This is a genomic window from Algibacter sp. 2305UL17-15, from assembly GCF_040720935.1.
In the GTDB taxonomy this organism is placed as follows: Bacteria; Bacteroidota; Bacteroidia; order Flavobacteriales; family Flavobacteriaceae; genus Jejuia.
Window position 1 is genome coordinate 57672 of record NZ_JBFDAE010000001.1, and the last position, 115343, is coordinate 173014.

Below are 115343 nucleotides of genomic sequence, written 5' to 3' on the forward strand. Positions count from 1 at the left end.
TTCATTATTTTGCACAACTTTAGGCGGATATGAAAACGTTTTAATGTTTGATATTCAACATCAAACGAATATAGATGAAATTTTTTACAAAGTCAAGTGCTTTATTAAATTGACCACCGACGCAAGCGCTAGGGAATTCTTTTTGATTAAATTAAAACTATAATTTCTAGCCAAGTAATACCAATGAATTTAAAAGAAAATTATTATGAGATATAGCAAAAAAGAGGGACTCATTTTGTTAAACCATAGAAATCCCTAACACAAATTCCGTCAGCAACACATAAAGCAGTAAATTAGCAGGGTAAATTTTTTACATGGAAATAAAGTCCTAAAATTTTCAGCATTAGCAGACGTTTTTCAAACATGAACATAAAAGAACAATTATACAAAAAGTGTCAAGAATTTGTTGAAAACCGATTTCAAACCATTCAAAACACAATTAAAGAAATTCAAGAATCATTGCTGTCTGAAACCAAAAGTAGTGCTGGAGACAAACACGAAACAGGTCGCGCCATGTTACAACTAGAGCGAGAAAAAGCGGGGAATCAATTGGCTGAAATTCAAAAAGTAAAAGAAAGCCTTTCTAAAATACATATTGAGAAATCATCTGAAACCGTTGGATTGGGAAGTGTTGTATTCACAAACAATCTTAATTACTTCGTTGGTATTAGTGCTGGAGAATTAATGGTTGATAGTGTTATTTTTTATGCAATTTCTGCATCAACACCAATAGCACAATTGTTACTATCTAAAAAAGTGGGAGACCAAATTCAGTTCAGAAATACTACCTTTACAATAACCGAATTAAAGTAAAACTTGAAGAATTTGGCATTATTTTAATGAAGAAGTTAGAAGATGTTATAAAAACTATTATAAGATTTAGGCTTATAATTATAGTGGTATTAGCTGTTCTTACGGGGATAGCAGGGTATCAAACACTACACAAACTAAAAGTAGATAACTCCTTAACCATCTGGTTTCTAGAAGACGACCCAAGCTATAAAGCGTATATAGATTTTCAAGAAGAGTTTGGTTCGGATGAAATTTTTATAGCAATGCTTCCTGTTGAGAATGCTATTGGAGCATTAGAGCGGGAGAAATTAATAAAACTTCATGAAAACATAGAGGCACTTTCATTTGTAAAAACATCTTTTAGTTTAGCCAAAGCCAAATATCCGATTTATGCCAACAATAAGATAAACTTTGATGATTTATACAATACCAAGCGCAGCGAAAAAGGCTTAAAAAGTCTATTATCTAAATTACCAAACATTACTGCACAATTGGTAACTCAAGATTTTAAGCATCAATTCTTTTATATTCAGCTAAACCCAACGCCTTTAATTGAAGAAAAACGGGAAATTATAGCAAGCGAAATTAGAAGTACCATTGAAAAAGAGTATGCTAATTATTATTTAACAGGCCCTCCAGTTTTAGGTGAAGCCTACAGCAGAGGTATTTATAAAGAGAGTATAATCTTTGGTGTGCTTACCGTATTAGTAATTACACTCCTACTTTTGTTTTTGCTGCCGAGCAAACGTTATTTGATGATTTCATTATTATCGGTTGCGGTTCCAGTAACATTATTATTTGGAATTATTACTTCGATGGGCTATGCTTTGAACATGATTTCTATGCTAATTCCAACTATTTTGATGGTGTATAGTGTAAGTGATGCGGTGCATATCATCAATATTTACCATAAAGAAGGACTTTCAAAAAAGGGAGTTGATAGCATAAAAATGTTGGCACTCTCAATTCGCAAGAGTTTAACGCCTTGTTTTTACACCACGCTAACAACGTTTGTGGGGTATTTTGCATTGTACTTATCGCCGTTGCCAGCATTTAAAAACATGGGAATATTTACTTGTGTAGGTTTAGTGTTAAGTTTTTTTCTGGTGTATCTCATAACTATTATTGGATTCAGCTTTTTGCCACTTAATTTTGAAACCAGTAAACCTGTACTTTCAATGAAAAGTATCAGTCAGACTGGTTTTATAAATTGGATAAATAGCGTGACTTCAGACTATAAGAATGGTATCATCATCGGGTTTACAATTGTTTTGTTGTATGGATTCTATGCTGTTTTTCAAGTTAAAATTGATACAGATTCTTTAGATCTTTTAGCAGAAGGCACCGCAAAACAAGATTTACGGATTGTAGAAGCACAATTGCATGGCAGCTCAAGAATACAACTTGATATATCCACTACTAACGGACAGAGCATTCTAAATAAAGATGCCATGAAGCATCTTGAAAAATTTCAAAATAAGTTGGAGCAAAATGCTACAATTGCAGCACCAGTATCTGTTGTTAATATTAAGCGATTTTTAGAAAAACGTTCTCCGATACTATTTCAAACGAATGTTTCCGAAGAAAAAATAAAAAGCACCTTATCGTCTGTTGACAATAAGGACAATAGTTTTTTTAAATTATTTTCTGAAGATTTTACGTCTGCTGGCATTACCATTAGTTTTAAGGAAATAAAAACATCTCAACTAGAGCAACTTTTAGCAGCTATTGAAAAAGATTTCCAAGATACTTTTGACACCACTAATTATCAACTAAAAATAAACGGATTTGCGGTTGTTTTTGCGCAACTCAATCATTTTATTCTAGAGACACAGTTTAAGTCGTTTTTCGCCGCTTTTTTTGTGGCATTTTTATGTCTGTGGTTTTTTATAAAGAATATTAGAACAACACTTTTAGTGTTAATTCCCAACATTCTGCCATTAGCCATATTGGCTATTTTCATGAGTTGGCTAGATATTCCGTTGGATGTTTCCACAGCGATGATTACTCCAATTATGTTGGGTATTGCCATGGATGATACCATTCATTTGGTGTATAAATACAAACGAAGTAAAGCCATTAAAGGGAAGCCAGAGGAACGAATGAATAATGCCATGCGCTATACAGGAAGCGCATTATTTTCTACGACGCTTGCTTTGGCAGGAGGGTTTTTGATTATTGCTTCGAGTGCAACCCCATCTGTTAGATATTTTGGTTTACTTTGTGCTATAACCGTTGCAATAGCTTTAATTACGGATATATTTTACTTGCCGGCTCTACTTAAGAAGTTTGATAAATAAGCTCATTTGGAATTAATCAGCCATTAATTGAATTGGAATTGTTGAGTTAAAGTTTCCCTCTAGAAAGAAAGGACTAAGCGGTGTGTAGCCTGATAGATTTGAAGAATACAGCTAAACACCTCCCTTACTCCCTCCTTTTTAGGAGGGAAACTCATGCTTAAAAAAATAAATATATTATTTACAACAGTTTCCCCTCTAGAAAGAGTGGACTAAGGGGTGTGTTACTTAAAAGCTTAGTAATCACTATTTATTCTCTTCCCCAAACAGTCTATTTTTCAATTTTAAGATAAATTTCTCTTCCAGATTGCAATTCAGAATCATTTTCGAAGAACACTATAGTTCCATTTAATTCAGCTTCAATCAAATTAAAAGCACCTTTGTAATGTACGCTTTTTACTTTTCCTTTAAGCTTAGATTTTTCAACAACTTTCAATTGGTGTGCATAAACAATACCACCATTAATAATGTTGAATTCACTAAAAAAAGCAGCAACCAAAGGCGTTTCTGGATTTTCATAAAGCATTTTTGGAGCATTATTGGCAACAATCTCGTTGCGATCTAAAACAATCATTCTGTCAGAAAATCCAAGAACATCTTCTTTATCATGCGTCGCCATAATACAGGTGATGTTTTTTTCTTTCAGATATTTAAAAACATTGCGTCTTAAACTTTGCTTTTTGAAATTATCTATATGACTAAAAGGTTCGTCTAACAAAATAATTTCTGGCTGTTTCGCCAAAGCCTGAGCTAGTGCAACCCGTTGTTTTTGTCCGCCACTCAATGTTTTAACTTTAGTATTAGCAAAAGCTTCAAGTTCAACAACTTTTATTAGTTCTGCTGTGCGTTTTTGTTTTTCCTCTGGAAAAAAGTTAGATAAAAATTTCCCGATATTTTGCGCTACTGAAGTAAAAGGCATTAAATCGAATTCTTGAGCTACATATTTCATAAAATCGTAGCCAACAACCAAGTTGAATTTAGGTCCTAAGATTTCTTTGTCTTTCCAAAACACTTGGCCTTCATCGAGATCATATTCTCCGTAAAGTACTTTTAATAAAGTGCTTTTCCCCGAACCACTTTCGCCTATAACAGCAATGTTTTCGCCTTTTTTTGCTTTAAAAGAAATAGTTTTTAAAATAGGTGTTTTGTTATAAGAAAAAGTAAGGTTTTTGACGTTGAGCATATATATTGTTTAGACCTGACAGGTATTTTAGAGGTTATCATTTAAATATTGACTTAATCTTTTTTGTCATTCAATCTGCTGGGGAGTGTTTCAAAACCCATATTATAAAGTGTGAACCCAAAAATATCAGCATATTGTTCTATGGTTTTACTTACAGGAGTTCCTGCGCCATGACCTGCATCCGTTTCAATCCTAATTAATGTAGGGTTATCTCCAGTTTGTTTGCTCTGTAATTCTGCAGCAAACTTAAAACTATGCGCAGGAACAACACGATCGTCATGATCTCCAGTAGTAATTAATGTTGCTGGATATTGCACACCTTCTTTTACATTGTGGACTGGCGAATAGCCTTTTAAGTATTCAAACATTTCTTTGTTGTCTTCTGCAGTACCATAATCGTAAGCCCAACCTGCTCCAGCGGTAAACGTATGATAACGGAGCATATCTAAAACACCAACAGCGGGCAATGCTACTTTCGCCAAATCTGGGCGTTGTGTCATAACAGCGCCAACCAATAAGCCACCATTAGAACCACCACGCAACGCCAAATAATCTGAAGAGGTATAGTTGTTTTTTATCAAATATTCGCCTGCGGCAATAAAATCGTCAAACACATTTTGCTTCTGTAATTTTGTACCTGCGATATGCCATTTTTTACCATATTCGCCACCACCACGTAAATTGGGTACTGCCAAAATACCGCCTTGTTCCATCCAAACAGCATTCGTAATACTGAACGATGGATTTAAACTTATATTAAAACCGCCATAACCGTAAAGAATTGTTGGGTTTTTACCGTTTAATTCCAGTCCTTTTTTATATGTAATTATCATCGGGACTTTAGTACCATCTTTTGAAGTGTAAAATACTTGAGTGCTTGCGTAATCGTCACTATTAAAAGCAATAGAGGGTTTCCAATACAATTCTGTTGTTCCAGTTTCTATATCTAGTTTATAAATACTAGCAGGTGTGTTGTAATTTGTAAAAGAGAAATAGTCTGTTTTTTCTTCTTTTTTAGTTCCAAAACCATTAGCATGACCAACACCTGGCAATTCAATTTCTCTAATGAGTTTACCACTATAATCATATTGAAATACTTTAGAAATAGCATCAACCATATATTCAGTAATGAAATAACCACCACTTTTTGCGGGACTTAAAACATGTTCCGTTTCCGAAATAACATCTACCCAATTTTCAGGAGTTGGATCTGACGCATCTACAGAAACTATTTTTTTATTTGGCGCATTTAAGTCTGTTACCAAAAATAATGTGCTACCAACATTATCAATAAGATACGTATCGCTATTGGTATGGTCGAGAATAGTAACAAGTTTGCTATTTGGTTTTGATACATCTTTGATATACAGCTTATTGCCAGATGTCGAAATTCTCGGAGAAATCAGCAAATAGCGATTATCTTCAGTTACAGAACTATAAATATAGCGGTGCTTTTCTTCAGGTGTGCCCCCAAATATTAATTCATCCTGTTTTTGCGGAGTCCCTAATTTATGATAATATAACTTGTGCTGATCTGTTTTTGCAGAAAGCTCACTACCCTTTGGCTTATCATAGCTTGAATAATAAAAACCTTCATTTTTATACCATGAAATGTTGGTGAATTTCACATCAATTAATGTGTCTTCAACAATTTTTTTGGTTTCAGTATTCATTACTAAAATCTTTCTCCAGTCGCTTCCACCTTCAGAAATAGAATATGCTAAAACTTTTCCGTTTTTAGAAAAACTTAAAGCTCCTAAAGAAACCGTACCATCATCAGAAAATGTATTTGGGTCTAAAAAGATAGCTGCTGTTTTTGGGTCTTCCCCAGTTTTATGACGATAAACTACATATTGATTTTGCAATCCGTCGTTTTTATAAAAATAGGTGTAATCGCCTTCTATAAAAGGCGCGCTCAGTTTTTCGTAATTCCAAAGTTGAGATAAGCGTTCTTTTAAATAGTCTCTAAACGGGATCTTGTCTAAATAGTCAAATGTAGTTTTGTTTTGCGATTTTACCCATGCTTCTGTTGCTTCACTTCTATCATCTTCAAGCCATCGGTAAGGGTCTTTTACATCTACACCAAAATAGGTATCTATAGTGTCAACAGTTTTCGTATTGGGATAATTCACAAGAATTGTATTTCTTTTTGGTTCTTCTTTACAAGCTACTAAAAATACAATTGAAATTGTATACAATATTAGTTTCTTCATGATTGATAAATTTTAAACCTATCAAAAATAAATAAAAAAACTCCTGTATAAATCAATACAGGAGCTTTATAACATAATCTTAAGATTTGTGAGCTACACTAACTTATTCTCGATTAAATATTCTGCAATTTGTATGGTGTTTGTTGCTGCACCTTTACGTAAATTATCAGCAACAATCCACATGTTTAAAGTGTTTGGTTGTGTTTCATCACGACGAATTCTCCCCACAAAAACCTCATCCTTTTCATGTGCAAAAATAGGCATTGGGTAGGTGTTGGTATCTGTATTATCTTGTACAATCACACCAGGAGTTTCATGTAATAATTTGCGAACATCTGCCAAATCAAAATCATTTTCAAACTCAACATTTACAGATTCTGAATGCCCACCGGATGTTGGAATCCTTACCGCAGTTGCCGATATGGAAAATGTACGATCGTTCATTATTTTTTGAGGTTCTCTCGCCAATTTCATTTCCTCTTTGGTATAGCCGTTCTCTTCAAAAACATCACAATGTGGCAATGCATTTCTTCCGATAGGATATGGATAAGCCATTTCGCCTTCAATACCGGCAATTTCGTTTTCTAATTGACGTACAGCTTTAACACCAGTACCAGAAACAGATTGATATGTTGAAACTACAACACGTTTCATTTTATATTTTTTATGAAGCGGGTTCAAAGCCATAACCAATTGAATGGTAGAACAATTAGGATTGGCAATAATTTTATCTTCTTTAGTGAGTTCGTTCGCATTAATTTCTGGAACCACTAATTTTTTAGTAGGATCCATTCTCCAAGCAGAAGAGTTATCTACAACGGTAGTGCCAGCTTCGGCAAATTTAGGTGCCCAATCTAAAGATGTGCCGCCACCTGCAGAAAACAGAGCAATATCTGGTTTCATCGACACAGCAGTTTCTAAACCTACAACTTTATAATCTGTTCCCTTATAGGTGATTATTTTTCCTACTGAACGTTCTGACGCTACAGGAATTAATTCCGATATTGGAAAATTACGTTCTGCAAGAACTTTTAACATCACTTCGCCAACCATTCCAGTGGCACCAACTACAGCTACTTTCATCTGTTTATTTGTTTTAATAAATTGCGTGAACAAAACTAAGTATTAATTCTAATTATAAATCTAAAAAAAGCCCTCATTTTTAGAAAACGAGAGCTTTTTAACAAGAAATAACAGCTTGTTATTTAATTAACACTTTGTTATTTTTTAAGTAAATCTCTAATATCTGCAAGTAATTCTTCTTGAGTAGGTCCTGCTGGTGCTTCTGGAGCTGGCTCTTCTTTCTTCTTCATGTTGTTCACAGCTTTTACTACTAAGAACATTACAAAAGCAACGATAATAAAGTCAATAACATTGGTTAAAAACGCGCCCCAAAGTATTGAGATATCTCCCTCTACAACACCCTCAGCGTTTGCTATACCTTCTTTAATAACGTATTTCATGTTTTTGAAATCTGCATCGAAAATTAAACCAATTAAAGGAGAAACTATTCCCCCCGTAAATGATGTTACCACTTCTTTAAAAGCAGCACCCATTACAAAACCAACTGCAATGTCCACAAGGTTCCCCTTCATTGCAAACTCTTTGAATTCTTTTAACATTTTTTATAAATTTCTAGTTAGTGAGCTGCAAAAATAATCAAAAAAGTGAAGGTATTAACACTTGTTAAATGTCACAATTAAATAAAAATACGCTTAACGCGTTGAGATATTGAAGTAATCAACTCATATGAAATAGTGTTTGCAGATTCGGCTAGTGTTTCTGCAGAATTTAAGTTTGCATCAAAAACTATAACTTCATCGCCTTCCTTACAGTCAATATCCGTGATATTTACCATAATCATATCCATACACACATTACCTACTATTGGGGCTTTTTTACCATGAATGGTCACAAAACCTTTTCCGTTGCCGTAAATACGACCAATACCGTCGGCATGACCAATAGGGAGAGTCGCGGTTTTTAAAAATTTATTCGATGTATAAGCACGGTTATAACCCACGCTTTCACCTTTTTCAATAGTATGAATTTGAGAAATAACGGTCTTTAAACTCGCAATAGGTTTTAGGTTTGCACTTTCTTTTTCAGAATTCCCAAAACCATATAGACCAATTCCAGAGCGCACCATATCAAAATGTGCTTCAGGATAATTTAAAATACCTGAGGTGTTACACATGTGCAACATCGGTTTATAGCCTAATAATTTTGTGCAATTATCAGCTATTTTTTTAAAGCTATTTATTTGATTTAGCGTGAATTCCTTTTCATGTAAATCTTCGCTTGCAGCTAGGTGGGAAAATAGAGATGTCACTCTAATAGCATTTGTTTCTTTTACTTTTGAAATAACAGAATCCACATCATTATTACTAAATCCTAAACGATTTAATCCTGTGTTAAATTTGATATGCACAGGATAATCAGTTTGATTTTCTGCGGAAGCAAAAGCAATAAACTCATTTAAAATTTTCGCATTATACAAATTCGGTTCTAAGCAATTTTCAATAATTAAATCAAAATTTACAGCTAAAGCATGTAATACTAAAATAGGAGTTGTGACCCCAGCTTTTCGCAGCGCAACACCTTCATTAGCATAGGCTACTGCAAAATAATCCACTTTTAGATTTTCGAGATATTTGGCAATTTCCTCAGCATCGCTACCATAGGCGAAAGCTTTAACTACAGCTAAAAATTTTGTGCTTTTTTGTAGTTTGGATTTTAGGTGCTCAAAATTTTGTTTAAGCGCTTTTAAATCTATTTCAAGTAGGGTTTCTTGCGCTTTAGGCATTGGAGTCTTTTTGTTTAGAGGAAATAACTTCGGCATCTTTCACCTTCATCGTTTTAATCTTCTCTCGCATTCTAGCCTTGTAATATGCCGCTCTACTTAAGGGTTCGTATTCATCAACTTCGCCTAAAAGTACAATGTTATCGCCTTCGGCTTTTCTAAAACTGTATTGCGCTAAATTTCCTGTTCGGGTGCAGACCGCGTGTACTTTTGTTACATATTCCGCAGTTGCCATTAAATTTGGCATGGGTCCAAAAGGGTTGCCTTTAAAATCCATGTCTAAACCAGCAACAATTACCCGAACCCCTTTATTGGCCAAATCGTTACAAACCCGAACAATTTCATCATCAAAAAATTGGGCTTCATCAATACCAACCACATCACAACCATCGGCTAAAATAGGAATGTTTGCCGCTGCTGGAACAGGTGTAGAACGGATTTCGTTAGCATCGTGAGACACCACCTTGTCCTCATCATACCTAACATCTACCGCAGGTTTAAAAATTTCAACTTTTTGTCGCGCAAATTGTGCGCGCCTAAGCCTTCGGATTAATTCTTCCGTTTTTCCTGAGAACATGGAACCGCAGATTACTTCTATCCAGCCAAATTGTTCTTTATGATTTACTGTATTTTCGAGAAACATTTCGTAATTTTAACACTAAAACAAAGTCAAAGTTCGTTCCGTATAAAGGTGGCGTAAATTTATTAAAAATCAAAAACCTAGAGCGCATTAATTTTTAAATTGTATTAAGATGAAGAAGAAGTTAGAATCTGAGTTGGTAAGTATCGCACACAGAATTCTTAAATTAAAAGGACGTGAAGATGTACTTAAAATGCACGAAGAAGCACGGGCACTTTATGAAAAACTTTCTGTTTTGAAATTTGCCCACGAAAATTTTGAGGATGATATTCCTACCATTGGAAATAATTCTTCGTTTTTCGGCATGTTAGATACTTCATTCAACAATAACATAAGCGATAATATTGAAGTTGAAGATAAAATCTACATCAATTTGGACGAGTCTGAAAATGAAGAAATATCTGAACCTGTTATGAACAAGATTAGGGACATGGTGGAGTTTATGCCGGAGGAAGATATTGATGAGTTTATAGCATCTATTGTTCCAAAGGAAAAATACCCTAAAAACGATTTGGAAGAATTGACTTCGGGTTTTAAGGACATGCCCGTTTTTGAACCTGTTTCTAAGGTGCAGCATCAAAACGGACAAGAAAAAAAGTCGCTTAACGATAAAGTAAAAAGAGGCGGATTAAACATTGGGCTCAATGATAAAATAGCTTTTATCAAACACCTATTTGATGGGAATACCTCAGGTTATGATCGCGTTATTTCGCAATTAAACACAATATCTTCTTTTGAAGATGCTACACATTTTCTTGAAACTATTGTGAAACCAGACTATAATAACTGGGAAGGCAAAGAAGAATTTGAGGAGCGTTTGATACAAATTATAGAGGCTAAGTTTAATTAATTAAATCTGTCATTCCCGCGACCTGTGCTGTCCCGAAGTTTCGGGAGTTTCAGTAAGGCGGGAATCTACATGCCAAAACAAATAACCGCTTTGAGCAACTAAAACATGAGTAAACTTTACCTAGTTCCCACCCCAATAGGAAATTTAAAGGACATCACATTTAGAGCTATTGAAGTTCTTAAAGACGTTGATTTAATTTTAGCTGAAGACACCAGAACTTCGGGAAAACTCCTAAAACATTTTGAGATTTCAACCCACATGCAATCACATCATATGCACAATGAGCATAAAACGGTTGAAAATATCGTTCAAAAAATAAAAAGTGGAACTTCTGTTGCATTGATTAGCGATGCAGGAACGCCAGCCATTTCAGACCCTGGGTTCTTATTGTCTCGTGCCTGTATAGAAAATAATATTGAAGTAGATTGTTTACCCGGAGCAACCGCATTTGTGCCAGCACTTGTAAATTCAGGCCTGCCAAACGATAAGTTTGTGTTTGAAGGTTTTTTGCCCGTTAAAAAAGGACGTCAAACCCGATTATTATTGTTAGCCGAAGAAACTAGAACCATCATTTTTTATGAAAGTCCACATAAATTAATAAAAACCTTAGGGCATTTTTGCGAGTATTTTGGAGAAGATAGACCAGTTTCCGTTTCGCGTGAATTGACCAAGTTATTCGAAGAAACCATTAGAGGTACTGCAAAAGAAGTATTGGAACACTACACAAATAAACCACCTAAAGGAGAAATTGTTGTTGTGGTTGGTGGGAATAAATAGTATTAATTGTTTCTGCTTAAAAACAATAATTATAATAAATTGTTCTTACATAAAAACAATTTTGAGTACATTTGTTTTTCATAAAGAACAAATATGGATGATTTATTCGATTTTCAAGAGCAACTTCTATCAAGGCTTTCTAATAAAGAACGTTATTTATTAAATGAAATAGATTGGACTGAAAGACTCATTGGTATTAAAGGAGCAAGAGGTTCAGGCAAAACCACCTTGTTGCTTCAACAAATTAAGTTTAAATTATCAAAAGACGCAATACCTTTATACGCGACCTTAGATAATCTTTTCTTTTTAGAAAACACCTTGGTTTCATTAGCAAAAGCTTTTGTTTTAAAAGGTGGAACCCATTTGTTTTTAGACGAAGTTCATAAATATCCACGATGGTCCAGAGAGCTAAAGTTAATTTATGACCAATTTCCTGCTTTAAAAATTGTTTTTACCTCATCATCTATATTGGAAATATATAAAGGAGAATCAGATTTAAGCCGACGCGCCATTACCTATCACTTAAAAGAATTATCATTTAGGGAATTTATTTTTTTTGACAGAGGTTTAACACTTCCAAAGTTAAATTTAAAGGAGTTATTGGAAAATCATAAAGAAATTGCCAGAGAAGCAACAGCAACATTAGGAAGTCCCATAAAAGATTTTGAAAACTATTTAAATTACGGTGCGTACCCTTATTTTTTAGAAAACAAAACCAACTATATTCAAAAATTGGTACAAACTATTAACTTAATTTTAGAAGTAGATTTGCATGCCGTGGAAAACATGGTTTATGAAGATAGCCGAAAAATAAAAAAACTATTGGTCGCTATTGCGCAAAGTGCTCCTTTTACACCAAATATTTCCAAGTTGAGCGAACGATTAGGTATGTCTAGGGGGTTTTTACTAAACGCCATAAAAATATTGAATAGAGCCGATTTGGTCATGGAATTATATAAACCAACAAAAGGAGTTGGAGCGTTAACAAAACCAGAAAAACTATATCTTAACAACCCAAATTTAGTGTATGCTTTAGGAAAGCAAAATACAGAAATAGGGACTTTAAGGGAAACTTTTTTTGCAAACCAAATGAAGCATTTACATGAGATTCATCTTGCTGAAAAAGGAGATTTTTTAATTGACAGAACCTATACGTTTGAAATTGGAGGGAAAGGAAAAACATCAAAACAAATTCAAGGCGTTAAAAACAGTTTTGTGGTTAGGGATGATATGGAAGTTGGCGCACTTAACGTAATTCCGTTGTATTTATTTGGATTTTTATACTAATAGAACCGAAAAAAACAAGTTAATTGAAACTAAAATTTCACCAAAAATGAAGTTAGAAACATTTATAAATAAACTAAAAAACACAACAAAATCCATAGCCTTTTCCGATACCATGGCTGTTATAGACCAAACCTACGAGTTTAAGCCTACAGCTTTTAAAAACGGAACTTTAGAAAATGCCGAAGGACAAAACTCAGGATCTTGTAAATTATTTGCTTTTGCAAAATTACAAGGGTTTTCTAAAGATGAAACTTTAGCATGTTTCGGTCAATTTTATTTTGAGGATGTCCTAGAAGACCCAAATGGAGAGGGGCATCAAAACATAAGAAACTTTATGAAAACTGGTTTTGAGGGTTTGAGTTTTGAAAAGAACCCTTTAAAAAAGTATTAGATTCTGAAACAAGTTCAGAATGACAAAAATTTGAGATTTCATGCAGAAATTACTCCAAGAGATAAAAAAATGCACCATCTGTAAAGCCCATTTGCCATTAGGCCCAAGACCTGTGGTTTCTGCGCATCCAGATTCTAAAATTGTAATTATTGGTCAAGCACCGGGAACTAAAGTGCATGCATCAGGTATTCCTTGGGATGATGCAAGCGGCAGACAATTACGAAAATGGTTGAATGTTACAGATAAAGAATTTTATGACGAAAAGAAGTTTGCCATAATCCCTATGGGTTTCTGCTACCCTGGAAAAGGAAAAACAGGCGATTTACCACCAAGACCAGAATGTGCTCCACAATGGCACAAACCATTATTTGATAAACTTAAAAATGTCGAGCTTATTATTTTAATTGGTATGTATGCCCAAAAGTATTATTTGGGAAAATCAGCAAAAAAAACGTTGACTGAAACTGTAGATAATTTTCAAGAGTACTTGCCTAAATATTTACCGTTACCACATCCTTCGCCTCGGAATAGATTTTGGCTGACTAAGAATCCTTGGTTTGAGGTTGAGGTTTTGCCTGTTTTAAGGAAGAGAGTAAACAATCTCATTTAATTAATTTTATTCTTCAATTTTTTTGTTTGTCTCAAAGACTTTTAAATATCCATCTTTCGAATTCTTTTCATATTGCCCCATTGATTCTATTCTCGTTTTTTCAATGTTCTTTAATTGATTAATTCTTATTGATTTCCCAACTTCTTTGATGATTACGATAACCAAAACCAAAGCAGCTAAAATCACACGTGTGTCCTGTATATATTTCAAGATAATTCTATTAATGCTAAAGTAAATCAGTCTTTCAAAATGGTTTAAGACATGAAAACTACTTTCAATGTAAATTTACAATTTGTTGTTTATATTTAGTCTAAATAAAAAAAAAGAGGATTGCTGGGTATTCAAACAAAAAACCTCCCCATTTCTGGAAAGGTTTCAATTTTATAAATCAAAAAGTAAAATGCTTTAGAATTCTAATAATACAACTTAATCCTTATTCAAAAAACTATGCTTTTTCTTCAGTTCCCGTTCTTCATTAGCATTCCAAATACCATAAACTAAAAAAGAGACAAATACTATTTTCCATAAAATACCTCTGAATATAAGTTCTGGATCAATGAAATAAAGAAAGGCATAGTATCCTAACAAAAGTGCCAAGGCAAGCGATAGAAATAGTATTGGTTTTTTAGGAGATAAATAAGCAAATACCCCAAACAGAACAGCTAAAACGAAATAGAAAATAGCATCATCAAAACTTTTGGTTTGTCCGTAAACAAGAAAGGCATTAGCTAATTGAAGTGCACCAATTACATAAAGAATTTTTTTGGCTTTAGCTTGAGATTCTTTTGCGTCCCCAATTTTTGCCTTGTTAGAGATTTGTCTGCCAATAAAAATAGATTTTTCCTTATCGGTTCCAGATAATGGGAAACCACAATTTTCGCAATCTATTTCTACTTGCGAGACTTCTTCTTTACAATTTGGGCAATTTATATCCATAGTTTCATTTTATAATTAATCTAAAATCGGCAATCGTAATTCAAAAACCTAAATATGCTTCCCTTTTTCCCAACCATGTTTCCCTAAATACTGCTTCCCACTTTCAACCGCACCGTCTTCAATAGGCGTTCCCATAGAATCATTCCATCTATTCAAATACCCAAAAAGAGAAATTACCCCGAGTATTTCAACAATTTCTCCTTCATTCCAATATTTGTATAAGCGTTTTTTAATAGTTTCATCTACAGCATTTGGTACTTGACTTGCAAGTAACGAAAAATCTAAAGCCGCACGTTCGGCTTCACTAAAAGCAGGATGTGTTCTATACGCCCAAATATTGTCTAACTGCTCTTGTTCTGCGCCATAACGTTCCGCAGCTCGAATAGCATGTGCTTGACAATAACGACACCCTGTTGCGTTACTAGACACCCAAGCAATCATTCGTTTTAAGGCAGAAGTAACCCTACCCTCATTTGCCATAACAGCTTTATTCAAATTAATAAAAGCTTTACTAATTGCTGGGCGACGTTGCATGGTTAAGACTGAATTTGGGCAAAAGCCCAGAGTTTCATTAAAAAATTCTGCAAGTTCTTTGGTTTCTAAATCATGGTTGGCAGATAATGGTGTTACTAAAGGCATATTTTTATTTTTTAAGTAGTATTTTTGCTACTCACAAGTTAACAAAAAATAATTCAGAAAATGGCAGTTAAGGTTACCACAAAATGGTTAGGAGATATGCGGTTTGAAAGCACAAATCCGTCAGGACACAATTTGTTTATAGATGCAGGAGAAGACAATGGAGGAAAAGGCGAAGGCTACCGTCCTAAAGCATTAATGCTGTCTGGTTTGGCAGGGTGTTCTGGATTGGATGTAGCGGCATTGATTAAAAAAATGAAGCTAAATGTAGCCGATTTTAAGATTGAAATTGAAGCAAATTTAACTGAGGAACATCCAAAGCATTACGATAAAGTTGCAATGCATTTTCATTTTTATGGCGATGATTTAAATGAAAAAAAATTACAAAGAGCAGTAGATCTATCTGTTGACAAATACTGTGGCGTTATGGAAATGTTCCGTCAGTTTTCTGAATTAGATATAAAAACTCATTTTCACAATACTAAAGTAGATTTCTTTCCCGTTCAGTAGAAAATTAAGTATGCGTTGGACCTTAAAACCAAAACCAGACGAAAGTAAGGTAGAACACCTTCAAGATGTATTGCAGGTAGATGAAGCAATTGCAACACTATTGGTGCAACGCAACGTTGAAACCTACGAGGAAGCTAAAGCATTTTTCAGGCCCAGTTTAAGTCATTTACACGACCCTTATCTCATGAAAGATATGGATAAGGCAGTAGCCCGTATTGAAAAGGCAATTGCCAATAAAGAGAGTATTTTGGTGTATGGTGATTATGATGTTGATGGTACGACCTCAGTAGCTCTAATGGCAACGTATTTAAGGACGAAACACGAATTAGTTTATACTTATATACCTAATAGATATGATGAAGGTTATGGCATATCTTACAAAGGGATAAATTTTGCTTTAGAGAACGAATTTTCATTGATAATTGCTTTAGACTGTGGGATTAAGTCGGTTGAAAAAGTAGCTTATGCAAAAAAATTAGGCATAGATTTTATTATTTGTGACCACCATAGACCAGCAGATAAAATCCCAGATGCTGCCGCTGTTTTAGATCCAAAACGAGACGATTGCAATTATCCTTATAAAGAATTATGTGGCTGCGGCGTGGGCTTTAAACTGGTTCAGGCACTAGCCCAAAAAGATGGACAAACAGCAGAAGATTTAACAGATTATTTAGATTTAGTAGCCACAGCAATAGGTGCAGATATAGTACCTATAAATGGCGAAAATAGGGTTTTGGCCCATTTTGGTTTGAAGGTTATTAATACGTTTCCAAGACCTGGCATAAAAGCAATTTTAGATCAAGTTGAAAAAACAGAATTAACCATTACCGATGTCGTTTTTATCGTAGCCCCAAGAATTAATGCTGCTGGACGTATGAAACATGGGAATTTTGCAGTAGCCTTATTATCCGATGAAGATCATGAATTGGCAAAAAAACATGCGTCAGACATCGATTCATATAATTTAGAACGGCGCGAAATTGATAAGGAAATAACGGTAGCGGCATTACAACAAATTGAAGAAAATAATGAACAGGAGCGATTGACAACCGTTGTTTACCACGAAGAATGGCATAAGGGCGTTATTGGTATTGTAGCATCTCGATTAACCGAAACTTACTACCGCCCTACCTTGGTGTTTACCAAAAGTGGAGAAAAACTAGCAGCTTCTGCCCGTTCAGTAAGAGATTTTGACGTGTATAATGCTTTAGAAGCTTGTAGCGAACATATAGAACAATTTGGCGGCCATAAATACGCAGCGGGCTTAACACTAAAAGAAGAAAATTACGAAGCTTTTAAACAAGCTTTTGAAGATGAAGTTTCTAAAACAATTGATAGAAACTTATTAATTCCTGAGATTAAAATTGATGCGCAAATAGATTTAAAAGATATCACACCAAAATTTTATAGAATTTTAAAACAGTTTGCCCCTTATGGCCCTAGTAATATGACACCTGTTTTTTTAACTGAAGGTTTAAGGGATACTGGTTATGGAAAACGTGTAGGAGGCGATAAAACACATTTAAGATTAATCGCTAGTCAGCCAGATGCAAATCCTATTGTGAGTATCGGATTTGGAATGGGAGATAAATATGAATTTATTTCTGACAAAAAACCATTTAGTGCGGTCTATTCTATTGATGAAAACGAATGGAAAGGTAATGTCTCGCTTCAATTGAAGTTGAGGGATATTAGATAATTTTAACTCTTCTTGATTATTTGAGTTCTTTTTAATTTTTAGAAAAATAGAGAATTGAATGGGCTGCTATTTTAGATTTAATCAAAAACCTAAAATCACAAACGTCCTTATTTTAGTTTTTAACATAAAACTAAAATAAGGAATATTATTATTTTAAATTTGAGGCGACATCTAAAATTACCTTCAACTATATCCTGCGAGATTCAAAAAAAAAGCTTGTGGGTTTAAACAAAAAGATTCCTGCCATCGCAGGAATATGAAACATGGCAAAAAACGATCCTTACGCAGCACTTCGCATTAAAGAATTCAATATTTTTTTATTGCTGCGTTTGTTTTTGGTGTTTGGTTGGTCTATGCAATTTATTGTCATTGAGTGGCAGGTGTATAGTATGACCAAAGATCCATTATCACTAGGGATTATAGGGTTAATGGAAATTATTCCTGCCTTTACCATGGCATTGTTTGCCGGTCATATAGTGGACCAAAAGGAAAAACGAAATTTATTTGCACTATGTATTGCAGCTTTTTCCTTAATTAGTTTAGGGTTGTTTTTATTGACTTGGGAAGAAGTTGTTGGGCATTGGTCCACCAAAGCTATTTTATACAGTATTTATGCATTGGTGTTTTTTGGAGGGTTTCTACGCTCTTTTTTTGGCCCCATTATATTTTCATTGGTGGCATTGATTGTACCAAAAAAAATATACCCCAATGCTGCTACTTGGAGCACTAGTACTTGGAAAACCGCAGCTGTTTTAGGTGCGCTTTTTGGCGGATTTTCAATAAGTTGGATAGGTGTTGATTATACGCTTTGTATGGTTTTTATTTTAGTATTGATCTCATTCTGTTTGGTTTTTCTAATTAAAAAGAAACCTATTTTAAACAAAAAAATAGGAGAACCTGTAAAAGAAAGTTTAAAAGTTGGAGTTCGTTTTGTATTTCAAAATAAGGCTATTTTAGGTGCGTTAACGCTAGATATGATTGCTGTTTTGTTTGGAGGAACTGTAGCGATTCTAGCCATTTTTGCACAAGATATTTTAGAAGTTGGTAGCCAAGGTTTTGGTGTTTTAAATGCCTCGATTTCTCTAGGAAGTATCGTTACTATGTTTGCAACTACGTATATTCCAATAAGTAAGAATACAGGTAAAAAGCTGTTAATAGCGGTATTCATTTTTGGTGTGAGCATTATTGGTTTTGGGTTATCAAATATCTTTTGGGTAAGTGTATTAATGCTGTTTATAAGTGGTGCTGCCGATGGTATTTCCATGATTATCCGTCAAACCATTTTACAGTTAAAAACACCTGATGATATGCGTGGACGCGTATCCTCTGTAAACTCTATGTTTGTTGGCTCTTCAAATGAATTAGGCGCTTTTGAAAGTGGTTTAGCTGCTAAATTAATTGGCCCTGTTGCTGCTGTAGTTTTTGGAGGCACCATGACTTTAATTACTGTTTTCGCCATTGGTATTAAAAATCCTGTGCTTAGAGATTTAGACTTAACGGAGGATATGGAAGCTAATGAAAAAGAGGATTAAAAATTGATATATCGCTTTAATAGGAAGGATAAAATTTATATCATAAATTATAGTTTTGAATCTATCCTTGCTATAAAATCATTAGTTTAAGCGATATTAGTTTTTTAAATTATAAAGGATGAATACAAAAATATTAGCTCTAACATTACTATTGTTACTAATAAATAAAGTAATTGCTCAAGTCAGTTTTAAAACTATAGTAAAACAAGAGATTATTGCTATTGACGATGAGTTTAGTCTGGATTATGTAATAAATAAAAAAACTGAAGATTTTGAAGGCCCAAATTTTAAGAACTTCAAAGTAGTTTCTGGACCTAGTCTTTCAGCAAGTTTTTCTACTATTAAAGGGAAAAGATCATATCAGCAAACATATACATATAAATTGAGACCACTTAAGCTTGGTGAATTTACCATTCCAAATGCGAGTTGTATTATTCAATCCAAAAAATATTCTTCTCAATCTGTCAACATTAAAATTTTATCATTAAAAGAAAAGATTGATACTCAGACTACTGCTTTTTGGAACTATAGAGGTAAGGGTAAACTTGTTTTAGTTGATAAAAACAAACGTTCTTTTTTTAACCTTAAAATAAACCTTAACTACGATAAGATTCATTTTTATAAATTGAAAAAAGATAAAATAATTAAGGTTTCTACAGGTAGAATTCTTCCAAAAGTTTTAATTGAAGATGTTTTAAATGTTACACAATTTACCAAGGATGGTTATAAACTACTTGATTATACTGAATTGTATGATGAATCAAAAGTTCAGCAACTTATAAAACCTGAAAATAATGGAGATTTAGTTTTTGAAATAAGTTATAGTGCATTTGGAAATAGTAAAAAAGTGAATGAAATTGAACTTTTAAAGAAATACTCTAAAAAACGAGTGGTATTTAAGTATAAGAGAGGGAGGTTTGTTTTAAAAAATTAGTACTCCTTTAATGCCATGGTTTCCCCATCAAAAACACCATAGGTAAAATATTGAATCCAATCGCCAAGATTGATGTATTTTGAGTTTTCGCTGAGGTCTATATTAAGTGGTAAATGTCTGTGACCAAACACAAAATAATCGCGGTGTTTGTCTTCTAGCTTACGTTTGCAATATTGTACGAGCCATTCATTGTCTTCGCCAAGAAACTTAGCATCATCATCGCCCGAAATGAGTTTGTTTTTTACGGAAAGATGCTGCGCCATTCTAACACCTAAATCTGGATGAAGCCAACGGAACAACCATTTACAAAACGGATTGGTAAACACCTTTTTCATGCGTTTATAGCCTTTGTCGCCAGGACCTAAACCATCGCCATGGCCAATAAAAAATGTTTTATCGTTAAATGTGAATTCTTTGGGTTTATGATACACAGGAATGTTGAGTTCTTCTTCAAAATAACCATTCATCCAAAGATCGTGATTACCTACAAAATAATAAATTGGAATCCCGGAATCTGAAATTTCAGCAAGTTTACCAAGTGTTCTGGTAAATCCTTTTGGGACTACGGTTTTGAATTCCATCCAGAAATCGAACAAATCGCCTAAAAGGAAAATGGCAGCAGCATCATGTTTTATGTCGTCTAACCATGCTACGAATTTCTTTTCGCGCGGCAAAGAGGCTTCTTTTGTTGGTGCTCCTAAATGATTATCTGAAGCGAAATATATTTTTTTGCCTTTTGGAATTTGCATGCGTAAATATAATATTTTTTTGGTCAGAAGCTTGAAAACCGAAGTCCATGGTGGAAACTGAAAAAACCAATTGCCAACTCCAGACTGAATACTACGAACTAATCTATGCCCAAATTATTCTATTGATCGTTTGCAAACCACTCTGCAAAACTTGTGGCGGTTTCTTGTAATTTTAGTGAGTGCAACTTGATGTTTTTTGGTAAACGTGATTTTATTTTCTTTGAGAAATCGATTACCATCATTTCGCTTGTGGGTTGATAATCTACCAATAATACATTGTGTCCGCGGTCTTTTAATTCTTTTGCAAGTTCTACGTGTGGGGTGTTTTTATTAAAAACGGTCGCGTGATCAAATACGTTTACAATCTCTTCTTTTACGATTTTTTTTAAATCGCCAAAATCTATGACCATACCGTATTTTACGTTTGAAGTATCGGTAATAGGTTGCCCGATAACCGTAACATCGAGACGGTAGCTGTGACCATGGACATTTTTACATTTACCATCATAACCGTAAAGGGCATGACCTGTTTCGAACGAAAATTGTTTGGTAATACGTATGTTGCTCATCTTTAATTCTGTATTGATTGGCAAAGATACTATCTTCTTTTTTTTCTGTTTACAAAATAGATGATTATTAAGATTAAGGCTAAAATTAAAAAGAGACCATTACCACTTAAAAAGTTTAGAATATCCATAGTTTAATTGTTGTTTTTTCTCTTTTTGTTATATCTGTAAAGCGTGTACGCGATAATCACTAAAGCTACAAAAGGGAGCATTGAGCCAATAAACACGCCTATTTCATAACCGCTATCAGGAGCATTTTTTATTTTTTCTTCTATTTCTAAAGTTTGAAAAAGCGAGGTTAAAGTCATAAGCATTGAAAAAAATGATGGTATAAAGTTAACTTTTTTGTGCTAGTGGTAAAAATTCCTTTCTGAAATTAATAAGTAGCGGAATTGCTCTTGCAACCATCCAAAATGTTAGGGCAAAGAAAATTCCATTGAGTTTAAATCCGTAATAATCTAAAAGATATAATATTGGAATGAATACAAGGAACGTGGCTAATAAAAGTACGTTTCTGAGTGTACTCATTTTGCCTAATCCTTTAAAAACGCCATCAAAAATAAAGGCTACAGCGCAAATAGGCTGCATGATAAGCACAATCCAAAATACCGAATAAAATGTTTCTAGAACTTGTGGGTCTTTTGTAAAGAGAAAGCCTAAGGGTTTATATAATGCAAAACCAACTATTGCCAAAAGAACACCTACTATAACCCCAATTTTGATAAGTTTTTGATTGAGCTCTATTAGGTCTTTATAATTTTTGGAACCATATAATTTGCCCGACATAATATTTCCTGCTCCAGCATAACCATCGATTATAAAAGCACCCAAAAACCATAGATTTATGGCAATAGTATATGCCGCGATATAGGTTTTGCCATAACCAGTAGCAAAACGAGTAGCGAAGTAAAGTGTAATGTTTAAGGCAAGTGTTCTAATAAATAGGTTGAAAATCATGGTTAAGAACCTCCAAATTTCATCGTTAAATTGAAAGCTTAATTTTAAGGGAATACTTGTTTTGCTTAACAGATAATATGCTGAAAGTAATGCCATTAAAAATTGCGCAAAAACACTAGCGTATGCTGCACCTTCAATATTCATGGGCTCTAAATATCCAGAAATGCCATAAACCAAGACATAGTCTAAAATAATATTTGATACAGCTCCAATAATGGCAATTATCATGGGGTGATAGGTGTTTTGCAACCCTCTAAACGTACCGAAAACAGCTATAGTAAATAACGTTAACGGAAAGCCAAAGACTCTAATTTTATAGTACAAAACGCTATAATCTAAAATTAAATCCGAGGCGTTATAAAGCTTAAAAATATGATTTGCTATGGGATAGGTGCCTACTATTATGAATAATCCCAATGACGTAATAATAAAAATAGCTTGGGCTGGAAGGTTTTTTACAGCTTCCAAATTATCCGCGCCTAAGTATTGAGATATGATGGTTGAAATTGCGCTTCTAGATTGCCCTAAAACCCAAATAAGCATAGATAAAAATGTGCCAACGATACCAATTGCTGCCAAAGATTCTACTGGGTTTATGTCTATATTGCCCACAATTGCGGTATCTGTTATAGACAGAATAGGTTCTGAAACTCCAGAAATCAATGCTGGAATTGCGAGTTTATTGATGTTTTTAAGGCTTATAGTGGTTTTCACAATACTAATTCATAACAATGAAATTGATGCTCACTTTGCTTAGGGAAATAAATGTCCCCGAGTTTTTTATAGCCGCGAAGCTCGTAAAATTTTTGATTTCTTTTATTTTGTGAAAAGGTATCCAGACGAATGGAGCTGAACTGATTTTCTTTGGCATAATTTTCGGCAAATCGCATCAAATTTTGAGCATGTCCCTTTCCCTGAAAATCTGGATGAATTGCTAATCGATGGATGTAAATGTTATTTTTATTTGGGGTTAACCAAGATATTGGCGCATACTCTTCATCCATAAATGTTGAAATTGTTATACAACCTATAATTGAATTTTCAACTTCTAAAACATACCATTCGTTGCGCTCTAAATCGTTTTGAAAGATAGCTTTGTTTGGATAAAATTCATTCCATTGAAAAATGTTTTGGGAAATCATATCAGCAGCACAAGCTTTTGTTACATTAATAATTTCGTTTATATCTTTCAACGTTCCTTTTCGAATCATTTAATTGTTTTACTTTTGCGTCAAATTTATTGTAAATTTAAGTTTTAAACTTTTAAGACATGAAGAATATTTTAGTTCCAGTTGGATCGTCAATGAATGCCGAGAGCCATTTACAATATGCAGTTGATTTTGCCGAAGCGTTTGGGGCAAAACTTTTTGTGGTGCAGGTGTATAATGTTTATACAAAGGCAGGTACCATGATTAAGGTTGATAATATTATTGAAAAGGAGAGTTTGAGGTTTTTGAACGATTTGGTTTCAAAAGTAAATACAAAAAATGTTGAGGTTATTGTTAAAACCCTGAAAGGAGATTTAATTGATATTTTAGAACTAGCTTGTAAGGCAGCAGATGTGGATTTAGTTTTAATTGAACCTAGGACAAACTCCATGAGAGACGAAGTTTATTTAGGAAAAACATCCGGTAAGATTGTGAAGCAGATGGATGTGCCTGCTTTGATTGTTCCCGAAGGTTATAAGTTCACAGCACCTTCAAATATTCTAATGGCCATAAAATCGGCAATAATTAAAAAAGGTAGTGCATTACAACCTTTAAAGGATTTTAAAACTAAGTTTAAGGCGACAATAGATTTATTGCTTGTAAAAACGCCATTTCATAATGAAGGTGATTTTGATGTAAATGACGAGTTAGGTGGAATAGTAAGCAACATCACAAAAACTGAAAATGCAACAACATTTCAAGGTGTATTATTACATTTTGAATCCCATAAACCAGATATGCTTTGTGTAGTAAGACGTAACAGAGGATTTTTTACCAAAATATGGGAAAAAAACACTATACTTAAAAAAGATTTTCACAGTAACATACCTGTATTGGTGTTAAGTGGCATGAAATAATAAAATGGGGATGTAGCTCAGTTGGCTAGAGCGTTTGACTGGCAGCAAAAAACGGAAAATTCTTCATACCCTCGTATCTCTTATATATCAAGGGTTTTCAGGGGGTAGTATAATTAAATATTGATGGTGGTGGAGTATGGTGGTGGGTTTTTTAATGCAGTTTTTTGTTATAGTTGCAAAAACAATAGCAATTTTGAATATTACAGGTTTCAATTTCATTTCAATTCTTTGCCTTTTTCCTTTTCGGTAATGTTATTTACTAAATCTTAAATTCTTTTAAAGGGGTATTAGTATCAATATTAAATAGACTTGAGTCTAATTTCTTGTGAAGAATATGAATTGCTATATATTTTAGATGAAAGGCTGGTGAAGTCATTTCATATTTTAAACAATGAGACTTCGCTTTAGAATAAACTGTTGACGCGTAACCAAAATTATAATTCTCGAACCGCTCTATATTTAACTTCAAATAATCAGGACTATAATAGTATTTATAAACAAATATGTAATCATTATTATCTATGATATTTTTTGTTTTGAACTCAATCATATTACATTTACGACCTAAAATATTTTCTTCAATAGATTCTTTATTAGTAATCTCGATTAATTTTGATGAATCGTTTTTTTTGATGTTATAAGTGTAGAGTGTATCGACTCCAACTAACTTCATATACATCATTCCTTTATCTGGATGTAATATTTCTTCTTTAATTCCTCCTTTGTGTTTTGTGTTATAGAGGTTTTTGATATAGCCATCTTTAATATATACAGTTAAAGTATCACCGTAGCCATTATCGTTAGATTCAATTTTATAGGTTATAATACCTTCAAAAAAATGTTTCTGTTGTGAATTTGTGTATTGAATTGAGAATAAGAAAAATAGAATAATAAATAACGTTCCTTTCTTTGTCATATAATTTCAGTATTGTTACAAATGGTGTAATAAACACAACAAGGTATTTATTTTAACACTTTTTAAAGATACGTCCTACAAGCAAATAAACATAACTATTTAAAATAATAAATCAAAAAGGTGGTGGGTTTTAGTGGTGGGTTTTTGCACTTAAATGCATACATTTGTATCATTATGCAGTGAAATGCAACATAGCTTAAATGTTGTAATATGTTTGTAAACTCTTGCAAACACTGTACATAAAGATAAAGGGGATGTAGCTCAGTTGGCTAGAGCGCTTGACTGGCAGTCAAGAGGTCGTGGGTTCGAATCCCATCTTCTCCACGGTAATAGCAAGGCTTTAAAGGATTTTATCTTTTGAAGCCTTTTCAATTTGCACGCGATTTGCACGCAAAAGTGGATTTAAAGAAATTTGTTTTTATTTTATACGAATTGACCTTATTTAAAGGCAAAACCTATAAATTCCAGTAGCTATAGTTAATAATTGTCAATTCTCCCAGACGATATAACATCAGTCTATAGCCAACAAAATTCTTAAAATTAGCGTTTTCGATTGCCAATATTATCATAAACCATTGGTTTCCATTGTTAACAACTCAAAATAGGTCTCAAAACGACCATTAATCTTCAATTTTCAATAGTCTCATTTGATATCATAAAATGGCAAACAAAATTATGCTCTGATAATTTCATTAATTCTGATATAATATGAATTAGTTTATTGTTTATCAATTACTTGTGTATAACTAATTGATTTTTTTTCTTCTTTCAATAGCCACATTTTTTACTTTTATTTCCATAATCCCATAAGGGAAAACAAAAGCGCTTTTGTTCATTTTATAAATCTAAAAACAATAAAAATGGACAATTTATTAATTCTTGAACGATTGGATCGTTTAGAAAAACTGTTGTTAGGCCATAAAGAGGTACTGACCTTTGACGAAGCCTGCGATTATACAGGCATATCAAGAAGCTATCTATATAAACTAACGGCTTCGGCAAGAATACCACACTCCAAACCCAACGGAAAAATGCTCTTTTTTGAGAAAGCAAAACTCGTTGAATGGTTACTCCAAAACAAAAGGAAGTCAAAACACGATATAGAAGCAGAAGCTTTAGCATATACCATGCGCCGCAAAGTGCAATAGGACAATCTTTAATTTAAAAAAATCTCATGAAAAAGATACCCTATATACGTGTAGGCACGTCCTATTACAAGCAGGTCAAAGCGCCGACCATAGCCGGCCATTTTAATGAAATCTTGGTGCATTGGAACATGGAAACCATAAAGCAAGACCATGGAAAGGATCATTTAAGCAAGATTCCTAAATACGATGGGTTCACTTGTATTCCAAGTCATTTAAACTTCAAACAAGATTATCTAGGTTTTTATAATATTTATTCGCCCTTGGGAAAACAGCCCAAAGCAGGTGATGTATCATTATCTCTGGAATTTGTAAAACACATTTTTGGAAAACACTATGAATTGGGTCTGGACTATCTGCAACTACTATATCTAAAACCTATTCAAGTCTTACCTATTTTATGCTTGGTATCCAAAGAGCGCTCCACGGGAAAAAGCACCTTCTTAAAATGGCTCAAGGAAATCTTTGACAACAACCTGACCTATTTGACTAATGACAGCTTTAGCAGTCAGTTTAATGCCGATTGGGCAAATAAGCTTTTAATCTGCATTGATGAAGTGCTGTTCAATAAGGAAGAACTTACGGAGCGCATCAAATATTTAAGCACTACCAATATCAATAAGTTGGAAGCCAAAGGGAAAGATAAACGGGAAGTCGAATTCTTTGGAAAGTTTATTCTATGCAGTAATAATGAGGATAGCTTTATAAAAATAGATTCTAATGAAACTAGATTTTGGGTCATTAAAGTACCTGTTCTAGAGAAGGAGAATACTCATTTTCTAGAGAACCTGATTAAAGAAATCCCTGCTTTTATGAACTATTTAATACATCGGAAACTATCGTCAAAACATTTGACCCGAATGTGGTTTACGCCACAGCAAATAAAAACTAAGGCACTAGTAAAACTTGTCCAGAACAATCGTAACCGTGTAGAAAAGGAGCTAGCAAGTATTCTGTTGAGCGTAATCGAAAAATTTGATTTAGAAGCGGTGCATTTATGCCCAATGGATGCCTTGTTAGCACTCAACAAAACCCGTGTAAAAACAGATTTGACACAATTAAGGCGATTGCTGAAAAGAGATTGGAAATTAAGCAACCAGGACAACTCCAATAGCTATCAGAAATTTGTAATCTGGACAGATGGCGATATCAATTTATTGGATGCCAAAGGGCGATATTTTACCATACAAAAATCATTTTTAACTAAAAATTTTGATGATACGATGACAGATTGAAGAAACCGCTGTATTTACTGGAGCTAAACCCGTCATCATTTATTCATCATTTTGTCATCAAAAAATATAATGATGACAGGATAAGGCTTTTAAAATTCAAGAATGATGAAACGATGAAAAATTGATGACTAAGAAATCGTAATGTTTATAGTGTTTTACAAGTGAAATCATCAAAACATCAAAAAATCACTTAAAACACATTGGCTTATGAAAAGAAAAATAAACTGTGAAACTGCCCGTAACTTTTCTATCGTGAAGGCGCTAGAAAAATTAGGACACTTTCCCAAAAAGACAACGGAAAAAGAAGCTTGGTTTCTAAGTCCTTTCAGGTCAGAAACCCAAGCCTCTTTTAAAGTCTCTAAAACCAAAAATCGATGGTACGATCATGGCGAAGGTGTTGGAGGAAACGTAATTGATTTGACATGCAAGATTTTAAAGTGTTCCATAAAAGAAACTTTATCGTTTTTGAATAGTGATATTTTGTTTTTTTCTTTTCAACAGCAGCAAAATTTTATTAAAAAAGAAACAGGAATCAAAATTGTCAAAGTTCAAAAAATAACACATCCAGCTTTAATACAATATCTAAATTTCAGAAGTATTTCGTATTCAATAGCTAAAATATATTGTATTGAAATTTGGTATGTTTTTAAAGACAAACAGTTTTTCGCAATTGGATTAAAGAATAACAAAGGCGGTTGGGAATTACGGAATAAGTTTTTTAAAAATAGTAGTAGCCCAAAATGCTATACCTATATCCAAAATAAAAACAAACAATTAATCATTTTGGAAGGCATGTTTGATTTGTTGTCGCTGGCAACATTAGATGATAATCTATTAAAAACTTCAGATATTCTCGTTTTAAACTCCATCAGTTTTATAAAGGATATTGAAAAACACATTTCAAAATACACCTTAGTTTATCTGTATTTGGATAATGATACTGCCGGACAAAATGCATCTCAATATATAATGAATAAGTATAAAAACGTAATTGACAAAAGTTCGAGCTATGAGAATTATAAAGATTTAAACGACATGTTATGCCATGAAAACAGAAAAGAAGATTGATTTTAAATCAATAGAAAAAAAGGAGCAGTTTGTAAAGATTCCTACCAATATACTAACTGATTCGGATAGTGTAGAGTTGGATTTGGAACAGACTTCAACTGAAACGAAAATGGTTCTGGGTAGGAATTCGAGATGTGTGTCTGTGGACACATTCTCGTTTGCTCCCCTTGGTCGCAAAGAAAAAAAAGGAGTGTTTAAGGGTAAGGGTGACCTCGTTAAGTTTCGATGTTCGGTTTATGAAAAGAAGCTTTTAAAAGTTAAAGCAAAAAGGAGCGGATTAACTTTAAGTGAATACATAAGGCGAAGTCTTTTTGAAAAAGAAATCACAGAACGTTTTACGGATGAACACATCGAACTTTATAAAATGCTGATTAAATACCATAACAATTTTAAGTCCATTGGTAACATGTATAGGAAACGAAATCCAAAACTGACCCAAGAAGTTTACGACTTAGCGAATGAAATCAAAGCACATCTTAAAAAATTTCAATAATGATTGGAAAAGGGAAAAGCATATCACATACCAGAGCTTCGATGTCTTACGGATGGAATCAGGAAAAGGATGCAGAAATTGTATTAAAGGAATTTCTACATGGAGATTCTCCTGTAGAAATCACCAAAGAATTCAAAATGCTTCAGGACCAAAATTACCATTGTACAAAAAACACCTTATCATTTGTCATTAGCCCGACTATAGAAGATGGCAAGCGTTTAAACACAAAGAATTTAAAGGAAATAACTGTGCGTTTTATGAAAGAAATGAAACTTGGCGAGCGACAAGCCATTGCTTTTGTGCACCAAGACAAAGACCATAAGCACATTCATTTATATGTTAATCGCATCGATTTTAAAGGTATGGCTTACAACGACAGCTTTATTGGAAAGCGCAGTCAGTTAGCAGCAGAAAAAGTAGCGGAACACATGGGATTGACCACCGTAAAGCAAGTGCAATTTGAAAGGGCATTTAATCTAAAAGAAATACGAACTGAAATTAAAAGAAGGCATGATCTGACCATGAAACAATTTAAACCGAAGAGCTTTGATGATTATTTAAAAGCCATGGAAGCCAATGGTGTTAAGGTGATTCCAACCATTAATAATCAAAACAAATTACAGGGTTTTCGGTTTGAATTTGATGGACACAATCTAAAAGGAAGTGAAGTGCACCGCAATATGTCACTTGGAAATATTGGAAAACAAATGTCAGGTATTCATGGAGCAAGGATATTAAAAGAAAATAAAGTAAGTGTTAATCTAGGAGGAAAGGTGGTTGAGTTGACACCGGGTTTAGCTTTAAAAATTACAAAATTCATAATCAAAAAAGCGATAAAAAAAGGAATTTCATATTAAAAGCAAACATCATGACAAAACTGGAAGAATTAACAGTATTACTAGTGAATGAAATCAACGATTTTAAAAACGATATAGAAAAGTTAGAAAAAATAAATGACCACTTAGAAAACACAAAAATCAAGATAGATTTGGTTGAATACAAATTTCTTATAGAAACACATCAACAAAAGATAGTAGCTCATATCAACTCATTAGAACGTTTTGAAAGTAGGCTAGAAAACATATTGAAAAACTCTAAAATTTATCCAAATTGGGCGGTAATTCTATTACTTGTTAGTGTTTTACTTGGTATTGTTTCACTAGTTTATACATACATTTCGATAGGACTATCAAATTAAGGTTTAACAGGACCAGCATTTATGATAGTTTGATCTGTTTCAGATTCAAAAGTTTTAAAATTATCATGAAACGCATTAGCAAGCTCATAAGCTTTTTTATAATAACCTTCGTCATTATTCCAAGTTTGTCTTGGGCTTAATACGCTATCTGGAACATTTGGGCAATGTCTTGGTTGGGCTACTTTAAAGACACTATGGGTATGGTAATCTTTAGGGTTGATATCAGCAAAAGAATCGTCCAAAATAGCGTTAATCATCGCTCGGGTGTGTTTTAAATCCATGCGCTTTCCAATCCCATAAGGACCTCCTGTCCATCCTGTATTAATCAGCCATACTTTAACTCCTGTCTCTTTAATTTTTTCACTTAACATATTGGCGTAAACCGATGGATGCAATGGCATAAAAGGTGCTCCAAAACAGGCTGAAAATTCAGGTTTTGGCTCTTGCACGCCCTCTTCAGTTCCTGCCACTTTAGCGGTGTAACCCGATATAAAATGATAAGCGGCCTGTTCTGGTGTTAATTGCGACATAGGAGGTAACACACCAAAAGCATCCGCAGTTAAAAAGAAAATATATTTTGGATTTTTGCCAATAGATGGTATTTGAATGTTTTCAATATGAGAAATAGGGTAACTAACCCGAGTGTTTTTTGTAATAGAACCATCAGTATAATCCACTTTGCCGTTTTTGTCAATACTCACATTTTCCAATAACGCCCCCTTTTTTATAGCTCCATAAATTTCGGGTTCTTTGTCTTCTGAAAGATTAATCACTTTGGCATAGCAACCACCTTCAAAATTAAAAACTGTGTTTTCAGGTGTCCAACCATGTTCGTCATCACCAATAAGTTTACGTTTGGCATCGGTAGATAATGTCGTTTTTCCTGTACCACTTAGCCCAAAAAAGATAGCGGTTTCACCATAGTTTCCCATATTGGCACTACAATGCATGGGCAGTACATTTTTTTGTATAGGAAGTATAAAATTAAAAACAGAGAACATGCCTTTTTTAATTTCGCCAGTATAGCCTGTACCGCCAATTAAAATAATTTTTTCCGTAAAATTTATGACTGCAAAATTTTCATTAGCTGTACCCTGTTTTTCTGGACTTGCTTTAAATCCTGGCGCATTGAAAACCGTCCATTCAGCCTCAAAACTTTCTAATTCCGAAGGGGTGGGTTCTATAAACATATTTCTGGCAAATAAATCACTCCAGCTATATTCCGTATAGGTTTTTAAAGGAATTTGGTAATTGCTATCAGCTCCTAAAAAGGCATCTCTAATAAAAAGTTCTTTATCATTGAGATACTTGAAAACATCTTCTTTAAGCGTTTGGAAATTCGCATTTGAAAAGGGAATATTAATATTGCCCCACCAAACTTTATCCTCTGTTAATGCATCTTTTACAATGAAGCGGTCTTTTGGCGACCTACCTGTGAATTCTCCTGTTTTAATTACCAAAACTCCGTTATCAGTAATGTCTTGATTTAATTCATTGATGCTGTGATTCATCAAATTTGTTTCAGATTCTTGATAATGGTGCTTTTTTGATGGATTCAATTTGAATAAATTCATGGTTTTTATTTTTGATATTATTAATGAATAAGGAATTCACTTATGGTTTAAAGCGATTTTAAAAGGTATGAGGATACCTGTCAGGTTTCAAAAACCTGATAGGTCTCAAAACCTGATACTCTTTAAGTGTTGTTATGTAATTGGTTAGCTTTTCCCCTTTATAAATTTGACAACTTTGTCATTTATTTTAAAGAAATACATACCCGAAGCAAGTTGGGAAACATTGACTTCTTGTTTAGAATGAAATTTTGAAAAATGGATTTTTGAGACTAAATGTCCAGAAACAGAATAGATTTCAGCGGCATGGGATTGAAGATTACTATTATTAAAATAAAAAATACCATTTGAAGGATTAGGATATATTGAAAGTTCACTTTTAGTTAACTCATCTGTTGATAAAGTTGTTCCATCAGATAATGTTCCTGGTGAAAAAAGAAGCCCTCCAACAACAGTAGAATGTTCAACAAAGCTTCCTGTTATATCCGGATTTCTTGTTATAGATTGGTTTATATTACTACCAAAGGGACCGTAATCAAATGTTTGTACAGTAGTTCCTCCCGTATTTTTAACCGTAATGACCTCTCCAGAATTTGTCAAATTCAATGTGCCTGCTCCCTCCGATGCTGTTTGTACTATGGCGCCTCCAAAACTACCTGTTGGTGCTCCACCTCCAAAAAGCACTAAAAATCCATTAGCAGGTATTATGGTTCCTGAAGGAAATATATGTCTAACTTCATCATCATCTGAAACCGTATATCCTGAGATGTCTAATGGTAATGCAGAATTATTAATAAACTCAATAAATTCATCATCAAATGGATCTCTAGTACCATCACCATTTGCATCTCCTGATAAGTCACCAGCAGGATCATATAATACTTCATTTATAACTAATACTGAAGACATGTTGTCAAAAATATACTGCAAAGCATCATTGGCCATTTGTTGTGCGTTATGCCCAACACCCGGAACTTCTTTCTTTTCCCAATTAAATGGCACGCTCATGCTTGATGCCGTGGCTTCACTTGTCGTAAAAAAATAACGCCCACGATCCAGTCTATTCAATCCTTGTTGATTATCAACAACAGTGTTGTGTCTCAAGTTGGGAGAATCTGGGTCGGTGTCATTTTGCCCTAAATGCACATATAATTTTTTAGCAAAAGCATCTGTTAAAGTGGCATTGGGCAATTGACTTTCGTTTAATCCATAAGGAAAATCGACTGATGCTTCAGGCACCGTGTACCAACCCGCATTTGAACATACCGCAATGTCCAATTTGCTATTGGGCAAATATTCAACAAAGCGATGTAAAAATTGAGAACCGCCAGAATGTCCCCAAGCATAATAAACTTCCTGCGTTCCAGAAATATCGGCTTTAATATATTCGAATAAAGGGTCGATAATAGAGATGGTCCATTCGTTTTCGGGATTAAAAGTTGCCAAACTGGGATTATCACCATCATCAAAAATGTTGGCTAGTTGGTAGTTGTCGCCTGTTGGATAATTAGCATCCGAAAATTCTGGAGCAAATACCATAAACCCGTTGGTATTCGCCATCGAAATCCAATAATCTCTATAATCATTGGCATTTCTATTAGTCCCATGAAACGACATCAGAATAGGCATCGTTGCCATATTGCCGTTTGGAATATGATAAAACACGGCAACTGTTTGTGAGTTTAACGGACTTGCAGGTGTATAAATGAACGACCCTGTGGAATTGGCACTTAAATTCTGTCCGAACGAAAATGCGATATATAGTAAAATTATGAATGTGATAAGTTTCTTTTTCATGTGAAATGATTTTTTAGTAAAAAGCGTTTACGACTAAAACACAATTTGTACAAGAAACTCACCCATGGTTTGATTGCTTCCTTGTGCATTATCAACACTGGTAAGTGCCACTTGCATTTTTAAGTTATTGCCTTTCATATATTTTGTAATACCGAAAGTGTAACTGTTCATATCTGGTAATAAAGAATTTACATTCGATTCAAATTCTGGAGATGCATTTTCAAATCTAAAATCGAAACTCAATCCTTTTGGTGTTACATAACCAATTTGGTAATTATAACTATCGCCAAGAACTAAGTATTCGCTAATTTGTTGAGGTGCCAGTATTTGTGTCGCAGCGTCGTCTGTATAGGTTTCGTTTAAACCTTTTACGCCAGCGCTGGCATATTCCCCTAATAATGAAAAGCCTTTATATTTGAATAAAAAATCGATATACGCTTGGGAATAATCGGGCAGGTTGTTGTTACCATCACTGTTATAAAGTAAAAAATCACCGTGACCTTCACCATTGGCGTTACTTACCCCATTATTTTTGCTTACCGCTCCACCAACAACCACTTTTAGTTTTTCTTCATGAGCTAAATCTGCACTGCCCAACCCGTTGCCTTCCGTAAAATAGCCCAAAGGATAAATATCCAATCGTGCGCCAATTTTTAAGCCTCCTAAATCGGTATCTCTTGAGTCTGCTCCAAAGGAGTTTCTGCCATCGCCTGAGGTTATCGCAAGCATTGGTGCGATACCAAATGTATTTCCAAATTTTGTTTCTATAAATAAACCAAACTCACGTCCTGTATTGCTTAAGGTTTGGCTTAAAAAACTGCGGTCTGTAAACTGAAGTTTATCTTCTCTAAAAGTCATTTCCCTATTGTTTGCAAAAGTCTGTTTTTGACCTATCGATATTGTGATAGATTCAGAAAGATGGTACGCCACCCAGGCATCCAATAACGGGTCGGACAAACTATAATCCGTTTGAATCAAGAAACTCACTTTTTCTTTTATTGCTTTTCCGCCGATGATGAAGTACGTTCTTTTGGCATTGAATTCATAATCGGAACTTTCACCTTTTGTCTTGCTATAATTGATAGAAGGTTGAATAAAACCTCCAAAATTAAACTGATAATTCCCTTCGTTAAAAGAAAAATTCAATCCACTACCAAGTTCAAAGCTTGCCATATTTTTTTTGCCATTTTCTTGGGCATTTAATAGGATGGACATACCAAAAAACACGATTAGTAATGATAGTTTTTTCATCTGTATATTTTTTTGCATTATTAGTTTAATAGTCTATAAATCGGTAATTTTTGTTCCTGGCTTGTTTCAAGCACTCCAAAACTTACAAAGCTGTTTGGTGCTTCGGGTTCTAAAACTTCAATGATTAAATTGGCGCATCTTTGGTTCATAGGTATTTTATAAGTCCCCATGGGGAAACTTATTTTTTCCTTTTTTACAATCGTTTCAACCGTTTGAAGATTCATTTTTTCATACTTTACGGCATCTCTTTGATATTCTGAAATCAGGTAACTTTCAACTTCCAATTCGGTCTTTTCATTTAAAGTTTCCACGGTAGCACCCAAAGTTTTTAATTTTTCTATAAGGATTTCTTCCTCTTTATTGATGAGGTAAGCCTTTGGTCTTTTTCTAGTTATTTTTGGTTTGGACTGCAACGCATCTCTTATGGTGACTTCCATGTCAATGAGTTCATTAGCATCTAAATCGATGACTTTGATGCTATCCTTATATATTTTTTTGGAACTTGTTACCACGGCATCATTTGCTAATTTATTGGCTTTTTCTATTTCGGATTTAACCAGCTCTATATTGTTGCAAGCGGTTTCCAAATACGATATAGCAATTAAAAAACTGCTATTAATTCGTCTTTTAAACGACGTTCTTCCAATGCCCACACCTCTAATTTCAAATAATGTTGAAATGGTATTATTTAGAGCAAAATTTGTTGCGCTAGAACGTGCATTATGAGACCCTTGGTTAAAATGGATTTCGCCACCATAATCGCCAGTGGATACGTAATCATGATGCCTTAAATCATTTTTATCTAATTGTTTTTTTGCATTTTCAACAAAAAGAGTTTTGGTAAGATCCCTCAAGTTTTTCGGTACGTTAAGATTGCCACTATACAAAAACATAGCATCATAAGCGGCGGTAATTCCGAAGCTTCCCATTTGCGTAAAATCTTTACGATAGGGTCTGTACTCATGAAAATCCAAAGCTATTTCTGGGTTAAAACTGGTAAACGCATTTTTAAGCACCGTGGTTTCTGGAGCCATCAGTTTAGTTTGGTCTCTGTTTAAATCAAGACCATTGGCGCAATATCTGTCTTCTTTTAAATACCCATCAATGTTTGCCATAGGTACAATGGCCAAATCAATATGATCCAGTAAATAATTATATTGGGCATCGTTTAATATTTTATAAAGTAAATACAACATGGACTCTGTGCTTCCGGACTCATTGCCATGTAATCCACCTTGCATCCAAACCTTGATTTTTTCTTTTGAATTGGGATTGGTAAGGCGTACCATAGGAATTTGTTTTCCCTTTTGGCTTTCACCTATAAAGCTCAATTTGATTTTCTCTGGATGTTGTGCTACTAGTTTATTTAAAAAAGAAGTAAGTTCTTCATAATCGGTATAGCCTTTTTTCTTTTGAAGTGCTGGCGTTACATTTTCAATCTGTTCGTGGTCTGGAAAAAATGTTTTCGTTATTTTTTTAGATTGCGGATTTGGTTGTCCGAATACTAGAGCAGAACAACACAAAAAGCATATTATGAAAGATTTTTTTATCATCATTAAAATGTAAGGGTTAATATGACTCTCGTAATCCATTCGTTCCCAGAAATTGGGTTTCCGTTATTATCGTTAATGCCATCAGAACCATCAACATATGTATGCGACGCTTGGATTTTGGCACCATAACTTCTTGATAAATATTTACTAACACCAAGAGTATAGTAATTGGGTCGATTATAGAATGTGGCGTTATTCAAAAATGAATTGGTATCTGCATTTAAATGGGTATAGCGCCCATCAACAGAAATACCGCTTTTAAATAAATAGCCCAATTGAAAATTATAGGCTTCCCCGAGCATCATTCTTCCTTTAACATAATTTTCGACATCTTGAGTGCCATCAACATCAAAATTTGTGGATGTTGTACCATTATTTCTAACACGCTGTGTAATATCGGTAGGAACAGAAGCATCCGATTTAATATATTCGCCTAAAGCAGAAAATCCATTGTATTTAAAGAGAAAATCCACTCCAATTTTGGTGTAATCCGGTAATGATTCTTCGTCATTGGCATCCAAATAAAGAATAGCACCGCTTTCTCTACCACGTCTGCTACTCATCCCGTTGTTTTTGCTGTAATGTGCACCCACAACCAACTTAGGTGTAAGTTCTCTTACGACATCGGCCTGTCTAAACTGTCCGAAATATGTAAAGAGACCAAAGGGTAAATAATCCAATCGTCCACCTATTTTCAGCCCGCCATGGTCTTTGCCAAACACATTCCCGCCGTCGCCATTGGTTAAAACGAAATAGGGTTTTAAATATGCCCCTCTTCCCATTCTAAATCTTCCATCCAGAAATAATCCGAATTCCCTAATAGTTGCAAATGCTGAAGTTAAACGACTTCGTTCCACCAATTGCAGGGTGTTTGATGACATGAACAGTTCCCTGTTATCGGTATAGGTAGAACGTTGCCCAAAAGTGGCACGAATTCGGTTTGTGAAGTTATAGGACACAAAGGCATCCAATAAATAATCGCCCGTTTCGGTATCGGCTTCTGTAGAACCACTTAAATCGACCGCAAAGCGATAATTGAATTTTTGATTTCCAGAATTGCCATCAATCCGTAATCTTAAACGGCGCATTCTAAAACGGCTTACACTGCTGTTTTCATCAACTTCGGTATAGCGTTTGGTTTCCATATAAGGTTGCACAAAACCACTAAGCTGAATATTATAATCGCCATCACCCCGAAAGTTTAAACCTTCGCCAAATTTATAAGTGTCGAGCTTGATTTGCGCTTCCGCGAAAACACCCGACAATATGAATACAAGAAGTACGCTGATTTTCAAAATCTTCATTTGTATATGTTTAATTCTATGATTCAAAAGTTCCTTTAACAATTATTTTTTTATCTGCCATCATCTGTTGGCCTTTGGCAAAAACATCGGTTAATTCCAGATTTTCATTAAAACAACATAAATCGGCATCGTAACCCACTTCTATTTTTCCTTTGTGATTCAATCCGAGATTTCGAGCAGGGTTGGTAGTAACAAGTTTAAGTGCTTCTGAAATGGAAACGCCACCTTCTTTAATCAATAAAACCACTTCTTCTAGATTTTTATCGATGGGCGCTTTTCGAACACCTATAGGATTCTTGTTTTCGTCAAATTTTGTTAAACCAGCATGACCGTCGGAACTAAAGGTCATATTATCCATATTGACACCTTCTTCCAGAGCATATAGAACCGATTTATGTGGTGGTGTATATTGAGATGCACCTGTAGTAATATCTATAATACCGCCTAGTTTTGCAAATGCTATGGCTTGATCAAAAAGGGCTTTTGTTCTGCCTACGTGTGTTGGCGAGATGTGTTTTATGGGAAATTTGTATTCATTAACCAATTCAAATAAAACGTCCATTTTAGTTTCTAAATTGCCTAAATGCACATGCAATATGCCTTTTTTATGACCAATCATGCCACCCACCATAACATCCCGTAATTTCCTAACCAATTCTTGTGCAGTGGGATAGGACGACCGGATATCGCTAATGGCAATTTTACAACCAATAACCTTATCGATAAAAATCATATCGCCTTGTATGCTTTCTGTAATGGTAACCGTATCTATTCCATAATATCCACAGAGCATATACGCAGAAATGCCTTCTTGATCTAAGGTTTTTACTTTACTGTATAGGGTTCTGATATTTCGGGCGGTGCCATCTGTACCCAATAAACTGGAAACCGTTGTTGTTCCGCAGGCAATCAATTCGCTTAAATTCACTTCTGGTGTCATGGATGCAAATCCATCTTTACCACCAGCACCAATCACATGGATATGTTGGTCGATAAGTCCAGGAGTCATGATTTTTCCTTGCGCATCCCAAACTTCAGCATCATTTTTAAGGCTATCTAAATTATCAGCAATGGCTATAATTTTATTGTTAGCAATAAGTACATCTTTTTTTCCTAGATGTTCAGGAGCATATAATTCTGTATTTTTAATTAGTTTCAACATATGTCTTATATATAGTGATACCCTAGCATAACTATTAAAGCGACGACTAGTGGAATTAAATTTCTTTTAACGATGGCAATGGTGGTTACCCCTGCAATTTCAGCAGTCGCAATGATAACACCAGAAATAGGCGAAACGGTTCGTCCCATAGACGCCGATAATTGCATGGGCAAAATGATGGATGTGCTATCAACGCCCAATTTAGTAGCGATTTTTGGCACTAAGGGTCCAAAGGCAAAAAAGGAGGCATTACCACTGCCCATAAGCATGGATGCCAAGAAAATCATAACCGTCATAACCACACCGATACCAACGGCACCCAAACCAAGATTCTGTGCTACCTCTAATAAGCCATCAATAAAACCTAGGCTAATAAGTCCTTTTGCAAAAATATCTGCGGTTATAATTAAGGTGACTACGGTTTTAAAAATGTTTCCCATACCGTTCCAAAATATCTTTAGTGAATCGAAAACGGCTTTTATGTTTTTTGTTCTTATGAATTCACAAATCAAGGCGATAAACAAACTAATAAACATGGCCGTTGTGGTGTCTATGGAAATGGGTACGCTAAAAAAGCTGAATATTTCTGAAAAAACAATTAATAATACAATGGGCAATATGGGGATTACTGCATAGATTAAAGGTGCTTTTAGTGGCTTTTCCTCGGTTTTAGCTTTTTGGATTTCTTTTTCAAAACCATTCTTTTTATCGTAATACCGATTCACAAAATAATAAGTGATCATCATCACGATGCTCAACGGCCAAATTAATGGTATTTGGTAATTTAAAAAGAAAACAATAGGATCTAAACCTGCAATGGTCGTGGCACTGGCTGTTATTGCCGAAGCTGGACCCACACCAAATGCGGTGGTTGCGGTAATAACAGATACCGCAGATAATCTGCTCACGCCCAAATTTACCAATATGGGAAACATGGATGCCATGAGCAATAACCCCAATCCCGCTGCCGATGGGATTGCCGCAAATAAAAGTTGCCCAATAGGAATAACTAAAGAGGCTGCTATATAAGGTTGTTTTTTAAAGAATTTTAAAGGTTTCATGGTGACATAAACCAATACGTCCGATGCGCCAATTTTATCAATAAACGCTACAAAACCACCAATGGCCATAATCATTAAACCCACACCGGCATTGGTTTTGCTAAAGGATTCTTTTATGTATTTAAAGAGATCAAACCCAGAAAACCCTGTGGGACTCTTAAGAATGGGTAAGTTATAATCCAATAGTTGCGCCACAATAAGCATGAGCAATCCTGAAATCAGTAATACCGCATGCGGATAATACTTTTTTAATAAAAGTCTTCCCGCAACAACAATAAATACTAGCGATATTATGGGCCCTAAATAAGTCATTAATTATGGATTAAAATGGCGAACCATCAAGTTTTGTTCCCGGTGAAAATAACGCACCGTTTGCTTCAGCAATTCCTGCGTGTTGCTCAAATTCACCTGTTAAGTCTGGGTTTCTTGTGTAAGATTCATTTGGATTGTTGGATAGCGGTTCCACATCAAACGTAAGTATCTCAGTACCCGATGGGTCTGCCAATGTTACTAAATCGCCTGAGTTGCTCATGTTTATCTGTCCCTCTGAAGCGGTTTGCACTATGGCACCTCCAAAACTTCCAGTTGGTGTTCCTCCTCCAAACAAAACCAAAACACCGTTTGCTGGAATAATAGTTCCATTTGGAAACGTATGCCTTAATGAAGAAGCATCTGAAATAGTGTAACCACTTAAATCCAGTTCTGGTCCCGAATTAAAAAATTCAATAAACTCATCGTCGTTTGCATCACGCGTGCCGTCACCATTGGCATCTCCCGTTATATCTCCGGCAGGATCATAAAGCACTTCGTTTATCAAAAATCCTAAAAACGGACAGCCCTTATTTTCAACTTCGCCAGGATCGTTTGGACAATCGTCATTAGCGTCTAAAACGCCATCGCTATCTGTATCAGAATCATCATCTAAAACATCTATAGTAATACTCGTAATCGCACTAGATAGTACTAGCACATGCTGTACATTCCCTAAACTAACAATAAGCGTTTCAACACCTTCCACATTGTCATCTTGTACACCTGTTATGGTAATACTGCCTGTATCTTCCCCTTTACTTATTGTTATTCCAGAATTACTAAGCGTATAATCACTAGATGCTGTCGCCGTACCAGAAATATTCAAAGGCACAATAATTTGTTGCGTTGCTGGCGCATTAAGTGAAACAGAAATTCTAATAGTCCCATTGTCTTCACTTAAACTCGTATTATCCGAAGTAAGTGCTATACTAGGTAAAATATCATCTGTTTCGCAAGACGTTGCCAAAAGCATGAAACAAAGGCAAGTACAAAGTGTTTTGAATAAAGGTATCGTATTCATTTTTAGTGCAATTTGAATTAAAATAAAAGGGTGTCAGTAAAAGTAAACACCCTTTAAATATATAGTAATCTAAATTATTGAATCAATAATTTAGTAGTTGAAGATTTACCCTCAATCGTTACTTTAAGCAAATACATTCCTGAAGTTAAGGTTTGTAAATTTAAAGTTTCAGATTTCAAAATTTGTGTTTTTACGCTTCTCCCTGTAATATCATATAGTTCTATATTTTTATTTCCAGAAATTGGAGATGTAATCGTTACAAAACCATTGTTGACTGGATTTGGGTAGATTGAAAGTTCTTCTTTTGAAAGCGTGTTTACGGCTAAGGTTGTTCCATTACCTTTTAACCCTGGCGAAAATAATAAACTGGGATTTGCAGTAGTATGTATAACAAAACTACCAGATATGTCTGGATCTCTTGTTACCGATTGATCATCAGATACGTCAGCCCCAGCGGTTGCACTATCAAATACTACAACTTCATCACCTAAAGTGTTTGCAATTGTTACGACATCTCCACCATTTGAAAAATTCAATTCACCCTCAGAAGCTACTTGAACAATTGAACCGCCAAAAGGACCTGTTGGTGTTCCTCCTCCAAAAACAACTAGCATGCTATTTGCTGGAATAATAGTGGATGCTGGAAAGGTATGTCTTAAAGCCGATGCATCTGAAATGGTATAACCGCTTATGTCAAGAGGAGAACCAGAGGTATTGATGAGCTCAATAAATTCATCATCCAATGCATTTCTTGTGCCATCTCCATTGGCATCACCAGTTATATCACCAGCTGGATCAAATAATAATTCATTTATAATTAAAGGCACACATCCTGGACTATCAATATCCATTGATAAAGAACAAACGCCTCCATCTCCCGTGTCGCTTACTGAAACAGTAATGTCTGTTCCTTCGGTTATTCCTGTAACTGTAATTGTTCCTGTAGCTACAGCAGTTGGATTGTCTCCACCTACAGTTCCTGCTGTTGAAGTAACCACAAATGTATTGCCATTATTTCCTCCAGTAAAATCTACCGTTGCCGTATATGTATCATCTGTAGCTCCAGAGGTTGTGGTATCACAAGTTGCAGAAGTATCTACTAAAACGGTCAAACAACTAGGTGTCCATCCAGAGCCAGATCCTAATGGATAGGTTCCTCCCAATCCATTTAAAAAAGCTTCTACTCCAGCACCGCCTTGACATGCGGTTAAGCCGTCAAGTGAGTTTTTACCACTATAATCCCAATGTGTTTCATTCCATAATCCATTATCTGGCACACCAGATTTCCTTGAAACCACAGAGTCGTCATGTTCCCAAATGGGATCGTCATCTGCATCAGTTTCTGTCTTTCCAAACTGGCTGACAACTAAGCCATTTAATACAATTTGATATCCGTCATCGCCATTGGTAGATGTTCCTACCACTAAAGTATTACTAGCGTCAAAAGTCGTTGAAGGGAACTCAGATTGCATTAAAGCCAAATCTCTTACAATATAAAGAAATGTATCGCTTTTAACACCAAACCCTGATATATCTATTTGATTATCAGCCCAAGGAGCTCCATTAGCCATATAATTCATTACCACTTCAGTAGAAAAATCTACAGTACCGTCAACATATAATTCAACAGTCTTCACAAATGGTGATGAACAGTCCGTTTCAATAATCTTGGTTATTGTTACATTTTGGGCAATACCACTAAATGCAACCAATAAAAATAAAAAGTATAATTTTTTCATAGTACTAAAATTTAAGATTAATTAATACTATAAAATTATATCAATTGCATAGTAAACTACAGTACCAATTATTAAAAAAAAACAATACCAATTTTAATTTTATTACTTTTTACTGGATAAGTTTAACCAGTTTCCTTGCTTTTTGCTTTAAAACAGCTGGTCTAACAGAAGAATATCCTAAAATTAAGCCTTGTTGCTTTTCGTTACCTATATAGCATTTACTTAGTGAGTGCGCTGTAATATTTGCGTCAGAGAGTTTGTCAACAAGGGCAATTTCATCTTTCTCGGTAGTGTGTTTATTGAATTTTGCTATAAGATGCAGGCTAGCAAACGTATTGGTTTTAATGGTCATTGTTTTATTGGATTTCTTAAACTCTTCTAAAAAGAGCAATTGGCGTTCTTGGGCCACTTCGGATATATTTTTTAAGTGCTGATATAGATAGTTTCGTTCGATAAACTGATTCATTACGGTTTGTATTGAAGGAGCCACAAACCTATGTGAATGCAGTAATAATGCTTCAATAGCATTGGTAAGATATTCAGGGACAATCATGTAACCCAAGCGAATAGAGGGGTGCAGCAACCTGTTAAATGTTCCCATGTAAATCGTACGGTCTTCAGTGTCTAAACTATATATGGATGGTATATACTTAAATGTATTGCCAATTTCATGTTCGTAATCGTTTTCAATAATTAACGCTTTGTTTTTTGAGGCCCATTGTAATAATTCCTTTCTTCTGTTTAAGCTCATTTTAACGCCCAATGGATAATGGTCTGAAGGGGTTGTATGAACAATTTTTGGTTTTAAATGGTTTATTGAGTCGATGTGTTTCATGCTAATACCTTCATCATCTAAGGGAATGGGTAAAAGGGTTGCTTGAATGCTTTTAAATATAGAATGCACGTTGGGAAATGTTGGGTCTTCCAAAACCACATGATCGTCCTTGTTGATTAATGCATTGGAAACAAGATATAGCGATTGAAGCGAACCAGAAACCACGACGATTTGTTTGTAATCACATTTTATATTACGACTGATATTCAAATAATCGCATATACTTTTTTTAAGAGAATCGATACCAGTCGCCCTAGAATAGTTTAATCCTGAAGATTTTACATAGCGCCAATAAGTGTTCAATAAATTTTTCCATTGGTTAATTGGAAATACGTCTAAGGGTGGCAATCCCGGTCTGAAGGCTATACCCGTATCGTTTATAATAGTATTTATTAAGGAGACATTTTTTAAAAAGGCGTTTCCTTTAACCGATAAACTGGGGTACAAGTTTTTGTCGAATGAATTATTGCCCTGTTCAACGTGGTCACTTTTTTGATTTTTTTCAAAAAAAACCTTGTAACCAGAACCTGCTTTTGCTATAATTAATTTTTCCAATAGTAAAAGTTCGTAAGCTTTTAAAACGGTGGTTCTCGAAACACCCATTTCCTTGGCCAAAATCCTCGTTGAAGGTAACAGCCAGTTATGGGGCAGCTCAACGTTTACAATACATGCTTTAATGGCACGATACAAAACAATGTACTTGTTTTTAGGCGGGGCTTCACTTTGGATTTCAAAAGATTTTTTTATCCGTTCAAGCGCGAAATTTAAATTGGTATTCATAAAATGAAATAATTGGTATTATAAATGTAGTGAAAAATAACTTTACTTTATCGAAAGTTAAAAATGAGATGGCTTAGTATTTTCGATTGAAAACTTCTGATCGCTCATTTTAAAACAACTTGTACCCTTTAATTAGTTCCATTCTATGAGAATATCTAAAAAGCAAATTGGCTTGATTTTAGGCCCTTTAAGTTTTGTGTTAATTTTAAATTTTTTCCACCCCGAAGGGTTGAGCACCGCTGGAATCGCTGTTTTAGCATCGGCTCTTTGGGTTGCCATTTGGTGGATAACAGAGGTGCTTCCTATAGCGGTAACCGCATTAATGCCCATTATCCTTTTTCCATTGTCTGGAGGGCTAAGTTTAAATGATACCACGGCTTCTTATGGACATAAATATATTTTCTTGTTTGTAGGAGGTTTTATTCTAGCCATTGCTATAGAGAAATGGAACCTTCACAAACGAATTGCTTTAAACATTATTAAAATCGTAGGAACCAATGTTGTGAATATCATTTTAGGGTTTATGATCGCGACTGCTTTGTTGTCGATGTGGATTTCCAATACAGCTACCGCAGTTATGATCTTACCAGTTGGTATGGCGATAGTGGCGCAGCTCAGGGATAATCCTAACACTAAAGAAGATGAAAACCTGATTTTTGGAAAAGCCCTCATGTTGTCTATCGCTTACAGTGCGTCCATTGGAGGAATGGCCACCTTAATTGGCACACCGCCCAATTTGGTGTTGGCCGGTGTGGTTCAAAAAACATTGGGTACGGAAATTACTTTTTCGCAATGGTTTTCTTTTGGGTTTCCCATAACCCTCGTGCTTTTATTTATATGCTGGGTCTATTTAACGCGTTTTGCCTTTAAATTCAAACAAAAGGAATTTCCGGGAGGAGGTCAAGAAATCAAACGACAGCTAAATGCGTTGGGTAAAATGCTTCATGAAGAAAAAACAATTTTGATTGTTTTTTTATGTACCGCATTTGCATGGATAACACGATCATTTTTAATTAATAAGTTTATGCCAGCTATAGATGATACTATTATCGCCATAGCATTTGCTGTTTTGCTGTTTGTTTTACCTGCAAGTAATAAGAAAGAAAAAATATTGACTTGGGAGGATGCTGTAAAATTGCCCTGGGGGATATTGTTACTTTTTGGAGGCGGTATGGCTTTGGCACTTGGTTTTGAATCCAGTGGATTGGCCTTATGGATAGGACAGCAGCTAGTGGCCTTGGAAACCTTCCCGTTTATTGTGTTATTATTCACACTGATTGCAGTGGTCAACTTTTTAACCGAAATTACGTCTAATTTAGCGACTACGGCTATGCTTCTCCCAGTTCTTGTGTCGCTTGCGCCAGTACTTGGCATACATCCTTACTACTTAATGGTAGCAGCCACAGTGGCAGCATCGTGCGCATTTATGCTTCCTGTTGCAACACCGCCCAACGCAGTAGTTTTTGGTTCGGGTTATTTAACAATTGAAGATATGGTAAAAAAAGGTATATGGATGAATATTATATCTATTATATTATTGACCTTAATTGTTTATTATGTGCTTCCATTGGTTTGGGATTTATAAAGGGGCTAAATTGATTTTAGTATGTCAGTCGTTTAATTTTTAAATTTCCACCAATTTTTTATTATAATCATCCAATACCTCACTAGGCAAAGATTTAAGATAAATTTGAGTTGTTGTTAAACGATTATGACCAAGCATGGCAGAAATGGCTTGTAAAGGAACATCTTGTAGCATAGCTTGAGTAGCAAAACTATGACGAGACACATAAGATGTTAGACGCTGGTCTATACTACATTTTTTTGCAATCTCCTTTAAACCATTATTATATCTTTTACGAGCCCATAATACATCTTTGTATTGAAGTTCGTAAGTATCTCTCTTGATAACAGGAAATATAAAATCGGATTTATCCTTGTCCTTAGTATAAAATACAAGTATCTCTTTCAATTGGGAAGTGATTTTAATATCATAGGGCTTGGATGTTTTTCTTCTAAAGAATTTTATGCGGTTATCTATGATGTTTTCAAGTTTCAAGAATGCCATATCAATAAATGAAACACCATAAAGCATATGAGATGTTAAAAAATAATTTCTATAATGAAATAGATTATCCGTTTCTTTTAACTGCAACATCATTATTGATTTGATACTGTTTATGTCAATAGCCCTTTTTTCTGTAGGAGTTGTTTTTATTTTATAATTTGTAAAAGGATAGGCCTCTTTCGGTATAATTCCAGCCTTAATGGCTTTATTATAAATGGCTCTGATAGTTTTCATATAAACAGCCAGCCCATTTGTAGAATTTCCTCTAGAATAATGAAATTGCTCAAACTTTTTAAGGAATTCATAATTGATTTCGTTAAATTTTAAATCATTTCCTTGATTGAATTTTTTCAAAATTTTAGTGACAGCATAGTATGAATTGGCATTTCCATAACGTTCTACTTTATTAAGTTCTTCAATTATACTATTACTATAATCGAAAAATGAAGCAAAAGAAACTTTTCTAATAATTTTACTTTTAACCTGTAATATTGATAAAAAATTGAGTTCATTTTTTTCATACAACTCATTAATAATGTCTATTGCTCGAGTTTTTTCCTTTAATAATTGATTATTTAGTTTGCTTACTGAAGCAGTTCCTTTAAATGATCTTCGTATTTTTTCATTTTTTTCATCCCAATAGACTAGAGTAATAGATTTTCCTAAGCTTATTGAAGTAGTTTTGCGAAAATGAGTCAACCTTAAAATTATAGGATAAGATTTATCTTTTTTTTCCCTACGAGTATCTAAAGAAAGTTTTATATTTGTGTTCATGATAATCAAAGATAAAAAAAATTTGCACGCAATTTGCATGCAAATTGTTGATATCATCAAGTGTCATTTGAACTCAAAAAACATTAAAAGACTGATTATCAATAATATATAGTGTAAGTTGATTGTGATTGATGCTTGTTTTGCATCTCTGGCAGTCAAGAGGTCGTGGGTTCGAATCCCATCTTCTCCACGGTTTATAAAAAAAAGCTTCAAAAGTAAAACCTTTTGAAGCTTTTTTTGTTTCCAATCATGTTGAAATTTAATATTCCTTCTATTTGATGTTCTTTACTTTTAATTCATCTCACAGAGGTTCATCATAGTTCTTTTTATCATCAGTAAAAAGATAAGAGAGATTTTTCCTGTATTCTAAACTTTCACAAAATGTAAGGAAATGTATAGAGTGATTTATATGGATTGATCAGAAAAATAGGTATATTTGTTCATGTTTTTAATATGTTCACGAATAATGAACGATAAAAAATAATGAACAAAAATTTTACAATGACTGAATTAGATATTTTAAATAATGCAATTCAAAATTTAGAAAAGGATATTCCATTAACCTGGGACTGGAATGCTATTGATTATCATAAAGATATAGAAGTAGATGGAGAATTAAAAATAGTATTGAACAATCAAAAACTAGTGTTAAAGGTCGAAATCAAGAAAGATGTAAAGAATCACCAATTATTGAACATACTTCATTACAACACTAAATTTCAAAATTTCTTACTGGTGGCTGAAAAACTATTTCCCAAGGTAAAAAAAGAACTTCGAGAAAATAAGGTAAACTATTTAGAAGGTAATGGTAATGTCTATATCAATCAAAATGATGTATTTCTTTATATAGATACCAATAAGACAACCAAAACTCAAAAAGAAAAGGGAAATAGAGCATATACCAAAACTGGTCTAAAAGTTATATTTCATTTTTTACTTAATCCGCAATTAATCAATAACACACAAAGAGAAATTGCTGAGACTGCAAATGTGGCTTTAGGAAACATTCCTTTAATTATAAACGGACTACTCGATACAAATTTCATTTTAAAACTGAATAAGAATGAATACGTAATCAATGATTACGAAGCCCTTCTTAATAAATGGATTACAGAATTTGAACACACATTAAAGCCTACTCTTTTTAAACAACGTTATAGGTTTCATAATAAAAATCAAGATTGGAGAGACTTAAAACTCAACCAAGATAAAACAGTTTGGGGAGGCGAACCTGCAGGAGATATATTAACCAACCACTTACGTCCAGAGAAATTTATTCTATACACCAAAGAAACTGTTAAAGATTTGATGCTCAACTACAGATTAATGCCAGATGATGAAGGCGATATTTGGGCATACGACCTTTTTTGGAATAAAGAATTCATTGAGAATACAGCTCCAGCGGCATTAGTTTATGCAGAACTGATGATTGGCAATGACAAAAGAAGCAAAGAAACGGCTAACATAATTTTAAATGAGCACATTAAACCAAACTTATAAGGAATTAGCAATACCTTATTTTAAGGAAGTTTTTGATAGTATCGATAAGGTATTGGTAAAACTAAACGTGCCATATTACCTCATTGGCGCAAGTGCAATAGCTTTAGAATTATTAAAAGGAGGTTTTAAACCAAGCAGAGGAACAAAAGATATTGATTTTGCCATAATGATTTCGTCCATACAAGAATTCGAAGCTGTTGTTGAAGAACTTCTCAACTACGGATTTAATAAAGTAGAAGCACCTTGGACATTATATCATGATAAATTCAATATTGCCATTGACCTATTGCCTTTTGGAGAAATTGAAGAAAAGTTTACAGCAAATTTTAACGAGCGTTATACAGATTTACACGTTTTGGGTTTTACCGAAGTACTACAAGAAACTGAGACTGTGCAAATAGAAGAAAAGTCACTACAAGTCCCTTCACTGGCAGGAATGGTTATTTTAAAATTAATTGCTTGGAGCGACAGACCAGAAGATAGAGATAACGACCTCTATGATATTTTAAGAATTATAGAGCATTACTTTGATTTAAATTACGATGATATCTTACAGTATCATAATGACACATTTACAGAAGTAGAAATTTTTGACCAACTGAAAATTGCTGCACGAGTTTTAGGAAGAGATTCTAGTAAATTCATAAATGTTTCTGATACCATAAAAGAAGGTATCCTAAAGACCATAAATGATAATGTAGTGGATGTTGAAAACTCCGAGATTGCTAAATTTTGGGTTAAAAATAAAGATTGGGATTTAGAATATGCGGTTGACATTCTTGAAGAATTTCGAAGGGGGTTGCTAGATAAGTTGGAATAGAGGCTAAACAATTAATGAGGTTGCTCAATTGGAGTTGTCTGTTATAAATAAAATAATTAAATGCCTACAAATAAAAATTTTCAAAAAAAATAACCATTCTAGATGAATGTTTCTCTAACAGTACTGGACTATATACTTTAGAAAAAGTAGGTGACTTTTTTAAAGGAAATTACGCACCTACAAGTTTTTTATAAGTGCTTTTATGTTGAAATTTTTAGATTAAAATCACATCTTATCATACTCTTTTATCAATAACCACAATGGGTTTTCTGCTCATTTTTGGAAACTGAAGTTTTTGAATTGCATTCTTATCGTGAAATTCAATTCGTGGGAGCACTCTTAATTTGGCTCTAAAGTGGTCTTTGATTTCTTGCAATAAGGTGTCCGACGGTTGAGATGTTGAGATTTTTAAAAGAATTTCATCGGTACCAATTTCATTTTGATAAATTTCAATGATATAGGAATCGATGTAGTTAAAATCATTTAAAATATTGTCCATTGCTGGAGGGTATATGGTTGTTCCTTTATATTTGATCATTTGTTTTTTACGACCAACAACAGATCCCAAACGCATGGTGTTTCTGCCACAATCACATGCAGAATGATGTGCCATTACCATATCTCCCGTTTTAAAGCGTAATAAAGGCATGCCTTCAATACCCAAAGTTGTTATGGTTAATTCTCCTGCTTCATTTTCCGCAACAGGTTGATCGTTATCATCTAGAATTTCGGTAATAATCAGTTCTGGGTGTTGGTGTCCGCCTTGTAGCTGTTTGCATTCTGTGAAAGCCGTATTCATTTCTGTAGAAGCATAAGTTGAAAATAACTCAATGTCCCATTGGGATTTTATTTTTTCGGATAAAGTATTTAATGAGAAATCTTGTTCGCGTAATGGCTCGCCAATACAAATAGCGCCTTTTATTCCAGAAGCATTAACATCTATATCGTTTTGTTTTGCATATTCGATGAGTTTTAAAAGAAATGAAGGCACCGCAATCACATAAGTTGGCTTAAATTTTAATATCGAATCCCATTGTAGTTCTGGAATGCCATTGCCAACACGAATAATACCAGCTCCAAGTTTTCGAGCTCCTAAAAAATAGGCTAATCCTGCCATAAACCTTCTGTCCATGGTCGTCATAAGCTGAATGGTGTCATCCTGATTTATCCCCGCACAAGCAAAGGAAATCGCCTCGTTATAGGCCAAACGGTCTAAATCATTATTTGTTAAAGCAAAGGTTACGGGCTCTCCTAAAGTTCCAGAAGTTGTTACATAATCAATAATTTCTTTTTTAGGCACACAGATAAAATCATCATTATAGTGTTGTAAATCGTCTTTTGATGTGGTTGGGATTTTAGTTAAATTTTCAAGGGTATTGATGGTATCAACATCTATGTTATGCTTGTTAAACATGCGCTTGTAATAAACAGAACGTGTGTTTAAATAGGCTAAAAGAAGTTTTAGCTGATCTTCTTGAAATGCCTTAATGTCTGCTTTTGAGGCTTTTTCTATATTTGGAATCATAAGTTCAACTTCCTTTTTAGTTTTTTAATATATAAGTCAACATTCCTTTCGTCTGGGACTGTTGTAATCTCTTTGGTTTTTGCTGTTTTAAAGATATTTAAGGCGGCTGTTAAATATCCTTTTTTATAATAATATTCTCCTATGATATAGTACCCTTCCCAGTATTCCGGGTTTGATTTGAGTAAGTTTGAAATTGTCGTTGGGCTAACAGCTTCATCTTTTTTAATTGAAGATTTAATTTGATGACTTAGCTTTCTGTAAATCTCGTAATCCCGATACGCTTTAGAAAATTGAAACCTATCTTTCTCAATAGTTAATTCCGTATTCGCAAGAAGGTTTTTGTCAGGGTTCTTAAAAACTTCATTTAAATTATAAGCTACAAATGCTCCCAATTGATAGGGATTTGAAGAGACCCAAACCAAACGTTGTTCTGGTTTAAAAACAATGGCATGATGCGCTAATAACTGGTTAAGTGCTTTTTCGTTCCCGAAACCTATATTTTTGTTTTGTAAGCCTTCTTTATTTCGTAAAATATCTACAGCAATTTGAGGTGTTATTCTTTGTTGTTGCCCCAAAAGCTCCTCCATCCGTTGGTAACGGTATTGAGAATGACTTTCTATTTTATGTTCTCTATTTTTTTTATCATCTGAATAAGCGTCACTTTGAAAATGATTTGAGCATATTAACTGGTTGGAATTCGGGACATCATATATTCCAAAATTTTCTGGAGACACTTCAATAATAATGGCTTTTTTATCTTTTGCACTTCCAATACATATAGATTCGGAAACAAATACTTGCCTCTTTTTGGCAATGGTTATGGCTTCATCAATATTGGATGCATATTGCAATATTTCTCTATTTAAAATAGAAATTGGTGTTTTTGCTATTAAAGGGATTTTAGATTTCCCAGCATTGATAGTAACCGTAAGTCCGTGCTCGTTCATTCCTGAAACCACACCAATCATGCCGCCCCAGGTTACAGACATAAACTTGTGACCTTCCGTTGGGTTTACAAATGCTATGATTTTTTCTTTAGCAAAATCATCACCTGCATAAAAATCGAAATTTCTGCCTATAAGTAAGTGACCATCTTCGGTTTTGTCTCCCCAAGCGGCAAATGATGAGCAACCCACCAGCGCCAAATCTTGTAACGCATGCCCTATATCGTGAGCGCCATGTAAATAAAGCACCCTTAAATAGGGGTTTGCAATGTTGTTAAAATCAGATGAAGCATATTTTGAAAGCCCATAAATTTCTGCTTTAAATTCTTCAGGAATATGCAAATACATCTTTCGGTTAAACCATGCCAAAAATTTGCGCAATAGTGCTTGTTTTGTTTTTGAAGGCACAAAATCGTTGACTTTAGACAAGAAGATGCGTTCTTGTTTATTAAATAATTCTTGAGTCAAACTTCCCGTAATTAAGCCTCTTTCTAACGGATCGCCTTCAACATAAAGCTCCCATAACCCTTGTTTGTTTTTATTTAGCCTATTATCTCCAATTATAAATGTAGAATCAGAAGTTTTAATTCTTTCTGGGATAGCATTATTATACCCGCTTACATTTGGGAGATCGTGTAATGATTTAGAAATACCGCATGATGCCAGTAAAAAAACCAGCAAAATAACAGATAGACTTCTTTTAAACACGATGTTTTTTAGGCACATATCAACTTAAGCGATTTTTAAAGTTTTATGGGTTCTTTTGATGGCTAAATTTTCTTTATAATTCAACCATTTCTGACCAAAGAAATAACGCATGGCATTATCAAAATGTCGCATGATAAATACATTATATAGCATGGTTGCAAGTTTTTTTGGACGCCTAGGTAACGCTCTTAATGTCATAGAAAAACCCCCATCTAAATACTTAATATAGTGCCAATACCCACTTGGCATGTATAAGGCATCGCCATGTTTCATATGCACTTGAATACCTTCGGCATGTTTTAGTGCAGGATATTTTTCAAAATCCGGATGATCTAAATCTATTTTATCAATATTATGAATAGAAAAAGGAACTCTGTACAAGTATTTTGATTGTTCTTGAGGAAAAAGGGTGACGCTTTTTGTGCCATGAAAATGAAAATGCATGCTGTCTGGCAAATCAATATCGTAATGCATAAATACTTTGGAGTTGCCTCCACCAAAAAACAATGCCGGTAAACGCTTAAAGAATTTTAATCCAATGTCTGGATATTTAAAATCGTTAAGAAGTTCTGGCATGCTATCTAATATGTTGTAAAAGAAAATACGTAAATCTGTAGGTTCGGTTTTCAACAATTCTATGTAATCGTGCAATTTTACTTTTTTAACAGGTTCGTAAACACTTTGTTTGCCTGTTGCTGGTTTATTGTTGTAAAGCGGTACTATTTGGTCGCCCGAGCGTTCTTGGATATAATCTAGATTCCATTTTTTAAAAGCAGGCCAATCTTCGGTTAAGGATTCAATTAAAACAGGGCGTTGTGGTTTATAGTAGAGCTTGATAAAGTCTTCTTTAGAAATACTTTTAACCCGTGTAATTGGTGTTGTTTTAATATGTTTCATCCAATTATTTTACTGTGTTTTTTCTGCTTTATTAGCGTCTAATATTTTGTTTAATAGCTTTTCCATTCCAATAACCTCGGAACAGGTAAGTACCGCTCCAATAGTAACACCTAATATGCCATGCATATTTAAACTTTGCCCAGTAAGTAACAGGTTTTTAATTTTGGTTCTTGGCGATATAAAAGAGCGTAAAGGGTTCTCGGCATCTTTAACATAACCATAAATGGATCCCCTATTAGAGCCTATATAATCTCTATACGACAATGGTGTCGAGGTATGGATTTCTTGAATACAATCGCGGATATTTGGAAACTTTTTTTCTAACTCCACAATTAGTTTTTCTGCTTTTTCTGCTTTAAATTCCTCATATGTTTGTCCCCGATCATTTTTGTTTGCAACGGTATTGAAAGTGTTTGCCCAAGGCTCTACTTCATCATATTTCATATAGGTCATAACGGTCAAGCTATCTCCCCATTGACTTGTTTTTTTGTGAATCCCCATAGACATCATATAGCCTTCGGGCCAGCTTTCTTGCGTATAATTTTGTCCGTCCCAAATTTTATTGAAATCCTTTATGTGGTAATAATTTTTATTGTGATATTTAAAAGAATCGGGCTTTAAAACAATGTATAAACTAAACCCTGCTATGATACTTTCAATATTATGTATTCTATTGGCGTAAGCCTTTCTAAACTTATCTTCGCCAGCAAGTTTGATGGTAAGCTTGGGTTCTATATTTGATATGAATAAATCCCCTTTTATCTCTTTTCCGTTTTTTGTGAATGCCGAGCTGATTTTGCCGTCCTCAAAACCAAATTTAACGACTTCATGATGCTTAAACGCATCGCCTCCATTTTCTTTTAAGCGCCTGATTAATAATTTTGAAATCTGACTGCCCCCATTTACACAACGGTATGCACTTTCAATATAGGAATTCACCGTAAGTGCATGTACATAAAAAGGCGTCCGTTCGCCATCTCCGGCATATAAAAAATTTGTGCCAGCAAGCACAGCCTGTAATTTTTTGTTGGTTGTAAGACCGTTTATAAAATCTTTGGCTTTAAGACTAAAAACATCGGAGTTTTCGTAATAAGGTTTCCCATGTTTTAAGCCGTATAATGGAAATTTATCGCATACATCTTTAAGCTTATCGCAATACATATTAATGCCTGTTTCTTCTTCTGGAAACTGAATCAGTAAGTTTTTAATGAATTTATCATAGCCTTGTGAATGCATGTATTCAGTATCATCATCGTCAAAAGTCACAATATCAAAACCATCTTCATCTAATTTTTTTAAATTCAAATCGTCAATAATATTGAGGTATTTAAAATATTGATAAAGGTTTTGTCCTTCACTTAATCCCCCAATATAATGCACACCGGTATCGAATATGGTTTTTGTTCTCACAAAGGTTTGTAAGTTCCCCCCATATTGATTGTTTTTTTCTAAAACACATACGCTGTAACCTTCTTTTGCCAATATATTTGCAGAAACCAAACCGCCCAAACCACTTCCTATTACTACTACATCGTAATGTGTTTTCATGCTTCAATTAATGGTTTTGTTAAAATAATGAGGTTTTTATCTTTATAAGCAGGTTCAAACCCAAAATCTTTGACAGTATCAATCTGTAAATTTCTACTTTCCTTTAATAAAATGATATGATTTAAATCACTTTTAATAAAAGGCACAACATGGTTTTCTATAGAACTGTTTTTTAAGTTGACTATGAGAGCGTTTGCTGTATAATCCATCGCGTTTTCTATAGCATCTATACAGGTTATGTTACTATGGTTTGTAAGATAACTGTTTTTTAGGATTGTTCTATTTTCTGGGTTTTCAATATAAGCTATAATTGTTCTATCCGTTTCGTTTAAAGCCAGTAAACCATCCAATTGTCCTGCGTCTTCAGAGAGGTGCACAATACTATCTTTTTCTCCTAAAGTATTTAAAATTTGTTGATAGACGTCTTTATAGATTTTAATATCATGGCTAACGCTTTTGTAAAGTACATCGCCTTTATACCTATAATTATCCAACAATATTTTATGAAAATATGTGGCGTTTTCCCTTTCTTTTCTGAATTTTTTAAATTCAGTTCTAAAATAAGCGCCTACTTGTTTGGCGCGCTGTGAGTAGTTTTTGCCAAATTGTTTATCGTAAGGGGCAATTCTTTCTAGAATTTTTAAAGTGATATGACCATCTCTAATCATTGAACTTCCTTTAGGAATAACTTCAGAATTTCCATGGATAAGTACAGGAATAATATCCAAATTGAATTGTTCTGCAAGATAAAAAGCCCCTTTATGAAATCGTTTTATTTTATGGGTTGTAGATCGGGTGCCTTCGGGAAATGCCATTAAAGTATAGCCTTGATCTATTTTTTTCTTTAAATGGTCTAGTCCATTTTCAATCCCACTAGAAACGGGATAAAATCCTGCCAATTGCACCGCTTTTCCAAAAACAGGAGAATTATAAACCCAGTCGTTAACCAGAAATATAATTTTTGGATGCAACATTCCAATAGCTAAAATGTCTAAAAAAGAAGTGTGATTGGCTATAATGACAGCTTGCTTTTCGAAATTTTCATGGTGTTTGTTTATCACATTTTTAACCAAAAAAAGATGGGTATAAAGTACCGATTTCATAAATTTTGAAATTATAATATGAAACCATTTCATCTTTGTTTTCTTCGGAATAGGAATAATTTTTAAAATCGTGACACTAAATAGTGAGAGTAAAATACCGCCTAGACCAAAATAAGTAAACGATACTAAAGAGTGCACAAGTAGCCTTAATGATATGGGTCTTTTGGAACGACTCCCAATGAATAGTTTAAACACTAAAGGTTGAACGATAAAGGCAATAAAAACTGCGGATAAAATACCGATAATGCAAACCAATGAAATAGAATATAACGCCGGATGTTTTGCGAAAATTAAAACCCCAACGCCCAAAATAGTGGTTATAACCGACAATAAAATGGAGGTTTTGTGTGTAGCTAGTGCTTTCTCGCCTGTTCTGTATTCATGCAGTAATCCGTTGGTAATGAATATGCTGTAATCGATACCCAATCCAAAAATGAAGGTTGAAATTATAATGTTAAAGATGTTAAACTCTAGGTTGAATAGCCCCATCAGCCCAATTGTTAAAAGCCATGTTAAACATATTGGAATAGCTGTAACCAAGGTAAGCGAGGTGCTTTTGTAAAACAAAACAAGAATAATGAGGACAACAATTAAAGAATACCCAATCAAGCTGTTGAAATCGTTTTTTAGGTTGCCCAAAAATGTTTCGTTCATGTGCTGTCTATCAATAACCAAAACTTGAGATTTGTTTTTAAAAGCACTTATAACAGGTGCTGTTTCATTAACCTTAACTAAGGTCGTTATGGTTGTAAAATTATCTTTTGTGGTGATATAATCATCAACAGTAAATGTTTTTATGGCTTTAAAATCTTCACTTTTTATAGGCGAAAACGAGGTGCTTAAAAGGTCGAAAAAAGCGTTAAAGGTATGGGGTTTAAAGCCCAAAGCCTTCCCGCTTTCAACAATATTGTTTTTAGTATTTTCAATGGTGGGACCATCCCAAAACCTATGCCATCTTTCAATCTGTTGCTTCTGATGTTTGTTGGAATGGACAAAAGTGCCAACCGAACTAAAATTGATAATTTTATTTTCAGCTTTAAGTTGTTGTAGCTGAAGCAACATACTATCGTTTATGTGTAAAGCCTCTTCTTCAGAATTACTGTAAGCCGCTAAATAAATTGATTTTGAAGCACTATTGATGAGTTTGTCTAAACGTAATTGCGATGCTTTTAAATCGTTAGGCAAATAGTTTAGTTTATTTAAATCTTTATTGAATACAACCGTATTGTATGTAAATAGGCTTCCAATAAAAAGTACTGCAAGCACAATAATTGCCCATTTGTTTTTATGAATATTGTAGGATGCTATTTTGTCAATTACAGTATTTTTTTTAATCTTTTTAGGGCTGTCCTTATATACCTGAGGAATAAAAATCAAAGCAAAACAGGACGCTCCCAAAACACTTACTGCGGCAAAAATCCCTAAATCGTGTAACGCTTGGGAGTTTAAAAAGAGTAAGCATAAAAATGCTAATGCGGTTGTTAGACTGCTCATTAAAATAGGCTTGGTAATTTCTTGATACAGGCTTTTTATATTGTTGTTGCTTCTTATATGTGTTAAAATATGTAATGAATAATCTAAGGTAACACCGAGTAAAACGGAGCCAATACCTAAAGAAATGACCGATATTTTTTCACGTAACACATAAAGTAATGCAATTGCTAAAAGGCCGCCAAATACAGTTGGCACAAATAAAATAATGGGAACAGTAAGCTTTTTATAGAAGATGATAAAAATGAGCAATAGTATGGTTAAAGCAATACTAATGGTTATGCCAATGTCTCTTTTTATTTGGTTTGCATTGGCAACGGCAATTAAAGTGCCACCAAAATATTCGCTTTTTACTTTACCCGAAAAAATGCTGTTAAGTTCGGAATTTGTACGGTATAATTCTTTTGCGAATAAGGTGTTTTTGGCTGTTTCACTAGCTTCTAAAGCGGGAGTGATAAACAGTAAAATATGTGCTTTGTTTTTACTTACCAGAAATCCGTTTTGTAATGTAAAGTCTTCCCCAAAACTTAATTCTTGCAGTTTTTTTAAAGCTATAAATGAAATGCCCAAAGGATCTTTTAAAATAAGGTCTTTGGCAACAATACCAGATGGAGAAATTAAGGTTTTATAATTCTTTAATGTAATGGCTTCAATGCTGTCTTTTTGAATTTTGTTGGCAATGGTACTATAATCACTTTCATCGAGAAATAGTGGTAGGTTTTTGTAAATAAAGTTTATCGTGTTTAAAATAGCTTCATCGTCAACCTTTCCTTGTATTTGTTTTATATATGACTCTGAGTTTTTTGAAATACTATCAATAAATTGTGAAGCATATTGCGTTAAATCTTCAACCGAACCGTTTGGGTCTCGCGAGATATTTACAATAATTTTATCCGTAAAATTTACGTTTTTTAAAACTTTTTGTGCTTTTGAATTTTTAGCATTACTAGGTATTAACTTGGTAATGTCTTCTTCAAATTGTAGTCTGGAAGCTATTAAAAGTAATACTAAAAACAGTAACCCAAGCAGACCAAAACCCAATAGTTTCCTGGAACTAAAATAGAGGTATATATTATGAAAAACTCTATGCATTTGCTACTGGTGCTTTTTTCTTCTGAAAAAATAAAAACAGGACATAACTTATTATGCCTAAGGTTGATGCCACTATTACTCCCAAACTAAGACTTCCTATTATGTACGTTTTAAGATGCTTTAATACTTCAAAATTTTCGGTGATCTCCGAAAGGTTAAACGATTGGTCATCACCTAAAATATAATTCCCCATTTGTACGCTGGCAAAAAGAATAAAAGGAATAAAAGGCGGAAGGCTTATATTGGAAAACACAAAGGCTATGGTTTTATTTAATTTTAAAACGATGGCTAAAAAAATAACAATTAACGTGTGTAAACCCCAAAGCGGTGTAAGTCCAATAAAAAGCCCAAGAGCAATAGAAGACGCTTTTTTTCTTGGCGAATCGTTACTCCCAATAAAGTCTTCTATGATAAAACGCTTAATGCTTTTTTTTTTAAACTTCCGGTATAGGTCGCGCGGTTTTATATAAAAAAAAGTAAGGATTACCAACCAGGTATTTAAGATGCTAATTCGTGTAAAATCCCTAAACGGCCTGAAATGTGACACCCGTTCGGTTTCATCATATAATATTTGAATTGGTATATTTTTAACGGTTACACCATGCCATGCGGCTTTTACAATAACTTCAATTTCAAACTCAAATTTCGAGGTAAAAAATTTTAAATGCTTAAGATGGTGAATAGGATAAAGTCTAAAACCAGACTGCGTATCTTGAAGTTTAATTCCTGTTTCTACCCAAAACCAAAAGTTTGAAAATTTATTTCCAAAGCTACTTTTTTTAGGGACACTCTCTTGATTCATGTTTCTTGCTCCAATAAGCAACAGGTTTTTGTTTTCAGCTTTTTCAAGTTCGTTAATAAAAACGGGAATGTCTTCTGGAAAATGCTGACCATCGGAATCTATGGTAATGGCGTAATGATACCCTAAACTTTCGGCATGTTTAAAACCAAGCCGTAAAGCATTTCCCTTACCCCTGTTTTCTGGTAAATGAAGTTGCTGTATTTGCGGGAAATTTTTAAGTATTTCGGAAGTTGAATCGGTAGAACCATCATTAACGATAATAATGTTTTTAGTGTAAAACAAAACACCTTCTATAACTTTTCGTAATGTTTTATGATTATTAAAAGTTGGTATAATGACACAACATTGCAAATTATTTAGTTTTTGTTCTGTTGTACTTTCTCCCATTTCCCATCAAAATTATGACTAAAGATAATAAACCAATATTTATTTTTTTACAAAAGTCCCATTACATTTTAATGCAATAGTGCCATCGGTAAATTTAGTGACGTTCTTAACCCTAATGGTATTGTTTTCTTGAATTAGAGAGATCTCCAAAATTAAATCTGGATTAATATTTGGGTTTATTAAAGCAGTAAATTTCACATTGGAAATACTTTGTAAAAACAAAGTACTGTTAACTTGGGTTTGCGTTATTTCTTTGATAGTTTGAATCATGCATACTCCGGGAGTTACAGGGTTTCCTGGGAAATGACCTTTAAAAACATCATGATTTTTATTAAGCTGAATATTAACATGTAACGTATCAGGATCTACATGATGAATGTTTTTTATCGTATAAAAATCTTTAATTAACATACGCCTTTTTATAAATCGAATTGGTAACCAACACTTAATTGAATTACTTTATTCAATATTAAATCACCAACATCTGTGGTTTGGTAGCCATTGCCTGTATTTACATTTCTACCAAATAAGTCTGTGATGCCTTGTTTATAAGCTACTGAAACATAAACACCACTAGCTATATCGTAACCAATTGCAAATGCTACAGCAATGTCAACAGCTTGTGGGTCATTCACATTTTTATGGCTCAATAAAATATCAATAATTGGGGCTACTTGAAAATTAAGACCGTTATCGCCAGCATAAAATTTATTGTTAACAGGAATGGACAAATAATTAAGTTCAATTTGAAACTGACCGTTATTGGTGCCACTTACACTAAAATCGCTTCCTTGTTTAGAATATAAAATTTCGGGTTGTAATGTGTAAAAATCAGCAAACTTAAACGATAGGGTCCCCCCAATATGAAAGGACGTGATACTTTTACTGTTTCCACCAATATTATCCATATTAGTTAAATTGGCAATATTCAACCCCCCTTTTAATCCTGGTTTAATTTCTACTTGAGCATTTATAAGGTTGAAAAATAAGAATGCAATTAATAGTACCGGTATTTTTTTCATAATTGATTTGTAATTTGATAGTATTCTGCGAAAGTAAAGAATCATCTTACGACAGAAAAGAGAATAGTGACAATTTAATTGTTATTTAAAAAATCTAATTCGATTTTAATAGGTGATTTTTTGTGCTGAATAGAAATGCTAGTAGCAATTGAATCTTGAATGTCGTCAAACTTTATTATAATTTTTTCTTTTGTCTTTGAAGTATGGATAATTTCTGCCAATTCTCGTGTTGCATCCAATATGATATAATGGTTGTACCTGTTTTTCGTTTTAGATTGATACATCAAATACTGTTGCTCCTTTTTAAAAGCTCTATGGATTTTGTTGTGTTCTTGTGTTAAGGTTTCAAAATCGTGTTTAAGCGTATTGATTATAATGTTCCGATTAAGCTTTTCCATGATGTAATGGGTTTTTAAATCGCCGTTAAGAAGTTCGAAATCAAAAATTTTATTACCGAAATTTGTAGTAAACACAATGCGATGATTATCGTTTTTTATTTTTTTAATGATGAGCATGCCACCAAAAACATGGTCGTATGCATTTATTTTTGCCTTATAAACGTAATCAATATTTATATCTGAAAAATATGGATTTGAGAATTCTGTTAGAGTTGAATTGTATTCTGGCAACCCTTTAATTGTAGGGATCCCACAAGAAGGAAAAAGCAAAATAAAGAATACACTAATTATTAAAAACCTCATCGTTTACCATTGTGTTACGTGTTTTATTTTTGAAAACGATTTTAGTGTAATCCTGCGAAGGTTCAATCATTTTTACTGCTACAACATCGTATGTTTTTTTACTAAAAGTCAATTCAAATAATGCTATAAACTTAAGCAAACTCTCATTTTTTGGAACAAATTTTATAAGGAAATGGTCTTTGGTTTTAAAATATGAGATCGCGAATTCATTAGTATTAAACATGTTCCCTTTTACACTATTGGTAATGATATTATTGAGGCTTTTAAACATTTTATTAGACCCAATATCGATGTTACTTTTATCACCATCATCATTTATCAAGAGCTTATCATCTTTAAAAATCACGCTATACTTATATGGCGATGTGTATTCCCATTTTACTAAATCTGGCATTTTAAACACCAACTTCCCAATGGTTTCAATATCATTATCTAAAAAACTTAAATGTTTATATTGAATAAAATCACTAACAATGGTTTTGGTAGTACTGTCAAGTGCTATGACGTTTTGTTTAAACGTTTTTATTTCGTTTTCACTAAGAGGTTCTTGGGAAAACGAAAATTGACAACCGAGGAAAAGAAACAATAAAATAAGACTATTACGCATAAGCTTCAATATTAAATAAGGCATCAATGGTTGTGGGTTGGTAATCGTTCTGCTGCAAAAATAACAACAATTGTTCCAAAACGCTTATTGTTATTTCTTTTGAATCATGTAATAAGATAACCGCTCCAGGAGAAATTTTTCGCAGTATTCCATTTAATATGTTTTGTTCGTTTTTCTTAACTGTATCCAACGACCTGATATTCCATCCAATGACCAGATGTTTGGTTTCTTTAACAGCTTTAGAAATTGATGGATTTGTAACCCCATAAGGAGGTCTGAACAAGTTCATTTTTTTACCGATAAGCGCTTCAATTAAGGCATTTGTTTTTTCAATTTCGGCCATAACTTTTCGTTTTCCATAGAAATCAAAATAAGGCGAATGTGAATAGGAATGATTGCCTATGGTATGGCCATCATTTACAATACGTTTTACAATGTTTGCATGTTGCTCAATTTGTTTACCTGTGCAAAAAAATGTTGCTTTTGCATTATAGGTTTTAAGCAATTCTAATATTTGAGTTGTGAATTTGCTATTTGGACCATCATCGAAGGTAATAGCGATACGTTTTTCTTTACTGTTCGTTTTCGAATTATAGGCTTTTAAATGGTAATTCCAAGTGATATTAAAACTGCCAATAGTGGTTATGATCAACCATAGCAAAACAACAATGCCATAAGCAACTACAGGAATATTAAAATAATAATCACTAATTATTAAACTAATGATCAAGATAATTGCGATGGCATTTATGTTTTTAAATGTTAGCATGAACTGAGGAGCATAAAACTATGTTGTCGCCCTTTAAACTGGTTGTATAACAACACGTTTTTATAGTTTGAATGTTCTACTTCGTTAAGTAATAATGCTTTTGGAATTTTTTGTTGTTTAACGATGTTGGTTGCTACCCAAAACCCAAATGCAGAAGCCGTAAAAAACTCACCGCTAAGATGTTTGTAATGTATTTGAGGCGTGGTATTAAAGATAGAATTTTGAAGGTTCTGGTAATAATTGTCAAATCCATCACCATTAATGCCCAGTAAAACAGCGTCAATATCTGATGTAATTAAGCCGTTACGTTTTAAAAAAGCTTGTAGCTTTTCCTGAATTAATTCAGGCGTGGCTTTATTGATAATTTCAATGGCTTTTAATTCGCCATATGTATCTTTTTGTTTTGAAGACGATAGTGTAAAAAAATGGGCGCCTTCCCCAAAAGGTACTGTAATGGGTTTAGGCTCTAAGGCTTCAGCTTTCACAATATCCTCAATAAATTGTTTTCCCAATTCATCAACGCCTCCAACTAAAATATGGTTTGCGGTATGTTCATGCAACATAAGTTGCGCATCAACAAGTGCAGATTCAAACGAAACAGCACCATGTACATAGGTTACATTATAGCCTTTACAGTTTAACGTCAATGCAATTTGGGCGCCTACTGTATTATGTGTAGATTGAATAAACGATGTGGGCGTTAAATACTGCTCATCATTATCGATAATAGCATTCAGGAATTTTTCAGAATCTTCAATACAGCCCATTCCCGTTCCAGTAATTATGGCATCAGGGGTTTCCAACTGCGCTTCTTGTAACGCCATTTTTGATGCGGCAACACCCATTTTCACCCCAGTTGCCATACGCCTGCTTGCTATAGGGCTTATAAATTCTTTGTATTTAGGATGCATAGCATGCACCGTTTTTGACTCATGAGAAATGATTGTTTCCAAAAAACGATTCGAATCAAAAGTATCTTGGGCCGAAATTGAAGCCGCACTATTTATATAACATGGTTTCATTAGCTTTTAGAAAAAATAAGTGTTGAACAGTTACCACCAAACCCAAATGAGTTTGATAATGCATATTCCAATGGCTTTTTTGTCACTTCAGTAATAGGAATCATTTGCAATTCTGGAATAGCCGTGTTAAAATTCAAATTAGGAAACATCACATTATTTTGAAGTGCCAATACCGAATACACCGCCTCAATTGCACCGGCAGCGGCTAAAGTATGTCCAGTAAATGCCTTTGTTGAACTAAAATCGGGGATGGTAGGGCCAAAAATTCTTTGAATTGCTCTGCCTTCAGATAAATCATTGTTAGGCGTTGCAGTACCATGCGCATTAATATAATTAATGTCTTTGGGTTGAATATTTGCAACGGTTAACGCCTTTTGCATGGCTAAAAAAGCGCCCTCTCCATTTTCTGATGATGCCGTTTGATGAAATGCATCATTGGCATTGCCATAACCAGCCACATAGGCTAAAACGGATTTATTATTTTCTTTAACAATAACCTCAGATTCCAATACCAAAAAGGCGGCAGCTTCACCTAAATTAAGACCTGTTCTGTTTGCATCAAAAGGTGCGCAATCGGTGTCCGATAATATCATTAGGGTTTTAAACCCATTGATGGTAAATTTTGCCAATCCATCTGTTCCTCCAACAATGACGCGGTCTAATTGTCCAGATTTAATTAATCGAGCCCCAAGCATGATAGCATTTGCAGCCGAAGAACATGCCGTACTTATGGTCGATACATAATCTGAAATACCTAAATGGTCTGCAATTTTTTCAGTACTATCTCCTGCGTGATGGCTACTAATAAATTTTCTACTTTCAGGATTGGACGTGTAGTTTTTAAAGTGTTTTTCGGTCATATCCATTCCGCCAACACTTGTCGATGATATTAAGCCAGTTCTAAATGAACTAATATCTTCAATATTTGCATGTTTTACGGCTTGTTTTGCTGCGATGCATCCTAATAATGCGGTTCTGGAATAATTATGGCCTTTTGGTAAATTAAGGCTGTTTGCCAATTGCTCATTGGTTTGTAGTATTTCGCCAACTTTAATAGCATCCTTATGTCGTGTTTCTATATTAACTATTGGCGCAATGCCCTTTTTGTAATGTAAAAGCGAATGCAGGTTTTCTTCCATAGTGTTACCGATAGAAGACACAATTCCCATTCCAGTTATAGCAACACGATTTTGAGGCATATTACTTTGTTCTGTGTTCTGCAATGTAAGCTGCTAAAACTTCCACAGAAGCAAAAACAGCTTTTCCTTCTTTTGGATCGGTAAGTTTAATACCGTAATCTTTATCTAACATGACGATAAGTTCCAAAGCATCAATAGAATCCAATCCTAATCCATCGCCAAATAAAGTGTCATTATCTGCAATATCCTCAACACTAAAATCCTCTAAATTTAATTGTTCAATAATGCTTTTTTTAAGTTCTTCTTTTAATGCCTCCATTAATTTTCGTTATATATTTTTTTAATAAATTCTTGTGAATAGTTGTAATCTCCTTCTTCTGCCACAAGATACATAAATGCATGATAATTGTCATCATCAAAATCTACCCAACCACAAAGAATATGCTTGCTTTTTTCATTCTGAATTAAGCTTAAAGCATACTGTTCCATAAGTTTTTCATTGAAGTTGTTAGAAACAAAAAATGCGTTTTCCCCTTTAATTCGGTGTCTAATACTAATTTCTCCAATAGCAATGTTAGGCAATGTGTAAACAAAAACAGCAGGACTTGGGTAATAATTTTCTATATCATTAATAGTTTCTTGATGTCTTCTATCTGTATCTAAACTTGCGCTTTTATTGGAAAGCACAATGGCTATATTTTCTTTGTCTTTAGGGTTGATAGTGTTGTTTTCCAGTAAAAATTCAGCTGCAAGAAACGCAAGCTTACTAAGGTTGTCCATTTTAAAGAATTTAGGATACGCCAGCCCTTTTTCTTTATACACCTGTTTTGAAAATTTTGCGAAAGGGATTTGAGAATCTTTAAGCAAAACCGTGTTGCCATTAAGTGTAACGGCATTGTTTTTTATATGGCAATATGCTATGACGCTTTGATTTTTTTTCAACTGTTTATTTTTTTAAAAAGTACAGCAGTATTACAACCGCCAAAACCAGATGCTGTTTTTAAGAAGGTATTAATTGTTGCTTTCTTTTTCTTTTGAATAACATGTAATGGTACCGAAATCCCTAATTCATCAATTCCTAAAGAGGTGTAAAGCATGTTGTTTTTCATGGAAGACATGCCAACAATAGCTTCCAGAAGCCCTGAAGCACCCAAAGTATGTCCATAATAGCCTTTTAAACTATTTAAGGGAACGGTTTCTAGATTTGCTCTATTGAATGCAATGGCTTCCATTTCATCATTAAATACTGTTGCCGTACCGTGTGCTGAAATATAATCGATGGTTTCAGGTGTTATGTTTGCTTCTTTTATTGCAGACTGGATGCTTCTGTATAAACCTTCTCCATCTCTTGAAGGGCCTGAAATATGATTGGCATCGTTACATGAGCCATCTCCAATAACTTGGATACTATCTGTTTTTGGTTTTTGATTAGAAATTGCGACCGACGCTGCAGCTTCCCCAATAGTAATTCCATTTCTATATTTTGAAAATGGTTTACATGGGTTTTCGCTTATGGCTTGAAAAGATTGAAACCCTGATAACGTGAATTCTGAAACGATATCACCTCCAACGATAAAAGCATTGTCGTAATAATCATTCTGGATAAGCCGTTTGGCAACCGCAACCGATAAAATGCCAGAAACACAGGCATTGGATATGATAATAGGCTCGTTTTTAAATCCAAAGAAGGTTTTGATTCTTTCGCCTAAAACAGGTAAATAAGCACGTTCCGGGGAAAAATTATTTGTAGTTGCTAAGGCATCAATATTTCCTTTTGTAGTTGCTATAAGTAATGCTGTTTTATCAGAAATTGAAAAATCAGATTGAGAAATGGTGTCCTGCAAAGACAAAATCATCATTTTCTCTAGTTTAGTGTAAGCATCAATATGCCCTATTTTATGAAACGAATTGTTTAATTTTTCATCATTGATTATTGCAGCATAATAGGGTGAAGCACCAATAGTATTGTGCAAAGAAATCCCAGAATTTTCTTGAGCTATTTGCGAAATATTTGTTTCGGTATTAAAACCAAGAGGGGAGATAATAGTGTTTGCAGTAATAAAAACGTGCTTCATGATGTTTTTATATTAATTTGTTACTGTCTTTCCAAGCTTTGAAAAAAGGAGGAGATGTTAGCGACAAATCATTATTGTCATCTACAAACACTTGAATCGTTTCCCCTAAACAAACTAGATCTCCTTCGGCATTGAAAATTTTGTAGTTAAAAATCATTTTAGCCGCAGGGGTATTAATAAAGGTTGTTTCTATGGTAGCTATTTCGCCATAGCGTAATGGTAATTTATGTTCGCAACTTGATTTTACAATGGGTGTAACGTAACCGTGCGCTTTTACATCTAGGTATGAAATACCATGTTTTCTGCCAAAAGCTTCTCTGCCGTCTTCGAAATAATGAAGGTAATAACCATGCCAAACAATACCCAATGCATCCGTTTCATTGAAGCGAACCCTAATATCTTGAGACACCTTTAATGTGTTTTCTTCAGCATTTTCAAGCTTTTTTGATTTCATTAGACTTTATTTTTTTAAAACAGTTTTCATTTGGGCAGACATGATAATTTCGCCATCCAATCGGGTTAGGCCTTTAACCAATGTAACGCCCATGACTTCTTGTAAAATCTCAACTTCTGTTTCAAGTTGTGTATTAACCTTTGGAAGTTTTTCAATAACCACTCCTTTTATAGCCCCAATATAACCTTCTGGTGCTGGTCTATTTTTAATATAAAAATGGTAGCCAGTATAAAGCGCAACGGTTTGTGCCATATGTTCTATTAAGCCCGGTTCTGTTAGGTAGCCATCTTGCACAAACATATTAGTATCTAAAATGGTTAATCCAGACATGACTTTAGATGCGTCAAAATACAACAAAGCATCTACCATTACAATTGGAGGGCGTTGTGGTATCAGTTTAAGGATAATGCTTTGGTCGGTTATTTTTTCTTTAAGTAAGTTCATGCGTTTGCTAGTCTTTTAAATCGTTCCAAAAATCAAAATAATTAAACCATTGTAACGGATATTTCTTAAGCATCCATTCTAAACTTTCGGTATAAGATTTTAATAATGCTGCAGGGTCTCGATGTTTTACTTTGGCGGTTCTTGCATAAAGGTGGTAATGCTTATTAGTTTCTTTCATAACATACACAAAAATAACAGGCACTTTTAATCGGGATCCTAAAAGAAATGGGCCCGCAGGAAATTTTGCTTCTTTACCTAACAGGGTATGTGTCATCGATTTAGTTTCTTTAATATATCTGTCGCCAGTTATACAAATAATTTCATTTCTTGAAAGTGCTGCATTTATTTCGAAGATATGGGAAAGGTCTTCTTTTATAATAATAAACTTAATGCTTGATTTTGTTGTTACGCTTTCAATATAGGCTTTTATATCGCTATGTTCGGCATCTGTTGTAAGTAAACTAATGGTGACGTTTTCTTCTAATTCATTTAAAAAATACTCGGCTATTTCGAAATTCCCGACATGGGCACTAATAAGGATACCGCCCTTTTTTGCTTGGAGTATGTTTTGTAGTTTTTCAATACCATCAAAATGATAAGAAAATTTGTTTCTTAAACCAGAAGAAATTGCAATTTTATCGATAATGGTCTGTCCAAAAACATAGTAGCTTTTGTAAACACTAAAAACGCTTTTAAGTATTGAGTACTGTTGCCTGTTACGAAGGTAATTATAAATAGATTTGGTACTGTTTTTAGCAAAAAAACAAAAGTAAAAAGCAACAAAAACGAGTACAAAATAGGCAACAGGTAAGCCGAGTTTTTTAATACAAAAAACAAATATTTTATATCCTAAAACTGAACCTCTGGATTTTCCTTCCCATTCCGTAGCCATTCAATTTTAGTAGATATTTAGCTTAATTTATTTTCAATGAGGTCATAAAAATTTTGAAGTGTTACCACATTTACAAAATCTTCTCCAACTAATTTTACTCCAAAATTTGATTCGATAGCAACTACCAAATCCACAAAATCTAAACTATCAAGTTCAAGGGTTTCCTTTAAATTTGCTTCAGGTAAAATATCATCTGCTTCAACTTCAAACTCATCTATAAGAAAGTTGTTTATTTTTTCAACAATAACTTCTTTGTCCATAAGGGTGCTATATTTTTTTTATTATCAATGCTGAATTTGTTCCTCCAAATCCAAAAGAATTGGACAAAAATACATCAATTTTTTTATCTGTCGTTTTGCTTACTAAATTTAATTTAGCAGCATCATCATCAGGGTTTTCCAAATTTATATTAGGAGCAATAAAGGAATGTTGCATCATGAGCATTGAGTATATAACTTCGCTGGCCCCTGCCATCCAACATTCGTGTCCTGTCATGGATTTTGTAGAACTCACATAAGGGCCGTTTTCTCCAAAAACATCAAATATCGCTTTGGCTTCGTTTGAATCGCCAACAGGTGTTGAGGTGGCATGCGCATTAACATAATCAATACTATTAACGGGGATATTTGCTTGTTTGATAGCTTTTTTCATGGCGCGCGAAGGCCCATCTACATTTGGAGTGGAAATATGCTCTCCGTTTGACGAAAAACCATATCCAATAATTTCGCCTAAAATAGGAGCTCCTCTTTTTATTGCAGATTCATAACTTTCTACAATAAGTGTTGCCCCACCACCACTTGGTATGAGCCCATCGCGGTTTTTATCGAAAGGACGCGACGCTTTTTCTGGTTGTTCTACGTTTGCGGAAAATACGCCCAAACCATCAAAACTTCCCATGGCGAGTTCGTTAATTTCTTGTGCTCCACCACAAATAATACAATCTTGAAGCCCGCTTTTTATTAGTTGATACGCCATGCCAATAGCATGAGAACCACTTGCACAGGCTGCACTTATTGTAAAATTAATTCCTGTTAGTTTAAATATGGTCGATAAATTCATGGTTACAGAAGAATTCATGCCTTTAAAAATAGAGCCAGAACCAACTAATGTGGTGTCTTTTTTCTCTCTAATAATATCAACAGCTTCAATAACAGATTTTGCGGTGCTATCGTTGCCATAAAGGATACCTACTTCATTTGCATCTAAAAAATCTTGCGTGATTTTTGCATTCTCCAATGCTTCGATGGTTGCCATATAAGCATATGTACCTTCCTCGCCTAAACTAATGCGTTGCCTTCTGGTTAAAAGTTTTTTTAATTCAGGGGGTTCTACCATACCTGTTAAACAGGAACGGTAACCAAAAGGTTTTCTTTTTTCATCAAAGATAATTCCAGAGGCTCCGTTATAAAGAGACGCTTTTACTTCCTCCAGATTTTTACCTATACAAGAATATATTCCCATACCAGTTATCACCACTCTTCCCATTTCCGTAACTTTATTTAAGAGTAAATACCTCCATTAATATTTATGACCTCACCTGTTATGTATGCTGCTTTTTCAGACGCTAAAAAGGACACTAAATGTGCAACTTCTTCAGGGTTTCCAAAACGATTGGCAGGGACTAATTTTTTTAATTCTTTTTCATTTAACTCGCCTGTCATATCGGTTTTAATAAACCCTGGAGCTACTGCGTTAACGGTAATATTGCGTTTTGCTATTTCTTGAGCCAAAGCTTTTGTTGCTCCTATTACAGCACCTTTTGCTGCCGAATAATTAGTTTGACCAGGTGTGCCTTTAAGACCTGATAAAGACACAATATTAATAATGCGTCCGTATTTTTGGACTAGCAATTTCTGAATCAAATGATTTGTGACATTAAAGAACCCATTAAGGCTGGTATTAACAACATTATTCCAGTCTTCGGATGTCATCCACATAAACAAACCGTCTTTTGTAATCCCAGCATTGTTAACGATGACTTCAATAATTGCTTCTTTATTTTTTTCTTGCCAGTTATCTAAAACAGATCTCACTTCTTCATTATTTACAACATCAAATTGTAACAATTCCCCTGTTCCACCTGCTGCTTCAACTGCTTTTAAAGTATCTAAAGCGGCTTGCTTATTACTGTGATAATTTATTAAAATAGTATAACCGGTATCTTTGGCCAGTTGGATGCAAATTGCTTTGCCAATTCCTCTTGAACCTCCTGTAACTAAAGCGTATTTCATTTATTTATACTCTTATTATTTGGTGGCATTAGCAAATAATTCAGCATTTTGATGCCACTTACCTCCTAATACGTCTCCTTGTTTATTAATGAAGCCCCATTGTTTGCCACGCTTTACACGCGCAACTCCGTTATAAAATCCTTTAATTTGATTTTTACTGAATAAAGATAATCCTCCAGCCGTAATTTGATATGCTGCTGGAATTACCATTTTTCCTGATTTATCAATAAAACCCCATAACTTTTTTTCTTTTACAGGGGCTAATCCATCGGCTGAAAAAATTTCGGCATCTCTAAAATGAAAGCCAACAATTTCTTTTCCATTTTCATCAATGTAACCCCATAATTTATTTTTATAAACTGGTGCTAATCCATTAGTAAAGGCTCGTGCTTTTTCGTATGTAGGCTCTATAACCCATTTACCGGTATTGTTAATGAATCCTACTTTTTTATTGCTTCGCGCATAGGTCAATTCGGAATTATCATTAAAATCCCAAATTTTATCAATACCAATTATAGGGTTAAATGTATTATCATTTACAATACCAAATGTTTCCCCTTTTTTTGCCCAAACGCCTTTGCTGTTGTAACTCCCTATTTCGGAATATTCTACTGGAATATATACTTTTCCGTTTTTGTCAATCATACCCCAATATTCTCCATTTCTCACTCTTGCATATCCATTATAAAATGGTTTTATAACATTGTAAGTAGGTTCTAAAATGAGTTTGCCGTCGGTGCCTAAGAGACCTATTTTTTTAGCTTTTCTGTAAAACGCAACACCATTGTTAAAATCAAAATATTTTTCGGTTACAGGTGTCTTTAGAATTTCTCCAGAGGTATTAACATAATTCCATTGGTCATCTTTAAGAACTAAGACAAAACCAGAATTATAGCTTTTTACCCTGTCGTATTCTGGCTTGAGAACCCACTCACCAGAGGTATTGATTAGCCCCCATTTTTCCCCTTGAAGCGCAGCAGCATATCCTTCGGAGAAATCCCCTGCTTTTTTAAATTGTGGTTGAATAACGTATTCTCCCGAAGTATCAATATAACCAAACAAATCATTATCTCTAACCAATGCCAATTCTTGTCCACTAATAAATGGTAGGTTTAAAAAAAATGTAAAAAGTAAGGTGTAATAAAATTTCATTATACTATGTTGTTATTATGGTTCATGATAAAATCTTTAACCTTATTTACATAAGGATACATGACGATGTCTTCCGTAAATATAGGAACTAAATCTCGTATAGCATCATACATTTTTTTGGTTTTTGTAGATATTTTATCTTGTGTTTCAAGGTACTCAATAGCCTGTACAATGGTTATCATTTCTATGGCAACTACTTCAAAAGCATTTTCAATAACTTTTTTTGTGATTAAGGCAGCATTTGTACCCATGCTTACAATATCTTGGTTGTCGTTATTGTTTGGAATACTATGCACGTACATAGGATTAGATAGCATTTGATTTTCGGCAGTAGTAGATGTTGCTGTAAACTGAACCCCCTGCATGCCAAAGTTTAAACCTAAGGTCCCAAGGTTTACAAACGCTGGGAGAATATTGTTTAGATTTGGGTTTAACAGGTAGTTCAATTGTCGCTCAGAAAGCATGCTCATTTTAGTGACCACTAGCTTTAATTTATCCATTTCTAGGGATACGTAATCCCCATGAAAATTTCCCCCATGATATACATGTTGTTTTTCTACATTAACTATAGGGTTGTCGTTTGCAGAATTTACCTCTTCAAATAAAATCCGTTCTATATTATTTAAAGTATCCAAAACAGGCCCTAATATTTGAGGGACACATCTTAGCGAATAATATTCTTGAACTTTTTCTTCAAAAACGGTAACCTCAGGGTTTTTATTATATAAAAATTCCTCGCGTTTTCTGGTTAGTTTGCTATCTTTTAAATGAGATCTCATTTGTTTAGCTACTTCTCGTTGCCCAATGTGTTTTTTGGTTTGGTTTAGCTCCTCAGATAAGTGATCGTCGTAAGCCTGAACAATTTCATTTATTGCAGAAGAACATAATATGACCCAATTAAGCAACCGCCTTGTGTTTATAGTGTTTACAATCCCAATACCTGTCATTACAGATGTCCCGTTCATTAAAGCCAACCCTTCACGCAAGGCAACAGTAATGGGTTTTAATTTTTCAATTTTAAATACTTCTTTTGTCCGCCTTAATTCATTCTTATAAAATACTTCACCTTCACCAATTAACACAAGTGCTAAATGAGCCAATTGCACCAAATCGCCACTTGCGCCAACGCCACCATGCTCATATATTAATGGCGTAATGCCTCTATTGATTAGTGAACTCATTAATTCAATTACCGATTTATGGACTCCAGAATTACCCAACGATAAGGTGTTTAATCGCGCTAGCATTGCTGCTTTTACGTATTGAGGATGAATAGTATTTCCTGTACCTGAGGCATGACTTCTAATTAAGTTGTACTGCAATTTTATACGATCAGAATCGGCTATTTTGTATTGTGCCATTGGCCCAAAACCAGTATTGACACCATAGATTGTTTTGTTTTCAGAAAACGTTTTCAGAAAATTGAAACTATTTTCAATGGTTTTATAAACTGCACCATCAATTTCAATAGTATCGTTTTCAAAAATGATCTTATAAAAATCTTCAATATCTAGAGTTCCATTCAGTTTTAACATTTATATTGTATTGGAATATTTATTTTAATAACTAAATATAAAGTAGTTATTTTGGATTACAAATTTAGAATAATAAATGATTTAAACTACAAAGAATATGAGTGATGAAAATGTTGATGTTTTAGTTATTGGCGCAGGGCCATCTGGTTGTGTTGCAGCATCATATTTACAAAAGAGCGGATGTGTTATAAAAGTGGTTGAAAAAAGTAAATTTCCAAGGTTTGTTATTGGAGAAAGTCTGCTGCCAAGGTGTATGGATCATTTTGAAGAAACAGGTTTGTTAGATTGTTTAAAAGCACAAAACTTTGAAGTTAAGGAAGGTGCGCGATTTATAAAAGGAAAAGAAGTCTGTGATTTTGATTTCAGCAAGAAACATACAGAAGGGTGGAATTGGACTTGGCAGGTGCCACGGGCAGATTTTGATATTGTATTAGTGAACGAGCTCATTGAACGAGGTGTAGATATTACTTTAGAACAAGAAGTTATAGATGTTATTTTTAATGATGATGGGACTTCCATAACAACCATTAAAACTAAAGAGGGACAAATTAATACGATTGGCGCAAAATATATTATTGATTCAAGCGGGTATGGTAGGGTTTTACCACGACTTTTAAATTTAGAAAAACCATCAGAACTGTTAAATCAGTCTTCAATATTTGCCCACGTAAAAGATGTAAAACGTCCAGAGGGCTGGGAAGGTACACGAATAACCTTTGATGTTATAGATACGCGAACATGGTTCTGGGTTATTCCATTTTCGAATGGAACAACGAGCATTGGTTTTGTTGGTTCAACTGAATTTATTGAATCTTTTACTGGGAATAGCACTAAAAAATTAGCTGACATGTTGAAGCTTTCTGATTATTACCATGACAGATTTGAAGGTGTCGATTTTTTGTTTCATCCAGTTGAAATAAAAAACTATTCTAAATCTGTAACAAACCTTTATGGTAAAGGTTATGTGCTAACAGGTAATAGTGCCGAATTTTTAGATCCTGTATTTTCTTCGGGTGTTACTTTTGCAACAGAATCGGCACTTCTTGCGGCAAAACTTATTACAAAAGAATTACAAAATATTCCTGTTAATTGGGAAGTAGAATACGCTGATTATATAAAAAAAGGAGTTAATGTTTTTGCAACATACGTAAAAGAATGGTACACAGGAAACCTCCAAAAAATATTCTTTCACAAACCAGAGAATCCGGAAATAAAAAAACAAATATGTGCCGTATTAGCTGGATATGTTTGGGATGAGACCAATCCTTTTGTAAAAAATCATCATAGACTTGTTAAGACCGTTGCGCACATAATAGACATGGAAAAGGGAAAAAGCGAATGAATTATAAAATAATTCGCTTTTTCCCTTTCTTAATCTATTAGGGTTTTAAATACCCCGAGGTATTTTATTTGAGTAAAATTAAAATACTTTTTTCATGATTAATTTAGATAAGGTTTTACCAGTTTTTGCGTAGCCTTCCCCTAAACGATCTTCATTACTAAATGTACCTCCAAATCTGTTTCCCGGTGCATTTTTACTTGTAATTTCCAATAACACATTATCCCTGTTAGCGGTCTCCACAAACTTTATTAACGTAGTTACTTTTGCAGGTTGTCTCATTACAGCTGCATTCCATCCCGGATAGACCCAAACGGTTTCTACTATAAGCGTGTATTTTGCACCCGATAGGTTTTCTTCAAATGAAATGCCTTGTTTTTTATATAAATCTCTGTTCATGAGCTCTAAAAATTTAGGAGCATAAATGAGTTCTCTACTCGCTACCCAACTTTTTTTCCAAGCTTTTCCTTTTCCTTTCCCTTTAGCCTCTAAATCGGCATAGCGTTCTTTTACATATTCATCATTGGTAAGATTTTTTTTAAAGAGTTTCATATTGTCATATACAAACTCAACATTAATTTCTTTTTGATTTTTAATAAAATCAAAATCTCCTTTTACTACCTTCATTTTTTGGGAAAACATAAAAGATGTAAAGAGTATTACTGTAATAATAGTTAACTGTTTTTTCATAAAAAAATTAAGATTTAAATTGTAGTCATAAGCTTTCAAATATAAAGGAAAATATTGAAATCGACTATACTATTTTAGACAATTATTAAATTTTGTGGGTACTGGGCAGAATCTTTATGTTTCAGTTAAATTTACTGTCAATTGCAGCTTTTATATGATTACAAATACAGACCATAATTATACATTAGCATCAAAACAAGCAGCACACTTAATTTTTAATTAAATTGAATTTAAAATGATGATTTCCAAAAAGAAAATAGGACTGTTTTTAGGACCTCTATTATTTATAATAATTAAATGCTATGTTCATCCAGACGGATTGGAGTCTTCTGCGAATTCAGTTTTGGCTTGTGCAGCGTGGATTGCCGTTTGGTGGATTACCGAAGCTTTACCGATAGCGGTAACGGCATTATTGCCTATAATTCTTTTTCCTTTAAGTGGTGGGCCAAGCCTTAGCGAAACAGCTTCGTCTTATGGGCATAAGTATATTTTTTTATATCTGGGCGGTTTTATTTTGGCTATCGCCATAGAAAAATGGAAACTCCATAAGCGTATTGCGCTGACGATTATAAAAGTAGTTGGCACAAATGTGATTTATATTATTTTAGGATTTATGATTTCAACAGCTTTTTTATCGATGTGGATTTCAAATACCGCTACTGCTGTTATGATTTTACCCGTAGGGATGGCTATTGTTACCCACCTTAAAGACAATCCCAATACCGTAGAAAACGAGAATTTAATTTTCGGAAAAGCACTCATGTTGGCGATTGCCTATAGCGCATCTATTGGCGGGATGGCAACTTTAATTGGCACACCGCCTAATTTAGTTCTAGCGGGCGTAGTTGAAGAATCTTATGGTGTGGAAATTACATTTTCGCAATGGTTTTCTTTTGGATTCCCCATTAGTTTACTGCTTTTAGGGATATGCTGGCTTTACCTTACGCGAGTAGCTTTTAAATTTAAACAGAAAACCTTTCCGGGAGGAAAGGATGAAATAGAGCGTCAACTAAAAGCATTGGGGCCTATTTCTTTTGAAGAAAAAATAATATTTGCTGTTTTTTTATTAACGGCTTTTGCGTGGATTACGAGATCATTTTTATTAAAACAATTTATTCCAGCTATTGATGATACCATTATTGCTATTATAAGTGCCTTTCTCGTGTTTTTATTGCCTAGCAAAGAAAAAGGAAAACGCCTGCTCGATTGGGAGGATACTATAAAATTACCTTGGGGGATTTTACTTTTATTTGGTGGCGGAATGGCATTGGCACTTGGTTTCGAATCTAGTGGATTGGCGGTGTGGATTGGTGGGCAATTCACATCTTTGAGTACATTTCCGTTAATTTTGTTACTGTTGATTTTAATTGCTTCTGTTAATTTTTTAACCGAAATTACATCCAATTTAGCAACAACGGCTATGTTATTGCCTGTGCTTGTTTCGTTAGCATCTGTTATTGGTGGACACCCTTATTTGCTTTTGGTAGGGGCTACTGTAGCCGCTTCCTGTGCTTTTATGCTGCCAGTTGCAACACCTCCAAATGCAGTTGTTTTTGGCTCTGGTTATCTTAAAATCGAGGATATGGTAAAAAAAGGATTTTGGATGAATATTATTTCTATTATACTATTGACTTTAATTGTTTATTATGTGCTTCCGTTGGTCTGGAATTTATAGAAAAATAGAATTAATTTTAATATACCTGATGTTTTATTTAATTGCAAAAACTTTTAATTAATCCCAATGAACTGCAAATAATCATTGTTTTTTGCGGCAATAATAAAGTCTTTCCCATTAACTGAAATCTGTTCTAAATCCTTAACATCGCCTTTTGTAAAGAACCTACTTTCCGACGGTTTTAAAGCTTTAAAAGTTCCGTCATTATTTCCCTTTAGGAAAACGCCATAACCGCCATCATTTCTTGGAGTTTCTACCTCGGAAGAATATAGATTTCCAGCAATTACCGCATCTAATGCGCCATCGTTATCATAATCATCAACAAGAATTTTATTGATACTTGAAACTTGAGCTTCCGCGGGTAATTCATGACTAATAAATTTTCCGTCTTTATTTTCTAAATAAACACTAGCAAACGATTTTACTTGATAGTGAATAGCAGATTCTAAAGCCTCTTTTTCATAGACATCAACAAGTGTGGCATTAGAAAATGTCTCATAGTTTTTGAATTTTTCCTTTATTTGAGGAATTTGTTGTGAGGAGCATTCACGCCCTCGAACTGGATATTGCTTGCCCTCGTTGTAGTAACTTAGTACAATATCTTTTTTGTTGTCGTTATCAAAATCGTTCACATAAATATCGAAAGTTTCATCTTCTGTGGCTTTGTATTTATAGTTCAAACCGTTGTTCCCAACTATATAATCCATATCACCATCACCATCAAAATCACCTTCATTGATACTCCACCACCAACCCGTAGTGTCTTTGTTTAGTCCAAGGTCTTCTGAAACTTCTTTGAAAATCCCATTTGTATTTTTAAAAACTCGAATGGGCATCCATTCACCTACAATAATGATATCTTCTGCATTATCATCGTTAAAATCGGTTATAATAGCTGCCGTAGCCATCCCTAAATTTTTAAACGCTTCCGCAGAGGCATTAGTAGCATCTTCAAATTTTACATCACCATTTTCCGTTTTGTTTTCTAACAAATATGTGTTGGCAGGCGCAGGATAATTTCCAGGAACTTGTCTGCCTAACACCAGTAAATCCTGTTTTCCATCTTTGTTGAAATCTAGATTATAGACCTTTGAGCCACTTGTAATCATTTCAGGAAGAGAACTTGATTTTGTAAAGTTTCCTGAACCTTCATTCACATAAAATCTGTCTTGAAGCATTTTAGATTTAGGTGAAAACTCATAACCGCCGCTAACCACGTACAAATCGTTATCGCCATCGTTATCGGCATCAAAAATTAAAGCACCAACATCTTCACTAAGTTTATCTTCTTCTAGAAATATACTTTCTTGTTTTTCAAATCCATTTTCAGTCTGAAAAAACAAACTTCCTATTCTATTAAAAGCACCACCCACAAAATAATCATCCAGTCCGTCGTTATTTAAATCGCCTACAGCCAATGCTGGACCAAAGGTTGACATTTTATGTGGTAACAATACTTGATACTTAAAATCATCAAATTTGTTTTCGTGGTGTTTGTGCTGAGGGAAGACACCTGTTATATTTGAATTAAAAATTGGGGCTTCAATATTGATTTGTTCATTTTCAGGGCTTGCATCGGCGTAGTTAAGTGTTAAAATTTGATTAACAGAAACCTCTTTTTTAAATTCAACTGCACCATCTGCCCAAACAACTTTTAGTTCATCAATTTTACTAGATTGACCTAATCCGAAATGCAATTCTGGAGCTACTGAAGATTGAAATCCCCGTGTTAATGTTAATTCCTGCATTTGCGTTTCGCCATTTGTAGTGATAAAAACCCGATTGCCTAAACCGAATTTATTATTAGGAATGCCTTCAAAATTTATAGTAATATAATTGTTGATTTCTGAACTATTATTTTGAAACACCGAGGCTTTGTCATCAATATTATTTGTAATGATTTCCAAATCGCCATCATTATCTAAATCGCCATAAGCCACACCATTTGAGAAGCCTTTAAACGCAATGCCCCAAGCTGCATTGGCCTGTTTAAAGTTTAAATTTCCGTTGTTTTTATAAATGAAATTATCAATGCGCTCTGAAGGAATTTTTAAGCTCATCTCCAAAGTTTTATCACTATCAATGGTAAATGCATCATCAATCTGATTGAAGAAATCGCGGTTATTGACTTCGCGTCGTGTGCCGTTTGAAACGAATAAGTCTTTTAACCCATCATTATCAAAATCGGCAAAAAGTGGTCCCCAACTCCAATCTGTGGACGACACGCCCGTAATTCTGGACACGTTCGAGAAAAACGGATTTCCTTCCTCAAAAACTCCCGTATTCACCTGCAAACAATTCTGCATGTATTGGTAATGAAAACCAGCATCTACAACGCCCCAAAACAAATCGGGGTTCATACCTGCCATATTTGCTTTTTTTCGTTTGTTGGTTTTGGCATCCATATCCACTTGAAAAACATCAAGATTCCCGTCGTTATTAAAATCTGAAATATCAACACCCATGCCATAAAAAGCCGTATGCGAGGTTGTTTCTTTTATAACTTCTCTAAACGTGCCATCTTGATTATTCATATATAAATAATCAGGGGAAGCAAAATCGTTAGAAACGTAAATATCTGGCCAGGAGTCATTATTCAAATCGCCGACTGTAGCACTTAATGTTAACCCGAAACTTTTTACGCCAGCTTCATCTGTAACATCAACAAATTTACCGTTGTCGTTTCTGTACAAATGGTCGGTTTCAATGTCGTTTACAGTTTTCATTTTTTGCTCGTAAACATAAACCGAAGCGTTGAATTTTGTAATGGGATAGTTGGCAACATACACATCTAAATCGCCATCTTTATCATAATCAAAAAAAGTAGCTTGCACACTATTTCCAATATCTGCTAAACCGTATTCTTGTGCTTTTTCTGAAAATGTGCCATCTTGATTGTTTATAAAAAGTTGATTTGTTTTAGGTTGGAATTTTCCAGCTACTGAACAATAAATATCCAAAAAACCATCGGCATTTACATCGGCCATAGTAACACCTGTGTACCATCTTTTATCTCCAGAAACACCTGATTTTTCGGAAACATCTTCAAATTTAAGATGGCCTTTGTTTAAATATAATTTATTAGATACTTGGTTTCCTGTGAAGAAAATATCCTTTAAACCATCATTGTTAATATCACCAACAGCAACACCGCCACCCATGTATAAATAGGAGTAGGTAAAGTAATTTAAACTGTCATTTTCAGTAAGTGTATTTGAAAAATCTATACCAGAAATAGAAGCATCTAGGGTTTCAAAAATTGTGTTTGAAGCAGTAGTTTTTTCTTCTTTATCACAATTGAAAAAAAGTATTAGTAAGAACAGATATATTATCTGTTTTAACACCTTGCATTTCATGGCATTAATGGGTTCTAGAGTTATTATTAATTTTTTTCAATTTACAGAACTATTCAACTTTAAAAAATTAAATAGGTGCTTAATACTAAAATAGTAATGGCTACACCAACTACTTTAGCATATTTCCAAGGTGTAATATCGATTTGCTCTGTAATTTTAGGTGTATAGACATTTTTATTAGGAAATAGTTTGCCCATTATTAACATGACCCCTACATTAATTACGAATAAAATACCCATAATATGTAAGAAATGTGGATATGCTTTTGCTTTTATAATGCTTAGCTCCTTAGCATCTGTAATACCGTTTGCAGCAGCTTCAGCTAAAGCGGCACCAATAAAATGCGGACTTAATACAAACTGACTTATTAAATACATAAGTACACCAACAGTTAGCACAATTTTTGCGCCTAAAGCTGGCACATTTTTGGTTGCCATACCAACAGCAACAACTGCTAAAATAGGCACACTTAAACTGCCTAAAGATTCTTGAATGTATGAAAATAGGCCATCGGGAGCGTTTGCAATAAATGGTGCGATGCTCATTGAAATAATTGCCAATAACATACCAAATACTTTTCCGGCTTTTACCATTTTGAGTTCAGAAGCATTTGTATTGAAATATTGACGGTATAAATCGACTCCAAATAGCGTTGAGCTACTATTTAATAAACTATTAAAAGAACTTAAAATAGCTCCAAATAACACCGCGGCAAAAAATCCTAAGAACGCCCCAGGCAATACTTTTCTAACCAAAGCAGGGTATGCTTGGTCTGCATTTGCTAAATCGTTCCCAAAAACATGCCACGCAATAACACCTGGTAGTACTACAATTATAGGGATTAAGAATTTTACAAATCCTGCCAGTATCATTCCTTTTTGCCCATCGGCTAAACTTTTAGCCCCAAAAACACGTTGTAGAATGGATTGGTTTGTGCCCCAATAATACATTTGGGCAATCATCATTCCTGTGAAAATCGTGCTAAACGGGATAAAAGAATCTATATCGCCTTTGGCATTAAATTTTTCGGGGTTTTCTGTCCATAATTCACTTAATCCATCAGAAACACTACCGTCTCCAATAAGCATCAAGCCAAAAACTGGTATTAAAAGACCACCAATTAATAGCCCAACGGCATTTACCAAATCTGAAACAGCTACGGCTTTTAGTCCTCCAAAAATGGCATAAATAGACCCAATGACACCTATGGACCAAACACAAACCCAAATAACTGCGGATTGCGAAATACCTAATGTATTGGGTAAATCGAACATGGTGCTAAAGGCTAAAGAGCCAGAGTATAAAATGGTTGGCAGCAAAACAATACCAAATGCCACTAAAAATAGAATAGATAATATGGATTTTGTTTGTGCATCAAAACGCTCCTGAATAAACTCTGGTATGGTTGTAATTCCAGAGCGCATGTATTTAGGCAATAAGTAAATGGCAGTAATTATCAATGAGATTGCCGCCAAGGTTTCCCATGCCATTACTAGAACACCTTGTGCAAAAGATTGTCCGTTAAGCCCAACAATTTGTTCCGCGGAAAGGTTTGTTAAAAGTAAAGAACCTGCAATAGTTATGTAACCTAAACTTCTACCTCCAAGGTAATACCCATCAGCAGAATTTTCATCAGTCTTGCGGGTTGCATACCATGCAATAAAGGCTACCAATAATGTGAATCCAAGAAATGAAGCAATTGATAGCGTATCCATAAGTTGTTATTTGTTTAAAGTTAGTTGAACTAAACCGCATGCAGGAACATTAATTTCCATGACACCTTTGTTTAGTTTTATCGGTTCTTCATTTACTTTATCTCCTTTGCAATTAAAGGTACTACAATTATAGTTTCCAAAATCTGCTTCTATTTTAATGATAATGCTGTCGGATAATTTTGCATTCAGAATATCAATATTTTCAAAGGAATTATCAAGTTGAACAACATGGTCGTCATGTAAACCAACAAGCAGTTTTTTATGATTGCTTACTTTTTGAATTGGATAATTGGCTAAGGGTCTATAAGGTGTAAAATGTCCCTTTGTGATGAGTTCTTTATTCGTATTCCAATATTCGGTATAAAACTTCACCATTTCTAAATGGTCTTTAGGAATGTCTTTAAGCACTACTGAAATTTGAGGCACACCAAAAAGCGTGTTTACCATTTGTAAAGCAGCTACTTCTAATTTTTCATCATTATGCCACGTAATCATATCTGAATGGACTGCGGTATTTCCAGCTAGCATTCTAATGTCTGCAATTCTAACACGGTTCATAGTGGCATCTCCAGGGCAATCAAATGCTCTGAACATATTACCATATTTTCTCATGGCAGGACCAACATATTTTTGTCTGAATTCTATAAAAACTTCAGGGTTAATATTTTTTAGAGCTGTAATGACGTCTGTTAATAATCTATCGACGGCTGCATTAATGGAAATATAATCCATGTTATCATTGACTTTTGGGGTGTCAACATACAATCTGAAATCATCAATAAAATCGAGTTTAAAACCGTCTAAACCCCAATCAACTATTGCATTTTTATAAATGTTGACAAGATATTCACGAACTTCAGGATAACGCGGGTCAAAAACAGGTGCCCAACGGTGGTTTTCAGTTAAAAATTTTCCTTTGAAACGTTTGTATGCTTTCGATTTTTTTCCGCAGAAAGGCACAGAGTACCAAAAACCAATTTTCATACCTGTAGCATGAATATCTTCAACAAATGCTTTGGTTTTATTTAAACGTTCTGGTTCCCAATCGCCTGTAAAATCATAACCTCTATTACCATCATTGGTTTGCCAACCATCATCAATAATAATAGCTTTATAACCTAAACTGTAGGCTGTTTTACATTCGTCAATTAGAATGTTTTCATCTAAAGTTTGATGAAAATTGTACCAAGTAGAATACAAAGGAACCAATGCAATATCAGGAACAGAAGTTGGTTTTAAATTATCAAAAGTCTCCCACCATTTTGATACTTCTTTTAAAGCTTCAGAAAAGTGTTTTTCGCCTTCATCAATTCGTAACTGAATGTTGTAATTGTCTATTTTAGATTGTTGTTCTAAAAATAAGGTAACATGGCAGTAGAAATAATCATCTTCTTCCCTAATTTCAGCATTGAGCTCTAACTTATTTATAGCGTTAGAACAGGCAAACGTATGACGATTACTATCATCATGACCAAACAAACTAATAACGGGCGCATCAATTGAGACTCTAGATTCCATGTGGTCTAGTTCCCAATCTGCTTGAATCCGTTTAGCAAAATCTGTTGTTGGTTTCCATACACCTTTTACATTATGTGCTGGAATTTTCCATTTAAGTGTTAATGGTTCAGGTTTTTTTGGCGTATCAGAAGACATCTGAATGTTATATACTGATACATTCGCATCTTTAGAAATAGCAGTTATTTCAGTCTTGAAATTGTTACAACCACTTTTAATAGTGATGTCCTTTTTGGATATAGTATCGACAGTTTGCGTCATGTTACTAATAGAAATTGATAATTAATGTAATGCTTTTTGAAATTTACTTTGCACAATTGATTTGAGTAAAAACCGAGTCAAACTATAAACTCGGCCTTTATTCAATCAAACTAAACTAAATCAAATATTTTAATTATAACCAGGATTTTGGTCAAGATTAGGGTTTGCATCTCTTTCAGAATTCGGAATCCATATTAATTCATGTTTTCCATTTTGAAAAGCACCTCCGCTTAAAGATTTTGGATGAGCACCGTGTAAAGACGTTGCACCCATGTAATCATCAGCAAGTCCCCAACGAACCAAGTCAAAGAAACGATGTCCTTCACCAGCTAGTTCCATAGCGCGCTCTTCAATAATAGCTTGACGCATATCGGTTTGATCAATTCCGGGATTCGTATCTGCAATTAAAGTTAAACCAGCTCTATCTCTTACTTCGTCAATAAAAGGAATAGCTTGTGAGGTCTTATTATCTTCATTTAAAGCTTCAGCCAACATTAATAACACATCGGCATACCGAATAACTCTCCAATTGTTACCCACATTTGTCCCTAAGAAATCTACTTGATCTCTAGTACCTAACTCCATTCCAGAATATTTTTTAGAGAATATTGGCTCTACACCGGCATCTGTTGCTATTTGAATATCATTATTTCCATCCGAATTATCTGTTGAAAAATCAGTTACAAAAGCTACGCCTCCGTATCCTGTTGCTCCAGGATAGTCATAGACCAAAGTTTCGTTTCTACGAACAACATCTCCATTTGCATTGTATAAATCTTTTAGCCAAGGGTTTACTACATGACTTCTATCTGGAGATTTTGCTGGTGGTGCATAATCAATATGAAAATTACCCATACTGCCAGTACCAGGAATATCAGAGCCCCATACAAATGTATCTTGACCTAAAAATTGCAATTCGAATACCGATTCACTATTATTCTCGTTTGTTGTTGAGAAATTATCGCCAAATTGAGCAGCTGGTAGTAAACTATATTTACCTACTAAACTGTTTAATGCAGTAGCCGCAGGCCCATATTGTTTCATATATAAGTAACTTTTTCCTTTAAGAGCTGTTGCAGCACCAGAGGTAGGTCTTCCTAAATTATCTCCTGCCCAGTTTGCAGGCAACATACTTTCTGCCATTTCCAAATCTGAAATAATTTGAGCCCAAACAGCATCGGTAGTTGCTTGCTCTACCAAAAGATTATCCAAATCTGGTAAGTCTGTAATTAACGGCACATTACCGTAAAGATTAGCTAAATACCAATAATCAAAAGCTCTTAAAAAATAAGCTTGTCCAACTAAATTTTCTCTAGTAGTTTTGTCTGCAATACCATCTTCAGTAACATTAATAATGATGTTGTTACATCTTGCGATGGATTTGTAAAGTTCTTGCCAAGGCTCTGTTGCCCAACGATCTCCAGGATTTCCTAAAAATGTTGACATAGCCGTATTAGAACCAAATGGAAATACATTGAATTCATCTGAACGTAACATAGCGCCTGTATGCACAATTCTACCCCAGAAAAAAGTTCCTGTTATTGGGTGGAATGCACCATTTATTGCAGATTCTACTTGCTCGACAGAAGTACCAAAGTTTGCTGTTGAAGTCGCATTGTTGTTATTTTGATCTAAAATATCATCAGAACAAGCAACACCAATTGTCATTAATAACGTAACCGCTATGATGCCTAAAGAGGACTTTATTTTTATTAAATTTTTCATATTCTTATTTTTTAAAACTTAGCTTGTAACCCTAACATGAATGTTCTTGCATTTGGATATGCTCTTTGGTCTAACCCTCTACCAAGTAAAGGATTTACGTTTGATCTTACTCCTGGAACACCAGAGTTAATATTGGCCCTACCACTATTTGTTGATGCCACATCTGGATCGTAACCAGAGTAATCTGTAATTACAAAAACGTTTTGAACGTTTAATGATAACCTTACGCTTTTGATCCAATCTACACCAAGTGCATCTTCTCCAAAATTGTAGCCAACTTCCATGTTTTTAAGTCTGAAGTAAGACCCGTTTTCCACGAAGAAAGAGGAAGGTTCTTTATTTCCAGCAGGATCATCAACAGAGGCTCTAGGAATGCTAGTGTCTGTATTACTAGGTGTCCAAGAATTTAAAACATCTGTTAGTTTACCACCATCTTGCCATAAGATATTGTAATATCTACTTAGGTTATAAATTTCGTTACCAGAAACCCCATTGAAGTTTAAAGCAATATCGAATTTTTTGTATTTCCCGTTAAAATTAAGACCATAAGTAAAGTCTGGTGTTGGATTACCGATAATGGTTTGATCATCCGAAGTTATACCAGCGACCCCATCAGTATCTACTCTAATAAAATCTCCTGTTGCAGGATCAACTTTATCTTCAACTATATAGCCGTAAAATGCGCCTACAGGTCCGTTAGCTTCAGTTCTATTTACGACGCGTAAATCTTCATCAATTCCAGGCCCTAAAATGGTAGCAGGAATATCCTTTGCTTCATTTTTAAGGTTGAATGAGAAGTTTGTCCCAACACTATACGTGAAGTCGCCTTCAGATTTTCTGTAAGTTAAATCAAATTCAAATCCATTGTTTACCAATGTACCGGCATTTCTTGTTACAGGTAAACTAACACCTGCGGTTGAAGGGATGCTAATTGGAACTAGCGCATCTTCAACATCTTTTGAATAATAATCTGCCGAAAAAGTAAGCGCACTATTCAATAAAGACATATCAACACCAATATCGAATGTTTTTGTGGTTTCCCAAACTAGATTCTCATCGGCTAAAGTTGTTTGTGCTAAACCATTAGCAGTTCCGCCACCAAAACTTGTATTGGATTGGTTGGCCAAAAATACAGCCTGTGTTGGATAAAACACATCAGGATAAGAACCTAATTCACCATAAGACACTCTTAATTTGAAGAAATTTATTGTTTCAGATTTCCAAAAATCCTCATTTGAAATATTCCAACCCGCAGAAACCGCTGGGAAGTAACCTACTTGATTCGCTTTTGCAAATCTTGAAGAGGCATCACGTCTCATGGTTCCGGAGAACAAATATTTATCGTTAAAGTTATAGTTTAATCTTCCAAAATAAGAGATTAATCCAGCCTCGTTATTTTGACCTAACAAAATGTTTTGGTCGTTTGAAGGTAAAGCACCGACTACTCTAATACTGTTTGCGGGTGTACCTTGACCGTAAATACCACTACTATTTTGGTTTTCAATAAAACGCGTGTAACCAACTACTGCTGATACCTTATGAACATCATCAAACGTTTTATTATAAGATAATGTTGGTTCAAATAATAGATTAACATCTTCTTGATTAAATTCAGTAAGATCGTTTAATTCATTCACGTTTCTTACGGCATCAACTGTACTCATAAAGTATGTTGGTGTAAATTGAAAGCGTTTTTGAGTTGTATAATCCACGCCTAAATTAATACCAGCCGATAACCCTTCGGTAATTTCATAATCTAATTTCAAACTTGCAAAAAGTGTGCGGGTAGTTTCTAAATTGTCTTCTAAAGAGGCCAATCCAAATTGGTTTACCCCACCAGGACCGTGTACGCCTGTTGATGGTGCTTCAAAACCACCATCGTTGGTAGCATTTCTTAAAGCTACGGTTGGCGCCGTTGTTCCATCAAAACCATACCAGTTATTTTCTTGTAGTTTTCCTTCGGCTAAACCTAAAGATTGAGACAGTTTGAATTTTCCAAATTCGTGGGTGCTATTAAATCTTGCATTTAATCTTTTAAAGCCAGAACCAATTAATATACCATCCTGGTTAAAATAGTTGATTGAAGAAAAGAAGGATGATTTTTCACCACCCCCAGATATAGACAATCCATAATCTTCAATAATTCCGCTTTGTAAATTTTCATCTTGCCAATCGGTATTTACACCATTAAAGGCTACAGTTGTGGAGCTTCCATCATTTGCAAAACGCTGATTAAGATAATCTGTGTATTGTTGTCCATCAATAAAATCCAGTTTTTTGCTAGGTGTATCAAAACCTATTCTAGAATTAAAAGTAACTTCCAGATCCCTGTTTTTTCTACCATGGTTTGTTTTGATTAAAACCACGCCATTGGCAGCTCTAGAACCATAGATTGCAGCAGCAGCGGCATCTTTAAGAACAGAGATGTTTTCAATGTCCAACGGATTAACATAACTCATATCATCAACAAACAAACCATCAACAATATATAATGGATCTGCGTTACTTAGTGAGTTTACCCCTCTAATGAAAACATTTCCTTTAGCTCCAGGTTTCCCACCAGGGTTTTCTACCTGAATACCAGTTAATCTACCTTGTAAGGCTGAGGTTGGGTTACCAGCAATTGTAGTTGCAATAGCATCACCTTTTATCGTGCCAACAGAACCCGTGAGCTCTCTTTTGTTAGAAGTCCCATAACCTACAATGACAACTTCATCTAAGGCAGCGGCATCTTCAACCAATACCACATTAATGGTAGTTTTATTTCCAATAGTAATTTCTTGGGCTTTATAGCCTACATAGCTAAAAACAAGAATATCGTTTGAGTTAACGTTGTTTACGGTGTAGTTACCGTCAAAATCAGTTGTTGTTCCATTAGAAGTGTTTTTGACAATAATGTTAACCCCTGGAAGCGGAAATCCGCCATCTGTAACTGTTCCAGAAACAGTTGCTGTTTGTGCTGTAGCAGCTACACCCAAAAGGGAGAAGGCTAAACAAAACAATAGTTTTAGTACGTTTTTTTTCATAAGTTGATGTATAAGTTAGTATAATTGTGATACCGTATGCTACTTTTAGAATTAAGTATGCTACACTATGCTACTTCGCAAATATATACTTTTTTTTAATACAAACAGTAAATATGAAAAAAATACGGCCAAATTTTTGTGAATTATTTCCAAAACAGCCTATTTTTCTGCTATAATGACTTTCTTTGAATAAGCTGTGAGGGGATAATTTTACGAGTATGTTCTTTTAATTTTATATAGTTGGCAGATTCTTTGGCCATTTTTTTGAAGTCGATAGAGATAGTTGTTATGCCTCCAAATATAACCTCTTTAATAGCATTGTCGTTATGGGCCAATAAACCTATATCTTTTCCTATGGTATAATTTTTAGGTTTAATGTCTTTCAGAACTTCCCATAAATCGCTATCATTAATAAAAAAGTATAGCCTGTCTTTTTTTATGCTGCCCGTTTTATACTGGGCTTCTACTGTTGCATTGATATTGAATTCTTCTATAAATTTATTAAAGGCATTTAATATCCCAATAGGATAATCAGAATCGGTTTTAAAGAACAAAACGAATTGTTTGTACTTATGTATTTCAGGAAGCAATTCTTTTAATTGTTCGTATGTTGAGCTTTCAAATTCTTGGGTTATATATGAATAATCATTGGGCAATGATATATGCCTATCAATAACCAACAACTTATCCGAAGGGATTTTTTTTAATAGCATGCTCACTTCCAAGGTTTGTATGGGAGCAATAACATACATGCCATATCTGCCAGATATCCTGGTAAGAATGTCTTTGAATACGTCTAAATTATTATGATGAAAAAACACGTTGATAATGTATTTTTTACCAAGTTCTGCTCTAAAGGTATTATAGAAATCTTCTTGAAAGGTATGAAATGCGTAAAGTACAAGTGCTACTCTTAGCTTCGTTTTCGTATTAACATCTGCAATATAATAGCCCTTAAAGTTTTTGGATTCTACAATGCCTCTGCCTTTTAATTCTTCATAGGCTTTTACAATTGTTTTTCTTGCAAAACCTATTTCAGCAACCATTTTGTTAATTGAAGGTAGGCGGTCTCCTTTTACTAAATCCTTCGATTCTATGGCACTTGTAATGCCGCTAATTAATTTTTCATGTTTGTTTAAATGTGTAGCAGCTTTTAATTTATTTATATTTTCAAAAACAATTTTCATACGCTATGAGAGACTTTTCATCGATTCAAAAATACACTTATTTTTTCGATAACGCCTTCCATATATTTTGGGATAATTTCTTTTTCCCATGGATGCGAAGCTCCAAACACATGATTTGCGCCTTCAATAATTTCCAATTTACTTTTAGAATTCCATTTATGAAGTGCATAAGCTTCATCAATCAAAACACTTGTATCATTATCGCCATGAATAATCAAATACGGAATGTTTAAGTTTGAAACGGCGCGTTTTATGGTCAATCTTTCTTCATTGGCTTTAAAATCCTCATAAAATTGATAATAATGCGGCATGTGTTGTTTTGTCCGCCCGTTCAAAATATATTTAACACCGTCTTTTTTCCATTGTTCTAAATCGCCAATTGTTGATGATCTTTTTCCAAAATCGCAAACTCCCGCAAGACTGATTACTTTTTTAATACGATCATCTTCTTCAGCTTTAATGGTCACTATACCGCCCGCTCTACTGTGTCCTATTAAGTTAATGTTGTTTATGTCTGCATCTTTCTTTAATTCAGAAATATTACAAATCCAATCAATAACCGTTTCTAAATCATCTAATTCCTTGGTGTAATTGTTATTCCCAAAAGCTTCTAAATCTGGAAAATCTATAGGCTGTTTTACCGTTCCGCCATTATGCGAAAAGTTGAATTTTATAAAAAAGAATCCAGCTTCTGCAAATGCTTTCGCCATTAAATCCCAAGCGCCCCAGTCTTTAAAACCTTTATAGCCATGGCAAAATATGATAATTGGTTTTGCTTGTAAGTTTTCAACATAAAAAGTATCAATTAAAATTGGCTTTTCGTGTTTCCCGGGAATGACATTGTTTTTCGAAATTTTCATAATTAAACTTCCTTTTCAGTAAAATCTACGTTTGGATTACAAATTTCTAAAATAAGATGCTTTAGTTGTATTTCAAAGGCTGCGATAGTATCATCAGTTATTAAACTGTCTTTGGTTCTTCCGCGGGCACTTTCTTTTTTTGCGAATTTTAAAAATCCTGAACCTAAATTTTTAAATGAAATAATACCAGCTTCTATTGGAAGATTAATTTTATTCGATTTTTGCATCATATAAGCATAAGTCAATACTTGAAAACTCTTGCTATACTTTTTATAATCTGTTGTGATATCTTCCCAATCTACTATTTCAACTTGGTTTTGCTGTACGCTACCTGTTTTATAATCTATAATTCTTGTTACGCCATTATATTCATCAACGCGATCTACCTTTCCCTTAATTTTTACAGGAAAATCAAGCTCTGGAATATTTAGTTCAATGTCATTATTAGCTTCAATATTGATTATTTTTATTTCATTTCCAGCTTTTAATGTTGCAATTTCAAAATTCAAGAAATTTAAAACATAGCGTTTTGCTATTTCAAAAACAATAAGGTTTTTACCTTTTGAAAGATCACCTTCCTTATATTCATTTTTAAAATGAAAAGTGACGCGTTCTTCAATTTTAGGCTTTAGATTTTTAATTGTTTCAACCGTCAAAAATGTATTGATCAAAGGATGATAAAAATCTTCAAGTGTATTATGCACCACAGTTCCTAAGGTGTTAGCCGCAACGGTTTCTTCAACATCATCATATTCTCTTATTTTAAGAATCTTTTGATAATAAAAGTCCAAAGGGTTTCTCATGTAGTTGGTTAAAGATGAAGGCGAAAAACCTTCTTTTGCAACTTTAAAAATGGCTTTGACTAAAGCGTCCGTTTTTTTTATACTTTTTAAAGATTGTTCGTTTACAGGCACTTTAGGCACTATGATATGATGGTTAATATCGTGAATATCTTCTAGCTCTAATTGTCTGATAAATCTACTTTTTTCACCTCCAGTTAATACATCAGCCTCTGTATTGTATAATATATGAATGTTTTTTGCACGTTGTAATAATCTAAAAAAGTGATAGGTGTAAACAGCGTCTTTCTCTGTGTAAGTAGGCAGATTGTTTTCTATTTTAACATCAAAGGGAATAAAGGAGTTGTTGCTTTTTCCCGCCGGAAGAATCCCCTCGTTTACAGATGATATAATCACCGTTTCAAAATCGAGAACACGGGATTCTAACATGCCCATAATTTGTAAGCCTTGTAATGGTTCTCCTTGAAAATCTAATGTCTCAGAGTTCAACAATTCTTTATAAACACTATGTAGTGCCGACATATCTTTAATATGGGTGTATTCTGTGTTTAATTTAGAAACCTCATTAAACAAGGTATTAAAGCGGAATAAATATTCTAAAGAAAGTCTGTTTGATGATTTATCTCCATCTAAACAGGTTTTGATTTTAAGTATTAATTTGAAGCAATTAGACAACGCATAATCAATGGATATTCCCCAGTTAGAAAACAATAAATTAAGACTATCGTTTTGTTTTGGAAGCAAATTATTTAATTGCTCTAAATTTAAATAAACAAGGTTATTAGTGTTTATGGTTTCAATTAATTTAGATGAATAGTCAATACCATCACTATAAAATAACGGTCTGATGAACTGATGCGATAGAATTGAAACAACATCTTTAAAATAAATGGAGTATGAACTCGTTTTATGCAACTTGAAAAGACTTTCAAAAAGAGATGCCAAGGGTATGGATTTTAAAGGAAATCCCATGGTTATATTTAAGGCATCGATCTGGTTTGGTAAGGAGTTTAAAACTGGTACTAAAAGATTTTCATCGCCTAAGACTACAACTGTATTTTGTAAAGACGCATTATCTTTATGCAAGTCTTCAAGTAACTCCCCTATAAATTTTGCTTGTCCCACGTTTTTTGGGATGCCATAAGCAGCTATTTTTTTTTCTTTTGAATAATTACCGGTGATCCATTTAAAAGGATTGTTTTTAAAATTCGTCCACTTGTTTTTATGCGCTCTTGTGAATAGGGCAGCATCATGCTTTGGGTTGTTTATAAAAACTTGGTCTATATCCCAATATACTTTCGCTATATCGTTTTGAAGTAATTCTTTAATAATTGTTTCTTCGGCAGTATTTAATGCGTTAAAGCCTAAAAAAACAAATTTCTCATCGCTATTATTTTGAATGAAAACCTCAAGATTTTCAACAGCTTCTCTGTAAATTAAACCCTGATATCCAATTTTCTTATTGATGAGCCGCGTTGAGAAATGTTGGTAATAGGTGTTGAGTCTATTCCAAAAGGAAAGATAATTTTTGATGAACTCCGTTTGATTTTTTTCGGCAGACCAATGATTTACTTCTTGTATAGCACCTAAATAATCAAAAATTTGTTGATGAGGTATCAGGTATCTATCTATTTCATTAAAATCCTGAAGCAATATTTGTCCCCATTTCGAAAAAGATTCAAACGTATCTTGCTTTGAAGCTTCGGTAAGTTCTTGATACGTGGAATAAAACTCAAAAAGCAGATTGGTATTTGAAACACTTTTAAGTTGGGACAACTCTTCTACAAATTCTTCAATACTTAGTATTTTGGGTGCAAAGACGGTGGTGTTGTTAACCTTTGCTATTTGGTGTTTGATAAATAATCCGGCTCGTTTGCTTGGTAATACAAAAGTTAATTCAGAAAGATTATGGTTATCTTTTTGTAAATCTTTTAAAACATCAAAAATGAATGTGGTCATATAGACTTTTTCAGGTAGATTATAAAAATAAAAAACGCTTCGGGATTACCGAAGCGTTTTTTCAAACTTATTATTTTAAAATTAACTGTTTAGCTTATTCTTATTTAGCTAAGTTAATTTCTACACGTCTGTTGTTTGCTCTACCAGCTCTAGTTTTGTTAGAATCAATTGGTTTAGATTCTCCATATCCAAGTGCAGATAATCTGAAAGCATCAATACCATGACTTACTAAGTATTCTTTCACAGAATTAGCTCTAGAGTCAGATAATCTTTGGTTTAATTTTTCGCTACCAACACTATCAGTATGACCTTCAACTGTAAATTTAGCAGTTGGGTATTCTTTAAGGATATTAATGATATCTCCAAGAACAGCCTCAGATTGAGCTTTGATAGTTGATTTACCAGTATCAAATAAGATAGTTTTAGCATATTCGTTAAGTGTCGCTTGAACTTCCTCAGAAACTTCAGGACAACCGTTGTTTGCAACAGTACCTTTAACGTCTGGACACTTATCGTCTTTGTCTAACACACCGTCACCGTCAGCATCTGGCCAAGGACAACCTTTGTTAGCTGCAGGACCTGCAACATCAACACATTTGTCATCAGCATCAGTAACACCGTCACCGTCAGCATCTGGACATCCAGCTAATGCTTTTAAACCAGCTACAGTAGGACAGTTATCATCTTTATCAGCAACACCGTCACCATCTCCATCAGGACAACCGTTAAATTCGGCAGTACCAGCTTCGTTAGGACAGTCATCTTTACTGTCTTCAATACCATCTCCGTCAGAATCAGGACAACCATTGAAAGCTTCTAAACCAGCAACATCTGGACAAGCATCGTCTTTGTCATAGATTCCATCACCGTCAGTATCAGTTCCACCAAATTTAATAGAAAGACCAGCAGTATGTTGGAAATGTGTTTGTAAATAATCTTCAAATGCGTGTTTGTATGAGGTTTGGATAGTTAAACCTATGTTTTCGTTAAACCAAAGGTTGAAACCTAAAGTACCGTTTAAAGTACCAGCTCCAATTTCATCAACCCAGGTGTAACCACCGCCGATACCTACAAAAGGATCGAAAGTTCCCCAATCTAATGCTTCTCCAATACCATACTTAATAGTACCATCAACTGCATAGTAAGATAAATCATCTACGCTGTTAACTTCTTCTGGAAATAATTTTACTCCATTAGCATCTGTTGCGTCACCCCATTTATCTATCTTGTTTAAAGATCCCGCTACTCCAAAAGAGAAACCGTCTCCAATGTACTTAGAAACTGAAATAGTAGATAATGAAGGCAAAATGTTGTAGTGATCTTGTACGTTAGCGTACTCATCAAAGATAGTTTCGCTAAAGTTACCCCCGTCTCCAGAAGGATATGCATCAACTGCATTTACCCCAATGGTTATTTGCCAAGGGTTGTTTTTGTCTTGCGCATTAACGTTGCTATAACTAAGTACAAGCAACATAGCGAACAATAATCGGCTAAGATTTTTCATATTCAAAAGTTTAATTTTAAGTGTTAATTGTGAACAAAAGTAAGCTGTTAAATGTTATTAACAAAGACAAATATATAAAAAAATTGAAGACTACCTTTATTCATGGGTATTTCAGAATGATTTTAGTTAACAATTTTATCATAAGAGCCCATTTTAGTAATGTTTCCGCACAATTTAATGTTAAAATGTTTTTATTAAAAGATGCTTATTTGTGTAAACCAAGACTTTTTCCTTAACCAAATAGCCCATATTTGTTAATATATTTTGATAATTATTAAGTTGATTCACATGATTTTGGCTTTCGTCTCCTGTTTTGTAGTCTATGATAGTAATTGAATTTTTGTTGTCATCAATAACTAACCTATCAGGTCTAAAAATAGTTCCGTTTTCAGTAATAATATCACGTTCATTATATATAGTGTACTTAGTTGTGAAGTAATCTTTAAGTTTTGGGTGTTCTATTATTTCAGAAACAATACTTCTTAGGGGTTCTGACTGTTCATTATTAATGATTGAAGCATCTAAAAAATCTGTAAATACAAAGTCTATATCATCTTTAGTTTTAATTTGCGCCATAATATCGTGGATAAGATTCCCTTTTTCGATGGCTTCTTGCTGCTGTGTATCCCATAACATACCAGATTTTGTGACTACCTTTATATTAAGGGTTTCTTTTGCGTTTGAAATGAATGAATTTTGAAAACTAGTTAATTGTTCATGCATAGAATAATTGCTCTCTCTTTTTGGGTTGCCAAAACTATAGCTGTTCTCAGAATCGTTCCACAGATTTAAATGTTGTAAATAATTAATGAGAAGACCAGAATATTTTTTTGCTTTGGACTCTTCTTTTAATTTACTATCGTTTTTAGAAATAATATATAATTGTTCCTCAGCTCTAGTCAGTGCTACATATAGTAAATTAATATTATCTAGTTCTTGTTCTGCTTTATGCGCGTTAAAAATCTGTAAACCTTCCGTTCCAAAATGTTCAAAATCACTATTAAAATTTAATAAGGTATTTGAAAAACCAGCATATTTCTCTTCATTAATAGATATCCATTCTTTCGGTTCTATTTCTTGATAGACATCTAAATCGGCAAAAGGAAAAATCACTACTGGGAATTCTAAGCCTTTAGATTTATGGATGGTCATGATTTGTACCGCATTTTGCCCTTCGGGGGAAATAATGCTCAAACTTTCCTTTTTCTTGTCAAAATAGTCTAAAAAGGCTGCAATATCAGAACCTTTCTTTTGGTAAAAATCTAAAACGGTATCTAAATAATACTGAACGTATGCGTGGGATGATGGCACCAAATTGAAAGCGCGAACAATAGTTTCAACTAAATCATATAAAGGAAGTTGTAACAAATTATTAGTCAAAAACACGTTGTATGCCTGTAATTGTTTAAATAATTGAGTCAACGATAGATTTAAGTGTTCAGAAAAAAATTGATGTTCATCTTCAATATTAAACCGATTTGATAAATACTCTAAAACCTTAATTTTTATCTCGTTATTATTTGGTTGTAGCAATAACGCCAGTAAATTATTGATAAACCTGACTTCTTGGGAATTGGCAATTAACAAGGTTTCTGAAGACACTATCGAAATCCCTTTTGTGCTCAAAAAATTGGCAATTGCAACGCCTTCCTTCTTTTTACGTATTAAAACAGTAATATCGCCAAGTTCAAAACCATTGGCAATACAAGTGTTTATAGTTTTTAAAACGGCTTCTGAAAACACTTCGTTTCTATCATCATCTTTTTCAATGTCTAAAAATGACAGTTCGACATAACCATTTTTGGTTTTACTAATTTCCTGATGGGAATTCTGGTATAGATCTGCATAATCGGGATGGTTAAATACTGTGTTGGAAAGGTATTTGAACAACCCATTATTAAAGGTTACAATCTCTTTAAAACTTCTGTAGTTCGAGGGCAAATGAGCAACATCTTTTTCTGCGTTTAGCGGGTTCTCGTTATTGCACAATCCTATAAATTGTTCTGCTTTTCCGCCACGCCAGCGGTAAATGGCCTGCTTTGCATCGCCTACCAACATAGCGCTTCCACCTTCTGTTGATAATACATTATTGAGCAAAGGAATTAAGTTTTCCCATTGTTTAACCGAGGTATCCTGAAATTCATCAATAAAATAATGTTTGAATTTTTCGCCAATGCGCTCGTAAATAAAAGGCGTGGGCTGGTCTTTTATCTCGTTGCTTATAATGGTGTTAAATTCTGAAATCAACATTTTGTTTTGGTCTTCTTTCAGCAATTTTAATTCGTTATTGATCTCATTTAAAACTGAAAGTGGTGTTACGTTTTTATAAAATGCCTTTAAGAACTTAAGATGAAAAACATGCGCCTTCACGGTTTTGTACAACACTTCAATTTCAGGTAATAACGAGTCTATAATATTTGATACCTCGGGTGAAGCTGTTTTATTATAAATGCTTTTTCTTTCAGAAATGTTTTCTTCAAGCTTATTATCATAAAGTCTATTTAAATCTAATTCCGAAGCTTTTTTAAAGTGATTTGGAAGTGTGCCTCTGGTAAAATCTGTAAACTGCAAACCTGCATTTTCAATACTGTTTAAAACAGTTTTGGCATTTTTAACAATAACAGTTTCAGTTTCTAAAATTTCTTTCCGCAGAATTCCTTTTAAGGTTTTAAAATCTCCGAGTGTTTTGTCTTTTAGCTTTTCAATAAAGGGAATGTCGTTTTCGTTAACGAGCAATTTTGCTATTTTATTAAAATCGTTTGACACATCCCAACTTTTATCATCATCGGCTTTTTCAATGGCAAAATCCACTAGAATTTTTGTGAGCTCATTATCTGTTCCTGCTTTAGCTATTAAACTATCTACAGCTTCTGTTAATAGCGAATTTTGATCGAGTTCTACTTCAAAATTTAAAGGCAATTTTAAATCGTATGCAAAAGTTCTTATCAGTTTATGCGTAAATCCATCAATGGTTGAAACATCAAAAGCCGCATAATTGTAAATAATAGTTTCTAATATGCCTTTAGCCTTTTTATGAAGTACCTCTGGCTGCATGTTTAAATCTTCGCAAAGCGATATAAACATACTGTCTGGGTTTTTTAAAATTGAAGCATCTGAAAATAGCTTTAACGTGTCAATAATCCGCCCTTTCATTTCAGAAACCGCTTTATTGGTAAACGTAATTGCCAGAATATATTTAAAAGCTTCGGGCCGTTTAGAACTCAATAAAATTTTTAAATAAGATTTTACAAGTGTGTAGGTTTTGCCACTTCCTGCAGATGCATTGTAGATTTTGAAAGTATGATTTTCTTGCACAAAGAATAATTTGCCTACAAGATAAAAACTATCGATGGTTTGATAACAATTTATTATTTTTAATTGACTTGTTTTATGTGTAAATTTGAAAGAAATTAAATATTAACAAAAAAATAAAATAATTATGGCTTTCGAATTACCAAAATTAGGATATGCTTATGATGCTTTAGAGCCGCATATAGATGCTAGAACAATGGAAATACACCATTCTAAACACCATCAAGGATATACCAACAATTTAAATAATGCTATTGCAGGAACAGATTTAGAAGGAAAATCTATTGAAGATATTCTAACTAATTTAGATATGAAAAACGGAGCTGTTAGAAATAACGGAGGCGGTTTTTATAACCATTCTTTGTTTTGGGACGTTATGAATCCAAATGATCGAGGTTATTTATCTGGAGAATTAAAAGATGCTATAGAAGCAGCTTATGGTTCTAAAGAAGGGTTTATGGATGCTTTTTCTAAGGCAGCTGCAACACGTTTTGGTTCAGGTTGGGCTTGGTTGTGTGCGCATAAAGGCGGTAAGGTCGAAATCTGCTCAACACCAAATCAAGACAATCCATTAATGCCAGGAGTAGGTTGTGGTGGCGCGCCAATTTTAGGCATTGATGTTTGGGAACATGCTTACTATTTGAATTATCAAAACAGACGTCCAGATTATATCAAAGCATTTTTTAGTGTGATAAACTGGAATGAAGTTGAAAAACGTTATGCTGAGGCTAAGTAATTAGTTTTTACCTAAAATTATATAGTAAATCGTCTGGAATTTAGTTTCAGGCGATTTTTTTTGGGCGTTACCCAAGGGTCGGGCTATACGCTGTATCTTTTGTTTTGCTATTCCTGTGAGGATAAGCATCCATTTATAGCTATTTCGCTCCTCTAAAAATTATTTCCTCTTTAATTGAAAAAACAAAAGGATGAATTGAAACAAGATAAAGGTTTTGCAACCAAAAAGAAAATCAATTTGTTTGTCGTTTATTAAAACAGTTATTTAGTGAATTCTGATTGAAGAATTTCACCATTTCTATAGTCTATACATACTGTTATTCCTTTCCAAGACGAAGCAACAAATGATTTTGGGCTATCTTGAATTAGTTCAGACCAATTTTTGAATTCAGCATTTAAAGTTTTATTCCATTGAATTGGGTTAGGGTAACAATCGTCTTCAAGAGGAAGTTCTGCATTCCAAATTATTTCTCCAAGGGAATTTTTTGCATAAACGTTAGATATTCCTTCCAGATAATTGTCCGAACTCTCTCTAATTATGGTCAAATCAGCTACTGTTTTTTCTTCTAAAACTCTTGTATGGATTGGTCTAAAGTTCATTTTCTCAAATGTGCCACAACTCGTTATATAATAATTTTTTAGTACTGATATCCCGTAAATAAGTCAGGATAAAGTAATTTTTTTGTTATCCCGTAAAGATAATTTTTTATGATAAGAAAGAATAAAAAAACGATTCCCATTTTCATGAGAATTATAAAATGAAAAAGGTGAACAGATGTTCACCTTTTTGCCCCAAATCTACCATAAACTTAACCTACTTATGTTATGGTGGTTCAAAGATAGATTGATACTAGAGATTGTAAAAATATTCTTGTTGAACTACTAAAATATTGGCTTAATAGAGATAGTGCGTAAAAATGCGGATAAACTACAATGTTTAAAGGGCTGAGGTCTTTTTTGAAGAGAAATTAGAAACCGTTATAAAATAAAAAAAGGCGAACAGATGTTCACCTTTTTTTGCCCCAAATCTACCATGAACTTAACCTACTTATGTTATGGTGAGACTAATTTATATGTATTTAAGACAATCTGATTATTTATTAGACGAAATACATATTTATCGGATAAAATACATTATTTACGGTTTAACCGTAGTATAATTATGAATTTGATAATTAATAGGCGCGTTCATTATTACCTTCATAAAAATTAATGAATGCTCTGTTTACTACACGATTTCCTCCATCGGTTGGATAATTGCCAGTAAAATACCAATCTCCTAGGTGCTCCGGACAGGCTTTATGCAAGTTTTCTATTGATTGAAACAATATTTTTACCTCTGCATTAATAGAGTCATCGCTTAATAATTCTGATATTTTTAAAGAAATTTCATGAGCCGTAAACGGACTATAAATTTCCTTCACAAAATTTTGCACGTTTTTATCAGCGAAATCTTCTTGAGACTTACACTTATTATATACTTTCTCTACGGTGTTATACATGCCTCTATCTTTCAAAAGTGAAAGTGCAGCTCTAAACGCCACTAAATCTTCCAATCTTGCCATATCTATTCCATAACAATCCGGATAGCGAATTTGTGGTGCTGAGGAAACTACAACAATACGCTTAGGATTTAAACGATCCAGAATTTTGATAATACTCTTTTTTAGCGTTGTACCCCTTACGATACTATCGTCAATAATTACCAGGTTATCCTCTGGTTTTATAACACCGTAGGTAACATCATATACATGGGCTACTAAATCGTCGCGACTACTATCTTCCGTAATAAAAGTTCTTAGCTTAACATCTTTAATGGCTATCTTTTCAACACGAATACGTTCTGATAAAATTTCGGTAACTTTTTCTGCTGAAATATTTCGGTCTCCGTTTAAGATCGTTGCAGTTTTCTTTTTGTTCAACTCAGATTCCGCAGTTTCTATCATTCCAAAAAACGATGTTTCCGCTGTATTTGGGATGTATGAAAATACTGAATTCTTTAGATCGTTATCAATGGCTTCTAACACTTTGGGCATCAATAATTTGCCTAGCATCTTTCGTTCTTTATAGATCTCGGCATCACTACCTCTAGAAAAATAAATCCGCTCAAAAGAACAGGCTTTGCGTTCTAATGGTTCCAATATTTTTTTGATTTCAACCTTCCCAGATTTTTTAGTAATTATGGCTTGTCCTGGAGGAAGTTCTACAACATCCTCAAACTTCACATTAAAAACAGTTTGAATTACAGGGCGTTCAGAGGCTATAACAACTACTTCATCATCTTTGTAATAATAACAAGGTCTGATTCCTGCGGGATCACGCAACACAAAAGAATCTCCATGACCTATTAATCCAGCCATGGCATAACCTCCATCCCAGTTTTTAGCAGCACGCTTCAGTATTTTAGATACTTTGAGTCGTTCAGCAATCAATGGTGATGCCTGTTGCTTGTTATAGCCTTCCTTTTTTAAGTCTTTATAGATTTTACTTACCGCATCGTCCAAGAAATGACCAATTTTTTCCATTACGGTAATAGTATCGGTATATTCTTTGGGATGCTGCCCTAAGTCAATCAGGTTTTTAAACAATTCCTTAACATTCGTCATGTTAAAGTTTCCTGCCATTATAAGGTTTCTGTGCATCCAGTTGTTTTGTCTTAAAAACGGATGTACACTTTCTACACTGTTTTTCCCAAAAGTACCATAACGTACATGTCCTAAAAGGAGTTCGCCTATATAAGGTATGTTCTTCTTTTGCAATGCTACATCATCATTATATTCAGGATGCGCTTTTAATTCTTTGTTAACACGCTCATTTATTTGGTCAAAAATATCTTGGATGGGTTGTTGCGCTATAGATCTAACCCTACTTATATAACGTTCCCCGGGTTGTGTGTCTAGTTTTATGCTCGCAAAACCAGCCCCATCCTGCCCACGATTGTGTTGCTTTTCCATCATGAGGTACATTTTATTTACCCCATAAAAAGCAGTACCGTATTTTTCTTTGTAAAATTCAAGCGGTTTTAAAAGCCTAATTACTGCAATTCCACATTCGTGTTTTATAGCATCACTCATAGTTAAAATGTTTTCGCTTTACCCTTCAATTCACATTGGCTAATAAATGTATTCGTGAATCTCCGATGTCGCAGCATGAAAAAATTATGTTTTTAGATTCCCTCTCAATAACTCTCGGAATTCGTGGGAATGACAAAAATATATTAATGAAAAACGCACTCTATTTTAGAGTGCGAAAGTTTATGTTAATTCTATATCAAACTGTGTTAACTGTTTAAATCGCAACAGTCGTTCTTCAACTTCGTTTTTCGTTAAATGCTGCATGCGTTCTGTTCCAAATTTTTCCACACAAAAAGACGCTAAGGTTGAACCATATATCACAGCGTTCTTCATATTTTCAAAAGATAAATCTTGAGTTTTTGCTAAATATCCAGCAAACCCTCCAGCAAAAGTATCTCCAGCTCCTGTTGGATCAAAAACTTCTTCTAAAGGTAACGCAGGCGCATAAAACACATTCTCATTATGAAACAATAGCGCACCATGCTCTCCTTTTTTAATCACCACATATTTTGGTCCCATGTCATGAATTTTTCTGGCAGCAACTACCAAAGAGTATTCTCCGGTTAGCTGTCTAGCCTCTTCATCATTTATAGTAATCACGTCCACATGCTTTATCACGTTTAATAAATCATCCAGCGCACAGTCCATCCAAAAATTCATGGTGTCTAAAATTATCAATTTGGGTTTTTCTGTCATCTGGTCTAGAACACTAGATTGGACGATAGGATGTAGGTTTCCTAACATCACAACATCGGCATCTGTATAATCTTTAGGAACAACAGGGTTGAAATCGGCAAGCGTATTAAGTTCCGTGATCAAAGTATCTCTGGAATTCATATCATTATGATAGCGTCCACTCCAGAAAAACGTCTTGCCATCTTTAACAATTTCAATACCAGAAATGTCTAGGTTTTTATTTGATAAAAGGTCTAAATATTCTTGTGGAAAATCGCCTCCAACAACAGATACTAGAGTTGTATCTACATTGAAATGAGAAGCTGAAAGCCCGATAAAAGTGGCTGCGCCACCCAAAATTTTGTCGGTCTTACCAAAAGGGGTTTCAATAGCATCAAAAGCTACGGTGCCAACTACTACTAATTTGCTCATAAAGAGAAGTCCTGAATTTTGTGCAAATATAAGTCTTTTTTAACCATAATTGCCGGATTGAAACTTGAGAATATTGTCTGGAATTTACTGAGAATTAAAATGCCTTAAAAACGAACTGGGATTATTTAAAAAAGATTTAGTAATTGAATAATGGTCTGTGTTTTCTAGCGTGGTAAGTATCATTCCGCTCTCGGTTATCTCATAGATTTTTGCTCCAGGATAAGCCATGAGCATTGGCGAATGTGTTGCAACAATAAATTGGGAATCGTAATTTTGAAGGTGGCTGTTCAAAAAATAAATAAATGATAATTGTTTTGAAGGCGAAAGGGCAGCTTCTGGTTCATCCAATAGATAAATACCCCTAGAATTTATTTTTTGGTTCATAATATGAAGGTATGCTTCGCCATGGGAAAACGCATTGAGCTCTTGTCCGAAGTTTTTACGCATATGATGTAACTGATGATTTGCATTGTCTTTCATTTGTTTTATAATGTGTGCCGGCACATTACCTTCTAAATCATCATATGAATTTTGAAGTTGTGCATCAGATCTATTGACACTATTTAGATAATCTCCAAAATCTTCTGCCCTAAAGAAAAAGCCTGTGGGGCGTTCAATATGCCATTCCAATTCTAAGTAAGGCAACAAGGTTTTTGCAGCTTCAAAACTACTTTTGTTATAACCCGATCCGTCCATATGCGGTAATTGCAATAAACAGGCAATACTTTCCAATAAGGTAGATTTTCCAGTTCCATTTTCGCCAACCAAAAAAGTTATTTGAGCATTAAAATCGATGTTTTTTGCGTGCTTTATAGCAGGAATATCGAATGGATAAGGGTGTGTTCTATTGGTGTTTATATTTAAGGTTGATAGGTATGGCACTTGATGTTCTTACTTTAAAGGAAATTAAAATGGTTTATTTGTAATATTGTTTGTGATGCAGAATGTTAAAAACATGAATTATTTTACCCTCGATAATAAAATGAATACCATAAGGAAAAACCTTTAAATGAGCAATTCTGATATTCTTATATCTTATTTGATAATGCAGAGGATTGTCTTTAATACCATCTATCTTATTCCAAAATTCATGATGAAATCTGTCGGCTAAGTCGATAGAAACATCTTCATAATGTTTAATAACCTTATTAAATTCTATTAATGTGAGTGCTTCAAATTTTATAATGTAAGCCATTATCTAGCTGTACGTTTACGAAATTCTTCTTCACTTACATATTTCAATTCCCCTTTGCTGTGTTTGTCTAACATATCATCCATCATGGATTTATAGGCTTCAGACAATTCAAAACTATTGGCTTTATCTTTTAGAATATGTTCCATATAGTTTTTAAGTTTTCGGCCTTCTTTTTCAGCTTGAATTTTTAATAATTCTATGGTGTGACTATCTAAAGTAACTTCTTTACGTTTTTTATTTTCTATCATTTCCGTATTGTTTGCGATAAATATACGTATAATTTACGGATTAAGATTTCAGAGACATCATTTCCGCCCAAAATCCGCAGGGATTTCTCCCCATGCCTTGGTTTCCCATTTTACAATTACCGTTGAATAACTATTGTTCTTTAACCAATCAACAGCACGATCAACTAAATCAAAAACAGGTTTATTTTTATCATTCCGTTTTAATTTAGTGTTGCAGGTTTTTTTTCTAACCCAACTCATAGCGGTTCTAGAGTCTGTATATAATATTCTATCGCTATTGTTTTTTTTAAGTAGCGCTAAACCATGTACTAAAGCTAGAAACTCCCCAATATTATTTGTACCTTCTTCAAAAGGGCCTTGTTTAAAGAGTTGTTTTTTGGTTTTGGTGTCAACACCGCGATATTCCATAATTCCTGGATTTCCGCTTGAGGCAGCATCCACGGAAATGGAATTGTAATTTGGTTGTCCTATTTTTTTAAGTTGTTCAGCAGATAATTCACTTTTAAAACCTTTGTTTTTTCCGACATAATCAAAATAATTACCTTTTAGAGCGGTTTTTGCAGCATCAAAAGTTGAAAATGATTTGTATTGCGCCCCTTGAAAATCTTTAATTTGGGCTTTACAGTCGTTCCAAGATTCGAAAACTCCTGTTTTGTGACCTTTCCAGACTGCGTAATATTTCTTTTTCTTCTTACTCATTTTGTCATTCCCGCATAGACGGAAATCTTTTAAATTTAAGTTCTAATTTTTTTTTGACACGGATTTTTCACAGATTAAATAAAATAGATTTTGCTTTTTGGGTTTTATTTTTTTTGGGATTTTAAAACATTATCTACCACCTTCGGAAAATATTCCATCTCCAATTCATGGATTTTAGCCGCAACATCTTCAGCAGAATCATCAGGTTTTACGTCACATTTTGTCTGAAAAATAATAGCGCCTTCGTCATAATGTTCATTTACATAATGAATAGTGATGCCAGTTTCGATTTCTTTATTTGCAACAACTGCTTCATGAACATGCATGCCGTACATCCCTTTTCCGCCATAATTTGGTAACAATGCAGGATGCACATTAATTACTTTATTAGGAAATGCATTCAAAATAAATTCTGGGAATTTCCACAGAAACCCCGCCAAAACAATCAAATCTGGCTTAGAGGCTTTTAAAATATTCAAGACATCATCGGTTTTAGAAAAGGCTATTCTATTGAAAGACAATGCGCTAACTTTAAGTTTTTTAGCGCGGTCTAAAACTTTGGCATGGGGATTGTTAGATAATACCTGAATAACAGATGCATTATCGCTGTTGTGAAAAAACTCAATTAAATTTTCAGCATTAGTACCACTTCCGGACGCAAAAATTACAATACGTTTCATTTTACAGACTATAGTGTTAAAGATTGTTCAAACAAAAAAAAGAATAATTATTAACAATTAGCAGGGAAAAAGTAAATACTTAAAAGTAATTTTAGTAAATTACAACCACATTTTTATCTTAAAAGTGTGTTTTAAAATAAAGTTTTTTATTTTTGCCAACTAATTAAACATTTAAAATTAAAAGATTATGTCAGACATTGCATCAAGAGTAAAAGCGATTATCGTGGACAAGTTAGGAGTAGATGAAAACGAAGTTGTTACTGAAGCTAGCTTCACAAACGATTTAGGAGCCGACTCTTTAGATACTGTAGAATTAATTATGGAGTTCGAAAAAGAATTCGACATTCAAATACCAGACGACCAAGCTGAGAACATTGCTACAGTTGGTCAAGCTATTTCTTATATAGAAGAAGCTAAATAAGCAAAACATTTTATGGAACTAAAGCGAGTTGTAGTTACAGGACTAGGAGCTTTAACCCCAATTGGCAATACCTTAGGCGACTATTGGGATGGCTTAATTAGTGGGAAAAGTGGTGCTGCGCCCATTACATATTATGATACCGAAAAGTTTAAAACGAAGTTTGCTTGCGAACTGAAAAACTTTGACGCAACCGATTTTCTTGATAGAAAAGAGGCTCGGAAAATGGATAAGTTTGCACAATATGCAATGGTGGCTTCAGATGAAGCGATTGCTGATGCTAAACTTAACGTTGACGAGGTAAACAAATTGCGGGTTGGTGTAATATGGGGAGCAGGTATTGGTGGATTGGAAACTTTTCAGCAAGAAGTATTAAACTTTGCTGAGGGCGATGGTACCCCAAGATTTAACCCTTTCTTTATTCCAAAAATGATTGCAGATATAGCACCTGCAAATATCTCCATAAAATATGGTTTTATGGGACCTAATTATACAACGGTTTCGGCTTGTGCATCTTCTGCCAACGCTATGTTTGATGCTTTAAACATGATACGTTTAGGACATTGTGATGTAGTGGTTACCGGCGGAAGTGAAGCAGCTGTAACTATTGCCGGAATGGGTGGTTTTAATGCGATGCATGCACTATCTACTAGAAACGAAAGTCCAGAAACAGCCTCTCGCCCTTTTGATGGCACAAGAGATGGTTTTGTTTTGGGCGAAGGTGCAGGAGCACTTGTTCTAGAAGAATATGAACACGCAAAAGCAAGAGGGGCAAAAATTTATGCTGAAATAGCTGGAGGAGGATTATCTTCCGATGCTTATCACATGACTGCTCCACATCCCGAAGGTATCGGTGTAGTTGAAGTTATGAAAAACTGTTTAGAAAACGCAGGTTTAAAACCTGAGGATGTAGATCATATAAACACACACGGAACTTCAACACCATTGGGTGATGTTGCTGAGTTAAAGGCGATCTCTAAAGTTTTTGGAGATCATGCTAAAAACATTAATATTAATTCTACTAAATCAATGACAGGGCATCTTTTAGGTGCAGCTGGAGCTATAGAAGCTATTTCGGTGATATTGGCTATGGAGCACGGTATTGTACCGCCAACAATAAACCATACTACTGTAGATGAAAACATTGATCCAGAATTAAATTTAACGTTAAACAAGGCACAGAAAAGAGATGTAAAGGTTGCAATGAGTAATACATTTGGATTTGGCGGACACAACGCCTGTGTAGTATTCAAAAAAATAGATTAAATCCCGAATGGAATACATTCGTAACATACTGAATTCCCGTTCCGAAAGAAACGGGAATTTTTTTATGCAATTGACCAAGATTTTAGGTTATAAGCCTAAAAAAACAGAGGTTTACAAGAAAGCATTTACACATCGTTCCATGAACATAAAAGATAGCAAGGGAAATGCTCTCAATTATGAAAGGCTGGAATTTTTGGGAGATGCCATGTTAAGTGCCGTTATAGCATCACATTTATTTCAAGAAGTGCCAAGTGGTGATGAAGGGTATCTTACCAAAATGCGCTCTAAAGTTGTAAGTAGGGAGCATTTAAACGAGTTGGGGAGAGAACTTAACTTGATTGATTTGGTTGAAAGTAAAATTCCTGCAGGCCAATTTGGAGATAATATCCATGGTAATTTATTCGAAGCTTTGGTAGGTGCTATCTTTTTAGACAAAGGTTATAAATATTGCGAAAAGTTTATTTATAAGCGCATTATAACGCCACATGTTGATATTGAGCAGCTTGAAGGCAGAGTTATTAGCTACAAGAGTTTGTTGATTGAATGGTGCCAAAAAGAAAAGAAGGTGTTCAACTATAATGTGTATGAAGATACTGGAAATGATGATGTTAGGCATTTTTCAGTAAAACTATCCATAGACAATAAAGTCATAGCTAAAGCTAGAGCAACCTCTAAGAAGAAGGCTGAAGAGAAAGCTTCAAAACGCGCCTTTTTTGCACTTCAAAGTAAGATGTCAAAAAAGAAATAGTTTAAATCAAGTAATTCAGCCTACTATAACGTTTTAGTTATCGTTAAGACTAAGAATTTTAAATTCGCCTTATTTCTAAATATATTTAGCATTATATTTACATCCTATTTTAGGTCAGGTTATGGCAGTACACAAACTTATTCTTGAGGATGTCTTTGAGGACACGTTATGTACTTTAATTGGCATACATTGTTCAATTGAAGATTACCGATTGGCCTATCTGATAAATAAATATTTAGGTATAAGCTTAACCAGAAAACCTAAAGATTTAGACTTTAATAATGGCATCACTAACTATTCAATTTTTGAATATGAAGATGAAAATCAATTGTTAACATGGAATCTGGCATCAAATATTTGTAAAACAGAAACCAATTCTAATATTGATTATCAATCTTTATTTACAACAGAACAAAAGGTAATTAAAACCTACAATTTAATTCCTGAATATAAAAAAGTGAATTATTTTTTAAAAATCGATAACGAGTTACACAGTACCAAAGAAAAACATATTATAAATAAACTCCTTGAGATTCCGCAAATAGCAATGGCTTACAGTATAAATGTGAGCACATTAAAATCTAGGGAGTATTTAATATTTAACTAAATGGGATTAAGAAAAAAAACCAAGATAGTAGCAACATTAGGACCAGCAACCAGCACCAAAGAAGTTTTAAAGGGCATGCTTGATGAAGGCGCTAATGTATTTAGAATTAACTTTTCGCATGCAGATTACGAAGATGTAAAAGAACGTATTAATATGATACGCGAGCTCAACGATGAGTTTGGTTACAACGCAGCAATTTTGGGTGATTTACAAGGCCCCAAGCTTCGAGTAGGTGTCATGAAAGCTGATGTAGAAGTGTATCCAGGCGATGAAATTATTTTTGCAACCGGAGAGCGTTTTGAAGGCACAAAAGATCGTGTTTTCATGACATACGACAGATTTCCGCAAGATGCGAAACCAGGAGAACGCATTCTTTTAGATGACGGAAAATTACTTTTCGAAGTTGTTTCTACAGATAAAAAAAGTGAAGTAAAAGCAAAGGTTATTCAAGGAGGGCCTTTAAAATCCAAAAAAGGAGTAAACCTTCCAAATACCGATATTTCGCAACCTGCTTTAACAGAAAAAGATATTGAAGATGCCATTTTTGCAATAAGTCAAGATGTAGATTGGATTGCATTATCGTTTGTGCGTCATGCAGAAGATTTAATGCAACTGCGGGATTTAATAAAAAAACATAGCGATCATAAAATACCAATCATCGCAAAAATTGAAAAGCCGGAAGCTGTAGAAAATATTGATAAAATCGTAACGCAATGCGACGGTATCATGGTTGCCAGAGGCGATTTAGGTGTAGAAGTACCTGCTGAAGAAGTCCCACTAATTCAAAAACAATTGGTGCTAAGAGCAAAGAAAGCAAGAATTCCAGTAATTATTGCAACGCAAATGATGGAGACTATGATAGATAGTTTGACACCAACCAGAGCCGAGGTAAACGATGTTGCAAACTCTGTTATGGATGGTGCCGATGCCGTAATGCTTTCAGGTGAAACATCAGTAGGGCAATATCCAATTCAGGTGATTAAGCAAATGAGTGATATCTTAAAAAGTGTAGAAGATTCTCCACTTATTAAGGTGCCAGAAATGCCACCTCATATTCGCACCAACCGTTATATCACGAAATCAATTTGTTACCATGCCGCAAATATGGCGAACGAAATTGATGCCAAAGCCATTTCAACATTAACAAATAGTGGCTATACGGCATTTCAAATTTCGGCATGGAGACCATCATGTCATATTTTGGTATTTACCTCAAACAAACGTATTTTAACACGTTTGAGTTTATTGTGGGGCGTTCACGCATTTTTCTACGATAAGTTTGTAAGTACCGATGAAACTATAGAGGACGTAAACGCCATAGCATGTAAAAAAGGCTATTTGGATGTTGGCGATATGCTGATTAGTTTAGCCGCAATGCCTATCCAAGATAAAGGAATGGTAAATACATTACGTGTTTCTGAAATTGAAACTTGTAGTTTTTAAAACTTAATTTATTTGGGCGCCTGTCTGCCGGCAAGGCAGGTTACCATAAGGGTCGCGCTTTTATTTATGGATTCTTATTTTTAATTAAAGAATTCATGAACATAAATGTTTCACTATACCTTTTAAACACAAAAAACGCTGCTTAATGCAGCGTTTTTTGTGTTTAAAAGGATGCCGTGGGCCCGAAACTTAGGAGGGCTAACGTGGGTGTTTGCTGGCTCGGGTTTTAGGTTGAAGTTTGTTTGTATTTGGAGGGGTTTGTTTAACGTTGTGCGTTTTCGTGTTTTTTCACGCAAACTTGCTAGTGTTAGCAAAAGCAATACTTTTTTGCAATTTTTGGTGTTTCGTTGGCTAGTGCGAATTGCAAATGTGTATGGCTTTAGGTGTTGGCATTTTCAATTATCTTAATTTCATTTTTTGTCAAATTAAAAATCGTATAAATCAGATTGTCGATATCTTTTTCTAATGATTTTGTTTCTCCATTGATATCTTTTCTCTTAATATTTAAAATTTCTTTCGATAATGTTTGAATTTTAATATTTAATCCTGAATCTACAAAAGGTAAATTATCTACTTCGTATCCATTCACATTACTACTTGTGCTTCTTGTTTTAAACACAAAATTCAGTAAAGAAGAGTTAAACCAACCTAATAGTAATTCCAAATCATAATTATTTGATTTTAATAAGTAGTTACAAGAATTCGCTAAATATATATTTTCATTTATATATGTACCTTTTAATCTATGTTTTTCATTGACACCAGTTAAACCTTGTAATGCAATACGTTTAGTCTTAGAATCTGCTATTTTTTTTGAAGAGCCTATATCTTCAAATATTGTTTCATTTATGAATTCGATATCTCCTTGAGAAATTTGGCTTTGTTCTGTCTTCATTATAAACCTATCAATCTGAACACCTTTTAATAATAGTCTGTCACTATTGTTTTTTGTTAAAGCAGATTTGCCGAAAGTCATATCTACTTCTCCAGTCAAACAAGGTGAAATTGAGCCAAGCTTAATTAAATTTTTGGTTTTATATATTTTAGAAAGTAAGTTAAAAGAATCTGTATCTGTTAAAGGAATTTGAACCAATTCTGGATTTAACTCAACTAATTCTTGAGTTTTAAATTCAGCTCTGTTTTTTGAAATTTCTCTATCATAAGATATTCCAATATCAAAACTATTATCTGCTTTAGAACTAGAAGTTAATAAAATTGCAGTTGACATCTTAACATCTTCAAAAACTCTTCTTTTACTACTGTCTCGTTCTGGAAATGCTTCAACTTTTATCAAAGAATGGTTATTGAAAATATGCTTTCTTAACTTAACTGAAGTAGTATCAGTTAAAACACCATATGGAATAATCATGCATTGGTAGCCATTCTTAGAACTAATTTTAATACAAAAAGCATAGAATATTCTAGCGGCATTTATTACTCCACCTGTTGCTTCGGGATATTTTTGTTTTAACAATTCTACAGCTAATTTATCCGTAGTTAAGGCTACTTTTTTATTTTGTTTCTTATTAAATAAACCATAAGGTGGATTACCTATAACTGCATCAAAACCAAGAAAATTTCCATTATCATCTAAAACTTCAGGAAATTCAAAACGCCATTCAAAGGCTTCTTGATAAATTTTATTGTTTTTAATGTTTTCTATTACAGTTTCTAGTTTTTTTGATTCCTCATTAAGTGCTTTTAGTTTTTTATTCCAAGCTGTTGTTTCTTTTTTTGACAGTTCAAACATTTTAGGATGTTCGGTCATTAAAAATATTTCGCTTTTTAATTTGTTTAAACGTTTTACCTTTTTGTCGTTCGAAGATATTTCACTTTTAAAGTCATTCTTAATGTCATCAATTAGTTTTTCCATTTCTCGCTTTTCCTCTTTATTACGAGCATTACGATAAGTATCAACTGCAATACGATAACCATCAATAGTCCATTTACTACTTTTTAGAGCCTTTTTAAGGTCAGAATCTAATTCAAATCGACTAATTAGAGAGTTGCCACATTTGATGTTTATATCAATGTTTGGTAGTGTTTCTAATTCACTTTCATTTTTGTAGTATGCATTTTTAAGTAACTCTATCCAAAGACGTAATCGGCAAATCTTTACTGAATTTGGGTTTATATCAACTCCAAATAAACAGTTTTCAATTATAGTTTGTTTTTCGTGGAAAAGTGCTTCTTGTATTCGTTGACTTTCTTTATTAGTTGGATTGTATTCAAATAATTCTCCATCTTCATCAGTTACAATTAATTCATCATTAACAACTTCAAATTGGTATTCTTTGAGTCTTTTACCATCTCTATCTTGTAAAATTTTAAGATCATTTTTAATTGCAATCATTTCGTTGAGTGCAGAAACTAAAAAGTGTCCTGAACCGACTGCTGGGTCGCAAATTTTAATACTGTTTATTATATTATTTGCTTCTTGCCGGTCTTCAATTTTATCGTACAGAGAATCAATGTCTTTACATTTCCAATCTTTAGTTTCCTTAAATTTTTGAAAAACGGTTTTTCTAATGGTTTCATGACACATATACATTGTAATAAAACCAGGTGTAAAGAACGAACCATCCTTATAACCATTTATTTTCTCGAAAATTAAACCAAGTACGGAAGCGTTAATTAAAGTTTTATTATCCTCTTGAATTTCTTCTTTACCTTCACTACTAAAATCGTAAGCATTTAAAAATTCAAATAGATATTCAAGAGTATTTAAATTTCCTGTAAGTTTTTTTTCGCTTTTGTTTTTTAAAACCGTTGAAGGATAAATTGGAACTGTTTTTTCATCACGTAAATTACTTATCAATAATGTTGCGTGTTCAATTCCTGTTGGTTCGAAAAGCGAACTATTTAAGTAAGGTACTTTTGCAAAAAGTTCTTTTACATCTTCAATTCGTTCAGATTGCTGCTTTGCTAAAACTTGGAAGAAAAGACCGTTTAAATCATCATAATTCTGAATTTTATCAATGTTTAAAAACTCATAAGATTTATCTCCTTTATGATATGTTTTTAATTGTGCTTCTAATAGTTTAAGAAATAGAATTCTATTAACCCAAGTTATACATAATTCAAGACCAACGTTAAATAAACGTTCTTCTTGCGTAATTCCAAAATGATTAGGATTATCAAGTCTATTTATTTTATCTAAACTATCTAATTGAATTATTGTGTTTTCAAGAAAAGAACCAGTGTTTCTTTCATCTTTTTTATTACGTTCAATTAGCTTTTTACTTCCATCTTTTGTTTCGGATAGTCCAATAATATGTAATAATTCTCCGTAAAATCTTTTATCAAGACTATTGCTGTCATTTGCAAATGGTAATTTTAATAAATGTTCTGGTGAAAGAAGTTTAAAAAGAGCAATAAGTTTGTTGTCGTCTTTTGGGTTATCGTTACGAAGTGGTTTTTCGTATTCTCGAATGTCAAAAAACGTAAAAATAATATCCTGTTTTATTTCACCTATAAATGGTGCAGCAATTTCCTTATAAAAGACATCGGTGGATTTTTTTCCAGCTTCAAAATCTTGAAAGTGTTTTACGAACTTTTTGTTTTGAGCAAATATTCTTTCAAATAAATGTTCATCGAAAACAAACCATTCGTTGATATTCGTTACTACT

General features: G+C 34.0%; 99 protein-coding genes and 1 tRNA gene (1 of these 100 only partly in view). 30 read left to right on the top strand and 70 right to left on the bottom strand.

Annotated elements, in window-relative coordinates; genetic code table 11:
- Nucleotides 1-363 precede the first annotated feature (363 nt).
- Nucleotides 364-813, top strand: a complete 450-nt coding sequence (locus ABXQ82_RS00220; RefSeq protein ID WP_367053324.1) for a 3-oxoacyl-ACP synthase — start codon at nt 364-366, stop codon at nt 811-813.
- Between the two features lie 26 nt (nt 814-839).
- A complete protein-coding gene (locus tag ABXQ82_RS00225) occupies nt 840-3092 on the top strand; it encodes an MMPL family transporter (protein WP_367053326.1) in 2253 nt (750 codons plus the stop codon).
- 268 nt (nt 3093-3360) lie between these two features.
- Here the strand turns inward: ABXQ82_RS00225 and ABXQ82_RS00230 are convergent, their stop codons facing one another.
- From ABXQ82_RS00230 to ABXQ82_RS00255, 6 genes are all read right to left on the bottom strand, one after another.
- A complete protein-coding gene (locus tag ABXQ82_RS00230; protein WP_367053328.1) occupies nt 3361-4272 on the bottom strand; it encodes an ABC transporter ATP-binding protein in 912 nt (303 codons plus the stop codon).
- A 53-nt stretch (nt 4273-4325) separates the two neighbouring features.
- Nucleotides 4326-6485 (bottom strand): prolyl oligopeptidase family serine peptidase, encoded by a 2160-nt coding sequence (locus tag ABXQ82_RS00235; RefSeq protein WP_367053330.1) that lies wholly within the window; start codon nt 6483-6485, stop codon nt 4326-4328.
- A 93-nt stretch (nt 6486-6578) separates the two neighbouring features.
- Nucleotides 6579-7568 (bottom strand): aspartate-semialdehyde dehydrogenase, encoded by a 990-nt coding sequence (locus ABXQ82_RS00240; RefSeq protein WP_367053332.1) that lies wholly within the window; start codon nt 7566-7568, stop codon nt 6579-6581.
- 137 nt (nt 7569-7705) lie between these two features.
- Nucleotides 7706-8107, bottom strand: a complete 402-nt coding sequence (mscL, locus tag ABXQ82_RS00245) for a large conductance mechanosensitive channel protein MscL (RefSeq protein WP_367053334.1) — start codon at nt 8105-8107, stop codon at nt 7706-7708.
- Nucleotides 8108-8184: 77 nt separating this feature from the next.
- Nucleotides 8185-9291: an alanine racemase gene (alr, locus tag ABXQ82_RS00250; protein ID WP_367053336.1), complete on the bottom strand. Its 1107-nt coding sequence runs from the start codon at nt 9289-9291 to the stop codon at nt 8185-8187.
- Nucleotides 9284-9931: a thymidine kinase gene (locus ABXQ82_RS00255; protein ID WP_367053338.1), complete on the bottom strand. Its 648-nt coding sequence runs from the start codon at nt 9929-9931 to the stop codon at nt 9284-9286. Before ABXQ82_RS00255 ends, alr begins: the two co-directional genes overlap by 8 nt.
- A 109-nt stretch (nt 9932-10040) precedes the next feature.
- Here ABXQ82_RS00255 and ABXQ82_RS00260 point away from each other — a divergent pair, with 109 nt between their 5' ends.
- The 5 genes from ABXQ82_RS00260 to ABXQ82_RS00280 all read left to right on the top strand — a co-directional run bounded on the left by ABXQ82_RS00260 (nt 10041) and on the right by ABXQ82_RS00280 (nt 13843).
- The gene (locus ABXQ82_RS00260; protein ID WP_367053340.1) at nt 10041-10778 is read left to right on the top strand and encodes a hypothetical protein; all 738 of its coding nucleotides are present in this window, start codon (nt 10041-10043) and stop codon (nt 10776-10778) included.
- Nucleotides 10779-10883: 105 nt separating this feature from the next.
- The gene (gene rsmI, locus ABXQ82_RS00265) at nt 10884-11555 is read left to right on the top strand and encodes a 16S rRNA (cytidine(1402)-2'-O)-methyltransferase (protein WP_367053342.1); all 672 of its coding nucleotides are present in this window, start codon (nt 10884-10886) and stop codon (nt 11553-11555) included.
- A gap of 93 nt (nt 11556-11648) precedes the next feature.
- On the top strand, nt 11649-12842 hold the full coding sequence (locus ABXQ82_RS00270) for an AAA family ATPase (protein WP_367053344.1): 1194 nt from the start codon (nt 11649-11651) through the stop codon (nt 12840-12842).
- Between the two features lie 46 nt (nt 12843-12888).
- Nucleotides 12889-13233 (top strand): HopJ type III effector protein, encoded by a 345-nt coding sequence (locus ABXQ82_RS00275; RefSeq protein ID WP_367053346.1) that lies wholly within the window; start codon nt 12889-12891, stop codon nt 13231-13233.
- A gap of 40 nt (nt 13234-13273) precedes the next feature.
- Nucleotides 13274-13843 (top strand): uracil-DNA glycosylase family protein, encoded by a 570-nt coding sequence (locus ABXQ82_RS00280; protein ID WP_367053348.1) that lies wholly within the window; start codon nt 13274-13276, stop codon nt 13841-13843.
- Between the two features lie 6 nt (nt 13844-13849).
- On the opposite strand, the gene ABXQ82_RS00285 is transcribed toward ABXQ82_RS00280, so the two are convergent.
- The 3 genes from ABXQ82_RS00285 to ABXQ82_RS00295 all read right to left on the bottom strand — a co-directional run bounded on the left by ABXQ82_RS00285 (nt 13850) and on the right by ABXQ82_RS00295 (nt 15418).
- Nucleotides 13850-14053 (bottom strand): hypothetical protein, encoded by a 204-nt coding sequence (locus ABXQ82_RS00285; RefSeq protein WP_367053349.1) that lies wholly within the window; start codon nt 14051-14053, stop codon nt 13850-13852.
- Between the two features lie 216 nt (nt 14054-14269).
- Complete coding sequence (locus ABXQ82_RS00290; protein ID WP_367053351.1) at nt 14270-14779, bottom strand: hypothetical protein; 510 nt, start codon at nt 14777-14779, stop codon at nt 14270-14272.
- Between the two features lie 48 nt (nt 14780-14827).
- Nucleotides 14828-15418 (bottom strand): carboxymuconolactone decarboxylase family protein, encoded by a 591-nt coding sequence (locus tag ABXQ82_RS00295; RefSeq protein ID WP_367053352.1) that lies wholly within the window; start codon nt 15416-15418, stop codon nt 14828-14830.
- A gap of 60 nt (nt 15419-15478) precedes the next feature.
- Here ABXQ82_RS00295 and ABXQ82_RS00300 point away from each other — a divergent pair, with 60 nt between their 5' ends.
- The 4 genes from ABXQ82_RS00300 (at nt 15479) to ABXQ82_RS00315 (ending at nt 20090) form a co-directional block, all read left to right on the top strand.
- The gene (locus ABXQ82_RS00300; RefSeq protein WP_367053354.1) at nt 15479-15925 is read left to right on the top strand and encodes an OsmC family protein; all 447 of its coding nucleotides are present in this window, start codon (nt 15479-15481) and stop codon (nt 15923-15925) included.
- A 10-nt stretch (nt 15926-15935) separates the two neighbouring features.
- Complete coding sequence (gene recJ, locus ABXQ82_RS00305) at nt 15936-17624, top strand: single-stranded-DNA-specific exonuclease RecJ (protein WP_367053356.1); 1689 nt, start codon at nt 15936-15938, stop codon at nt 17622-17624.
- Between the two features lie 263 nt (nt 17625-17887).
- Nucleotides 17888-19156, top strand: a complete 1269-nt coding sequence (locus ABXQ82_RS00310) for an MFS transporter (RefSeq protein WP_367053358.1) — start codon at nt 17888-17890, stop codon at nt 19154-19156.
- A 118-nt stretch (nt 19157-19274) separates the two neighbouring features.
- The gene (locus ABXQ82_RS00315) at nt 19275-20090 is read left to right on the top strand and encodes a BatD family protein (RefSeq protein ID WP_367053360.1); all 816 of its coding nucleotides are present in this window, start codon (nt 19275-19277) and stop codon (nt 20088-20090) included.
- On the opposite strand, the gene ABXQ82_RS00320 is transcribed toward ABXQ82_RS00315, so the two are convergent.
- The 5 genes from ABXQ82_RS00320 to ABXQ82_RS00340 all read right to left on the bottom strand — a co-directional run bounded on the left by ABXQ82_RS00320 (nt 20087) and on the right by ABXQ82_RS00340 (nt 23573).
- Nucleotides 20087-20839, bottom strand: coding sequence for a UDP-2,3-diacylglucosamine diphosphatase (locus ABXQ82_RS00320; protein WP_367053362.1), 753 nt, complete (start codon nt 20837-20839; stop codon nt 20087-20089). The genes ABXQ82_RS00315 and ABXQ82_RS00320 overlap by 4 nt on opposite strands.
- Nucleotides 20840-20958: 119 nt before the next feature.
- The gene (locus ABXQ82_RS00325; protein WP_367053364.1) at nt 20959-21408 is read right to left on the bottom strand and encodes a 6-carboxytetrahydropterin synthase; all 450 of its coding nucleotides are present in this window, start codon (nt 21406-21408) and stop codon (nt 20959-20961) included.
- A 131-nt stretch (nt 21409-21539) separates the two neighbouring features.
- Complete coding sequence (locus tag ABXQ82_RS00330; protein WP_367053365.1) at nt 21540-21713, bottom strand: hypothetical protein; 174 nt, start codon at nt 21711-21713, stop codon at nt 21540-21542.
- Between the two features lie 28 nt (nt 21714-21741).
- Nucleotides 21742-23076, bottom strand: a complete 1335-nt coding sequence (locus ABXQ82_RS00335) for an MATE family efflux transporter (protein WP_367053367.1) — start codon at nt 23074-23076, stop codon at nt 21742-21744.
- Nucleotides 23073-23573 carry a GNAT family N-acetyltransferase gene (locus ABXQ82_RS00340; RefSeq protein ID WP_367053369.1) on the bottom strand — a complete coding sequence of 167 codons (501 nt, stop codon included), beginning with the start codon at nt 23571-23573 and terminating at the stop codon, nt 23073-23075. The genes ABXQ82_RS00335 and ABXQ82_RS00340 overlap by 4 nt, the downstream gene beginning before the upstream one ends.
- Before the next feature lie 59 nt (nt 23574-23632).
- Between ABXQ82_RS00340 and ABXQ82_RS00345 the strand changes: the two genes are divergently transcribed.
- Nucleotides 23633-24427 (top strand): universal stress protein, encoded by a 795-nt coding sequence (locus tag ABXQ82_RS00345; RefSeq protein WP_367053373.1) that lies wholly within the window; start codon nt 23633-23635, stop codon nt 24425-24427.
- A gap of 259 nt (nt 24428-24686) precedes the next feature.
- Here ABXQ82_RS00345 and ABXQ82_RS00350 read toward each other — a convergent pair whose 3' ends face one another.
- Complete coding sequence (locus ABXQ82_RS00350) at nt 24687-25343, bottom strand: hypothetical protein (protein ID WP_367053375.1); 657 nt, start codon at nt 25341-25343, stop codon at nt 24687-24689.
- 250 nt (nt 25344-25593) lie between these two features.
- Between ABXQ82_RS00350 and ABXQ82_RS00355 the strand changes: the two genes are divergently transcribed.
- The 7 genes from ABXQ82_RS00355 (at nt 25594) to ABXQ82_RS00385 (ending at nt 30482) form a co-directional block, all read left to right on the top strand.
- Nucleotides 25594-25667: transfer RNA gene (locus ABXQ82_RS00355), tRNA-Ala, on the top strand.
- A 536-nt stretch (nt 25668-26203) separates the two neighbouring features.
- Nucleotides 26204-26491 (top strand): helix-turn-helix domain-containing protein, encoded by a 288-nt coding sequence (locus tag ABXQ82_RS00360; protein WP_367053377.1) that lies wholly within the window; start codon nt 26204-26206, stop codon nt 26489-26491.
- A 26-nt stretch (nt 26492-26517) separates the two neighbouring features.
- Entirely contained in the window at nt 26518-27723 is a 1206-nt protein-coding gene (locus ABXQ82_RS00365) for a primase-helicase family protein (RefSeq protein WP_367053379.1), read from the top strand.
- Nucleotides 27724-27930: 207 nt separating this feature from the next.
- On the top strand, nt 27931-28791 hold the full coding sequence (locus tag ABXQ82_RS00370; protein ID WP_367053381.1) for a toprim domain-containing protein: 861 nt from the start codon (nt 27931-27933) through the stop codon (nt 28789-28791).
- Nucleotides 28769-29284 (top strand): mobilization protein MbpA, encoded by a 516-nt coding sequence (mbpA, locus tag ABXQ82_RS00375; protein WP_367053383.1) that lies wholly within the window; start codon nt 28769-28771, stop codon nt 29282-29284. Before ABXQ82_RS00370 ends, mbpA begins: the two co-directional genes overlap by 23 nt.
- On the top strand, nt 29284-30141 hold the full coding sequence (locus ABXQ82_RS00380; protein WP_367053385.1) for a relaxase/mobilization nuclease domain-containing protein: 858 nt from the start codon (nt 29284-29286) through the stop codon (nt 30139-30141). The genes mbpA and ABXQ82_RS00380 overlap by 1 nt, the downstream gene beginning before the upstream one ends.
- 11 nt (nt 30142-30152) lie before the next feature.
- Complete coding sequence (locus tag ABXQ82_RS00385; protein ID WP_367053386.1) at nt 30153-30482, top strand: DUF6730 family protein; 330 nt, start codon at nt 30153-30155, stop codon at nt 30480-30482.
- On the opposite strand, the gene pckA is transcribed toward ABXQ82_RS00385, so the two are convergent.
- From pckA to ABXQ82_RS00435, 10 genes are all read right to left on the bottom strand, one after another.
- Nucleotides 30479-32056 (bottom strand): phosphoenolpyruvate carboxykinase (ATP), encoded by a 1578-nt coding sequence (pckA, locus tag ABXQ82_RS00390; RefSeq protein ID WP_367053388.1) that lies wholly within the window; start codon nt 32054-32056, stop codon nt 30479-30481. The genes ABXQ82_RS00385 and pckA overlap by 4 nt on opposite strands.
- A 144-nt stretch (nt 32057-32200) precedes the next feature.
- Complete coding sequence (locus ABXQ82_RS00395) at nt 32201-33850, bottom strand: lamin tail domain-containing protein (protein ID WP_367053390.1); 1650 nt, start codon at nt 33848-33850, stop codon at nt 32201-32203.
- A gap of 33 nt (nt 33851-33883) precedes the next feature.
- A complete protein-coding gene (locus tag ABXQ82_RS00400) occupies nt 33884-35101 on the bottom strand; it encodes a hypothetical protein (protein ID WP_367053392.1) in 1218 nt (405 codons plus the stop codon).
- 20 nt (nt 35102-35121) lie between these two features.
- Nucleotides 35122-36657, bottom strand: a complete 1536-nt coding sequence (locus tag ABXQ82_RS00405) for a M14 family metallocarboxypeptidase (RefSeq protein WP_367053394.1) — start codon at nt 36655-36657, stop codon at nt 35122-35124.
- Nucleotides 36657-37958, bottom strand: coding sequence for a porin (locus ABXQ82_RS00410; protein WP_367053396.1), 1302 nt, complete (start codon nt 37956-37958; stop codon nt 36657-36659). Before ABXQ82_RS00410 ends, ABXQ82_RS00405 begins: the two co-directional genes overlap by 1 nt.
- A gap of 16 nt (nt 37959-37974) precedes the next feature.
- A complete protein-coding gene (gene iadA, locus ABXQ82_RS00415; RefSeq protein WP_367053398.1) occupies nt 37975-39120 on the bottom strand; it encodes a beta-aspartyl-peptidase in 1146 nt (381 codons plus the stop codon).
- A 5-nt stretch (nt 39121-39125) separates the two neighbouring features.
- Nucleotides 39126-40493: a C4-dicarboxylate transporter DcuC gene (dcuC, locus tag ABXQ82_RS00420; protein ID WP_367053399.1), complete on the bottom strand. Its 1368-nt coding sequence runs from the start codon at nt 40491-40493 to the stop codon at nt 39126-39128.
- 10 nt (nt 40494-40503) lie between these two features.
- On the bottom strand, nt 40504-41514 hold the full coding sequence (locus tag ABXQ82_RS00425; protein ID WP_367053401.1) for a lamin tail domain-containing protein: 1011 nt from the start codon (nt 41512-41514) through the stop codon (nt 40504-40506).
- A gap of 74 nt (nt 41515-41588) precedes the next feature.
- Entirely contained in the window at nt 41589-43253 is a 1665-nt protein-coding gene (locus ABXQ82_RS00430) for a lamin tail domain-containing protein (protein WP_367053402.1), read from the bottom strand.
- Nucleotides 43254-43362: 109 nt separating this feature from the next.
- Nucleotides 43363-44868, bottom strand: a complete 1506-nt coding sequence (locus ABXQ82_RS00435) for a PLP-dependent aminotransferase family protein (protein WP_367053404.1) — start codon at nt 44866-44868, stop codon at nt 43363-43365.
- Between the two features lie 145 nt (nt 44869-45013).
- Here ABXQ82_RS00435 and ABXQ82_RS00440 point away from each other — a divergent pair, with 145 nt between their 5' ends.
- Nucleotides 45014-46453 (top strand): DASS family sodium-coupled anion symporter, encoded by a 1440-nt coding sequence (locus ABXQ82_RS00440; protein ID WP_367053406.1) that lies wholly within the window; start codon nt 45014-45016, stop codon nt 46451-46453.
- A 39-nt stretch (nt 46454-46492) separates the two neighbouring features.
- Here the strand turns inward: ABXQ82_RS00440 and ABXQ82_RS00445 are convergent, their stop codons facing one another.
- Nucleotides 46493-47710, bottom strand: a complete 1218-nt coding sequence (locus tag ABXQ82_RS00445; RefSeq protein WP_367053407.1) for a site-specific integrase — start codon at nt 47708-47710, stop codon at nt 46493-46495.
- 501 nt (nt 47711-48211) lie between these two features.
- Here ABXQ82_RS00445 and ABXQ82_RS00450 point away from each other — a divergent pair.
- Together ABXQ82_RS00450 and ABXQ82_RS00455 are read left to right on the top strand one after the other, a co-directional pair.
- Nucleotides 48212-49210, top strand: a complete 999-nt coding sequence (locus tag ABXQ82_RS00450; protein WP_367053409.1) for a type IV toxin-antitoxin system AbiEi family antitoxin — start codon at nt 48212-48214, stop codon at nt 49208-49210.
- A complete protein-coding gene (locus ABXQ82_RS00455) occupies nt 49185-50030 on the top strand; it encodes a nucleotidyl transferase AbiEii/AbiGii toxin family protein (protein ID WP_367053410.1) in 846 nt (281 codons plus the stop codon). The genes ABXQ82_RS00450 and ABXQ82_RS00455 overlap by 26 nt, the downstream gene beginning before the upstream one ends.
- A gap of 235 nt (nt 50031-50265) precedes the next feature.
- On the opposite strand, the gene ABXQ82_RS00460 is transcribed toward ABXQ82_RS00455, so the two are convergent.
- The 24 genes from ABXQ82_RS00460 to ABXQ82_RS00575 form a co-directional block, all read right to left on the bottom strand.
- Nucleotides 50266-51555: an AMP-binding protein gene (locus tag ABXQ82_RS00460; protein WP_367053412.1), complete on the bottom strand. Its 1290-nt coding sequence runs from the start codon at nt 51553-51555 to the stop codon at nt 50266-50268.
- A complete protein-coding gene (locus tag ABXQ82_RS00465; RefSeq protein WP_367053414.1) occupies nt 51552-53225 on the bottom strand; it encodes a C45 family peptidase in 1674 nt (557 codons plus the stop codon). The genes ABXQ82_RS00460 and ABXQ82_RS00465 overlap by 4 nt, the downstream gene beginning before the upstream one ends.
- Before the next feature lie 6 nt (nt 53226-53231).
- On the bottom strand, nt 53232-54104 hold the full coding sequence (locus tag ABXQ82_RS00470; protein WP_367053415.1) for a cupin-like domain-containing protein: 873 nt from the start codon (nt 54102-54104) through the stop codon (nt 53232-53234).
- A gap of 9 nt (nt 54105-54113) precedes the next feature.
- Nucleotides 54114-55652, bottom strand: a complete 1539-nt coding sequence (locus ABXQ82_RS00475; protein WP_367053417.1) for an NAD(P)/FAD-dependent oxidoreductase — start codon at nt 55650-55652, stop codon at nt 54114-54116.
- A complete protein-coding gene (locus tag ABXQ82_RS00480; RefSeq protein ID WP_367053418.1) occupies nt 55649-59338 on the bottom strand; it encodes a 1-acyl-sn-glycerol-3-phosphate acyltransferase in 3690 nt (1229 codons plus the stop codon). Before ABXQ82_RS00480 ends, ABXQ82_RS00475 begins: the two co-directional genes overlap by 4 nt.
- On the bottom strand, nt 59331-60527 hold the full coding sequence (locus ABXQ82_RS00485) for a DUF2062 domain-containing protein (protein ID WP_367053420.1): 1197 nt from the start codon (nt 60525-60527) through the stop codon (nt 59331-59333). The genes ABXQ82_RS00480 and ABXQ82_RS00485 overlap by 8 nt, the downstream gene beginning before the upstream one ends.
- Nucleotides 60528-60566: 39 nt before the next feature.
- Entirely contained in the window at nt 60567-60938 is a 372-nt protein-coding gene (locus tag ABXQ82_RS00490; RefSeq protein ID WP_367053422.1) for a 3-hydroxyacyl-ACP dehydratase, read from the bottom strand.
- Between the two features lie 8 nt (nt 60939-60946).
- Nucleotides 60947-61549 carry an outer membrane beta-barrel protein gene (locus tag ABXQ82_RS00495; protein ID WP_367053423.1) on the bottom strand — a complete coding sequence of 201 codons (603 nt, stop codon included), beginning with the start codon at nt 61547-61549 and terminating at the stop codon, nt 60947-60949.
- Nucleotides 61550-61623: 74 nt separating this feature from the next.
- Nucleotides 61624-62250, bottom strand: a complete 627-nt coding sequence (locus ABXQ82_RS00500; RefSeq protein ID WP_367053425.1) for a hypothetical protein — start codon at nt 62248-62250, stop codon at nt 61624-61626.
- The gene (locus ABXQ82_RS00505) at nt 62231-62857 is read right to left on the bottom strand and encodes an outer membrane lipoprotein carrier protein LolA (protein WP_367053426.1); all 627 of its coding nucleotides are present in this window, start codon (nt 62855-62857) and stop codon (nt 62231-62233) included. The genes ABXQ82_RS00500 and ABXQ82_RS00505 overlap by 20 nt, the downstream gene beginning before the upstream one ends.
- Complete coding sequence (locus ABXQ82_RS00510) at nt 62850-63626, bottom strand: polysaccharide deacetylase family protein (protein WP_367053428.1); 777 nt, start codon at nt 63624-63626, stop codon at nt 62850-62852. The genes ABXQ82_RS00505 and ABXQ82_RS00510 overlap by 8 nt, the downstream gene beginning before the upstream one ends.
- Nucleotides 63620-64648 carry a beta-ketoacyl synthase chain length factor gene (locus tag ABXQ82_RS00515; protein ID WP_367053430.1) on the bottom strand — a complete coding sequence of 343 codons (1029 nt, stop codon included), beginning with the start codon at nt 64646-64648 and terminating at the stop codon, nt 63620-63622. The genes ABXQ82_RS00510 and ABXQ82_RS00515 overlap by 7 nt, the downstream gene beginning before the upstream one ends.
- On the bottom strand, nt 64648-65847 hold the full coding sequence (locus ABXQ82_RS00520) for a beta-ketoacyl-[acyl-carrier-protein] synthase family protein (protein WP_367053431.1): 1200 nt from the start codon (nt 65845-65847) through the stop codon (nt 64648-64650). Before ABXQ82_RS00520 ends, ABXQ82_RS00515 begins: the two co-directional genes overlap by 1 nt.
- Nucleotide 65848: 1 nt before the next feature.
- Nucleotides 65849-66106 (bottom strand): phosphopantetheine-binding protein, encoded by a 258-nt coding sequence (locus ABXQ82_RS00525; RefSeq protein ID WP_367053433.1) that lies wholly within the window; start codon nt 66104-66106, stop codon nt 65849-65851.
- Nucleotides 66106-66729, bottom strand: a complete 624-nt coding sequence (locus tag ABXQ82_RS00530; RefSeq protein ID WP_367053434.1) for a 3-oxoacyl-ACP synthase — start codon at nt 66727-66729, stop codon at nt 66106-66108. Before ABXQ82_RS00530 ends, ABXQ82_RS00525 begins: the two co-directional genes overlap by 1 nt.
- Nucleotides 66726-67862, bottom strand: a complete 1137-nt coding sequence (locus tag ABXQ82_RS00535) for a beta-ketoacyl synthase N-terminal-like domain-containing protein (protein WP_367053436.1) — start codon at nt 67860-67862, stop codon at nt 66726-66728. Before ABXQ82_RS00535 ends, ABXQ82_RS00530 begins: the two co-directional genes overlap by 4 nt.
- A gap of 7 nt (nt 67863-67869) precedes the next feature.
- Nucleotides 67870-68316, bottom strand: coding sequence for an acyl-CoA thioesterase (locus ABXQ82_RS00540; protein ID WP_367053438.1), 447 nt, complete (start codon nt 68314-68316; stop codon nt 67870-67872).
- Between the two features lie 6 nt (nt 68317-68322).
- Complete coding sequence (locus ABXQ82_RS00545; protein WP_367053439.1) at nt 68323-68760, bottom strand: hypothetical protein; 438 nt, start codon at nt 68758-68760, stop codon at nt 68323-68325.
- A gap of 7 nt (nt 68761-68767) precedes the next feature.
- Nucleotides 68768-69652, bottom strand: coding sequence for a lipid A biosynthesis acyltransferase (locus tag ABXQ82_RS00550; RefSeq protein WP_367053441.1), 885 nt, complete (start codon nt 69650-69652; stop codon nt 68768-68770).
- A gap of 17 nt (nt 69653-69669) precedes the next feature.
- Nucleotides 69670-69912: a phosphopantetheine-binding protein gene (locus ABXQ82_RS00555; RefSeq protein ID WP_367053442.1), complete on the bottom strand. Its 243-nt coding sequence runs from the start codon at nt 69910-69912 to the stop codon at nt 69670-69672.
- Nucleotides 69913-69919: 7 nt separating this feature from the next.
- On the bottom strand, nt 69920-71137 hold the full coding sequence (locus tag ABXQ82_RS00560) for a beta-ketoacyl-[acyl-carrier-protein] synthase family protein (protein WP_367053444.1): 1218 nt from the start codon (nt 71135-71137) through the stop codon (nt 69920-69922).
- A 14-nt stretch (nt 71138-71151) separates the two neighbouring features.
- Nucleotides 71152-71883: a 3-oxoacyl-ACP reductase FabG gene (gene fabG / locus ABXQ82_RS00565; protein WP_367053446.1), complete on the bottom strand. Its 732-nt coding sequence runs from the start codon at nt 71881-71883 to the stop codon at nt 71152-71154.
- 15 nt (nt 71884-71898) lie between these two features.
- Nucleotides 71899-73035 (bottom strand): WG repeat-containing protein, encoded by a 1137-nt coding sequence (locus tag ABXQ82_RS00570; RefSeq protein ID WP_367053448.1) that lies wholly within the window; start codon nt 73033-73035, stop codon nt 71899-71901.
- Nucleotides 73035-74570, bottom strand: coding sequence for an aromatic amino acid ammonia-lyase (locus ABXQ82_RS00575; protein WP_367053450.1), 1536 nt, complete (start codon nt 74568-74570; stop codon nt 73035-73037). The genes ABXQ82_RS00570 and ABXQ82_RS00575 overlap by 1 nt, the downstream gene beginning before the upstream one ends.
- Before the next feature lie 97 nt (nt 74571-74667).
- Here ABXQ82_RS00575 and ABXQ82_RS00580 point away from each other — a divergent pair, with 97 nt between their 5' ends.
- Nucleotides 74668-75912 carry an NAD(P)/FAD-dependent oxidoreductase gene (locus ABXQ82_RS00580; RefSeq protein WP_367053452.1) on the top strand — a complete coding sequence of 415 codons (1245 nt, stop codon included), beginning with the start codon at nt 74668-74670 and terminating at the stop codon, nt 75910-75912.
- 78 nt (nt 75913-75990) lie between these two features.
- On the opposite strand, the gene ABXQ82_RS00585 is transcribed toward ABXQ82_RS00580, so the two are convergent.
- A complete protein-coding gene (locus ABXQ82_RS00585) occupies nt 75991-76536 on the bottom strand; it encodes a hypothetical protein (RefSeq protein WP_367053454.1) in 546 nt (181 codons plus the stop codon).
- Nucleotides 76537-76834: 298 nt separating this feature from the next.
- Between ABXQ82_RS00585 and ABXQ82_RS00590 the strand changes: the two genes are divergently transcribed.
- Nucleotides 76835-78274, top strand: a complete 1440-nt coding sequence (locus ABXQ82_RS00590; RefSeq protein ID WP_367053456.1) for a DASS family sodium-coupled anion symporter — start codon at nt 76835-76837, stop codon at nt 78272-78274.
- 53 nt (nt 78275-78327) lie between these two features.
- On the opposite strand, the gene ABXQ82_RS00595 is transcribed toward ABXQ82_RS00590, so the two are convergent.
- The 10 genes from ABXQ82_RS00595 to ABXQ82_RS00640 all read right to left on the bottom strand — a co-directional run bounded on the left by ABXQ82_RS00595 (nt 78328) and on the right by ABXQ82_RS00640 (nt 99497).
- Complete coding sequence (locus tag ABXQ82_RS00595; RefSeq protein WP_367053458.1) at nt 78328-81630, bottom strand: CRTAC1 family protein; 3303 nt, start codon at nt 81628-81630, stop codon at nt 78328-78330.
- A gap of 59 nt (nt 81631-81689) precedes the next feature.
- Nucleotides 81690-83345, bottom strand: coding sequence for a solute:sodium symporter family transporter (locus tag ABXQ82_RS00600; RefSeq protein WP_367053460.1), 1656 nt, complete (start codon nt 83343-83345; stop codon nt 81690-81692).
- 6 nt (nt 83346-83351) lie between these two features.
- A complete protein-coding gene (locus ABXQ82_RS00605) occupies nt 83352-85121 on the bottom strand; it encodes a glycoside hydrolase family 36 protein (RefSeq protein ID WP_367053462.1) in 1770 nt (589 codons plus the stop codon).
- 129 nt (nt 85122-85250) lie between these two features.
- Entirely contained in the window at nt 85251-86846 is a 1596-nt protein-coding gene (locus ABXQ82_RS00610) for a RagB/SusD family nutrient uptake outer membrane protein (protein ID WP_367053464.1), read from the bottom strand.
- 11 nt (nt 86847-86857) lie between these two features.
- Nucleotides 86858-89872, bottom strand: coding sequence for a TonB-dependent receptor (locus ABXQ82_RS00615; RefSeq protein ID WP_367053466.1), 3015 nt, complete (start codon nt 89870-89872; stop codon nt 86858-86860).
- A gap of 170 nt (nt 89873-90042) precedes the next feature.
- Entirely contained in the window at nt 90043-91059 is a 1017-nt protein-coding gene (locus tag ABXQ82_RS00620; RefSeq protein WP_367053468.1) for a GntR family transcriptional regulator, read from the bottom strand.
- Between the two features lie 17 nt (nt 91060-91076).
- Nucleotides 91077-91919, bottom strand: coding sequence for an alpha/beta fold hydrolase (locus ABXQ82_RS00625; protein ID WP_367053470.1), 843 nt, complete (start codon nt 91917-91919; stop codon nt 91077-91079).
- Nucleotides 91920-91921: 2 nt separating this feature from the next.
- Nucleotides 91922-94678: a PD-(D/E)XK nuclease family protein gene (locus ABXQ82_RS00630; RefSeq protein WP_367053472.1), complete on the bottom strand. Its 2757-nt coding sequence runs from the start codon at nt 94676-94678 to the stop codon at nt 91922-91924.
- A 100-nt stretch (nt 94679-94778) separates the two neighbouring features.
- Complete coding sequence (locus ABXQ82_RS00635) at nt 94779-96182, bottom strand: OmpA family protein (protein ID WP_367053474.1); 1404 nt, start codon at nt 96180-96182, stop codon at nt 94779-94781.
- A gap of 180 nt (nt 96183-96362) precedes the next feature.
- Nucleotides 96363-99497, bottom strand: coding sequence for a UvrD-helicase domain-containing protein (locus tag ABXQ82_RS00640; protein ID WP_367053476.1), 3135 nt, complete (start codon nt 99495-99497; stop codon nt 96363-96365).
- A gap of 124 nt (nt 99498-99621) precedes the next feature.
- Here ABXQ82_RS00640 and ABXQ82_RS00645 point away from each other — a divergent pair, with 124 nt between their 5' ends.
- Nucleotides 99622-100230: a superoxide dismutase gene (locus tag ABXQ82_RS00645; RefSeq protein WP_367053478.1), complete on the top strand. Its 609-nt coding sequence runs from the start codon at nt 99622-99624 to the stop codon at nt 100228-100230.
- A gap of 260 nt (nt 100231-100490) precedes the next feature.
- On the opposite strand, the gene ABXQ82_RS00650 is transcribed toward ABXQ82_RS00645, so the two are convergent.
- The 8 genes from ABXQ82_RS00650 to ABXQ82_RS00685 form a co-directional block, all read right to left on the bottom strand.
- On the bottom strand, nt 100491-100829 hold the full coding sequence (locus ABXQ82_RS00650) for a hypothetical protein (protein ID WP_367053480.1): 339 nt from the start codon (nt 100827-100829) through the stop codon (nt 100491-100493).
- Between the two features lie 575 nt (nt 100830-101404).
- The gene (locus ABXQ82_RS00655) at nt 101405-103303 is read right to left on the bottom strand and encodes an amidophosphoribosyltransferase (RefSeq protein ID WP_367053481.1); all 1899 of its coding nucleotides are present in this window, start codon (nt 103301-103303) and stop codon (nt 101405-101407) included.
- Between the two features lie 180 nt (nt 103304-103483).
- Nucleotides 103484-104410, bottom strand: coding sequence for a PfkB family carbohydrate kinase (locus ABXQ82_RS00660; RefSeq protein WP_367053483.1), 927 nt, complete (start codon nt 104408-104410; stop codon nt 103484-103486).
- 84 nt (nt 104411-104494) lie between these two features.
- Complete coding sequence (locus tag ABXQ82_RS00665) at nt 104495-105292, bottom strand: AAA family ATPase (RefSeq protein ID WP_367053485.1); 798 nt, start codon at nt 105290-105292, stop codon at nt 104495-104497.
- A 34-nt stretch (nt 105293-105326) separates the two neighbouring features.
- A complete protein-coding gene (locus tag ABXQ82_RS00670; protein WP_367053487.1) occupies nt 105327-105605 on the bottom strand; it encodes a type II toxin-antitoxin system RelE/ParE family toxin in 279 nt (92 codons plus the stop codon).
- Entirely contained in the window at nt 105605-105853 is a 249-nt protein-coding gene (locus tag ABXQ82_RS00675; RefSeq protein WP_367053489.1) for a hypothetical protein, read from the bottom strand. Before ABXQ82_RS00675 ends, ABXQ82_RS00670 begins: the two co-directional genes overlap by 1 nt.
- 57 nt (nt 105854-105910) lie before the next feature.
- Entirely contained in the window at nt 105911-106552 is a 642-nt protein-coding gene (locus ABXQ82_RS00680; protein WP_367053491.1) for a ribonuclease H family protein, read from the bottom strand.
- A 104-nt stretch (nt 106553-106656) separates the two neighbouring features.
- Nucleotides 106657-107232 (bottom strand): phosphoribosylglycinamide formyltransferase, encoded by a 576-nt coding sequence (locus ABXQ82_RS00685; RefSeq protein WP_367053493.1) that lies wholly within the window; start codon nt 107230-107232, stop codon nt 106657-106659.
- Between the two features lie 187 nt (nt 107233-107419).
- Here ABXQ82_RS00685 and ABXQ82_RS00690 point away from each other — a divergent pair, with 187 nt between their 5' ends.
- The 5 genes from ABXQ82_RS00690 (at nt 107420) to pyk (ending at nt 111714) form a co-directional block, all read left to right on the top strand.
- A complete protein-coding gene (locus ABXQ82_RS00690) occupies nt 107420-107653 on the top strand; it encodes an acyl carrier protein (protein WP_008269813.1) in 234 nt (77 codons plus the stop codon).
- Nucleotides 107654-107665: 12 nt separating this feature from the next.
- On the top strand, nt 107666-108916 hold the full coding sequence (gene fabF / locus ABXQ82_RS00695; protein ID WP_367053495.1) for a beta-ketoacyl-ACP synthase II: 1251 nt from the start codon (nt 107666-107668) through the stop codon (nt 108914-108916).
- A 7-nt stretch (nt 108917-108923) separates the two neighbouring features.
- Entirely contained in the window at nt 108924-109664 is a 741-nt protein-coding gene (gene rnc, locus ABXQ82_RS00700; protein ID WP_367053497.1) for a ribonuclease III, read from the top strand.
- 121 nt (nt 109665-109785) lie between these two features.
- Nucleotides 109786-110271: an IPExxxVDY family protein gene (locus ABXQ82_RS00705; protein ID WP_367053499.1), complete on the top strand. Its 486-nt coding sequence runs from the start codon at nt 109786-109788 to the stop codon at nt 110269-110271.
- Nucleotides 110272-111714, top strand: a complete 1443-nt coding sequence (gene pyk / locus ABXQ82_RS00710; RefSeq protein WP_367053501.1) for a pyruvate kinase — start codon at nt 110272-110274, stop codon at nt 111712-111714.
- A gap of 379 nt (nt 111715-112093) precedes the next feature.
- On the opposite strand, the gene ABXQ82_RS00715 is transcribed toward pyk, so the two are convergent.
- On the bottom strand, nt 112094-115343 hold the 3' portion of the coding sequence (locus ABXQ82_RS00715; protein ID WP_367053503.1) for a DNA methyltransferase. 407 nt of this gene lie beyond the right edge of the window; only the last 3250 of its 3657 coding nucleotides appear in the window; its start codon lies beyond the right edge, outside the window — the gene reads right to left on this strand; the stop codon is at nt 112094-112096.

Bases quoted from the DNA above. Each gene is read 5' to 3' on its own strand.
- ABXQ82_RS00440 (WP_367053406.1), top strand. From the start codon at position 45,014: ATGAGAATATCTAAAAAGCAAATTGGCTTGATTTTAGGCCCTTTAAGT.
- ABXQ82_RS00275 (WP_367053346.1), top strand. From the start codon at position 12,889: ATGAAGTTAGAAACATTTATAAATAAACTAAAAAACACAACAAAATCC.
- ABXQ82_RS00485 (WP_367053420.1), bottom strand. From the start codon at position 60,527: ATGGGAGAAAGTACAACAGAACAAAAACTAAATAATTTGCAATGTTGT.
- ABXQ82_RS00625 (WP_367053470.1), bottom strand. From the start codon at position 91,919: ATGAAAATTTCGAAAAACAATGTCATTCCCGGGAAACACGAAAAGCCA.
- ABXQ82_RS00605 (WP_367053462.1), bottom strand. From the start codon at position 85,121: ATGACGCAAACTGTCGATACTATATCCAAAAAGGACATCACTATTAAA.
- ABXQ82_RS00645 (WP_367053478.1), top strand. From the start codon at position 99,622: ATGGCTTTCGAATTACCAAAATTAGGATATGCTTATGATGCTTTAGAG.
- ABXQ82_RS00410 (WP_367053396.1), bottom strand. From the start codon at position 37,958: ATGAAGATTTTGAAAATCAGCGTACTTCTTGTATTCATATTGTCGGGT.
- ABXQ82_RS00290 (WP_367053351.1), bottom strand. From the start codon at position 14,779: ATGGATATAAATTGCCCAAATTGTAAAGAAGAAGTCTCGCAAGTAGAA.
- ABXQ82_RS00225 (WP_367053326.1), top strand. From the start codon at position 840: ATGAAGAAGTTAGAAGATGTTATAAAAACTATTATAAGATTTAGGCTT.
- ABXQ82_RS00315 (WP_367053360.1), top strand. From the start codon at position 19,275: ATGAATACAAAAATATTAGCTCTAACATTACTATTGTTACTAATAAAT.
- ABXQ82_RS00365 (WP_367053379.1), top strand. From the start codon at position 26,518: ATGAAAAAGATACCCTATATACGTGTAGGCACGTCCTATTACAAGCAG.
- ABXQ82_RS00685 (WP_367053493.1), bottom strand. From the start codon at position 107,232: ATGAAACGTATTGTAATTTTTGCGTCCGGAAGTGGTACTAATGCTGAA.
- ABXQ82_RS00630 (WP_367053472.1), bottom strand. From the start codon at position 94,678: ATGACCACATTCATTTTTGATGTTTTAAAAGATTTACAAAAAGATAAC.
- ABXQ82_RS00560 (WP_367053444.1), bottom strand. From the start codon at position 71,137: ATGGGAAGAGTGGTGATAACTGGTATGGGAATATATTCTTGTATAGGT.
- ABXQ82_RS00255 (WP_367053338.1), bottom strand. From the start codon at position 9,931: ATGTTTCTCGAAAATACAGTAAATCATAAAGAACAATTTGGCTGGATA.
- ABXQ82_RS00500 (WP_367053425.1), bottom strand. From the start codon at position 62,250: ATGAGGTTTTTAATAATTAGTGTATTCTTTATTTTGCTTTTTCCTTCT.
- ABXQ82_RS00470 (WP_367053415.1), bottom strand. From the start codon at position 54,104: ATGAAACATATTAAAACAACACCAATTACACGGGTTAAAAGTATTTCT.
- ABXQ82_RS00405 (WP_367053394.1), bottom strand. From the start codon at position 36,657: ATGATGATAAAAAAATCTTTCATAATATGCTTTTTGTGTTGTTCTGCT.
- ABXQ82_RS00380 (WP_367053385.1), top strand. From the start codon at position 29,284: ATGATTGGAAAAGGGAAAAGCATATCACATACCAGAGCTTCGATGTCT.
- rnc (WP_367053497.1), top strand. From the start codon at position 108,924: ATGGAATACATTCGTAACATACTGAATTCCCGTTCCGAAAGAAACGGG.
- ABXQ82_RS00350 (WP_367053375.1), bottom strand. From the start codon at position 25,343: ATGACAAAGAAAGGAACGTTATTTATTATTCTATTTTTCTTATTCTCA.
- ABXQ82_RS00325 (WP_367053364.1), bottom strand. From the start codon at position 21,408: ATGAGCAACATACGTATTACCAAACAATTTTCGTTCGAAACAGGTCAT.
- ABXQ82_RS00490 (WP_367053422.1), bottom strand. From the start codon at position 60,938: ATGTTAATTAAAGATTTTTATACGATAAAAAACATTCATCATGTAGAT.
- ABXQ82_RS00650 (WP_367053480.1), bottom strand. From the start codon at position 100,829: ATGAACTTTAGACCAATCCATACAAGAGTTTTAGAAGAAAAAACAGTA.
- ABXQ82_RS00385 (WP_367053386.1), top strand. From the start codon at position 30,153: ATGACAAAACTGGAAGAATTAACAGTATTACTAGTGAATGAAATCAAC.
- ABXQ82_RS00465 (WP_367053414.1), bottom strand. From the start codon at position 53,225: ATGTGCCTAAAAAACATCGTGTTTAAAAGAAGTCTATCTGTTATTTTG.
- ABXQ82_RS00615 (WP_367053466.1), bottom strand. From the start codon at position 89,872: ATGAAAAAAAACGTACTAAAACTATTGTTTTGTTTAGCCTTCTCCCTT.
- ABXQ82_RS00600 (WP_367053460.1), bottom strand. From the start codon at position 83,345: ATGGATACGCTATCAATTGCTTCATTTCTTGGATTCACATTATTGGTA.
- ABXQ82_RS00590 (WP_367053456.1), top strand. From the start codon at position 76,835: ATGATGATTTCCAAAAAGAAAATAGGACTGTTTTTAGGACCTCTATTA.
- ABXQ82_RS00435 (WP_367053404.1), bottom strand. From the start codon at position 44,868: ATGAATACCAATTTAAATTTCGCGCTTGAACGGATAAAAAAATCTTTT.
- ABXQ82_RS00340 (WP_367053369.1), bottom strand. From the start codon at position 23,573: ATGATTCGAAAAGGAACGTTGAAAGATATAAACGAAATTATTAATGTA.
- ABXQ82_RS00655 (WP_367053481.1), bottom strand. From the start codon at position 103,303: ATGAGTGATGCTATAAAACACGAATGTGGAATTGCAGTAATTAGGCTT.
- ABXQ82_RS00370 (WP_367053381.1), top strand. From the start codon at position 27,931: ATGAAAAGAAAAATAAACTGTGAAACTGCCCGTAACTTTTCTATCGTG.
- ABXQ82_RS00515 (WP_367053430.1), bottom strand. From the start codon at position 64,648: ATGAAACCATGTTATATAAATAGTGCGGCTTCAATTTCGGCCCAAGAT.
- ABXQ82_RS00395 (WP_367053390.1), bottom strand. From the start codon at position 33,850: ATGAAAAAGAAACTTATCACATTCATAATTTTACTATATATCGCATTT.
- recJ (WP_367053356.1), top strand. From the start codon at position 15,936: ATGCGTTGGACCTTAAAACCAAAACCAGACGAAAGTAAGGTAGAACAC.
- ABXQ82_RS00680 (WP_367053491.1), bottom strand. From the start codon at position 106,552: ATGAGTAAGAAGAAAAAGAAATATTACGCAGTCTGGAAAGGTCACAAA.
- ABXQ82_RS00220 (WP_367053324.1), top strand. From the start codon at position 364: ATGAACATAAAAGAACAATTATACAAAAAGTGTCAAGAATTTGTTGAA.
- ABXQ82_RS00545 (WP_367053439.1), bottom strand. From the start codon at position 68,760: ATGAACTTACTTAAAGAAAAAATAACCGACCAAAGCATTATCCTTAAA.
- ABXQ82_RS00705 (WP_367053499.1), top strand. From the start codon at position 109,786: ATGGCAGTACACAAACTTATTCTTGAGGATGTCTTTGAGGACACGTTA.
- ABXQ82_RS00240 (WP_367053332.1), bottom strand. From the start codon at position 7,568: ATGAAAGTAGCTGTAGTTGGTGCCACTGGAATGGTTGGCGAAGTGATG.
- mscL (WP_367053334.1), bottom strand. From the start codon at position 8,107: ATGTTAAAAGAATTCAAAGAGTTTGCAATGAAGGGGAACCTTGTGGAC.
- ABXQ82_RS00520 (WP_367053431.1), bottom strand. From the start codon at position 65,847: ATGCCTCAAAATCGTGTTGCTATAACTGGAATGGGAATTGTGTCTTCT.
- ABXQ82_RS00310 (WP_367053358.1), top strand. From the start codon at position 17,888: ATGGCAAAAAACGATCCTTACGCAGCACTTCGCATTAAAGAATTCAAT.
- ABXQ82_RS00480 (WP_367053418.1), bottom strand. From the start codon at position 59,338: ATGCATAGAGTTTTTCATAATATATACCTCTATTTTAGTTCCAGGAAA.
- ABXQ82_RS00690 (WP_008269813.1), top strand. From the start codon at position 107,420: ATGTCAGACATTGCATCAAGAGTAAAAGCGATTATCGTGGACAAGTTA.
- ABXQ82_RS00445 (WP_367053407.1), bottom strand. From the start codon at position 47,710: ATGAACACAAATATAAAACTTTCTTTAGATACTCGTAGGGAAAAAAAA.
- ABXQ82_RS00455 (WP_367053410.1), top strand. From the start codon at position 49,185: ATGAGCACATTAAACCAAACTTATAAGGAATTAGCAATACCTTATTTT.
- ABXQ82_RS00430 (WP_367053402.1), bottom strand. From the start codon at position 43,253: ATGAAAAAATTATACTTTTTATTTTTATTGGTTGCATTTAGTGGTATT.
- ABXQ82_RS00525 (WP_367053433.1), bottom strand. From the start codon at position 66,106: ATGGAGGCATTAAAAGAAGAACTTAAAAAAAGCATTATTGAACAATTA.
- alr (WP_367053336.1), bottom strand. From the start codon at position 9,291: ATGCCTAAAGCGCAAGAAACCCTACTTGAAATAGATTTAAAAGCGCTT.
- fabG (WP_367053446.1), bottom strand. From the start codon at position 71,883: ATGAAATACGCTTTAGTTACAGGAGGTTCAAGAGGAATTGGCAAAGCA.
- ABXQ82_RS00300 (WP_367053354.1), top strand. From the start codon at position 15,479: ATGGCAGTTAAGGTTACCACAAAATGGTTAGGAGATATGCGGTTTGAA.
- ABXQ82_RS00570 (WP_367053448.1), bottom strand. From the start codon at position 73,035: ATGAAATTTTATTACACCTTACTTTTTACATTTTTTTTAAACCTACCA.
- dcuC (WP_367053399.1), bottom strand. From the start codon at position 40,493: ATGACTTATTTAGGGCCCATAATATCGCTAGTATTTATTGTTGTTGCG.
- ABXQ82_RS00550 (WP_367053441.1), bottom strand. From the start codon at position 69,652: ATGGCTACGGAATGGGAAGGAAAATCCAGAGGTTCAGTTTTAGGATAT.
- ABXQ82_RS00400 (WP_367053392.1), bottom strand. From the start codon at position 35,101: ATGAAAAAACTATCATTACTAATCGTGTTTTTTGGTATGTCCATCCTA.
- ABXQ82_RS00610 (WP_367053464.1), bottom strand. From the start codon at position 86,846: ATGAAAAATTTAATAAAAATAAAGTCCTCTTTAGGCATCATAGCGGTT.
- ABXQ82_RS00575 (WP_367053450.1), bottom strand. From the start codon at position 74,570: ATGTTAAAACTGAATGGAACTCTAGATATTGAAGATTTTTATAAGATC.
- ABXQ82_RS00535 (WP_367053436.1), bottom strand. From the start codon at position 67,862: ATGAAGCACGTTTTTATTACTGCAAACACTATTATCTCCCCTCTTGGT.
- ABXQ82_RS00280 (WP_367053348.1), top strand. From the start codon at position 13,274: ATGCAGAAATTACTCCAAGAGATAAAAAAATGCACCATCTGTAAAGCC.
- ABXQ82_RS00670 (WP_367053487.1), bottom strand. From the start codon at position 105,605: ATGGCTTACATTATAAAATTTGAAGCACTCACATTAATAGAATTTAAT.
- iadA (WP_367053398.1), bottom strand. From the start codon at position 39,120: ATGTTGAAACTAATTAAAAATACAGAATTATATGCTCCTGAACATCTA.
- ABXQ82_RS00320 (WP_367053362.1), bottom strand. From the start codon at position 20,839: ATGCAAATTCCAAAAGGCAAAAAAATATATTTCGCTTCAGATAATCAT.
- pckA (WP_367053388.1), bottom strand. From the start codon at position 32,056: ATGAATTTATTCAAATTGAATCCATCAAAAAAGCACCATTATCAAGAA.
- ABXQ82_RS00450 (WP_367053409.1), top strand. From the start codon at position 48,212: ATGACTGAATTAGATATTTTAAATAATGCAATTCAAAATTTAGAAAAG.
- ABXQ82_RS00425 (WP_367053401.1), bottom strand. From the start codon at position 41,514: ATGAATACGATACCTTTATTCAAAACACTTTGTACTTGCCTTTGTTTC.
- ABXQ82_RS00360 (WP_367053377.1), top strand. From the start codon at position 26,204: ATGGACAATTTATTAATTCTTGAACGATTGGATCGTTTAGAAAAACTG.
- ABXQ82_RS00505 (WP_367053426.1), bottom strand. From the start codon at position 62,857: ATGCGTAATAGTCTTATTTTATTGTTTCTTTTCCTCGGTTGTCAATTT.
- ABXQ82_RS00230 (WP_367053328.1), bottom strand. From the start codon at position 4,272: ATGCTCAACGTCAAAAACCTTACTTTTTCTTATAACAAAACACCTATT.
- ABXQ82_RS00675 (WP_367053489.1), bottom strand. From the start codon at position 105,853: ATGATAGAAAATAAAAAACGTAAAGAAGTTACTTTAGATAGTCACACC.
- ABXQ82_RS00495 (WP_367053423.1), bottom strand. From the start codon at position 61,549: ATGAAAAAAATACCGGTACTATTAATTGCATTCTTATTTTTCAACCTT.
- ABXQ82_RS00660 (WP_367053483.1), bottom strand. From the start codon at position 104,410: ATGAGCAAATTAGTAGTAGTTGGCACCGTAGCTTTTGATGCTATTGAA.
- mbpA (WP_367053383.1), top strand. From the start codon at position 28,769: ATGAAAACAGAAAAGAAGATTGATTTTAAATCAATAGAAAAAAAGGAG.
- ABXQ82_RS00270 (WP_367053344.1), top strand. From the start codon at position 11,649: ATGGATGATTTATTCGATTTTCAAGAGCAACTTCTATCAAGGCTTTCT.
- rsmI (WP_367053342.1), top strand. From the start codon at position 10,884: ATGAGTAAACTTTACCTAGTTCCCACCCCAATAGGAAATTTAAAGGAC.
- ABXQ82_RS00635 (WP_367053474.1), bottom strand. From the start codon at position 96,182: ATGAAAAATCTTAGCCGATTATTGTTCGCTATGTTGCTTGTACTTAGT.
- ABXQ82_RS00460 (WP_367053412.1), bottom strand. From the start codon at position 51,555: ATGATTCCAAATATAGAAAAAGCCTCAAAAGCAGACATTAAGGCATTT.
- fabF (WP_367053495.1), top strand. From the start codon at position 107,666: ATGGAACTAAAGCGAGTTGTAGTTACAGGACTAGGAGCTTTAACCCCA.
- ABXQ82_RS00475 (WP_367053417.1), bottom strand. From the start codon at position 55,652: ATGAAAACACATTACGATGTAGTAGTAATAGGAAGTGGTTTGGGCGGT.
- ABXQ82_RS00330 (WP_367053365.1), bottom strand. From the start codon at position 21,713: ATGACTTTAACCTCGCTTTTTCAAACTTTAGAAATAGAAGAAAAAATA.
- ABXQ82_RS00580 (WP_367053452.1), top strand. From the start codon at position 74,668: ATGAGTGATGAAAATGTTGATGTTTTAGTTATTGGCGCAGGGCCATCT.
- ABXQ82_RS00345 (WP_367053373.1), top strand. From the start codon at position 23,633: ATGAAGAATATTTTAGTTCCAGTTGGATCGTCAATGAATGCCGAGAGC.
- pyk (WP_367053501.1), top strand. From the start codon at position 110,272: ATGGGATTAAGAAAAAAAACCAAGATAGTAGCAACATTAGGACCAGCA.
- ABXQ82_RS00540 (WP_367053438.1), bottom strand. From the start codon at position 68,316: ATGAAATCAAAAAAGCTTGAAAATGCTGAAGAAAACACATTAAAGGTG.
- ABXQ82_RS00510 (WP_367053428.1), bottom strand. From the start codon at position 63,626: ATGCTAACATTTAAAAACATAAATGCCATCGCAATTATCTTGATCATT.
- ABXQ82_RS00235 (WP_367053330.1), bottom strand. From the start codon at position 6,485: ATGAAGAAACTAATATTGTATACAATTTCAATTGTATTTTTAGTAGCT.
- ABXQ82_RS00620 (WP_367053468.1), bottom strand. From the start codon at position 91,059: ATGAAAATTGTTTTTGAAAATATAAATAAATTAAAAGCTGCTACACAT.
- ABXQ82_RS00295 (WP_367053352.1), bottom strand. From the start codon at position 15,418: ATGCCTTTAGTAACACCATTATCTGCCAACCATGATTTAGAAACCAAA.
- ABXQ82_RS00585 (WP_367053454.1), bottom strand. From the start codon at position 76,536: ATGAAGGTAGTAAAAGGAGATTTTGATTTTATTAAAAATCAAAAAGAA.
- ABXQ82_RS00595 (WP_367053458.1), bottom strand. From the start codon at position 81,630: ATGAAATGCAAGGTGTTAAAACAGATAATATATCTGTTCTTACTAATA.
- ABXQ82_RS00555 (WP_367053442.1), bottom strand. From the start codon at position 69,912: ATGGACAAAGAAGTTATTGTTGAAAAAATAAACAACTTTCTTATAGAT.
- ABXQ82_RS00260 (WP_367053340.1), top strand. From the start codon at position 10,041: ATGAAGAAGAAGTTAGAATCTGAGTTGGTAAGTATCGCACACAGAATT.